Here is a 90,799-nt window from a genome sequence, read left to right on the forward strand (position 1 = left end):
ATAAATTAACCTACTGTTTAATTTTCAAAGTTCTTTTGTCGTATTTTTGTGCTCCTTTTGGGCACTCATATATAATACCATCTATATGATTTCAAGTCAACGCTTTTTTAACTTTTATTTTAAATATTTTTTTGTCAAAACAAAAATAGCCTATATTAATGCATTTTAACTGCTTTAATACAAGCTATTTACATATTCAGACTTATTTATATAGTAACTTTAACTTAGATATTTTTGTATTCCTATGTATATCGCCCATGCTATCTTCTCTTGATATGTTTCATCAGTCAAAAGTTTACATTCTTTTTCATTCGATAAAAAACCACACTCTATTAGTACTGATGGAATATTGTTCTCTTTTAAAAGATATATATCATCTCTAGGCTTGACTTCTCTATTATTGGTTTTATCTACTACTCTTTTAAGTTCTTCTTGAATACACTTTGATAGCTCTTTACTATCTTGTTTGTCTTTAGGATAAAAAGTTTGAGCTCCATAGTATTTTGATTGTTCAAATGCATTGAGATGTATGGAGACGAACATGTTAGCATTAGAATTTGATATCATTTCTTTCCTATTTTTCAAATTTTCATTATACTTTTGTCTTGTTGTTTTATTATTTCCCTCTTTGTAAAGACTACTATCATCTTCTCTAGTCAATATTACAAGACCTCCGCTTGATTCTATAAGCTCTCTAAGCTTAAGTGTTATAGCTAAGTTAATATCCTTTTCAGATGTGCTCTTATCCTTATTTAACGCACCTGGGTCAATACCCCCATGACCAGCATCTAAAATTATTGTTTTATTTGTTACTGGCATATACTTAATAACATCTTCAGATATATTTTTCACTTCAAATATTGACACTATTACTAGGCACACCATAACAAAACTAAAAATTATATGTTTTATGTACTTTCTCACAACATCACCCTGTATATGTATACTTATAAAAACACTATAATATTCCAAATATTAGTACAAACATTTAAATTCTCCTTTTCTAATTATCAATTTCCATTTATTATATTGATTTATCAATATCGATATATGTGCTTTACAATATTATATATTATTAACCTCTTTAATTTAATACTCTTATCTACTATTGAATAACTATTATTTTGACAACAAATCATATAATTTATAATAACATAGTCTACGAATTATACTAATGTATATTCATAGACTATGTTATTATAGTATATAAAATTTTTAATTATTAATATATACACTACTTTTGTTAATAATGCTATTGCATTAAATAAATCTAATGCATAGTCTTTCCATTATATAAATAAAAAAGGATGCTTTCCCTACAGAAAAACATCCTAATAAAATATCTTATTATTTTATTGTATATCACTCTTAATTCAAACCCAACATTTTTAACATACAAATACTTTTTAAATAAAAATATATAAAGTATTTTGTTTTTCCAAAAAAATAAGTAATTATCTTTTTGAGAATTGTGGAGCTCTTCTTGCTGCTTTTAATCCGTATTTCTTTCTTTCCTTCATTCTTGCATCTCTAGTTAAGAAACCTTCTTTCTTTAAAGCAGGTCTTAAATCTAAATCAGCTTTTAATAAAGCTCTAGATATACCATGTCTTATAGCTCCAGCTTGTCCAGTGAATCCTCCACCTTCAACCTTTACTATAACATCATATTTATTTTCATTTCCAGTTAAAACTAATGGTTGTTTAACATCTCTTATTAGTGTTTCATAGTTAAAATAATTTTCTAATGCTCTTCCATTTACTAATATATTTCCTTCACCTGCAACTAGTCTTACTCTAGCAACAGAACTTTTTCTTCTTCCAGTTCCATAATATTGAACGTTAGCCATTATAAACTCCTCCTTTCACCTATTAATCTTACTTAAAGTTTAAAACTTCTGGATTTTGAGCTGCATGAGTGTGTTCAGCACCTGCGAATACTCTTAATCTAGTCATCATTCTGCTTCTTAATTTGTTCTTAGGTAACATACCACTTACAGCATGTGCTATAACTTCTTCTGGTTTCTTATCCATCATATCTCTGTAAGATATTTCTTTTAATCCACCTACATAACCAGTATGGTATCTGTAATATTTTTGATCTAATTTTTTACCACTTAAAACTATCTTTCCTGCATTTACTACAACAACAAAATCTCCACCATCAACGTGAGGAGTAAATGTTGGTTTATGTTTACCTCTCAATACTGTCGCTATTTCTGTTGCTAAACGACCTAGTGTTTTACCTTCAGCGTCAACTAAGTACCATTTTCTTTGTACATCAGCTGGCTTAGCTATATAACTTTTCATAAATGTCCCTCCTTAACTATTTCTCATAAAATTTTTTTACCGTTTATGTCAAGTCCGGGGCAAGTGGACTTATTAACACATTCTCATATATTTTAATACATGTAGCCTGGTGTGTCAAGTTAATAATGAACTTTTTTAAGAAATAATCCTTGTGCTGGAGCTGTATGTCCACATTTTGACCTAGTTTTAGATTCTATTATATCTAAAAATGACTCATTAATCCTACCACGACCTATATCAATAAGTGTTCCAACAATAATTCTTACCATATTATATAAAAATCCATTTCCACTAATTTCTATGACAATTAAGTCATCATTTTTATTGATATCAATATCATATATAGTTCTAATTGTATCTTTTACAGATGAACCAGTACTCATAAAACCTTTAAAGTCATGTGTTCCTAAAATACTCTTTGACTCTAAACACATTTTATCAAAATCAAGTTCATATTTTACTTGATACGATATATCACTAAGTATCGGATTTCTAAACTTGCTATTATATATTAAATATTTATATGTTTTACCTTTTGCACTATACCTTGAATGGAAATCTTCCTTAACTTCACATGCTTTTATAATTGATATATCCTTTGGTAGTTTAGCATTTAAAGCCATTGGTATACTTTCTACATTTATGTCTGAATTAATTTTAAAATTTGCAATTTGACCAATAGCATGAACTCCTGAATCAGTTCTACCTGACCCTATGAGTTTAACTTCTTCCCTTGTTATATCATATATAGCCTTTTCTATTGTACCCTGTATTCCTAAAGAATCAGGTTGTTTTTGCCATCCACAATAATTACTGCCATTATATTGGATTGTAATTTTTATATTTCTCATACTTTACCTCGTTTATATCTATGTTTCTATTAAATTACTATAAATCTAGTAGCTATAATCACGCCTAAATAAACAACTTGGAATACACATGCTATATAGTCTCCCTTTGCTATGACAGACTCTCTCATTTTAGTTCTATTGTGTCCACCTCTATAACATCTAGCTTCCATGGCCATAGCTAATTCATCAGCTCTTCTAAACGCACTCACAAATAATGGCACCAAAAGAGGCACTAAGTTCTTAGCTCTATTTATAAGGTTTTTACTTTCAAAATCTGCTCCTCTAGACATTTGAGCTTTCATTATTTTATCTGTTTCATCCAATAATGTAGGAATAAAACGTAAAGCAATTGTCATCATCATTGCAAGCTCATGTACTGGTAAACCAATTTTTTTAAATGGGTTAAGCAATCTTTCTATACCATCTGTTAATTCTATTGGAGAAGTAGTTAGAGTAAGTAAAGATGTCCCAACCACTAAAAATATAAGTCTTATTGCCATAAAAATTGCTTGTCTTAGACCTTGTTTTGTTATTGCTAAAAATCCAAATGACCATATTTCATCACCTGGCAAGAAAAAAATATTTATAAGAAATGTAAATAAAATAATCCATTTAAGAGGCTTTACACCTTTAATAATATACTTAACTGGTATATTAGCTAACTTTATCATACCTAATAAACATAATAAAACTACTATATAAGGCCAAAATTTATTTACTACAAATATAGACACCATAAATACAATTGTTGCTACAAGTTTTATCCTTGGATCTAATTTATGAATAGCAGAACTTGTTGGGTAGTATTGCCCTATAGTTATATCTTTTAACATAATCCTCGTCCTCTCACAACTTTTAATATTTCTTGTTTTGCTTCCTCTAAAGTCAATATATCTTCTCTGATGTTAAATCCTTTTTGTCTCAATTTCAATGCAAGCTCTAAAACTTGTGGAATATCTAATCCTATCTCTTTCAATTTACTAGCATTTGATTTAAATACTTCTCTAGGAGTTCCCATAAATTCTATTCTACCATGATTCATAACAATTAAAGTCTTTGCTAGTTTTGCCATATCATCCATACTATGAGATGACAGTATTATAGTCATATTGTTTTTTTCATGTAAGTCCTTTATTAAATTAAAAATTTCATCTCTTCCTCCAGGATCAAGACCAGCAGTAGGTTCATCCAGTATAAGAACTTCTGGGTTCATAGCTATAACTCCAGCAATTGCTACCCTACGCTTTTGACCACCAGATAATTCAAAAGGAGATTTATCCTTAAATTCCTCATAATCAAGTCCTACAGCTTCCATTGATGCTTTTACCCTATTATGTATCTCAGACTCCTCTAAGCCTAAATTAGCAGGTCCAAAGGCTATGTCTTTATCAATCGTTTCTTCAAACAATTGGTATTCTGGATATTGAAATACAACACCTACCCTTTTTCTAATCTCAGTTAAATTCAAGTTTTTATCTGTTATATTAAAATCATTTATAAATATTTCTCCTGAGGAAGGCTTTAATAATCCATTTAAATGTTGTATTAATGTAGATTTTCCTGAACCTGTATGACCTATGAGACCAACAAAATCTCTATCTTTAATCTCAAAAGAAACATCATCAAGTGCCTTACTTGCAAAAGGCATCCCTTCATTATATATGTGTGTTAAATTCTTTACTATAATTGACATAATTCCATCACCATCTCATCCACAGTTAATATATCACTACTAATATTCATTCCTTCTTCTATTAATAAACTAGATAATTCTGTCATACAAGGTACATCTAAACCGATTTCCTTTAGCATCTTTATTTCACTGAATACTTCTCTAGGAGTTCCCTCTAAGATTTTTTTCCCTTTTTCCATAACCACAACTCTATCTGCCTCTACTGCTTCTTCCATAAAGTGTGTTATATGTATAACAGTTATATTTTCTTCTTTATTAAGTCTTTTTATTGTTTTCATAACTTCTTTTCTTCCAGATGGGTCTAACATTGCTGTTGCTTCATCAAATATTATACATTTAGGCCTCATAGCAATAATTCCTGCTATTGCAACTCTTTGTTTTTGACCACCTGATAACAAGTGTGGTTGTCTACCTCTTAAATCATACATACCTACACTCTTTAAAGATTCCTCTACAATACGCCTTATTTCTTTAGGCTCTACACCTAAGTTTTCAGGTCCAAACGCAACATCTTCTTCTACTATTGTAGCAACTATTTGATTATCTGGGTTTTGAAATACCATGCCTGCAGTTTGTCTTATATCCCATAATCGTTCTTCCTCCTTAGTATCCATTCCATCAATAAGAATGTTTCCCTCAGTAGGCATAAGAATTGCATTTAAGTTTTTAGATAAAGTAGACTTACCAGAACCATTATGTCCTATTATCGCAACAAATTCTCCTTTTTTAACATCTAGGCTTAAATTATCTATTGCTTTAAGTTTTGCTTCATCTGTAATATACTCAAACGAAATATTATTTACCTTTACTATATTATCCATTAATTCATACTCCTTTTAGTAAGCAATAACTTATAAAAATCATTTTACACATTATTATATCACACCTGAGTCAAAAAAATAAAAAAAAGATTAAGCCATCAAGCCTAATCCTTTCCTTACTATACTAATTCTATAAAAGCCATTTCAGCAGCATCGCCTTTTCTTGGCCCTATTTTTATTATTCTAGTGTATCCACCATTTCTCTCAGCATATTTTGGAGCTAAATCTGTGAATAAGTTATTAACTACTGTTTCATCCATAACATAAGCTAAAACTTGTCTTCTAGCATGAAGATCCCCTCTTTTAGCAAGAGTTATCATCTTTTCAGCCATTCTACGAGTTTCTTTCGCTCTAGTCACTGTAGTTTCTATTCTTCCACTTCTTAGTAAGCAAGTTACTAAGTTTCTTAACATAAGGTTTCTGTGAGCTGTTTCACGTCCTAATTTACGGTACTTAGCCATTCTTATCCCTCCTTTGCTCGCTATTCTTCACTTGGTTTTAATCCTAGTCCAAGTTCCTCTAGTTTTTGTATTACCTCTTCTAATGACTTCTTACCTAGGTTTCTAACCTTCATCATATCATCCTCAGATTTATTAGCTAATTCTTCAACTGTATTAATTCCCGCTCTCTTTAAACAGTTATATGATCTAACTGATAAATCTAATTCTTCTATAGTCATTTCAAGAACTTTTTCTTTTTGATCTTCTTCTTTTTCTACCATGATTTCAACACTACTTACATGTTCAGTTAAGTCTATAAATAGATTTAAATGCTCAACTAATACTTTCGCAGCTAATGATATACCCTCTTGAGGATTTATACTACCATTAGTCCATACTTCTAGCACTAATTTATCATAATCTGTTTTTTGACCAACTCTTGTGTTTTCCACATGATAACTAACTTTCTCAACAGGAGTATATATTGAATCCACAGGTAAAACACCTATTGGAACATTCTCTGTTTTATTTTCTTCAGCAGAAACATATCCTCTACCTTTATCTACAAATATCTCCATATTAAGTTTAGCATTATCATCTAATGTAGCTATTGCTAAATCTTTACTTAATATTTCAACATCTGGAGGACAGATTATATCTGCACCTGTGATAGAGCATGGTCCTTGAGCCTCTATTTTAAGTGTTCTACTTCCTTCACCATCTATAGTTGCTGAAAGCTCTTTTAAAGTTAATATTATCTCAGTAACATCTTCTTTAACACCAGGTATTGTAGAGAATTCATGAAGAACTCCATCTATTTTTATAGCATTTACTGCTACACCTGGTAATGATGATAATAATATTCTTCTTAATGCGTTACCTATAGTTATTCCATATCCTCTTTCTAGAGGTTCTATAACAAACTTACCATATCTATAGTCTTCGCTAAGCTCAACTATATCTACTTTTGGCTTTTCTATTTCTATCATGGACAAAACCCTCCTTAAAATTCAGTAATCCACTGAGGGTAAACAAAATTTTAAAATAATTTTTAAAAGTGTGCTTATTATTTAGAGTAAAGTTCTATGATTAAGTGTTCAGCTATCTCAAGGTCTATATCTTCTCTTGTTGGAACACCAACTACTTTTGCTGTCATTCCTTCTACATTAGCTTCTAACCATTTAGGAGCTATTCTTGAGTTAACTTCTACTAAATTTTTGAATTTTGCAGAAGATCTTGATTTCTCTTTAACTTCTATAACATCCCCAACTTTAACTACTAATGAAGGTATGTCTACTTTATTTCCATTTAAAGTGAAATGACCATGAGCTACTAATTGTCTAGCTTCTTTTCTAGAAGATGCTAGTCCCATTCTGTAAACTACATTATCTAATCTTCTCTCTAATAAACTTAATAAGTTTTCACCTGCTTTACCAGGCATATTTTCAGCACGTTCATATAAGTTTCTAAATTGAGTTTCTAAAACTCCATATATTCTTTTAACTTTTTGTTTTTCTCTTAATTGTAATCCATAGTTAGAAACTTTCTTTCTCCCTTGGCCATGTTGACCTGGAGCATAGTTTCTTTTTACTATAGCACATTTATCTGTATAACATCTATCACCTTTAAGGAATAATTTCATTCCCTCTCTACGGCATTGTCTACATGATGCACCTGTATATCTTGCCATTTATCTACACCTCCTATTTGTACTCTTCTTAATTACACTCTTCTTCTCTTTGGTGGTCTGCATCCGTTATGTGGGATTGGAGTAACGTCTTTTATCATAGTTACTTCTAGTCCAGTTGCTTGTAAAGCTCTTATTGCAGCTTCTCTTCCTGAACCTGGCCCCTTTACGAATACCTCAACACTTTTTAGTCCGTGTTCCATCGCAGCTTTTGCAGCTGTTTCAGCAGCCATTTGAGATGCAAATGGAGTTGATTTTCTTGATCCTTTGAATCCTAATTGTCCAGAACTTGCCCAAGATATAGCATTTCCATGAACGTCAGTTAAAGTTATTATTGTATTATTGAAAGTTGATTGTATATGAGCATGACCACGTTCTATATTTTTACGTTCTCTTCTTCTAATACGTGTAACTTTCTTTTTTGGTTTAGCCATTTTCCTTTTCCCTCCTTCATCTAATTATTATTTATTTATTTTTTCTTTTTACGAGATACTGTTTTTCTAGGACCTTTTCTAGTTCTAGCATTAGTCTTAGTTCTTTGTCCTCTTAATGGAAGACCTTTAGCGTGTCTTATTCCTCTATAACATTTTATATCTCTTAATCTCTTTATGTTTAAAGCAATTTCTCTTCTTAAGTCACCTTCAACTAAGAAATCGTCATCTATAACTTTTCTTAAATCATTAACTTGATCTTCTGATAAATCTTTTATTCTAGTATCTGGATTTATCTCAGCCTTAGCTAATATTTCGTTAGCAGTTGCTTTACCTATACCATATATATAAGTTAAGCCTATCTCCGCTCTTTTTTCTCTAGGTAAATCTACCCCAGCTATTCTTGCCATGATCGCACCTCCTACACATAGTTTTTAGTGTTTAAAACTTCGTATCATATACCAATCCTACGCCAGATTGTTCAACGATTTTAACGTTCTTTTGTTAACATCACAATATAGTATTATACTATAAATTTTAACAAAATACTAGTAATAATTTCTTATCCTTGCTTTTGCTTATGCTTTGGATTTTCACAGATAACCATTACTTTTCCTTTTCTTTTTATTACTTTACATTTTTCACATATTGGTTTTACTGATGGTCTAACCTTCATTATTAATCCCTCCTTAGACTAAATATTAATATAGTCTACTTCTTACGCCAAGTAATTCTTCCTCTTGTAAGGTCATATGGAGAAAGTTCAACATTCACCTTATCACCTTCAAGAATTCTTATGAAGTTCATTCTTAGCTTTCCAGAAATGTGGCATAATATCTCATGTCCATTTTCTAGTTTAACTTTGAACATAGCATTAGGTAAAGCTTCTGAAACTGTACCTTCTAATTCTATAACATCTTTTTTGGCCATTAACTAACCAGCCCTCCATTTCAATAAGTTAAATTATCTAATTTAACTTAGTAAGTTCAGCTCTTAAAAAAGAATCTGTAATTTCTTGTCCAGATACTACTCTTTTTCTAACTTCATCATTAATAAAATTATATTTTTTTAAGTGCTTCACTTTCTTTAACTTAGGTTTGTCAAGTTTTCTTTTCTTTCCATCAGCTATTAATACATATTCATTATTAACTATTTTGACTACGAAAAATAAATTTCCTTTGTCTCGTCCTAATGAAACTTTAACAACTTGACCTATACTTAAATTATCTGATAGCACTTTTTTCACCTACTTTTTAAATTACAACTTTGTCAATATCAAAGGTTCATGTTCAGTAATTGCTATCGTATGCTCATAATGAGCTGATTTTTTTCCATCTATTGTAACAGTCGTCCACCCATCTGATAGAGTCTTTACATGATAACGACCTGCATTAACCATTGGCTCTATAGCAATAACCATTCCTTCTCTAAGTCTTGGTCCTTTTCCTGGGAGTCCATAATTAGGTACTTGTGGATCTTCATGAAGATTTGCTCCAACTCCATGACCCACTAAATCTCTAACTACTGAGAAACCATGTTTCTCAACGTGTGTTTGTACTGCGTGTGAGATATCTGAAAGTCTATATCCTAATTTAGCAAATTTTATTCCTTCATAGAAGCTTTCTCTAGTTACTTCTATCAATTTCCTATCTTCTTCAGATATCATGCCTACTCCGTGAGTTTTCGCAGAATCACCATGATATCCTTTATAATAGGCTCCTATATCTAAGCTTATAATGTCTCCTTCTTTTAATATGGTTTCTCCTGGAATCCCATGTACTACTTCTCTATTGATAGAAGCACATATACTTCCTGGAAAACCTCCATATCCTTTAAAAGAAGGTTCTGCATTATATTTTCTTATATTCTCTTCAGCTATTTTATCTAATTCTAAAGTAGATATTCCCGGAGAAATAGCTTTTCTTAAAACTTCATGAGTATCAGCAACAATTTTTCCAGCTTCTCTTAGAAGTTCTATTTCTTTTTTTGATTTCAAGATAATCATTTATTTTCCACTTCCTAAAGCTGAGACAATATCTTCAAATACTTTATCTATTGCTTGGTCACCTTTTATATCTGCTATTATACCTTGCTTGCCATAATAGTCTACTAAAGGTTTTGTTTCATCTAGATAAACTTGTATTCTCTTAGATACAGTTTCTTCATTATCATCAGCTCTTTGATATAATTCTCCTTGGCATACATCACATACACCTTCTACTTTAGGAGGATTAAACTCAACATGGTAAGTAGCTCCACAAGACTTACATATTCTTCTACCAACTGCTCTAGATACTAGTATGCTCTTGTCAACTTCAATATTAACAACTTTATCTAGTTCTATACCAGTATTTTTTAAGAATACATCTAAGTGTTCTCCTTGTGCTACATTTCTTGGAAATCCATCTAACATAAATCCATTTTTACAGTCTTCTTGAGATATTCTATCAGTAACTAAACCTACAGTTAACTCATCTGGTACTAATAAACCTTGGTCCATGTATTCTTTAGCTTTTTTTCCAAGTTCTGTTCCCTCTTTTATATTCTTTCTGAATATATCTCCTGTTGATATATGAGGTATATTGTATTTTTCTACTATTCCTGCCGCCTGAGTACCTTTACCAGCACCTGGAGGTCCAAGTAATATTATTCTCATATTATCCATCTCCATTTTATTTTAAGAAACCTTGATAGCTTCTCATAACTAAGTTTGACTCTAACTGTCTCTTAAGTTCCAAAGCAACCCCAACAACGATTAGCAATGAAGTCCCAGCTAGACTCATATTTACTTTCATATAATGTGTTGTAAGAGCTGGTACCATAGCAATTATTGCTAAGAAAGTTGCTCCAGCTAAAGTTAATCTAGTTAAAATTCTATTTAAATAATCCATAGTAGGTTCACCTGGTCTTATACCTGGTATAAATCCACCATTGTTTTTCATATTTTTAGATATATCTTCTGTATTGAATGATACAGTTGTATAAAAATATGAGAAGAAAATTATAAGTAGAATCTCAATTGATCTATATGTCCAAAATCCTTGTTCTGTTGCCATACTTAAGTATTTTTGAACAAAAGCTTGAGCATTTGGTCCCATAAACATAGCTATTGTTTGAGGAAAAGCTAAAAGTGAACTAGCAAAAATTATAGGCATAACTCCTGATTGGTTAACTTTCATTGGTATATGAGAACTTTGTCCTCCATACATCTTTCTTCCAACAACTCTTTTAGCATATTGTACAGGTATCTTTCTAGTTGCTTCTTGTATGAATGTAACTCCTGTAACTGTAAGTAATATAACTACAATTAGAAGTATTATAACCCAAGGTGCAACTTGACCAGATTTAACTTGTTGCGCGATTTTAATAACATCTGTTGGTATTCTTGATATTATACCTGCAAATATTATCACTGAACTACCATTACCGATTCCTTTTTCAGTAATTTTGTCCCCAATCCACATTACTAACATACTTGCTGAAACTAATGTTATTACAACAGTTGATATAAAAAACACACTATTTGATATTAAAGCACTTCTTACAATTCCTAATGTAATTCCCAAAGCTTGTACAACTGCTAGAGCTAGTGCTGTATATTTAGTGTACTTATTAATTTTTTTCTTTCCTTCTTCACCAGATTTTTGAAGTTCTGCTAGACTCTCAAAACCTACTGTTAGAAGTTGTATTATGATTGATGCAGTAATATATGGACTTATACCTAAAGCAAATAGTGAAAAGTTACTAAATGCTCCACCAGTAAACATATTATACAGAGAAAGTAGACTATTGCCGCCTACCATCTTTTGTATAATACTAGTGTCTATGCCTGGAACTGGTATAGTAGTACCTATTCTGAATATCACGATCATCATAAGTGTATACATTACTTTTTTTCTTACTGCTTTAATCTTCCAAGCTTGTTTTAATTTTGACAGCACGCTAATTCACCCCGCCTGTACTGGCTAGGAGATTAGCAGGTTATTATACTAACTCTGCTTTTCCACCAGCTTTTTCTATTTTTTCTTGAGCTGAAGCTGTAAATTTAGCAGCTTTAACAGTTAAAGCTTTCTCTAAATTACCTTCACCTAAGATTTTGATTCCATCTTTACCTATCTTGCTTATAGTTTTAGTAGATTTTAATAATTCTGCAGTTATTTCTGTTCCATTTTCAAATCTATTTAAAACTTCCACATTAACTTCTGTGTAAACTTTCTTAAATATGTTATTGAAACCTCTCTTAGGAAGTCTTCTAGCTAGTGGCATTTGTCCACCTTCAAATCCTACTCTTACTCCACCACCAGAACGAGACCATTGACCTTTTTGTCCACGTCCTGCAGTTTTACCTTGTCCAGTTGCAGTACCTCTACCTAATCTTCTTTTAGCTCTTACTGCACCTTCAGCAGGTTTTAACTCATGTAACTTCATGGATTGCACCTCCTTGCACTACTTTATAAAAATTATTCAGCTATTTCAGTTACTTCTAATAAGTGACTCACTTTATTTATCATACCTCTTGTTTGAGCATTGTCTTCTTTTACAACAACTTGTTCTCTTTTTCTTAATCCTAACGCTTCAACATTCTTTTTTTGGTTAGGAGTAGTTCCTATAACACTTCTAACTAACTTTATTTGTAATTTAGCCATTTTACACTACCTCCTTACCCTAGAAGTTCTTCAACTTTTTTACCTCTAAGTTTAGCTATATCTTCAACTGTTTTTAGAGAATTAAGTCCTTCTATTGTAGCATTTACCATATTTCTTGGATTGTTAGATCCTAAAGACTTAGCTCTAACGTCTTTTAGTCCAGCTAGCTCAAGTACGGCTCTAGCAGGTCCCCCAGCTATTACTCCTGTACCTTCTACAGCAGGCATTATTAATATATTTCCAGCACCAAAGTGTCCGCGTACTTCGTGAGGAATTGTAGTCCCAACTATTGGCACTACTATTAGATTTTTCTTAGCATCTTCAACTGCTTTTTTTATAGCATCTGGTACTTCCATTGCCTTCCCAGCACCTATACCAACGTGTCCGTTTTCATCTCCAACAACTACTAACGCTGCAAATCTGAAGTTTCTACCACCTTTTACAACCTTAGTAACACGTCTTACTTCAACAACTTTTTCTTGTAAGTCAAGTTGTCCTGCATCTATCGGCTTACGACGTAGCATGTATTTTTCCCTCCTTCGTATTAGAACTTAAGACCAGCTTCTCTAGCACCTTCAGCTAATTCTTGAATTCTTCCATGATATAAGTATCCACCTCTGTCAAATACAACTTCAGTGATTCCTTTTTCAACAGCTTTTTTAGCAACTAATTCTCCAACTTTCTTAGCTGCTTCCTTGTTTCCTGTATGATTGACAGCACTCTTAACTTCTGCTTCTAAAGAAGATGCAGCAACTAGAGTTACTCTGTTTGTGTCATCTATTATTTGAGCATATATATTATTAGCACTTCTAAATACACATAATCTTGGTCTTTGAGAAGTACCGCTTATTTTTCTACGAACTCTCTTATGTCTTTGAAGTCTATTAGCATTTTTATCAGCTTTTTTTAACACCTAGCTCACTCCTTTCTAGCGTTTAAGTTTTGGTATTATTTTTTACCAGTTTTTCCTTCTTTACGTCTGATTACTTCATCAACGTATTTTATACCTTTACCTTTGTATGGCTCTGGTTTTCTCCAAGCTCTTATCTTAGCAGCATAATTTCCTACTAATTGCTTGTCTATACCTTTTACTATTAACTCTGTTTGGTTTGGAGCTTCAACAGTTATTCCTTCTGGATCTTCCATTTCAACTGGATGAGAGAAACCTAAGTTCATAACTAATTTACTTCCTTGTTTTTGAGCTCTATATCCAACACCTTTTAGTTCTAATTTCTTTTCGAAACCAGTATTTACACCTACAACCATATTATCTAATAAAGTTCTAGTTAATCCGTGTAAAGATCTATGTTTTTTATTATCAGTTGGTCTTTCAACCATTATTGTATTTTCTTCTTTTTTTATGTTTAACTCAGCACTTAATTGTTTAGTTAAAGTTCCTTTTGGACCTTTTACTGTAACTAAATTTCCTTCAGCTATAGTAACTTCAACACCTGCTGGTATTATTATTGGCTTAACACCTATTCTTGACATGGTCGCACCTCCTTACATTGTTCATATTAATTACCAAACGTAGCAGATTACTTCTCCACCAACATTTTCTTTTCTAGCTTGCTTGTCAGTTAATATTCCTTTTGAAGTAGATATAACTGATATTCCTAATCCGTTTAATACTTTTGGTATCTCGTGATTAGCAGCGTAAACTCTCATACCAGGCTTAGATATTTTCTTAAGACCTGTTATAACTCTTTCGCCTTCTTGTCCGTACTTTAATTGTATTCTTATGATACCTTGTTTTCCGTCTTCTATAACATCATAACCTCTTATGAAACCTTCTTCTAATAAGATTCTAGCTAACTCTTTCTTAATATTAGAAGCTGGAACATCTACAGTTTCATGCTTAACAACATTAGCATTTCTTATACGAGTAAGCATATCTGCAATTGGATCTGTCATTGTCATTTTGTTGCCCTCCTTCCATTCTAATCAAGCTTCTACCAGCTTGCTTTTCTAACACCAGGTATTTGACCTTTATAAGCTAATTCTCTAAAGCATATACGGCATATACCAAATTTTTTCAAAACTGAATGCGGTCTTCCGCATATAGTACATCTAGTGTATTCTCTAGTAGCGTACTTTTGCTTTCTTTGTTGTTTAACAACCATCGCTTTTCTAGCCACGGGAATCCCTCCTTTGCTTACTTAGAAAATGGCATTCCTAATAATTTTAATAATTCACGAGCTTCTTCGTCAGTTTTCGCTGTAGTAACAAATATTATATCCATTCCTCTTACTTTATCTATTTTATCATATTCTATTTCAGGGAATATTAATTGTTCTTTAACTCCTAAAGCATAGTTTCCTCTACCATCAAAAGCGTTAGGGTTAACTCCTCTAAAGTCTCTAACTCTTGGTAAAGAAACAGAAACTAGTTTGTCCATAAAGTAGAACATTTTGTCAGCTCTTAATGTAACTTTTGTTCCTATTGGCATTCCTTCTCTTAATTTGAAGTTAGCAACAGATTTTCTAGCTTTAGTTATAACAGGCTTTTGTCCTGATATTATTTCTAATTCTTCAACGCCTTTTTCTAATCCTTTTGGATTTTCTCTAGCGTCACCTATACCCATGTTAATAACTATTTTATCTAACTTAGGTATCTCCATTACGTTTTTGTATCCAAATTTCTCCATTAAAGCAGGAGCAACTTCTTTCATGTATTTTTCTTGTAATCTAGAAGCCATTTAAGGTCCCTCCTTTCAAGCAATATTTATTATAATTCTTTTCCGCTCTTTGCTGATACTCTTACTTTGTTCCCATCTTTTACTTCATATCTTACTCTAACGCCTTTTCCTGTTTCAGGATCAAATGGCATTACATTAGATATGTGTATTGGGGCTTCTTTATTTATTATTCCACCTTGTTGGTTCATAGCACTTGGTTTTTGATGTTTAGTTATTACATTTACACCTTCAACTAACACTTTGCTAGCTTTAGGATATACCTTTAAAACTGAACCTTTTTTACCTTTATCTTTACCTGCTATAACTACAACAGTGTCACCTTTTTTAACACGCATCATGTCCTATTGCACCTCCTTAATTATAGTACTTCTGGAGCAAGAGAAACTATTTTCATGAATTCATTGTCTCTTAACTCTCTAGCAACAGGCCCGAATATACGAGTCCCTACTGGAGTTTTATCGTCTTTTATTATAACAGCTGCATTCTCATCAAAAGAAATATAACTTCCATCATTACGTCTCATGCCTTGTTTAGTTCTCACTATAACAGCTTTAACAACTTTACCTTTTTTTACAACTCCACCAGGTGTTGCACTTTTAACAGTAGCAACTATAACGTCACCTATGTTACCATATCTTCTTTTACTTCCGCCTAGAACACGTATACATAAAATTTCTTTAGCTCCTGAGTTATCAGCAACTCTTAGACGTGATTCTTGTTGTATCATATCGTAATCCCTCCTTCTTCAAAAACTATTTCACTTTCTCAACAACTTCAACTAGTCTAAATCTCTTGTCTTTTGATAAAGGTCTAGTTTCCATTATTTTAACTCTATCTCCGATGTTACATATATTCTTTTCATCATGAGCCTTGAATTTTTTAGTTCTCTTAACACGTTTATTATATAGTGGATGACGTACAAACTCTTCAACAGCTACTACTATTGTTTTATCCATCTTGTCACTAACAACACGGCCTATTCTAACTTTTCTTCTTCCTCTTTCCATGTTTAAAAAGCCTCCTTTCCAAATTAAGCTCTAGTTTCGTATAACTTTCTTTCAGCAAGAACAGTTTTAACTTTTGCTATATCCTTCTTAACAAACTTTATTCTAGCTGTATTTTCTAATTGACCAGTAGCTAATTGGAATCTTAAGCTAAATAATTCACTTTTGAAGTCGTTTAATTTGTTCATTAGCTCTTCGCTTGTTAAATCTCTTAATTCTTTAGCTTTCATCCTATTCACCACCCTTTACTTCTAAATCTTCTTTTTTCACAAATTTACATTTGATTGGTAATTTATGTGCAGCAAGTCTCATAGCTTCTCTTGCCTTATCTTCAGAAACACCCGCTAATTCAAACATAACTCTTCCTGGCTTAACTACAGCTACCCAATATTCTGGAGAACCTTTCCCTGCACCCATACGAGTTTCTGCTGGTTTTCTTGTTACTGGTTTATGAGGGAATATTTTTATCCAAACCTTTCCCCCTCTTTTTATATATCTAGTCATCGCGATTCTGGCAGCTTCTATTTGATTAGAAGTTATCCAAGAAGCTTCTAAGGCTACTAATCCAAACTCACCATAAGTAACTTTGTTACCTTTATGAGCTTGCCCAGCCATACTTCCTCTATGAACTCTACGACGCTTTACTCTTTTTGGCATTAACATGAGTATTTTTCCTCCTTCCTTGAACCTAACTATTATTAATTTCCTTTGTTTTCAGTTCTTTGAGGTCTTGATCCACCTTGAGGTCTTTGTCCTCTGTAGTTTCCTCTGTTATCATTTCCTCTATTATCATTTCCTCTATAGTTTCTATTGTCATTTCCTCTTCTATCGTTTCTTCTGTTATCTCTCTTATTGTCTCTTCTATCGCTCTTTCTGCTTTCTTCTCTTGGATTTACACCGTCTCTAGTTGGTAAAACTTCACCATTACATATCCAAACTTTTATACCGATTTTTCCATAAGTAGTATCAGCTTCAGCGAAACCATAATCTATATCTGCTCTTAAAGTTTGTAGTGGCACATTTCCTTCACTATAACCTTCAGTTCTAGCCATCTCAGCTCCACCTAATCTTCCAGAAGCAGAAACTTTTATTCCTTTAGCACCAGATTTCATTGCTCTTTGTATAGCTTGTTTCATTGCTCTTCTGAAAGCAACTCTTCTCTCTATAGCTAAAGCTATATTTTCAGCTACTAATTGAGCATTTTTATCTGTACTTCTTACTTCTACTATATTAACTATTATAGTTTTCTTTGTCATTTTTTCTAATTCAACTTTTAATGCTTCGATTCCTGCACCAGCTCTTCCTATAACTACTCCTGGCTTAGCAACGTGTAAGTCCATTTTTATTTTATTAGCTGATCTTTCTATTTCTATCTTAGCAACTCCAGCTGAGTATAATCTTTTCTTTAAGAATTTACGTATATTATGGTCTTCTAATAATAAGTTTCCGAACTCTTTTTTATCAGTAGCGAACCATCTTGAGTCCCAATCTTTTATAACACCGACTCTTAAGCCGTGTGGATTAACCTTTTGACCCATTACTTTCCCTCCTATCTATTAATTATTTTTTCTCTTTAACAACAACCTCTATATGAGAAGTTCTTTTTCTTATTGTAGTTGCACGACCCATAGCTCTAGGCATGAATCTCTTCATTGTTGGCCCTTGATTAGCAACTATTGATGCTATATATAATTTTTCAGTATCCATTTCGTGATTGTTTTCTGCGTTAGCTTTAGCTGATTTTACAACCTTAGCTATTATTGAAGCTGCTCCTCTTGGAGTAAACTTTAATATTGCTAATGCTTCATCAACATTCTTTCCTCTAACAAGGTCACATATTTGGCCTGCTTTTCTTGGTGATACACGTACATATTTAGCAGTAGCTTTTGCTTCCATTGTTATTCCTCCTTTCTTAGTCATAATTTAATTATTTTCTCTTATTAGATTTTTCGTCATCCTTATGTCCTTTGAAAGTTCTAGTAGGAACGAACTCACCTAATTTATGTCCAACCATATCTTCTGTTATATATACTGGAACATGTTTTCTTCCATCATGAACAGCTATAGTGTTTTCTACCATTTGTGGAAATACAGTTGAAGATCTTGACCAAGTTTTTATAACTTCTTTACTTCCACTAGCATTCATAGCTTCTATCTTCTTTAAAAGTCTTGCATGGACAAAAGGCCCTTTTTTAGTTGATCTTGACATTTATATTCCTCCTTTCCGAGCAAAAATAAATTTACTACTTAGTTCTTCTTGATACTATTAATTTATTTGAAGCTTTATTTTTCTTTCTAGTTTTATATCCAAGAGCTGGTTTACCCCATGGAGTAACAGGAGATGGTCTACCTATTGGAGATCTACCTTCCCCTCCACCGTGTGGATGGTCATTAGGGTTCATTACAGAACCTCTTACAGTAGGTCTTATTCCCATATGTCTTTTTCTTCCTGCTTTACCGATAACTACGTTACCGTGCTCTATATTCCCAACTTGTCCTATAGTAGCTTTACAGTTTATACTTACTAATCTCATCTCACCTGATGGTAATCTTAATAAAGCATTTTTTCCTTCTTTAGCCATTAATTGTGCAGAAACTCCAGCAGATCTAACTAATTGAGCTCCTTTTCCTGGCTTTAATTCTATATTATGAATGATAGTACCAACTGGCATATCTTTTAATGCTAAACAGTTCCCTGGCTTTATATCAGCACCTAATCCTGATAATATAGTATCTCCAACATTAATTCCAACTGGAGCTAATATATATCTTTTTTCACCATCAGCATAGTTTAATAATGCGATATTTGCAGTTCTGTTTGGATCATATTCTATAGTAGCAACCTTAGCAGGTATACCATCTTTATCTCTTTTAAAATCTATTATTCTATATTTTCTTTTTTGTCCTCCACCTCTATGACGAACAGTTATTCTACCATGTACGTTTCTACCAGCATTTTTCTTTAAGTTAACTAAAAGAGATTTCTCTGGTTGATTACATGTTATTTCATCAGAAACTAAAACTGTCATTTGTCTTAAGGCAGGAGAAGTTGGTCTAAACTTTTTTATAGCCATCTGTTTTCCCTCCTTCGTTTGTTATAATACTACATTCCTTGGAAGAATTCTATTTCTTTACTATCAGCAGTTAATTTAACTACTGCTTTCTTAAAGCTTGATGTTCTTCCTTGAGTTCTACCCATTCTTTTAACTTTTCCATCGTAGTTTAAAGTATTTACTTTATCAACACTAACTCCGAATACTTTTTCTACTGCTTTTTTTATTTCAGTTTTGTTCGCATCTTTAGCCACAACAAAAGTGTATTTTTTTTCACCCATTTCAGCCATACTGTGCTCAGTTACAACTGGTCTTATTATTACATCATGTGGATTAGTCATTATGCGTACACCTCCTCCACTTTTTTAACAGCATCTGTAGTTATTATAAATGAATCATATTTTAATATATCATATACGTTCATAGTATTAACTAATGCAGTTTGAACACCTTCTATATTTCTAGCTGATTTTATTACGTTATCGTTTTTGTCAGCTATAACTACTAAAGCTTTTTTAGAAGCATTTATATTATTTAATATTTGAGCGAATTCTTTAGTTTTAGGAGCATCCATGTTTAATGCATCTAATACTATAACTTCACTATTTTGTACTTTTGAAGATAAAGCACTCTTCATAGCTAATCTTCTTACCTTCTTAGGTAATGTATATCTGTAGCTTCTTGGCTTAGGTGCAAAAGCAACTCCTCCACCTACCCATTGTACAGATCTTGTAGAACCTTGTCTTGCTCTACCTGTTCCTTTTTGTTTCCAAGGTTTTCTTCCGCCACCTCTAACTTCTGCTCTAGTTTTAGCAGATTGAGTTCCTTGTCTCTTATTTGCTAATTGATTTTTTACAACTTCGTATAAAACATGTCCATTAACTTCTACGCCAAATATAGAATCTGATAATTCTATTTCTCCAACGTTTTGTCCACTAACATTTAGTACATTTAATTTTGGCATTGTTATTCCTCCTTTCTCTAGGTTAGTCATTATTTAGAAACCTTTACAGCTTCTTTTATAGTTACTACTGAACCTTTAGCTCCTGGTATAGCTCCCTTAACTAATATAAGGTTCTTATCAGCATCTACTTTAACAACCTCTAAGTTTTGAACTGTTACCTTTACGCTTCCCATGTGTCCAGCTAATTTTTTGTTTTTAAATACTCTACCAGGGTAAGAACAAGCTCCCATTGAACCTGGTCTTCTGTGGTATCTAGAACCGTGAGTTTCAGGACCTCTACTTTGTCCATGTCTTTTTATCGGACCTTGGAATCCCTTACCTTTACTTATTCCAGTAACATCTATTTTTGCACCTGCTTCAAATACATCAGCTTTTATTTCTTGTCCTACTGTGTATCCTTCTACAGAATCTACTCTAAATTCTTTTAAATGTTTCTTTAAAACATTAGCAGCAGCTAAATGTCCTTTTTTAGGTTTGTTTAAAGCTTTTTCTTTAGCATCTTCAAAACCTATTTGTATAGCATTGTATCCATCTTTATCAACTGTTTTTATTTGAGTAACGACCATAGGTCCTGCTTCAACAGCTGTTACAGGTATAACTACACCTTTATCAGTGAATATTTGAGTCATACCAACTTTTTTGCCTAATATTCCTTTCATATTAGCACCTCCTATAATTCTTACAGCGGATTACATCTTTTAGAGTAATCATTCTAAGATAATCATCTATAGGATAATATCTTAGGGGTTCTTATAATTTTATTTCTATATCTACACCTGCTGGTAAGTCTAATCTCATTAATGAGTCAACTGTTTTAGGTGTTGGATTAGCTATGTCGATTAGTCTTTTATGAGTTCTTATTTCAAATTGTTCTCTAGAGTCTTTGTACTTATGTACAGCTCTTAATATAGTTACAATTTGTTTTTCTGTTGGTAGAGGCACAGGTCCTGAAACTTGTGATCCAGCCTTTTTAGCAGTTTCAACTATTTTCCCTGCTGAAAAATCTAATAATTTGTGATCATATGATTTTAATCTTATTCTTATTTTTTCATTCTTAGCCATTTTGTTTTCCCTCCTTTATCACGTGTTTAATTTTCAAGTTGCGTACAACCAATACCGATACACTGCTCCGGGTGTGTTGTAACTTTCAAATCGATATTAGTTCGTATTTCACTAGGATTTAATTCTTATTTTCTTAATCTCTCAAGCACACTATTATATTTTATATCATCTGTTACATTTTTTCAAGTTTTTTTTATATTTTTTTCAATTTTATTTTCTATTACAACAGCATAACCTCAAACTTGATTGTTAATCTATCTCAAGGCACTAGTTCAGTATATATGCTTTAGTGCTACTTGTCAACAAAAAACAAAAAAGAGAGGTGTTATCCCCTCTTTTTCTATATTAAATCCATTAGTTTAGTAAAAGATTACTCTATTATAGTAGCAACAACTCCTGAAGCTACTGTTCTTCCACCTTCTCTTATTGAGAATCTTAATCCCTCTTCTACAACTATTGAGTTTATTAAGTCTACTTCCATTGTTACGTTATCTCCAGGCATTACCATTTCTATTCCATCTGGTAACTTACAAGCTCCTGTTACGTCTGTTGTTCTGAAATAGAATTGTGGTCTATATCCATCAAAGAATGGTGTATGTCTTCCACCCTCTTCTTTTTTAAGTACATATACTTCTGCTGTAAACTTTGTGTGTGCCTTTACTGATCCAGTTTTTGCTAGTACTTGTCCTCTTTCTATCTCACTTCTTTGTACTCCTCTTAATAATGCTCCTATATTATCCCCTGCTTGTGCTTGGTCTAATAATTTTCTGAACATCTCTACTCCTGTTACTACTACTTTTCTTGGTGCTTCTGTTAATCCTACTAATTCTACTTCGTCTTGTACTTTTAGTACTCCTCTTTCTACTCTTCCTGTTGCAACTGTTCCTCTTCCTGTGATTGAGAATACGTCCTCTACTGGCATTAAGAATGGTTTATCTGTATCTCTCTCTGGAGCTGGTATATACTCATCTATTTGCTCGAATAATTCTACTATCTTATTTCCCCACTCGCTCTTTGGATCTTCTAATGCCATTAATGCTGACCCTCTTATTATTGGAGTATCATCTCCTGGGAAATCATATTCTGTTAATAAATCTCTTACTTCCATTTCTACTAGTTCTAATAACTCTTCGTCATCTACCATGTCACATTTGTTTAAGAATACTACTATATATGGTACACCAACTTGTCTTGATAATAGTATATGCTCTCTTGTTTGTGGCATTGGTCCATCTGTTGCTGAACAAACTAATATTGCTCCGTCCATTTGTGCTGCTCCTGTTATCATGTTCTTAACGTAGTCAGCATGTCCTGGGCAGTCAACGTGTGCGTAGTGTCTGTTTGGAGTTTCATACTCAACGTGTGCTGTTGATATTGTGATTCCTCTTTCTCTTTCTTCTGGAGCTTTATCTATGTTTGCGAAATCTACTGCTTCTCCTAATTGATATCTGTCATATAATGTTTTTGTTATTGCTGCTGTTAATGTAGTTTTACCGTGGTCAACGTGTCCTATTGTACCTATATTAACATGAGGTTTTGTTCTTTCGTATTTAGCTTTAGCCATTTTGAATTTCCTCCCTTTATCTTGTGCGATATGAGATATATCTCATATCGCTGATTATTTTTTATATTTATATTATTAATTATTTTTAAATTATTTTCCTTCAGCTATTTTCTTAGCAACTGAAGCTGGAACTTGCTCATAGTGATCGAATATCATTGTATAAGTTGCACGACCTTGAGTTGAAGATCTTAGGTCTGTTGAGTATCCAAACATTTCTGAAAGTGGAACGAATGCATTTATAACTTGTGCACCACTTCTAGCTTCCATACCTTGGATTAATCCTCTTCTTGAGTTTAAGTCACCCATAACATCTCCCATGTAATCTTCTGGAGTAACAACTTCTACTTTGAAGTAAGGCTCTAAAAGAACTGCATTACCTTTCTTCATAGCATCTTTGAATGCCATTGAACCAGCCATTTTAAACGCCATCTCAGAAGAGTCAACCTCATGGTAAGAACCATCATATAACTCAACAGCAACGTCTACAACTGGATAACCAGCAACTATACCAGATTGCATAGCTCCTTGTATACCCATGTCAACTGGACCAACATATTCTTTTGGTACAGATCCACCAACAGTTTTGTTTGTGAACTTGTATCCTTCACCTGGCTCTTGAGGAGCAACTCTAATCTTAACGTGACCGTATTGTCCTCTACCACCTGATTGCTTAGAGTACTTGTATTCAACATCAACTGGTTGAGTTATAGTTTCTCTATATGCAACTTGTGGTGCACCAACTTTAGCTTCTACTTTAAATTCTCTTAATAATCTATCTACTATTATCTCTAAGTGTAACTCACCCATACCAGATATTATAGTTTGTCCTGTTTCTTGGTCAGTCTTAACTGTGAAAGTTGGGTCTTCTTCAGCTAATTTTTGAAGAGCTATACCCATTTTTTCTTGAGCTGCTTTAGAGCTTGGCTCTATAGCAACAGATATAACTGGCTCAGGGAACTCCATAGATTCAAGTATTATTGGATTAGCAGGGTCACATAATGTGTCTCCAGTAGTAGTATCTTTTAATCCTACTGCTGCTGCTATATCTCCAGCATAAACTTTAGTTATTTCTTCTCTTGTATTGGCATGCATTTGTAATATACGACCAATTCTTTCTCTCTTATTCTTAGTTGCATTTAAAACATAAGAACCAGATTCTAATGTTCCAGAGTAAACTCTGAAGAACGCTAGTTTTCCAACGAATGGGTCAGTCATTATTTTGAATGCTAGTGCAGAAAATGGCTCTTCATCAGAAGAATGTCTTTCAGCTTCTTCTCCATCTTCTAATATACCTTTTATAGCTGCTATATCTGTTGGTGCTGGTAAGTAATCTAAAACTGCATCTATTACTAACTGAACACCTTTATTTCTATAAGCTGTACCACAGAAAACTGGGTTCATTTCACAAGCTATAGTAGCTTTTCTTATAGCAACTTTTAATTCTTCTATAGTAGGCTCTTCACCTTCAAGATATTTCATCATTAGTTCTTCATCAGTTTCAGCTACTGATTCAACTAATTTTTCTCTCCACTCAGTGGCTAATTCTTTCATGTCTTCTGGTATATCTGTTTCTTCCATTTCAACCCCTAGGTCGTCTTTGTATATAACAGCATCCATTTTTAATAAGTCTATTATACCTATGAATGAATCTTCTTTACCTATTGGTAATTGCATAGGAACTGCATTAGAATTTAATCTAGATTTCATCATGCTTACAACATTGTAGAAATCTGCACCTAATATATCCATTTTATTTACAAAAGCTATTCTAGGTACTCCATAAGTTTCAGCTTGTCTCCATACATTTTCTGATTGAGGCTCAACTCCACCTTTTGCACAGAATACAGCAACTGAACCGTCAAGAACTCTTAGAGATCTTTCAACTTCAACTGTGAAGTCCACGTGTCCAGGAGTATCTATTATATTTATTCTATGGTCTTTCCATGAAGCAGTAGTAGCGGCAGAAGTTATTGTTATACCTCTTTCCTTTTCTTGCTCCATCCAGTCCATTTGAGAAGCTCCTTCATGAGTTTCTCCTATTTTATGAGTTTGCCCAGTATAAAACAGAATTCTTTCTGTAGTAGTAGTTTTTCCTGCATCTATATGAGCCATGATTCCTATATTCCTAGTTCTTTCCAAAGGAAACTTTCTAGCCATGGTTATCCTCCTTATGATATCCTCAATTTTATAAGATATCTATATATCCTACCATCTGTAATGAGCAAATGCTTTATTAGCCTCTGCCATTTTATGAGTATCTTCTTTTTTCTTAACTGAAGCTCCAGTGTTGTTAGCTGCATCCATTATTTCTTTAGCAAGCTTATCAACCATTCCTTTTTCTCCACGAGCTCTAGTGTATTTTACTAGCCATCTTAAACCTAATGTTTGTCTTCTTTCAGGTCTAACTTCGATTGGTACTTGGTAGTTTGCTCCACCAACTCTTCTTGCTTTTACTTCTAAAACAGGCATTATATTGTCCATTGCTTTATTAAATACTTCTAAAGCTTCTTCTCCTGTCTTTTCAGCAATAACTGCGAAAGCATCATAAACTATACTTTGAGACTTTCCTTTTTTTCCGTCTACCATTAGATTATTTATTAATTTAGTAACTACCTTACTCCCATACATAGGATCTGGTAAAACTTCTCTTTTTGGAACATTACCTTTTCTTGGCATTTCGCTTCCCTCCTTAATTATTTAACTTAAATCATAGGTACTCGACATAATTCACTTAATGCCGTGATGCCATAAATATATATATTTAAAGCACCGAACTATAATCAATCATTAATTGTTTTTACTTTTTAGCTTCTTTAGGTCTCTTCGCACCGTACTTAGATCTTGATTGTCTTCTCTTATCAACACCTGCTGTATCTAAAGTACCTCTTAGTATATGGTATCTAACCCCTGGAAGGTCTTTTACTCTTCCTCCTCTTATAAGAACAACACTATGCTCTTGTAAGTTGTGTCCTTCTCCTGGTATATAAGCAGAAACTTCTATACCATTAGTTAATCTAACTCTGGCAACTTTTCTTAAAGCTGAGTTAGGTTTCTTAGGAGTAACTGTTTTTACTGAAGTACAAACCCCTCTTTTTTGTGGGGCACTAGCGTCAGTTACTTTCTTGTTTAAAGAGTTGTAACCTTTTTGTAATGCTGGAGCAGTAGATTTCTTCTCTACCGCTTTTCTACTTTTACGAACTAATTGGTTAATTGTTGGCATCATCTGCACCTCCTTCCAAATTTTCGATCTTATCAGTGACCGCCAACTACATCAATATGAATATTCATACTGACTGATTGTAACATATGTTACTTACAATTTAATGTCTATAACACATAAATATGTGATATTAGCATTTTTCTAGCTTGATGCTTTTTAGTTTTTATTTATTGCCATCTAAAAGTCACTAAGAGCTTATTCAAGCCCTTAGTGCACTTTTAAACAACACACTTTACTATTTTAACACCACAAATAATGGTTGTCAAGATTTCTTTACTCTATCTGCCATTAATCTTCAATTTTTTCAACAGCTATATTTCTATATTTCTTCATTCCTGTTCCAGCTGGTATTAATTTACCTAATATAACATTTTCTTTAAGTCCTATTAAGTGGTCTTCTTTACCTTTTATTGCTGCCTCTGTTAATACTCTTGTTGTCTCCTGGAATGAAGCTGCTGATAAGAATGAATCAGTTGCAAGAGACGCTTTAGTTATACCAAGTAAAACTCTTTTAGCAACTGCTGGTCTTAGACCTTTAGCTACAGCATCTTTATTACATTCATTGAATGTTAATACATCTTCATATCCACCTGGTAATAAATCTGTATCTCCTGGGTCTTCAACTTTAACTTTAGATAGCATTTGTCTTACTATAACTTCTATATGCTTATCGTTAACGTCAACCCCTTGAAGTCTATACACTCTTTGAACTTCTTTAACTATATATTCTTGAACTCCCTTAACACCATTTACTCTTACTATATCATGAGGATTTATAAACCCTTGTGTTAATGGGTCTCCAGCTTCTAACATTTGACCTTGTTTAACCTTTAATCTAGAACCATATGGTATCACATATGTTTGAGTTTCGCCTTCTGCTGGTATTACATTTACTTCTTTTCTCTTTCCAGTTTCGTCTATTTCAACTCTACCAGATACTTCAGTTATTACGGCTAATCCTTTTGGTTTTCTAGCCTCAAATAATTCTTCAACCCTTGGAAGACCTTGAGTTATATCAGCTCCTGCAACTCCTCCAGTATGGAATGTACGCATTGTAAGCTGAGTACCCGGCTCACCGATAGATTGAGCTGCTATTATACCAACTGCTTCACCTATATTAACTTCTTTTCCTGTAGCTAAGTTTCTACCATAGCACTTAGAACAAACTCCATGATTAGTTTTACAGTTAAGAACTGTTCTTATCCTAATTTTTTCAATTCCTAAATCTACTATAGTTTCTGCTTCATCTTCTTGTATCATAGCATCAGCTTCAACTATAACTTCGCCAGTTTCAGGATTTAATATAGGGTCTATAGTATATCTTCCTACAATTCTATCGTATATCTCTTCTATAACTTCATTTCCTTCTTTTATAGCATAAATTTCTGTAGTATCCTCTGTTCCACAATCTATTTCTCTTACGATAACATCTTGACTTACATCAACAAGTCTTCTTGTTAAGTATCCAGATTCAGCTGTACGTATAGCGGTATCAGCAAGACCTTTTCTGGCACCATGTGAAGATGTAAAGTATTCTAGTACTGATAGACCTTCACGGAAATTAGATTTAACTGGTATCTCAACTGTTTTACCAGACGCATTGGCCATAAGACCACGCATTCCTGCCAGCTGTCTAATTTGGTTTTTAGAACCTCTGGCTCCTGAATGTGCCATTATATATATATTATTTAATCTGTCTAGTCCACCCATAAGAGCATCAGTAACTTTATCAGTTGTTTCTGTCCATGTCTCTATGACTTTCTCATATCTCTCTTCATCAGATATTAGACCTCTTCTGTACGCTTTTTCATATTTATCAACTTTTGCTTCTGCTTCAGATATAAATACTTTCTTTTCTTCTGGTACACTCATATCATCAACAGCAACTGTTATTCCACCTAGTGTAGAATATTTAAACCCTAGAGCTTTTATATAATCTAGTAATTCAGCTGTTTCTGTATTTCCATGTTTTCTAAAGCATTTATCTATTATTTTACCAAGAGATTTTTTATCTGCTAAGAAATCAACTTCAAGTGCAAATGGGTTTTCTTTTCTATCTACAAAACCTAAATCTTGAGGTATATTTTCATTAAATATAAATCTACCAACAGTACTTTCAACTAATGAGCTGCTTCCATCTTCAAGTGTTACCTTTAATTTTACTAAAGCATGTAGATGAACTGATTTATTATAATAAGCAAGTAATAGCTCATTAAAGTCTTTAAATACCATTCCTGTTCCTTTAGCTCCATCTTGTGCTTCTATTGTTAGATAATAGCAACCTAAAACCATATCCTGAGATGGAGTAGTTATAGGTGAACCATCTTTAGGAGCAAGGATATTATTTACAGAAAGCATTAAGAATCTTGCTTCTGCTTGTGCTTCTACTGATAAAGGTACATGGACTGCCATTTGGTCACCATCGAAGTCTGCATTATAAGCTGTACATACAAGAGGATGTAGTTTTATAGCCTTACCTTCAACTAAGATTGGTTCAAATGCTTGTATACCTAATCTATGTAGAGTCGGTGCACGGTTAAGAAGAACTGGATGACTTTTTATAACATCTTCTAAAACATCCCAAACTTCTGGCTTAACTTTTTCTACTATAGATTTCGCACTCTTTATATTATGTGCATAACCTTCTTTAACTAATTTATCCATAACAAACGGCTTGAATAATTCCAACGCCATTTTCTTTGGAAGTCCACATTGATAGAATTTAAGTTCTGGTCCAACAACTATAACAGAACGTCCTGAGTAGTCAACACGCTTACCAAGTAAGTTTTGACGGAAACGACCTTGCTTACCTTTTAGCATATCTGATAAAGATTTAAGTGGTCTATTTCCAGGACCTGTTACAGGTCTACCTCTTCTACCATTATCTATTAATGCATCAACTGCTTCTTGAAGCATTCTTTTTTCATTTCTTACAATTATATCTGGAGCTCCAAGCTCTAATAGTCTTTTAAGTCTATTATTTCTATTTATAACTCTTCTATATAAATCATTTAGGTCTGAAGTCGCAAATCTTCCACCATCAAGTTGTACCATTGGTCTTAAATCTGGTGGGATTACTGGTATTGCATCTAAAATCATCCATTCTGGTTTATTTCCAGACTTTTTAAATGCCTCTACAACTTCTAATCTTCTGATTGTTCTAACTTTCTTTTGTCCTGTACTATCTTTTAATTCCGCTCTTAAGTCTTTACTTTGTTGCTCCAAATTTATATTTTGTAGTAATATCTTTACAGCTTCAGCACCCATTCCTACAGTAAAAGTATATCCATACTTTTCAAGAGCAGTTCTGTACTCTTTTTCTGTAAGTAACTGTTTTTCATTCAATCCAGTTTCTCCAGGGTCAACTACTACATATGAAGCAAAGTATAATATTTTTTCTAATGATCTTGGTGACATATCAAGTAAAAGTCCCATTCTACTTGGTATACCTTTGAAGTACCAGATGTGAGACATAGGAGCTGCTAGCTCTATATGTCCCATTCTCTCTCTTCTTACCTTTGATTTAGTTACTTCTACTCCACATCTATCACAAACTACACCTTTATATCTAACTCTTCTATATTTACCACAATGGCACTCCCAGTCTTTTTGTGGTCCAAATATTCTTTCACAGAAAAGACCATCTTTCTCTGGCTTTAAAGTACGGTAATTTATAGTTTCTGGCTTTTTAACTTCTCCTCTAGACCATTGTCTTATTTTTTCTGGAGAAGCCAATGCTATTTTTATCGACTCGAAATTGTTTAATTCAAACAAGGAGTTCTCTCCCTTCTATTTGAGATTTACATTAATTAAATTTACATATCAAAGTCATCACTTTCAAAATCTATTTCTTCTTCAAATAAATCATCTTCAGTGAATTCTTCTAAATTCTCTATATCCTCATCTTCTGCGTTTTCAGCAAAATCATCTTCAATTTCTTCTATTATGTTACTTTCTTCAACTTCTCCCATATGATTTACAACGTCTAGTTCAAATTCACCTATTGTATCATCTTCATCTACAGATTCTCTCACTTCTATTTCTTGGTCTTCATCTGTCAACACTTTTACATCTAAGCATAAACTTTGAAGTTCCTTTATAAGAACCTTAAATGATTCTGGGATTCCTGGTTCAGGTATGTTTTCACCTTTAACTATAGCTTCATAAGTTCTAACACGTCCTACAACATCATCAGACTTAACAGTAAGTATTTCTTGAAGTATGTGAGCAGCTCCATATGCTTCTAGAGCCCAAACCTCCATCTCTCCAAATCTTTGTCCACCAAATTGTGCTTTACCACCTAGTGGCTGTTGAGTAACTAATGAGTATGGTCCAGTACTTCTTGCATGTAGCTTTTCATCTACTAAGTGATGTAGTTTTAAGTAATACATATATCCAACAGTTATTCTGTTGTCAAAAGTCTCACCTGTTCTACCATCGTATAAAGTTAATTTACCATCTCTAGGATAACCAGCATCTTCAAGTGCATCCATTATATCGTACTCATTAGCACCATCGAATACTGATGTTGCTACATACCATCCTAATGTCTTAGCAGCTAGTCCTAAATGTACTTCTAGAACCTGACCGATGTTCATACGTGATGGTATACCTTGTGGGTTAAGTATTATATCTAGAGGAGTTCCATTTTCCATAAATGGCATATCTTCTTCTGGTAATATTCTTGAGATAACCCCCTTATTACCATGACGACCAGCCATTTTATCTCCAACTTTTATCTTTCTCTTTTTAGCTATATAACATCTTACTAATTCATTTACTCCTGGAGATAAATCATCTCCATTTTCTCTAGTAAATACTTTTACATCAACTATTATACCAGATTCACCATGAGGTACTTTAAGTGAAGTATCTCTAACTTCTCTAGCTTTTTCTCCAAATATTGCACGAAGTAATCTTTCCTCAGCAGTAAGTTCAGTTTCTCCTTTTGGAGTTACCTTACCAACTAGTATATCACCTGAATCTACCTCTGCACCTATTCTTATTATACCTCTATCATCTAAGTTTTTGATTGCACTATCTCCAACATTAGGTATATCTCTAGTTATTTCCTCTGGTCCTAGTTTTGTATCTCTAGCTTCACATTCATATTCTTCTATATGAATTGTTGATAATCTATCTTCTTTAACTAATCTTTCATTTATTAATATGGCATCCTCGTAGTTATAACCTTCCCAAGTCATGAATGCTATAAGACAGTTTCTTCCAAGTGCAACTTCACCTAAATCAGTTGCTGGACCATCTGCTATAACATCGCCTCTCTCTATCTTTTCACCTTTACTTATTATAGGTGTTTGATTTATACAAGTACCTGAGTTTGAACGTTTAAACTTAAGTAGATTATATCTATCTCTGTTTCCATCTTCTCTTTTTATAATTATTTCATCTGCTGTTACTCTTTCTGCTATACCAGAATTTCTAGCAACAACAACTGCTCCAGAGTCTTTTGCAGCTCTATATTCTATACCAGTTCCTATAATTGGCGCTTCTCTTCTAACTAGAGGCACTGCCTGACGCTGCATGTTCGCTCCCATAAGGGCACGGTTGGCATCATCATTTTCTAGGAAAGGTATCATAGCAGTTGCAACAGATACAACTTGCTTAGGAGATATATCCATGTAATCTACTCTGCTTTCAGGAACCATTTCAACAGCACCATTTACAGTTCTACAAACAACTCTATGGTTTACGAACTTTCCATCATCTGTTAATGGCTCATTTGCCTGAGCTCTTACAAATAAGTCTTCCTCATCAGCAGTTAAATAATGTATTTCATCAGTAACTGTTGCTGTTTCTTTGTCAAATTTTCTATATGGTGATTCTATAAATCCAAATTCATTTATCTTTGCATAAGTTCCTAGAGAGTTTATAAGACCGATATTTGGTCCCTCTGGAGTCTCTATTGGACACATTCTACCATAGTGCGAATGGTGAACGTCACGCACTTCGAATCCAGCTCTTTCTCTTGAAAGACCTCCAGGTCCAAGAGCTGATAATCTTCTCTTATGTGTTAACTCAGATAGTGGATTTGTTTGGTCCATGAACTGAGATAACTGAGAACTACCAAAGAATTCTTTTATTGCAGCAGAAACTGGTCTTATGTTAACTAACGCTTGAGGCGTTATAGCTTCCATATCTTGAACTGTCATTCTTTCTTTTATAACTCTTTCCATTCTTGAAAGACCAATTCTAACTTGATTTTGTAATAATTCACCTACAGATCTTATTCTTCTGTTTCCTAGGTGGTCTATATCATCAATATTTCCTATATTATAGAATATATTGAACTCATAACTTATTGAAGCTATTATGTCATCTAATAATATATGTTTTGGTATAAGTTCTTTAATTCTTGATTTTATAGCTTCTTTTATTTCTTCTTCATCGCTATATCCATCTAAAATTTCTTTTAAAGTCGGATAATGTACTTTTTCTTTTATGTTTAAATCATCTATGTCAAAATTAATGTGAGACTTAATATCTACGAAATTATTTCCTATAACTCTAACTTTCTTATCATCATCCATTAGTAGATTTACTACATTTATACCTGCATTTTGTATATCTTTAGCTAACTCATAACTTATTTTTTCTCCAGCTTTTACAAATACTTCCCCAGTTTCTGGATTTATTATGTCTTGTGCTGAAATTTTATTCATTATTCTATAACATAAAGCAAGTTTCTTATTAAATTTATATCTACCAACTTTTGCTAAGTCATATCTTTTTGGATCAAAGAATAAAGCATTTAATAAAGATGATGCACTTTCTACAGTAGGAGGTTCACCTGGTCTTAATTTTTTGTATATCTCTACAAGACCTTCCTCTACTGATTTAGTATTATCCTTTTCTAATGTAGCAGATAATCTTTCGTCTTCTCCTAAAAGGTCAATTATCTCTGCATCTGTTCCTATCCCTAAAGCTCTAAGTAAAACTGTAACTGGTTGTTTTCTTGTTCTATCAACTCTTACAGAAATTACATCATTAGAATCTGTCTCATATTCTAACCATGCTCCTCTATTAGGAATTACAGTAGATGAAATCAATCTCTTACCTGTTTTATCTCTTTCTTCCGCATAGTAAACACCAGGAGATCTAACTAATTGACTTACTATAACTCTTTCTGCTCCATTTATAACGAAAGTTCCTCTTTCTGTCATTAAAGGGAAGTCACCCATAAATACTTCTTGTTCTTTTATCTCGCCTGTTTCTTTATTTATAAGTCTTACCTTAACTTTTAGAGGTGCACAATATGTAGCATCTCTCTCTTTACACTCTTCTATATCGTACTTTGGTTTATCGTCTAAAGAATAGTCAACAAATTCCAATATAAGATTACCAGTATAATCTTCTATTGGTGAAATATCATCAAACACTTCTTTTAAACCTTCTTTTAAAAACCACTCATAGGAATCTACTTGAATTTCTATAAGATTTGGCACATCAGCTATTTCCTTAATTTTAGAAAAGCTCATTCTAGTTCTTTTACCTATCGTGACAGGATGTGGCATTCACTTTTCACCTCTCAATAATTAAAAATAAAACAATAGTTCATTCTAACGCATCTAATAATTTTAGCATATTGTCAAGTATTTTTCAATATATTTTTTATCTTATATGTAAACTATGCATTATTTTTGATTTTTTATAAATTATTTTTAGCATATATTATGTATTATGTACAATTTCTTAATATAAAATCCATATTTTTCATTTATAGGTCTAATTTTCTATATAAACTTATATACAAATACCCTTCCCCTATTTAATTATAATTCCATAATGAAATAGTTGTAAATAATTAGATTTATACAAATATATACAATTTATTAAATATACAAAATAAAGACCATAGATAAATTTAACTTGGAATTTTTAGTCTTAAACTTTTTCCAATGTAAATTATATCTATGGTCTTTATAAAAATAGAATTTCTAACATAACTAATATATAAATTTTCTTTATATATTAGTGTATTGATTATCCTAATATGTTATCTGCAAATTGTGGAGTAGGTAAACCAAATCCTCCTGCAACTTCAAGTAAATCCCCTGTTATGAATGATGAGTCATCACTAGCATAGAATAGAACGGCTTTTGCTATATCATCTGGTTCCCCTATACGATTTAAAGGAACATGCTTTAAAAACTCTTTTATGAACTCTGGAGACATATTATCTAATGCTGCCTTAGTTGCAATAAGTCCTGGAAGTACGGCATTACATCTAACATGATTTTTTGCATATTGTGTTGCTATGTTTTGAGTTAATGAATTGATTGCTGCTTTTGATACACAGTAAGCTATTCTAGATAAATCAGGTAATACTGAACCTATACTTGATATATTTACTATACTGCCTTTTCCATTCTTTATCATATGAGGAATTGCTGCTTTACATGGTAAATACACACTTTTTAAATTAGTATTTACTGTGTCAAAGAAATTATCTGTATCCCCAGTTACAAGGTCTTTGTCAAGAGAAGGGTTTGTTGAACCAAAATTGTTTACAAGTATATCTATCTTACCTTCTTTTTTAACTACGTCTTCTATCATTGAAGTAAAAGTTTCTTCTTCACGAGCATTAAAGTAAACAAACTTAGCACAACCACCTTCTGCACTTATTTTATTTATAACTTCATTAGCTAATTCTTCTGAACGAGCTGCTAAATATACAATTGCTCCATTCTTTGCTAATATCTCTGCTGAAGCTAATCCAATACCTTTTGTTGCAGCAGTAACTACTGCAATTTTTCCTTGTAATTTTTCCATTATTAATTCCTCCTTAAATACATCCTTCAAAGTCTACAAATTTCGATTTTTTTAATACTTAGTTCATTTTAAAATTTATATTTGTTAATTAATTATTTATTACATTTTATTTCCAAATTATTCATGTATTTTTTTAAAATAATATGTAATTTTTTACAGTTCCATTTAATTATATACCCTATATATATACATTACAATAATTGTTTATATATTAATTTAATAATAGTATTAAATTAATATATCATTACATACTATATGATACCCTTAATTTAATACTATTATATATATTTTTTGCATTTTATAAAAATATTTTCTTTATAATTCTAGATAAATTCTATGATTTTTTGCAAATAAAAAAGATACCCATAGGGTATCTTTTTAAAGAAACTACTTAACTTCTACTTTAGCTCCAGCAGCTTCTAATTTTTCTTTTATTTGGTCAGCTTCTTCTTTAGAAGCTCCTTCTTTAACTGTCTTAGGAGCGTTATCAACTACTTCTTTAGCTTCTTTTAATCCTAATCCTGTTATTTCTCTAACTGCTTTTATAACTCCAACTTTTGAAGAACCAACTTCAGCTAATACTACATCAAATTCAGTTTTTTCTTCAGCAGCTGGTCCACCAGCAGCTGCACCAGCTACCATTACTGGAGCTGAAGCTGATACACCGAATTTTTCTTCAGCAGCTTTAACTAATTCATTTAATTCTAAAACTTTCATATTTTCTATAGCTTCTAATATTTGTTCTATTGTCATTTTTAGCACCTCCGAATTTTATTTCAAATTAATATTTATAATTTTTTAATTAAGCTATTAAGCTTCTTCTTGACCTTCTGCCTTTTTCGCTATTGCATCTATTAAATATGCAAAGTTTGATACTGGAGCTTTTAAGCTACCAAGTAATTTAGCGATAAGAACTTCTCTTGATGGTATGTTAGCCATTTCAACAATTTTAGACTCATCGTAGAATGCACCTTCCACAATACCCATCTTTAATTTCATCTTTGGATGAGAATCCATGAATCCTTTTAATATTCTTGCTGGAGCAACTGGATCATCATATCCAAATGCTATAGCATTAGTTCCAACTAATAATTCATCATTGAATTGCTCTATACCAACTTCTTTAGCTGCTCTTCTAACTAAAGTATTTTTATATACTTTGTAATCTACACCAGCTTCTCTCATTTGTTTTCTTAACTCAGTTACCTCTTCAACTGTTAATCCTTTGTAATCTACAACAACAGCAGCAGAAGATTTTTGTAACTTTTCAACTATCTCAGAAACAACTTCTGATTTAATTTCTATAGCTTTTCTCATATAGATGTGCACCTCCTTCACCAAATAGGCTTAGTATTTACCGCAACATTATAAAAAGCTTTTGTTGCCAAAAGTAGACATCAAAAGCTTTAGTAATCTCAATTTATCTAAAACCTCGGCGGGATATTAAGCTCTCGCACCCACTATCTACGGCAAATCTATTCTTTTTTACATTGACAAGTGATATAATAACATTTTTGTCAACCTGTGTCAACAGTTTTATTATTCAGCTGTTCTTGCTGGGTTTATTTTAACTCCAGGTCCCATTGAAGAAGCTACTGTTACACTTCTTAAATATTGTCCTTTAGCAGCAGCTGGTTTAGCTTTTATTATAGCATCCATTAATGCAGCAAAGTTTTCAGCTAATTTTTCTCCACCAAATGATACTTTTCCTACTGGAACGTGTATTATGTTAGTTTTGTCTAATCTGTATTCAACTTTACCAGCTTTTATTTCATCTATAGCTTTAGCTACATCAAATGTAACTGTTCCTGATTTAGGGTTTGGCATTAAACCTTTAGGTCCTAATACTCTACCTAATCTACCTACTACACCCATCATATCTGGAGTAGCAACTACTATATCAAATTCAAACCAGTTTTCACCTTGTATTTTTTGAACTAATTCTTCAGCTCCTACAAAGTCAGCACCAGCTTGTTCAGCTTCTTTAGCTTTCTCACCTTTAGCAAAAACTAAAACTCTTTTAGTTTTACCAGTTCCGTGAGGTAATACAACTGCACCTCTTACTTGTTGGTCAGCATGTCTTGAGTCAACACCTAATTTAATGTGTGCTTCTACTGTCTCATCAAATTTAGCTCCAGCTATATCTGAAACTAATGTTAATGCTTCTGATGCATCATAAAATTTAGTTCTATCTACTTTTTCTAATGCACCTGCATATCTTTTACCTTTTTTAGCCATTTTATTTTCCTCCTCGTGGTTAATTTCGGCTTTTCGCCTCCCACTTTATAAAAAAAGTGTATCTTTTAATTAGTCTTCTACTACAACACCCATGCTTCTAGCAGTACCCGCTATCATACTCATAGCCGCTTCTACTGATGCAGCATTTAAGTCAGGCATTTTTAACTCAGCTATTTCTCTTACTTGAGCTGAAGTTATTTTAGCAACTTTCTTTTTGTTTGGTTCTCCAGAACCTGATTTTAAGTTTAATGCTTTTTTAATTAAAACTGCAGCTGGTGGAGTTTTTGTTATAAAACTGAATGATCTATCTTGATATACAGTTATAACAACTGGTATTATCATTCCAGCTTGATCTGCAGTTTTAGCATTAAATTCTTTTGTGAATCCCATTATATTAACACCATGTTGTCCTAATGCTGGTCCAACTGGTGGCGCTGGAGTAGCCTTTCCTGCAGGTATTTGTAATTTTATTTGACCTATAACTTTTTTAGCCATTTTGAGCGCACCTCCTCAGATTTTTCTATAATAATAGTATTAGATTTTTTCTATACCTTCAAGCTCTATTACAAATAGAGTCCTTTTACCAAATGCATTTATGCATACTTTGACTTCTCTATTTTCTAAGTCAATTTCTTCTATGTTACCTATTTGTCCACTAAATGGTCCTTGAGATACTTTTACTGTGTCTCCTATTTCAAAATCAATATCACTACTTACTACTTTAGGGTCTGTTGTATCTATCCCCATAGCTTTGACTTCATCTTCACTTAATGGCACTGGTTTTGAACCAGGTCCAACGAAACCTGTAACTCCCTTAGTATTTCTTACTACATACCAAGATTCATCAGTTATTATCATTTTAACCAAGACATAACTTGGATAAACTTTACGTTGTCTAGTTTTTTCTTTTCCAGTTTTAGTAGTTTCCACTACCTCTTCTGTTGGAACAACTACTTGTCTTATGCAGTCTTCCATACCTCTTGTTTTAACTGCTTTCTCAATTGTAGCTTTAACTTTATTTTCATGTCCCGAATAGGTATGAACTACATACCAACTTGCTTCTTGTAATTCTGACATTTAACTTACCTCTTTTCGTCTATTTTAGTAATAACGCTAGTGCACCAGATAATATAGTGTCTATACCCCATACTAATATAGTGCATGAAATAACTACAGTTAAAACTATACTTGTGTTTTTAAACAGTTCCTTTTTTGTCGGCCATGTAACTCTTTTTAATTCTTGCTTAGTTTCTTTTAGATATCCAAATAAACTAAACCTTTTTTTAGTTTTTGCACCGTCATTTTTTTGGGCAGCCATTCCATACTCACATCCTTATAAAAAACTATTTTGTTTCTTTATGAGTTGTATGCTTTTTACAGAATCTACAATATTTTTGTAATTCTATTCTGTCTGGATTATTTTTCTTATTCTTAGTAGTGTTGTAGTTTCTTTGCTTACACTCTGTACATGCTAAAGTTACTTTAACTCTCATCTGATACACCTCCAACTTTGTAATACAATAATATATATTGTTAATATATGTGAATATAATACCTTTAAAATATGTATTTATTAAAAATCTACAGTATTCAAGATATTATTAACTTCCTATAATCATTACCTTGTATAAGTTATCACAAAATCCTATGCTGTGTCAATGTTTTTGTATTTCTATGTTAAAAAAAGAGGAGCATAACCCCTCTTTTTATTATTCTTTTTAATCCATCAGTTTAATAAAAGATTACTCTACTATAGTAGCAACAACTCCTGAAGCTACTGTTCTTCCACCTTCTCTTATTGAGAATCTTAATCCCTCTTCTACAACTATTGAGTTTATTAAGTCTACTTCCATTGTTACGTTATCTCCAGGCATTACCATTTCTATTCCATCTGGTAACTTACAAGCTCCTGTTACGTCTGTTGTTCTGAAATAGAATTGTGGTCTATATCCATCAAAGAATGGTGTATGTCTTCCACCCTCTTCTTTTTTAAGTACATATACTTCTGCTGTAAACTTTGTGTGTGCCTTTACTGATCCAGTTTTTGCTAGTACTTGTCCTCTTTCTATCTCACTTCTTTGTACTCCTCTTAATAATGCTCCTATATTATCCCCTGCTTGTGCTTGGTCTAATAATTTTCTGAACATCTCTACTCCTGTTACTACTACTTTTCTTGGTGCTTCTGTTAATCCTACTAATTCTACTTCGTCTTGTACTTTTAGTACTCCTCTTTCTACTCTTCCTGTTGCAACTGTTCCTCTTCCTGTGATTGAGAATACGTCCTCTACTGGCATTAAGAATGGTTTATCTGTATCTCTCTCTGGAGCTGGTATATACTCATCTATTTGCTCGAATAATTCTACTATCTTATTTCCCCACTCGCTCTTTGGATCTTCTAATGCCATTAATGCTGACCCTCTTATTATTGGAGTATCATCTCCTGGGAAATCATATTCTGTTAATAAATCTCTTACTTCCATTTCTACTAGTTCTAATAACTCTTCGTCATCTACCATGTCACATTTGTTTAAGAATACTACTATATATGGTACACCAACTTGTCTTGATAATAGTATATGCTCTCTTGTTTGTGGCATTGGTCCATCTGTTGCTGAACAAACTAATATTGCTCCGTCCATTTGTGCTGCTCCTGTTATCATGTTCTTAACGTAGTCAGCATGTCCTGGGCAGTCAACGTGTGCGTAGTGTCTGTTTGGAGTTTCATACTCAACGTGTGCTGTTGATATTGTGATTCCTCTTTCTCTTTCTTCTGGAGCTTTATCTATGTTTGCGAAATCTACTGCTTCTCCTAATTGATATCTGTCATATAATGTTTTTGTTATTGCTGCTGTTAATGTAGTTTTACCGTGGTCAACGTGTCCTATTGTACCTATATTAACATGAGGTTTTGTTCTTTCGTATTTAGCTTTAGCCATTTTGAATTTCCTCCCTTATCTTTCGATATAAATTAATTTTGCTCACAATAAGCTTATGGTAAGTATTTTACTATTAATCATTTCTGTTTTCAAGATGTTTTTCTAATTTTCTCTTAACCCTTTGTAAAGCGTTATCTATTGACTTTACATCTCTTTTAAGCTTGTCCGCTATAAACTGGTATGACTTCCCATTTAAATATAATTCTAGGACTTCTAATTCCAAGTCACTTAATAATTCGTTCATCTTTGATTCTATATTTTTTAACTCTTCTTTACTAATTATAAGTTCTTCTGGATCTGTTACTATACTTGTAGCTATAATATCTAAAAGTGTTCTGTCTGACTCTTCATCATATATTGGTTTGTTCAAAGAAACATATGAATTTAAAGGTATATGTTTTTGTCTTGTTGCAGTTTTTATAGCAGTTATTATTTGTCTTGTTATACATATCTCTGCAAAACATTTAAACGAATTTGTCTTACTTCCATCAAAATCTCTAACTGCCTTATAAAGGCCTATCATTCCTTCTTGTATTATGTCTTCTTTATCTGCTCCAATTAAAAAATAGGATTTTGCCTTTGCCTTTACAAAATTTCTGTATTTGGTAATAATGTACTCTAGTGCTATTTTATCCCCTTCACTTGCTCTTAATACAATGTTATACTCATCCTGCTGACAATTGTCTATTAACTCATAACTTTTTTCTTTTGCTACCAACATGTAAATCTCCCCCATATATAAAACAAATTTATAGGTATATTATAGTCTAAAGAAGCTAGTAATTTCAACGCTTTCTACGAATGTTCTCAAGTTTCGACAATGTTTCTTTATCTAACCTTTCCTCCAACCAATTTCGCTGAATTTTTTTCCTCAAACCGATATTTTTTTCCTTCATTTTATTCTTGGAACGATCTAACTCTAACTTTAATTCTCTTGCAGACATTCTTGTAGCACCTTTTCCTAAAATCATTTGTTGCTCTGCATAGTCATTAGTAGCTACTTTTACATCATCATACTTTGATAAAGAAGTTATAAATTTCTCTATATAACTATCTGCTGTTTGGTGCTCTCTCGTATAAACTATCGTTATGTGTTTTCTTTTCTCAACTTTTTCTCGTGAATTCTTAACATTATAAGCATCAAAAACTATTATAGTCTTATAACCCATAAACTCAGAAAATTCTATAATATCATCAATAAGCTTTTCTCTAGAATCTTCTAAATCATCTTTAGCCAGTTCTTTCAAATTATCCCACGCATTTATAATATTGTAGCCATCTATTATTAAGTAATGATTTATATTTTTTTTCATGGTTATTTACTTTTATCCAGTCTTTGTCTGAATATCTCATATAAAAGTATTCCACCCGCCACGGATGCATTTAAAGATGTAACATTACCTATCATTGGCATTTTTACTATAAAGTCACAGTTTTGTTTAACCAATCTAGATATCCCAAAACCTTCGCTTCCAATTACCACACCAAGAGGACCTGTAAGATTTTGTTTATAAAAAGTTTCTCCATCCATATCAGCAGCTGCAATCCACAGCCCTTCATCTTTTAATCTTTTTATTGTATTAACTATATTGGTTACCTTACAAACTGGCATATACTCTACTGCTCCTGCAGACGCTTTAGCAACTACAGGTGTTATGTGTACAGACCTTCTTTTAGGAATAATAACTCCATGTGCTCCTACTGCATCTGCTGTCCTTATTATTGAACCTAGATTATGTGGATCTGTTATCTCATCTAATATAATGAAAAATGGGTCTTCATCTTTGTTTTTTGTTAAATCTATTAGCTCATCCAATTCGTAATACTTATATTCACTTGCATAAGCTATTACGCCTTGATGTGAATGGCTTGTACTTACCTCATCTAATTTATGTTTATCAACATATTGTATAATTATGTTCTTCTCTTTAGCCATTCCTATTATTTTTTTAATTGAACCTTCTTTAGCTGAATTTGAAATTAATATTTTATCTATTTCTCTATCACTTTTTATAGCTTCTATTACTGGATTTCTTCCTTCTATACTTGCCAAATGATTCACCTCCTACAAGGCCTTAAATTTTTCTCTAACTTGAACTATATCTCCACAAGTCATAGTTCCTTCTGGACAACTACCATTTACACAACTTGGTCCAGTCTTTTTAAATAGTATTGGAGCAACCTTTTTAACTTCTCTTAACATTTCTACAGCTAGATTTCTTATTTCCCACTGTGCTCTTTCACAACATCTATGTTCAAAGAAATTAAATAAACTTCTAGCATTTATAGTAAATACCATTTTTGTTTCGCATGCATTTGGAAATACATATCTAGCATCTTCTATTGCTTTCTTTTCAGCTTGTCTTTTTGCTGTTTTCTCATTTTTACCATCTTTTATTAATTCATTATAATGATTTTCAAATAATATCTCTACTAAGTTATCATAAGCCTCTTGGTCTTTTTTCATTGACTTTATAAATAACTCTTTTGCTTTTTCTATTTTTTCTATTTCTGGAGGAATTATGTACTCAAATTGCTCTAATTTAACATATCTTTGACTCTGTTGTGAAAAACTAGCTATACGATGTCTAACAATTTGATGTGAGCAAGCTCTTGATATCCCTTCTATTGAAAATGTAAATGAAGCATGTTCTAATATTGACCCATGACCTATACTTAATAACATATTTAAAAACTTCTCTATACTTTCATCTGTTAAGTCTTTTTCTATTTCGTCTGTCCCAACTGGTGAATAACATAGCTTAGCTGCCATAGCTATTACTTTTTCTGGTTCAGGTGTATGTGATATTAATTTTACTTTCATAAATTTTTATCCTTTCTCATGACTAATTTCTATATATTTATTATACATTAGTTATAAAAAAAGTGTTGCCTTATTGATTATTATTAAGACAACACTCTTTAATATTTACATATCTCTTTCAATAATTTTGATTCCTTTATTGATAATATATTGAAGTCTCTCTATTTCATTATTTAAATACAAATATCCAACCAAGGCCTCAAATCCAGTTGCATGTTTATAGTCTATAATATCTGCATTTTTAGGAGAAGTATTTGATTTTTGATTTCTTCCCCTCTTGTATATTTTGCTCTCTTCCTCAGTTAATTCAGTTTCAATTTCATGAATTATAGTTGCCTGAGCTTTAGCTTTTACATACTTTATAGCTAATTTATGCAAATCATTAACTTTTCTTTGTGTATTCTGTCTAATTAAATGTTCTCTTATATATGTCTCATACACTGTATCACCTAAGTATGCTAAAACTAGTGGTGACATAGTAACTAATTCAGTTTTTTCCATTTTTTATACCCTTTTCCACTTAACACCTTGTCTTGTGTCTTCTAATACAATTCCCATATCTAATAATTGTTGTCTTATATCATCTGCTAATTGGAACTCTTTATTTTTCTTTGCATCCGTTCTTTTTTGTATTAGTTCTTCAATGTCTTTATCTAGTACAGTATCTTTCTTCTTATTTACAATATTTAATACCTTTGTAAGCTCATTAAATTCATCTAAGCACTTTTTAGCAAATTCTAGAGAAGAGTTTTCATCTACATTAGAATTTATTAACTTAGCTAACTCAAATATTACACTCACTGCATCTGCTGTATTGACATCATCGTCCATAGCATCGATAAATTTTTGTCTGAAGTTATCTAATTCTTTAACAAGTTCTACTTCTTTTTCTGTTAAAGTAGACTCTTTTAGATTACTTAATGTAAATTCTAATTTCTCTTTAGTATTATATAGTCTTTCAAGACCAGCTTTAGCTTGATTTAACATCTCATCACTAAAGTTCACTGGATTTCTGTAATGTGCTGATAACATGAAAAATCTTACTATCTCTAAATCATATAATTTTGATATATCTCTTACTGTAAAGAAATTACCTTTAGATTTACTCATTTTTTCATCATTTATATTTATATATCCATTATGCATCCAATATTTTGAGAATGTTTTTCCACTTCTAGCTTCACTTTGAGCTATCTCGTTTTCATGGTGTGGGAATGTTAAATCTTGACCACCTGCATGTATATCAATTGTCTCACCCAAGTATCTCTTAGACATAACAGAACATTCTATATGCCATCCAGGTCTACCTTCTCCCCAAGGACTATCCCATCCTGGTTCACCTTCTTTTTTAGCTTTCCAAAGAACAAAGTCCATAGGATGTCTTTTTTGGTCATTAACTTCAATTCTAGCTCCAGCTTCTAAGTCTTCTTGCTTTTGACCTGAAAGTTTCCCATATCCTTCAAACTTGTTTGTATCAAAATACACATCACCATTTACTGCATAAGCATATCCCTTATCTTCTAATTCTTTTATAAAATCTATAATTTGTTGTATATTATCTGTAACTTGAGGATGAACAGTAGCTCTTTTAATTCCTAGTCCATCACAATCTACAAAATATTCTTTTATATACTTAGTAGCAACTTCTTCTGGAGATATTCCTTCTTCATGGCTTCTATTTATAATTTTGTCATCAACATCTGTAAAGTTTTGTACATAAGTTACATCATATCCTCTATACTCTAGATACCTTCTTAGAGTATCAAATATTATAAATGGTCTTGCATTACCTATATGTATATAGTTATAGACTGTTGGACCACACACATACATTTTTACCTTTCCTTCTTCTAATGGAACAAATTCTTCTTTTGTTCTAGTCAATGTATTATAAACTTTCACACTCATCACCTCACCATATTTTTATAAATTATTTTCTTAACATTATATATTATATTATAGTTGAAAATTGCAATAAATAATAGTACTACTATCATTTTTAGTACTATCCTTATAAACTACATAATAACAATACCCCTGTTATTATCTATTGCTCTTCTAAAAATATCTTTTTTTGAGAAGAACATTTTTCAAAAGTTTCTTCTGTAATCATTTTTTCATCTTTTAATTTTTCTAAAATTGTAACATATTCTAAGCATAGCTCCTTTAATTCCTTTTTAACATCATCCATATTACTATACATAGTAATTACCCCCTTAATAATTAAATCAAACTAAAATAATAGATTTCCTTCTTCTATGCTTAATATTTTTATTAGTTTATTATTAATATTTTATTTATATTTTTGCTTTGCTTTTTATATATTAAATTTATTGCCCTAAATACCTTCATTTTCTTAACTAGATATTTTCACCAAATACTAACACAAAAAAAGTCCGCTTCTAAATTAGCGGACTTTTATGACTATAATATATTATTTTTTACATAAGCTATTCTATTTAAGCAAGTTTCTTTTCCTAAAACCTCCATTACTTTTGGTAAATCTGGTCCATGCATTTGCCCTGTCAAAATTATTCTTGAGCCCATAAATAAATTTTTTCCTTTTATTTTATACTCTTTTTGAATTTCTTTAAGCATCGCTTGAACAAATTCATCATTTAATAAGTCTGCTTTTTCTATTTTTTCTTGTAGAGCATCTATTAAAGTAGGTATGTGTTCTAGCTTTAAGAATTCACTTCCTTCTTCAGTCTCTACTTCTATTTTATCTCCAAAGAATATACTTGCATGATCAGTAACTTCTTTTACATATTGTAATTTCTCTTTAAGTACTGATATCATACTCTTTAAAAACTCATACTTACTAGTAGCTTCTTCTTCTGTTATAAATCCATCTTCTATCAAGAATGGTATTGCTAAATCTGTTAAGTAAGTATCATCACCATCTTTTATATAGTGTTGATTAACCCAATTTAGCTTTTCAGTATCAAATACTCCACCACTTTTAGATACTCTTTCTACAGAAAATGCTTTTTCCAATTCTTCCATTGTAAACAATTCTTGATTATCTTCTGGAGACCATCCAACTAATGCTACATAGTTTACTAAACCTTCTGGTAAATATCCTTTTTTCTTAAAGTCTTCAACTGCCACATCACCTTGTCTCTTACTTAATTTTTTCTTTTCTTTATTAAGTATATTTGGTAAATGTACAAATACAGGTGCTTCCCATCCAAAAGCTTCATATAAATAGACATGTTTTGGAGTAGATGATACCCACTCTTCACCTCTTATTACATGTGTGATTTTCATTAAATAATCATCTACAACTACAGCAAAGTGATAAGTTGGGAATCCATCTGTTTTCATTAGTACCTGGTCATCTAAATCATTGGTATTAAATTCCATATCTCCTCTAACTAAATCTGTAAACTTAATTGTATGATTCTCTGGTAATCTTAATCTTATAACGTATGGTATTCCTGCTTTTATATTTGCTTCTACTTCTTCTTTAGAAAGATTCTTACAATGACCATCATATTTAGCTGTTTCTCCTGCTGCCCTTTGAGCATCTCTTACTTCATCTAGTCTTTCCTTTGTACAGAAACAATAATAAGCCTTTCCACTATCTAAAAGTTGTTTTATATATTCTTGGTATATATCTAATCTCTGAGATTGAATATATGGACCATATTCTCCTTTTTGTACTACTTTTCCAGTATCATCTAATATAACACCTTCATCATGATTGACACCAGCCCATTTCATAGCATTAAGCATATTCTCTATAGCACCTTCTACTAATCTACTTTGGTCCGTGTCCTCTACTCTTAATATATATTCTCCGCCCATTTTTTTTGCAAATAAATAGTTATATAAAGCAGTTCTTAAACTACCTATATGTACAAATCCTGTTGGACTTGGTGCAAATCTTACTCTTACATTCATTTTTACTTCCTCCTGATATTTTATTCAATATAACTATAATATTAAACTAGTACATTGTTTTGCAAGTTTATTTTTACTGAACCTCTCATGACTAAAGTCACAGGGTTCCTGTTTCATAGAATTTTGCATACTAAAATATGTCTTATAAACTCTCCACAGGCTATCCCTGTAGTTCCTACGGTTCTTACATAAGTTATTTATTTTAAACTCTTATTAGTCTTAATCCTTCTTATAGTATATTTATACTCGCATTTATATCTCTATCGTGAGTTACATTACAACAAGGACAAATCCATTCTCTTATATTTAAATTCTTAACTTCCTCGTTTTTGTACCCACATTTATTGCATATTTGTGAACTTGCAAAGAATTTACCTACCTTTACAATTTGTCTACCATACCAATTAGCCTTGTATTCTAATTGATTTATTATATACAAATCTACAACATCCAAAAGTTTTGTTAATTAGCTCTTGCTGTTTTTTATTTGGATATATTCTAAACTTATATGCTTTTTCCTCTACTATCACCTCACTTTACTTGGTTTTCTAATTTTTCCACCCATCCTAATATTAACAAGGTAAATTTTTTTAAACAAGTATTTTAAAGGTTTTTATATCTATTTTTAAATAACATATGTAAGAACCGTAAGTCCTAACTTTTATCAAATCTAATAATAATATCCTTATTTATTTAAAAATACACATGTTTATTATAGCAGAAAATCCTAGTTTTAATTTCATAAATCTTTCTTTTAATCCATTTATTTGGTGAAAATTAAAAGCATTCCCTATTGCTATATTTGTATTTATTAGTTACTTTATGGAATATTTATATAGTAATTGTTCTACAAAGTAAGTATGTACACTAATAATAAATATATATAAGGAAATAAAACTTAAAATAAAATTGGGATGAAAAGTATAAAATACTCATCACCCCAGTTTTTATTTAAACATCTTATTTTAGTAAGCTTTTGCCATTACTACCATATTATCTGCTTCTTTTCCACAATATACACACTTGTGACCTAAGTTTTCTTGTTCAAAAGGTAAGCATCTTATAGTTGCTCCTGTTTCTTCCTTAATCTTAGCTTCACATTCTGCATCTCCACACCACATAGTTTTTATGAATCCTGGCTTTTCTTCTAAAGCCTTTTTAAACTCATCCATATTTTCAACTATAGATGTATTGTCTTCTCTATGTTTTTTTGCTTTTTCAAACATATCATTGTGTATAACATCAAATAAATCACATATAGCATCAGCTAATCCTTCTAAAGGCATAGAACTCTTTTCTAAAGTATCTCTTCTAAATATCATAGCTTGATTATTTTCTATATCTTTTGGTCCAATCTCAATTCTTACTGGAACACCTTTCATTTCCCACTCATTAAACTTCCATCCAGTTGTATAGTTATCTCTATCATCAACTTCAACAGTTACTCCTTTAGCTTTTAAATCAGCATATATTTTATCAACTGTTTCCATTACATTTCCTTTTTTAGCAGCTATAGGAACTATAACAGCTTGTATTGGAGCTACTCTTGGTGGTAATACTAGACCTCTGTTATCACTATGAGTCATTATAAGTCCACCTATAAGTCTTGTAGATGCTCCCCAAGATGTATGGTATGGATTAGCTAAATTCCCTTCTCTATCTGCAAAAGTAATATCAAAAGCTTTTGTAAAGTGTTGACCTAAGAAGTGACTTGTACCTGATTGTAATGCTTTACCATCATGCATCATAGCCTCTATAGTATATGTTCTTTCACCACCTGCAAACTTCTCACTTTCACTTTTTTGACCAGATACAACTGGCATTGCAAGTAATTCTTCACATAAAGCTTTATATATTTCTAATTGTTGTATTGTTTCTTCTTGGGCTTCTTCTGCTGTCTCATGTAATGTATGACCTTCTTGCCATAAAAACTCAGATGTTCTTAAGAAAGGTCTAGTTGATTTTTCCCATCTAACAACTGAGCACCATTGATTATAAAGATATGGTAATTCTCTATATGATTTTAACCACTTAGCATACATTGTACATATTATAGTCTCAGAAGTAGGTCTTACACATAATCTCTCTTCTAATTTTTTATTTCCACCATGTGTTACCCATGCAACTTCTGGAGCAAAACCTTCTACATGTTCTGCTTCTTTATTTAATAAACTTTCTGGTATCAATAATGGGAAATAGCAGTTTTTATGTCCAGTTTCTTTAAATCTTTTATCCATAAATTCTTGCATCTTTTCCCATAATGCATATCCATATGGCTTTACAACCATAAAACCTTTGACTGGTGCATAATCAACTAAGTCAGTCTTAGTTATTACATCTGTATACCATTGTGGGAAATCATCTTCCATCTTTGTTATTTCTTCAACAAATTGTTTTTCATTTTTTGCCATTTCAACTACCTCCTCAATTTATTATGTTTTTATAAAAAAACACCACTTTATCTCCTTATATATAGATAAAATGGTGTTTATAAAGTACAACTCTGATTATCTATACAATAGTTTTTTAAGTTACTATCCTAATCTAACATTATTTTTGATAAACTCTGCCTTTACTTTTTCATTTATTTCTTCTATGTCAATTATTTCTTTATCTTCTTTATGTCTAAATTTAAACTCTACTTTACCTTCACTAATATTTTTACCTACTGTAATTCTCATAGGTATTCCTATTAATTCTGAATCATTGAATTTAACACCTATTCTTTCATCTCTATCATCTAATAAAACTTCTACACCCATAGCTTGTAAATCATTATATATCTTTTCAGCTATTGATACTTGTTCCTCATTTTTCATGTTTGCAGGAACTATCACAACATGATATGGAGCTACTGATAAAGGCCATATTATGCCTTTTTCATCATTATGCTGTTCAATTATAGCTGCTGCTGTTCTTTCAACACCTATTCCATAACATCCCATTACTATAGGTTTTGATTTCCCATCTTTATCTATAAAATTCGCATTCATAGATTCTGAATACTTAGTTCCTAGTTTGAATATGTGACCTACTTCAACACCTCTAGCTATTTCAAGTGGTTTTCCACATACTATACACTTGTCGCCTTCTTGAACATTTCTAAAATCTCCAACTATTCCTTCAAAATCTCTTCCATAGTTAGCATTTTTTATATGATATTCAGTTTTATTAGCCCCTACAACTATGTTTCTTTGTTCAACAATTTCTTTATCTATAAATACATAGTCAGCATTTATACCTATTGGTCCAGCAAATCCTACTTCTGCATTAGTTACTTTTCTAACTATATCATCTGTAGCAAGTGCAAATTCTATAACAGAGCCTATAGCATTAGATACTTTAACTTCATTAACTTCTCTATCTCCCCTTACAACAACTACAACTGTTTTCCCATCTGCCTCATATACTAAAGTTTTAGCAAATTTATCTGGAGAAATCTTTAAAAATTCCTCTAGTTCTTTTATTGTAGCTGCTCCTGGTGTGTGAACCTCTTCCAGGTCTTTCATATCTTCTTTTTCTGATGCTACATTACAAGATTCTGCTCTTTCTACATTGGCTGCATAATCACATCCACTACAGAATACAACTTCATCTTCACCAACTTCTGACTTAACCATAAACTCAGCTGATGTAGAGCCTCCTATAGCTCCTGAATCTGCTTGCACTGGACTATTCTCTAGTCCACATCTGTCAAATATACTTACATATGCATCAAACATATCTTGATATGATTTATCCAGACCTTCATTATCTACATCAAAACTGTATGCATCCTTCATTGTAAAAGTCTTAGTTCTCATAACACCAAATCTTGGTCTTCTTTCATCTCTATATTTTACTTGTATCTGATATAAGTTTAATGGCAATTGTTTGTATGAAGTAATTTCTTGTCTTATTATATCAGTGAATGCTTCTTCATGTGTTGGTCCAAGACAGTATTCTCTTTCTGTTCTGTCTTTAAGCCTAAACATTTCTTCACCCATAGCAGTCCATCTTCCAGACTCTTTCCATAATTCAGAAGGAAGTAAAGCCGCACAAAGTATTTCTTGACAATCTTTTTTATTTAGTTCTTCTCTAATTATTTGTTCAATCTTTTTGAACACTCTTAATCCCATCGGTAATTGATTATAAACCCCTGAAGTCATTTTTTTTATCATTCCTGACCTAACCATTAATTGATGGCTTGTAATCTCAGCATCTGCTGGGATTTCTTTTAATGTCGGCATAAACATTTTAGACATTTTCATTAATAAATTCCTCCTGAATATTAATTTCTTGAAAATATAAAAAACCTCTCATCTCTATACAAGTATAGAGACGAAAGGTTTAATTTCCGCGGTACCACTCTAGTTAGCTATGTAAATAGCTCTCTTTTGGGAATGTAACGGTTCCTACCGTAAAGATTTTTATACCTTTAAGCTAAAAGACAGGTTCAAACATTTCCTCTTGAAAACTCTCACCAACGTTTTCTCTCTGTAAAGATTTCATAGTTTTACTATTTCTTTATCATAGCTAGTTTTATATTTATATTAATTTCACTTAAATTCACATATTATAGATATTCTATTTAGGCCTATTCTTTGATATCCAATAAACTTATTACTAATAATATATTAATTATTCTGACTTGTCAACAATAATAAACAAATACTTTGTGATGCTATACCCTGTTTTGCTCCTGTAAAGCCAAGACCTTCTTCAGTAGTTGCCTTTATGTTTATATTATCAATATCTGTATTTAAGACTTTTGATATATTTTTTCTCATGCTTTCAATATGTGGAGCCATCTTAGGGCTTTGAGCAATTATAGTACTATCTATGTTCCCAATCTTATACCCTTTGCTTGTTATTAGATTATGTACATATTCTAATAATTTCATACTATTTGCTCCCTTATATTTTTCATCTGTATCTGGGAAATGCTTACCTATATCACCTAGAGCTAAGGCTCCTAAAATGGAGTCCATTATTGCATGTATTAATACATCAGCATCTGAATGACCTAATAAACCTTTATCATGTGGTATCTCTACCCCACCGATTATGAGTTTTCTATCCTCTGTTAATTTGTGTACATCATATCCTAATCCTATTCTCATATAATTCTCCTTCTGCTATTAACTTCATCTCTTTTTTCCATATTTAATATCTGTTCTGCTATATTTAAATCTTCTGGACTAGTTATCTTTATATTTTCATAAGAGCCCATCACCATAGTAACGCTTTGCCCTATATTTTCAACCAACATTGAATCATCAGTACCATAATAATTATTCTTATAAGCTTGTTCATAAGCATTTATTATGAGATTATACTCAAAAGTTTGAGGAGTTTGAGCTGCCCACAATAGACTTCTCTCTGGAGTTTCTTGTACTGTTCCATCCGACACTATCTTTATAGTATCACTTACTGGCACACCTACAACTACAGCTTTTTTTTCTTTAGCCACCTTTATGGATTCATTAATTATTCTATGGTCTACAAATGGTCTTGCCCCATCATGAATGAGTACTATATCACAATTTTCATCTAATTTTTTTAAGCCATTATATATTGAATCCTGTCTTTCTTTTCCGCCATATGCTATTTTTATATTTTTAAAATTATACTTATTTATTATGTTTTCCTTAAAAAAATCTTCTTCCTCTTTTTTTATACATACCACAATTTCATCTATATTTATATTTTCATAAAAAACTTGAATTGTATGAGCAATAATTTCTTTTTCTCTTAATTTTATGAACTGTTTATTTATGTCTAGGTTCATTCTCCTTCCGCTTCCTGCAGCAACAATTATAACACTATACATGGTATCACCTCGTATTTTATTTTTAACCATAATTTATTAAAACTCTTAATATTCTTTTATTTTAACCATCTGATTAATTATATATTAAATTTTCAGTTGTATAAACAGTTAATATCTATTTTTCAGTTAAAAACATGTATATTTAATTCTATATATATTGATTTTTTAATAGCGATGTTTTTAATTTTACAACTTTGTAACAGTTTCTAAACTTGCAAAAAATATTCAAGGCCTCTAATTTGATATAATAAGATTTTATCAAACAAGAGGCCTTATATTAAAATATTAAATTAATTAAATCTATGTAATGTGGGTAATTTTCTAAAATACTATCTCTTATTTCTTGTTTAAAAAAGTCCACATTTAATAACTTATCCATATTAATTACATCATCTTTATAAGATATAAAAAACTTTGATACCTTCCACTTACTTACATGTATATTGACTTCACTTTCATCATTAAATGGAAGTACTATTTGAAATTTAGGTGTTTTACTATATGTCCACTCCATCTTTTTATATTTATCTTCTACTAGATTGTATACATTTTTGATATCATCACTGTCTAATTTAAGTTCTTTTATACCCTTTATCTTGGATTCTAAATACTTAACACAATAGTCCAAAAAGTAATCTATATCTTTTTCAAATAAGAATTTAATATTGGTTACTTTACTTGAGACAGACTTTGTAGCCTTTGACTCAGTTGACTTATTTGAATTTAGATATTTAGTTAATTTATTTAAATCCGAATCATAAAGAAGAGTTCCATGATAAAGAGAATTTTTTCTTTTTATAGACTGGGCAGAGCCTGAAATTTTTTTCCCTTTCAAAAATAAATCTTTTCTTTCAGTTATAGATATATCTAGACCTAAGCTTAATAGCATATCTTGCATAAACTTAGTATGTTCCAAAAAATCTATTTCATGAAGTTGTCTATCTTTTTGTATGAATGACATATTGATATTTCCTAAATCATGATAAACAGTACCTCCTCCAGATATTCTTCTTAAAATAGGAATTTCTCCCTTTTCAATAACATCATGATGTATTTCCTGATATGGGTTTTGATTTTTACCTATAAAAATAGATTCCTCATTCCTCCATATGATTATAATATCATCATTATATTTCTCATTTAAAAACAGATATTCTTCTAATGCTAAATTAAAGTAAGGATTTGTGCTTTTGTTTAATAAGTAATACATAGAAATACAGACTCCTTTTTTATTTTATCTTATTGCTTATTTTAGACTCAGATAATTTTATATACTATTAGATTTTCTATTTTCATTTCTTAACTATTAAACTTATTATATCACTATAAAACGCCCTAATATTATAGAATATCTATATTTCTACATTAATTTAAAAGTTTTGTTTAGTTTATTTATCCTGACCATATACATTAAAAAATACATCTCTAGCTCTTTTAATTTCTTCGTTTGGTAATAATACTGGTGTGCCAATTGATTTTGCTAAGTAATATACTTTTGCTGAATCCTCTAACATTACAGCAGCTGTAAGAGCATGCCCTACAGAAGGACCAACTGCTATTACACCATGGTTTGCTAAAAGACATGCTCTTTTATCTCCAATTGCTTCAATAACACATTTACCCATTTTGTTAGATGTTGGTGGTGAAAACTTTGCAACAGGTACTTCACCTCCTACTTCATTTGCAAGAGTTGTACTTGCACATGCTATAGGTTCATTCAAAATAGCAAAACAGCTTGAGTATGTAGAATGTGTATGTATTATGCTATTTATATCTTCTCTATGTTTATATATATATAAATGGTCTGGTAAATCCACAGATGCTTTCCATTTGCCATCTATAACATTTCCATCTATATCTACTATAACAATATCACTTGGTATAAGGTCTCTATAGTCCATTCCACTTGGGGTAATTGCTATATATCCTGTTTCTTCATCTCTCCCACTCACATTCCCACCTGTTAATGTCACCAAGTTATAATTTAAAAGGTTTAGAGATGCTTGTAATACTTCTTTTCTCAATTTTTCCAATAACATTAGTTAAATCCTCCTATCTATTATAGATATAATCTTATATATATTAGCAGTACCATATCTTCTAAACACTATCTTTAATCTTAATTTGAAAATTCAAAAAATTTAGTGTAAAGCGTATATCTCCATTCTATCAATAGAAATTATTCTACTTCTATTTTAAATTTTTTATCTTTATATGCCTTTATTTTCTAATCTTTTATTTCTAAATTTTAATGATTCTGGATATAAAGATTCCTCTAACTCAATAAGATAATCATATAATTCTAAATCATTATTAAACATATTTGTTCTTATCCAATATCTACCTTTAAGAAGGCTTCCGTCATTAATTTTTAGATAAAGATTTTTATTATAAAACTCTCGTATTCTTACTTTTTCGATATCTTTAATTTCATAATTATGTGTAGTAATAAATGAGATAAAATGTATACATTTGTTATCAATAATAATTTCTTTAGGATTACTTGATGATATAAAAGTATTGAATATCCCATATATACAGATGATTATCAACAAACTATATATGTTTACACTAAAATTTTCATAGTTATTAAACAGAGCATAAAGCAATATTAAAATCATAAAAAATCCTGGTATTATCACGTTAATTGAGTATCTTATAGAATCGTATTTATATTTTTTCATAATTCATATACTCCTCAATAAAATCATTTTTAGATTTCTTCTTCAAGAGATAATTTTTTATTTTCCTTTATTATTCTATTTCTATTGTAAATAGCCATTCCTAAAGCTATAACTCCAAAAAACACTCCTCCAATAACTTTATAATTCATAATCTTTACAAATATCCAACTTAATGGATTTGCACCATCACAAATACTTGAAATCATAGTTGCTCCCTCTGGCATTTTGAAGCTAGCATTTAAAGCCATTTGAGTAAATAGAGGAGCTAAATTAGTTGCAATTAATAATCCAGAAGTAATTATGAATATTCCTATTATTAATGTCCTAAACACATTCCCTTTTGTAATTGGTACAATTAAAACAAGTGCAAATGGAATTACTGCTAAATCTGCAAATGGCAGAACTTTATTTCCTGGCAATATAGCTGCTATAACTATAGTTAAAGGTACCAATACTAATGCAACTGATAATGTGACAGGATGACCTATCCCTACTGCTGAGTCTAAACCTATATAAATCTTTCCTCTATTTTTAAATCTCTTCTCAATAAATTCCTGCGCTGCTTCTGATACTGGTAATAAGCCTTCCATCAATAATGCTGCCATCTTTGGAATTAATATCAATACAGCTCCCATAGTTACACCTAACTGTAATATACCTTTTATATCATATTTCGCTGCAATACCAATTATTATACCTATTATAGACCCCATTATTAAAGGTTCTCCAAATAATCCAAATTTTTTCTGTAATGTGTCAGCATTTATCTCAATCTTATTTATACCTGGTATTAAATCTAATAGTTTATTTACAACTATAGCAATTGGAACAAATGCCTGTGTAAACCCATGAGGAAGAGATATTCCTGGCATACCCAAATATTTCTCTATACCTGGAGCAGTTAAATCTGCCATTACCAATACAATTACCATATTTGCTACTGCCGCAAACACTCCCCATACCACACTTTGTGTAGCTCCTGCTACTAAAGCACCTGTAAAAGCGAAATGCCAGTAATCCCATATGTCTACATCAACAGTTTGGGTAGTATTAGTAATTAGCATAACTATATTTACTACAAGACCTATTGGAATAATTAAAGCTCCTACTGTTGATGCAAAGGCTATAGCTGATGCTGCTGGCCACCCTACATCTATTATAGATAAGTTTAATCCTAAATTCTTAACCATTTGTTGCGTTGCTGGTCCTAAGTTATCTGTCAGTAAAGCTATAATAGTATTAAGACCTATAAATCCAACTCCCACTGTTAAACCAGCTCTTAATGATTTTCCAAGTTTTGTACCTAATATCAAGCCAAAAATACATATTATTATTGGCATCATTACTTGTGCACCTAAACTAACAATGAAATTTAATATCTCCATTTAAAGACCCTCCATTATTTAATTTTCAGTCTCTAAAACTTATAATTTTAGAGACTATATTTTTTAAAAGTTCAAATTATAATTCTAATTTTTCCAATACATCTTCAATTAATTTGCCCATTCCCACACCAGTTAAAAAAGGTAATCCATTTATTACAGGTGTTTTTATGCTACTAGACACTTGTGTAGTACAAATTATCAAATCATAATCAGGTGCTTTTGATGCAACTTCCACTACTTTACATTGTGTAATGTTGACCATATCCAATTTACCAAGGTCTTGAAGTGCTTTCTTTAATTTGTTTATAGCAATTGTTGAAGTACATACTCCTGTTCCACATGCAACTAATATTTTTTTAGCCACATTATTCACCCCCGTTAAAATTATTTTATTTTAAAGATATCTATAGTTAGAAATCTTCAATGGCATTTTTATATTTTTAATTCCTTTCACAACTTTAATTTTTCAGTTTAGAGTTTAATAAGTCACTCATGCTTTCTTCATTTAAGTTGACAATATTATTTAACATACTCTTATCTTGAAATACAGTCATAAGCTTTTCTAATAATTGTAATTGCTCCTTTGGCTCTTTTACTGCTAACATAAATACAACTTTTACATCAATTTCAGTATCTTCTGTACCCATCATTATAAATTTTACAGGTTTATTCAGTATACCAATCGCTATACCTGGCTCATTTACATGTACTATGTCTGTATGTGGTATAGCCACTCCATAGATTTCTGTTGGTAATCCTGTAGCATACTTTTTTTCTCTTGCTATAACAGCTTCTATGTAACTTTCTTTTACATACTGTTTATCAAATAAACGTTGTCCTAAAAATTTTAATGCATCTTCATTGTTTGATACCTCAATATCTTTAAAAATCAAATTGCTACTAATTATTTGCATTGACTCCATCTAATATCATCTCCCTAATAAAATCTCTATCTTTAATGTTTTTTATCTCTTTAAATTCATCTGTTTCTATAAATGTAAGTAGAGTATTTAATGGATTAAAACATTTTTGGTCTACAGCTAATAAAAGTATTATTTTTACTCTATTTTTACTCCATATAATAGGATTTTTTAAAATAGCTATACTTATAACTGGTCTAATCACATCAATTCCATCTGTATGAGGTATTGCTATTCCATCTGACAATTCAGTTGGAAACAGGTTATCTCTTTCCACTACTTTTTTATAGAAATTTTTCGTCACATAACCTTTCTCTCTAAGTTTTTTACTCATGTACTTTAAAGCTTCTTCTTTTGATTTAACTTGTAAATCTATAAATATATCTTCTTTATGTATTAAATCTGATAACTCATATTTTTTATTTGTTTCAATAATTTGGCTAGTATCAATTAAATTATTTACTTGATTTAATTTCGTTTTATCATTTATGTCTACTAGGCTAAAAAAAGGGATATTTGCTATCTGTGGGTCAATTGTTCCAACTATAGCAATTACATTCTTATCATTACTTATTTGCTTTATCTCCAAATCAAGACTTGGATATTCAATCATACCTATAGGTCTTATATCAATCTTTTCGTCTATGCCTTTAATATTTTCTTCTAAGATTTCTTTTATCTTACAAGCTCCCCCTAATCCAGTGATACATAATGTTAAAATAATAGGTTTTCTAGAATCCAATTTCGTGTTGTTATAATTATTAGCTCTTTCCTTTACTTGTGTTTCTATACTTTTAACTTCATCTACTATTTCATCTATTGTTAAATCTGGCAAAACTGCTCTTCGTATAACTTCTATTGATAGTAAAGTATCAAATCTACATATTGTCCTTATATTAATCCCTGTATTCCCAGAGATGATATCCCCAAAGTATGAAAGCGAACCCATATCAACTAATATAATCACTCCTCTACCTTCATCGATATCTTTTACTATTGTAGTAGCTTCTTCAATCATTTCTTCTGGTTTCTTTTCAAATGGCATATCTAAATATCTTGCATGGTTAATTCCTAATAATTTATTTGTAACTTCACATATAGATGAGGCCACTCTTCCATGAGCCATAAGAAGTACACCTATCTTTTTTTGTTCAGATATATCTCTTCTACTACTCATTTTAAAATATATTGCTATTATACCTATTTCTTCTTTTGGCAAATTTATATTATATCTTTCCTTTAGATATTGAGCTACCTTTTCTGCTACAGAATACTCTAATGGATAATTTCCTATTATTTCTTTTAAATGAGCATTTGATATTACTTTACCTTCTTTTAATCTCTCAAAAGCTGCCTTTAAGTGAACCGCTAAGCATAAATGTAGATTTGGTTCTAATGAAGTAAGATATTGTGATGCTATTTTAATTACTTCATAAGTAAGTTCTACAATATATTTTCCAACAATTGGACTTATATCTGGAATATTATCATTAATAGAAACTTTTTTAACTTGCTTTATATATTTTTGAATACAACTTTCTAACTCTCCTCCAACAATTCTATTTATAACATCGAAGTCTAAACCTTGCTCCAACAAATCAATATGTCTTCTTTCTGTAAGCTTATATATTTCATCAGGAAAAGTATATATATCTTCATTTTTCTTTTCTATCTCTCCCTGAAAATTTGAGTCTATAATTAAGTCTCCATCTACATAATTTTCTATTTTATCTCTACAATTTCTGATTTTCATAAGACCTTGTTTAACATATCCAGGTACATCTGATATATTTATATTTACTTCTTTCTGTTTGCTAGTAAGTTGATTTAATAATCCCCTAGCACAAGCTACTTGAATATCACTTCTAAGCTGACCAACATTTCCTATGCAATCATAAAGCATAAGAGCTTTTAATACGTCAGATTTTATATGTATGCTTGTTCCCATTCTTTGAGCTTCTATCAAGAAGAAGTTATTTATAATATCAAACCTTTCATTTAATGGTCTTGCAACTAATTCTGGTATTTCAATTGTTACAGGTATACGCCTTTTAAATGTATTAAGTAGATGAGAATCTATTGGTTCAGAAGTTGCTGAAATAATCATTACATCTATTTTATTTGTTAATCTAGTCTCTCCTAATTTTCTTACCATACCTTTATCAATCAGTTGGAATAGTATCTCTTGACCTTCATGAGGTAATCTATGTATTTCATCTATAAACAATATTCCTCCATCTGCTTTTGATACTAATCCTTCTTTAGTCTCATCAGCTCCTGTAAAAGCACCTTTGACATGACCAAATAATTGAGATAATAAAAGCTGTGGATTTTCTGAATAGTCTGCTGCATTAAAAATTATAAATGGTGCATTCTTAGGGAATCTAGATGATTCTACTGCAAATTTATACATACATTCTGCCAGCTCACTTTTTCCAACACCGGTTGGGCCCATAATAATAGTATGAAGACCATGAGGTGGATAGAGTATTGCTGCTTTAGATAGTTTTATAATTGTACTTAAGCTACCACTACTACCTATTAATTTATCAAATGCTATATCTGTATTTTCCCCATTATTGTTTATCTCTTCTTTTTTATCATCACCTTCTTTATCATCCTTTAACTCATCAGAATCTTGAATCTCTTTTAAATATTGTATAACTGTAAATCTTGATACTGTAAATCCAATGCTATTTAATCTTCTTGTTATATCATTTTTATTTATGCTTTTTTCTTCTTTTAAAATATCTTTTATAGCTTTAATCAAAACAATTTTTCTTCTTTGCCTTGAATCCTCTATTTTTAACTCATTTCTTAAAAAGGTAACATCTTCTCTTCGAACATTTAACATGTTTGAAATAGCTTCATCTGTTAAAGGATTTTTCTTATCCTCATTTTCAATTAATGTTTTTATTCTTTGCCTCATTTATAGTTGTTCCCTCCTTATTATTTATATAGCAACTTATATGCCATATATTGTTTTTTTTGTGTTTATTATTAGTGCATAAAACCACAACATTTAAATTAAGCTATTCTTTTATTAAAATATTAAGAAAATTTTTTTAGGTATTTTACAAATAATACTTTAAAAAAAACAAAAAAGTCTTTTTTTCTAATTTCAAGTAAAATCAATCTAAAATGGCATTGTTATTTTATATTACTATCTTTTTTGTACAACAAAAACTACAAGTACTCCGATTCTGTATTTTTCCATAAAAAATACTCCTTCTTGTACAAATACATACATTTATACAAGAAAGAGTATGGCTAAATAAGCATTTTAATATTTTATAAAATAAATTTATATTAATAATAGACTTACTTTAATATTTTATTCTTCTAATTTATTTTTTAGGTAAATGTAAACATTCTCCACTTACATCTGCCAAAGCTTCCATCAAAGCTTCTGAAGTACATGGATGACCAAATATCAACTCACTAGCTTCATCAGCAGGTATTTCTAATGCCTTAAATGATGCTGCATGATTTATAAGTTCTGCTACACCACAACCAAACATATGCACACCTAAAATTTCTCCATATTTAGCATCTGCTATCACTTTTACATATCCTTGCTCTTGTCCAGAAGCTAAAGCTCTTCCATTCCCAGCAAAGTTAAATTTACCCACATTTACATTGTGTTTCTTTCTAGCATCTTCCTCTGTAAGCCCAACTGATGCTACTTCTGGAATTGTATAAACACAACTAGGTAATGCACTTAAATCAGCTTCTTCATTCATACCTAAAGCATTTGAAGCTGCTACTTCTCCCATTTTAAATGCTGCATGAGCTAACATTACACCTCCAGTAACATCACCTACTGCATATATACTTGGTATACTTGTTTCCATTTTGCTATTTACAGATATAGAACCTTTATCTATTTTAATGTCTAAATCTTCTATACCAGAAAGATTAGCTTGTCTTCCTATAGCATATAGACATAAATCTGCTTTTATTGTCTCCTCACCTTCAATACAAACTAATATTTTATTGCCTTCTTCTTTAAACTCAGAAACTTTCTTTTTAGTTAATACATTTATGCCTTTTTTATTAAGAGAATAATTCAAAGATTCACTTAATTCCTTGTCCATTCTTGGGATTATTCTATCTTCCATTTCTACAATAGTTACCTTAGAGCCTCTTGAATTGAATATCTCTGCAAATTCGCAACCTATCACTCCACCACCGATTATTACTAATTCTTCTGGTACTGTCTCTAAGTCTAAAGCCTCTGTACTAGTTATTATCAAATTCGATTCTATTCCTTTTATAGGCAATACCCTTACTTTAGAGCCTGTTGCAATTATTATATTTTCTGTATCTAGAACTTTTCCATCAGATAATATTACTTTATGCTCTTCTTTAACACTAGCTTTAAGATTAAATACTTCTACATTTCTGCTTTTTAATAGACCACCAACACCAGCAGTAAGTTTTTTAACTACTCTATTTTTATATTTTATTGCCTTCTTGATGTCTTGCTCTTTATCTACAGTTACTTTTACACCTCTTTTTGATAACTGGTCAATCTCCTCTAATATTTCTGCTGTTTTTATATAAGTTTTTGTAGGAATGCAACCTCTGTTTAAACAAGTTCCTCCTAATACATTTTCTTCAACTAATGCAACTTTTCCTCCTAACAGGGCTGCTTTTAATGCTGCTAAGTACCCCCCAGGTCCTCCACCTATTACCACTACATCATAGTCATGATTACACTCTTTTTTATTTACTTTTTCTTCTTTATCCTCCACGCTTTGCTTTTCTTCAATAGCATCTTCTTTTGGCACATCTCCAGATAAATATTTAGCTTTTATTTCTTCTTGATTTTCACCTTTTTCTGCTATTGCACCTATTACTGTAAATACTGGTAATACTTCACCTTCTTCTTTATGTATGATTACAGCCAGTGTACCTTCTCCCTCTGATTCTATTTCCATATTTACTTTATCTGTTGTTATTTCTAATATAGGTTCTCCAATTTTTACTTCTTCGCCTTCTTGTTTTAGCCAAGATACTATGGTACCTTCTTCCATAGCTACTCCTGCTTTTGGCATTATAACTTCTACTGACATAGGCTCTCCTCCTATTTATTTTCATATATTTTCATTAATCAATTTATATTCATATAGTTCACTTTAAAAATAATGCTAAATATATAAAGGTTTTAAATTCACCTAAATAATTATAACTATGTAACCTATTCAAACTATTATATCAATAAAGAAACATCAAAACCTATACAAGCATTGATAAAGGATTTTCTAACAATTCTTTTAACTCTTTTAAGAATTTTGCTGCTACTGTTCCATCTATCACTCTATGGTCTGATGTCAATGATAAGTTCATTATAGGTTTTATTTTAGCCTCTCCATTTACTGGAACAAACTTATCTTGTGTAGCACCTACCCCTAATATTGCACTTGAAGGCATATTTATTATAGGTGTAAATGTAGTTATACCATACATTCCGACATTACTTATAGTAAATGTATTCCCTTCTTGGTCTGCTGGTAGAAGTTTCCCTGTTTTTACTTTTTCAGCAAACTCTTTACTTTCTTTTGCTATTTCTTTTAAAGATTTTTTATTTACGTTCTTTACTACTGGGACATATAGACCTTCATCTAGGCCAACTGCAATAGCTATATTTATATCTTTGTATCTAAATATTCCCTCATCTGTCCATGCAGAATTTAATGCTTGATGCTTTGGAAGTATTCTAGACACTGCCATTACTATTAAATCTGTCATAGTCAATTTTACTCCAACTGATTCTTTTACTGTATCTATTAATTTTGCTCTGAGTGACTTCAATTCTGTAGCATCTACCTCTATGTTGAATGTAAATACAGGAGCACTAAAGTAACTTTCTGACATTCGTTTTGCTACAGTAGCTCTCATTGGATTTGGTTTTTCAAACTCTCCTTCTACTGTATTAAACACACTTGAATTTTCACTTTTCGTATTTATCTCCTCTGTATCATTAGTTTTAGATATGTTAGTTGACACAACAGCCTCTTGTGTATTTACTCTTTCCACATCATACTTTCTTATTTTTCCATTATATCCAGTACCTACAATAGTTTCTAAATCTATATTTAAATCTTCTGCTATTCTTTTAGCTAAAGGTGTAGCATTTACCTTACTATCTTTTAAGTAATTTAACACATCAACTAAATGAATTCTTCCATTTTCTCCACTTCCAATCAGCTTATCTAGTTTTATGTTGTCTTTTCTAGCTTGGTTTCTAGCTGCTGGTGTGGCCTTTACTTTATTTGCCACCATATCTATCCCTCCTTATCTAACAATCAAAGATTTTATTGCTTCTTCTATTTCATCAACTCTTGGGACAACTGCTTTTTCTAACTCGGGATTATATGGTATTGGCACATCTTTTCCGCATATTCTTTTTACTGGTGCATCTAAATAATCGAATGATTCACTTTCTGTTATTAAGGCTGATATTTCTCCACCTAGTCCACCAGTCTTAGCTGCTTCATGACAAATTAGAACTCTTCCAGTTTTACATACACTTTTAACTATAGTCTCCTTATCCAATGGATATAAGGTTCTTAAATCTATAATTTCTACATTTATATTTTCTTTTGATAATGTCTCTGCTGCTTCCTCAACACTTTGTAACATCCTTCCATAAGTGATTACTGTAACATCTGTTCCTTCTCTTTTTATGTCTGCCTTTCCAATTTCAATTACATAATCACCTTCTGGTACAATACCTTTTTTTCTATATAACAATTTATTTTCAACAAATATAACTGGATTATTATCTCTTATAGCTGCTTTTAATAAACCTTTAGCATCTGCTGGTGTAGAAGGTGCAACTACTTTTACTCCTGGAACATGGCAAAACCAAGCTTCTAAACTCTGTGAATGTTGTTCTGCTGAACCAGTCCCAGAGCCACCAGGACATCTAACAACCATTGGAACTTGTGCTTTTCCACCAAACATATATCTCATTTTTGCTGCTTGATTTACAATTGCATCCATAGAGATTGTCACAAAGTCCATAAACATTACTTCCATAATAGGTCTTAGACCAGTTGCTGCTGCTCCTGCTGCTGCTCCTGCTATAGCTGCTTCTGATATAGGAGTATCCTTTACTCTTTCTGGTCCAAATTCATCTATCATTCCAACTGATACACCAAATGCTCCTCCATATATTCCTATATCTTCTCCCATAAATATTACATTTTCATCTCTTCTCATTTCTTCTGACATTGCTTCCTTTATCGCTTGTGCATATGTTAATTCTCTTGTACTCATTTTTTTCTTCCTCCTTTACCATTTTTAGTCTGCATATACATCCTCTAATAAAGATTCTATCTTTGGATTTGGACTATTTTGAGCAAATTCCACTGCCTCTTCTATTGATTGTTTGGCAAACTCTTGAATTTTATCTAATTCATTTTCATTAGAGATATTCTTTTCGATAAGATAATTTCTTAAAAATTCAATAGGGTCCTTTGCTTTCCATGATTCTATTTCTTCTTTTGTTCTATATACATTTGCATCTGACTTTGAGTGACCTAACCATCTATAAGTTCTACTTTCAATCAATACAGGACCTTCTCCTCTTCTACATTTTTCAGCAGCTTTTTGTACTGTCTCATATACTTCTATTGGATTATACCCATCTATTGATATTCCCTCTATTCCATAAGAAGCTGCTCTAGTAGCAATACTTTCTATATTCATATGGCGTTTTATGCTTGTTGACATTCCATATAAGTTATTCTCACAGTAGAATATTATTGGCAACTTCCATATTGAGGATAAATTTATACCTTCATGAAAAGTACCTTCATTTGATGCTCCATCACCAAAACTACATAAAACTATTTTGCCTGTTTTTTTATATTGTTGTGTAAGTGCAGCTCCTGGAGCTATTGTAAGACCTCCACCTACAACTCCATTTGCTCCTAAATTACCTGACTCAATATCTGCTATATGCATTGAGCCTCCTTTTCCTTTACAAAATCCAGTTTCTTTGCCCATAAGTTCAGCCATCATTTTGTTTAGGTCTATCCCCATTCCTATAAATTGACTATGTCCTCTATGAGTCAATGATACCAAGTCTCCCTTTTCTAAAGCCATTACAGCTGCTACACTTGATGCCTCTTGACCTACAGATAAATGAGTTGTTCCGTGAACCATACCTCTTGCAAAAAACCAACTAACTTTCTCTTCAAATTTTCTAGCCTGATTCATTCTCTTATACATTTCAAGTAATGTTTCTTTTGATATTGACATATACATTCCCTCCTGTTAACTTTTATCTATCTTTCTATTAGTCACAATCTTCTAATAATTCAATTGCTAAACTGTGATTAATTGCTAAACTATTTATAAACTTTGCCTTTAATGATGCCTTTATTGCTTCTATTTTTTCATCTCCTGAAGCTACACCTATAGTCCTTTTTATCTTTTTTAAATCTTCTAGCTTTACTCCTAGTACTCTTTGATTAAATTCAAGTATAGAAGTTTTTCCTTCTTTATCAAAGGCTTGCAAACAAATCGCACCTATTGAATTATATTTTTTCAAATCTTCTATATCTGCCTCATTCATATACCCAGAAGCCATTATTGTTGAGTTTAAGCTCATTGGATTTCCTATACCTACGATTGCTATAGTCGTTTTATCTATTAAATCTAGCACTTCTTTAATTTTTTCGTCTTTGCAAAGTTTTTCTTTTGTAGATAAATCAGACATAACAGCTGGAGCATGTAATAGTTTAAAATCTCCTCCAAAAGCCCTTGCTAAACTTACTGCTATTTGATTTGCGTGAATATCTATTTCATTGTCTCCAATCCCACCTAATAGAGGTATAAATGTAACATTCTTACAGTTATTTTTTTCCACATATCTAGGTATTTCTTTTAGTGTAGTTCCTATTGAAACTCCTATTATATCATTTTCCTTTACTACTCTGGTTAAATATTCAGATACAGCTCTTGCTAATTCTTGTTTTTGTGTTAGTGAATCCTGTTTATCATCTACTACTATTACTTCTTTTAATTTATATTTTCTTTCTAAACTTCTCTCTATTTTTTGGTAGTCATTTTTCAAAACATCAACTATTTGTATTTTTACTATGCCTTGCTCAAAAGCTTCTTTTAATATTCTTGATATTGTTGGTCTTGATATTCCCAATTGATTTGCTATTTCTTGCTGATTTAAATTATCTTCATAATAAAGTGAACAACACTTCATCATTAACCTTAGGTCTCCAATTTTTTTCATTTGCTTTCCTCCAAAATCAAGCTTTTTTAATTATCTTTACATTTGTTCAATCATTTTACTTAATTTCAGTAACATTATAGAAGGGGTTCATATAAAAAGTCAACTGTTTTTTTGTATAATGAGAAAACTTTTACAATAAACACTCGTAAAAATATAGTTTTAGCTTTTACTACTGTATCTAATTCTGTTATAACTCAGCTAGAAACTTGAACAACTAATAGTATCTCTGTAATTAGATGAACTATAATACTATTACTCTTAACATATTTATAAACAAGTTATCTATTACATTTTACTTATAAAATATTTTTGGATATAAAAAACACAGAGATACTTTCCTTGTACCTCTGTGTCTTTAAAGAAGTGAAACTTAATCATGCAATTTGTGTTATATGCTATTTTTATTTGCTAAATGTCATCTTCCTAGAATCGAAATCAATTGACCATTTATACTTATTAAAATAATGATGACTTATCAATCCATCACTAACAAATCCAACTTCCTCATCATAATCCAAAACTCCACCTGTAAAATAATATCCTATACCATTTTTCAATTGTAAATTACCCAGTCCATATGATGAAATGTCAAAATGGCCTTCCTTATAATCACTTCCTCCCATTCCACCTTGTCCTTCAGGAGCTTTATTTAGCTCTGGCATAGGAATCTTCAAAGAGTCTATTGTTTCTTTAGGTAATATAATTCCAGCACCTTTTTCGTCACCAAGTCCTGAATCAATGAAGTAGTTAAGTCCACTTTTCTGATTGGCTGATCCTTTTCCATACATAAAATGAATGGCTGCAAGCGTAAATGGCATTTCTTCCAATATTTTATCATCTGCAAGCATTTTATTAAGATTCTCTCTACCTACTTCATTTCGAGGTCTTAATATTAATTGGCCACTAAGGTAATCCATCGTAGGTACAAATTCCTTCAATACACCTGTACCAATAATACCATGAACATCATAATCCTTAAGCCCCTCTTCAAACCCATCAAATGGTCCCAACATTACAGGTACATTTTTAATATTTACATCTCCTATAGTAAGTGAATCAGCTTGACCAAAACCAGTTTCAACAGTATTACCTCCAGCAAATTCATTTTCGTTTTTTGAAGTTGTTTTTATACCAAGTTCTTTTGCAAGTTTCTGATCAATAGTAAACATTGGGCCACCAGTATCAATAACAGCATTTATCCTTTTTCCATTTATCTCTACTGGCACAACTGGCAGAGGTTCAGTTGTGATAAAAGGAATCACTGTTTCGCTTTTTCCATTCCAGTCAATTTGATTTGGTTGTTTATCCTTAAAAGCTTTCATCATTTCCAATACACTATTTATACTATTGTTTTTATCTTCTGATGCTTCGGATAATTTTTCAGCTTTTTGATATTGATTTGTTTGATAATATGTTAGTGTCAATCCTTTTTCAGCTTTTGCTTTGAATTTATCAGGATATTGCTCTATAAGAGTATTATATAGTTTTTCAGCCTGCTCATAATTACCATTCAGATATTCTATTCGTGCAGAAAGATAAATCACATCTGGGGAAGGCTTCTTCGAATTCATCAAGGGACTCAGCATCTCTTGTGCTTTTGTAATGTCACCTAATTTAAATAGTATTTGAGCATATTCTAATCTTAGAACTTCGTCATTTGGATTTTTCTCATACTTTCCTTTTATTTCTGTTAGTTGTTTTTCGCAACTTGCACGAGTAACTTTTTTTGTTGTTTTAGTTATTGACTTAGGCGTTGAGCTTTTCGATGATGTAGCCTGAGATGTACATCCTGTCATTACACCAACAATTAAAGCCCCACATAATATAATACTTATTCCTCTTGATTTCAGTGATTTTATCATTTTTTACCTCCTATTTTTGTTCTTATCTATAAGATACAATATGAAAGTAAAATAAAAGTAAAGCAAAAGTAAAATTAAAAAGATATCTCTTGTTCACAATTTAGATTATATATTCTTCTTCTCATTAAATGTCATCGTCATTGAATCAAAATTAATTGTCCATTTGTAATTCTTCAGATAATTATGGCTTATTAAAGCATCTTGGAAAAATCCATGTACTTGATACATTCTTTCTTGTCCTGTCACAAAATACCCAATACCTTTTCTCTGTTGTACATTACCTAATCCATATGACGAAATATCAAATTGTGCCACTTCAAAATCATTTCCTGTCATTCCGCCTTCATCTTTAGTAGCTGGTCTTAGATTTGGCATAGTAATACCTAATAAATCTATTGTTTGTTTAGGCAACATAACTCCAGCACCCTTTCCACCATTAAATCCTGAATCAATAGAGAAATTAAGATTATTTTTATTATTAATTGAACCTTTACCAAACATATAATGAGTAGAAGAAAGTGTGAATGGAATTTGTTGTATTATTTCACCTTTACCTTCTTTGATATCTTCATCCGTTATAACTATTTCATTCCTTACTACTTCACTTCGTGGTCTTAATACCAACTCACCATTTGGATAATCCATTGTTGGTACAAATTGTTTTAATACATTTGTACCAAGAACAGCACGAACATCTAATCCAGTATTCTTAAATAGTTCTGCAAGTCCACCAAGCTCTCCTATCATTACAGGGATATTTTTCATATTTATGTCTCCTACCTTAAATGAATCAGCTCTACTAAATCCAATCTCAGAGGTACCACCTCTAGCAAAATTCCCATCTGCATTTGAAACTGGTTTGATTCCAAATTCTTTTGCAAATTTTTTGTCAAGAATAAATGTAGGAGCACCAGTATCAATAAAAGCGTTCATTCTTTTTCCATTTATCTCTACTGGCACAACAGGCAGAGGGTCAGTTGTAAGAAATGGAATAACACTTTCATTTTTTCCATTCCATTCAATTTGATTAGGTTGCCTATCACCAAAATCTTTCATCATGTTATTTAATAAACTACTTGTATTTTCTTGACCAATAGATAACTGTTTTGCTTTCTGATATTGATTTGTTTGATAATAGGTCATTGATAGACCAGCTTCTGCCTTTTCTTTAAATTTATCTGGATATTTCTCCACAAGAGTATTGTATAGCTTTTCTGCTTGTGTATAATTACCATTCATATATTTTATTTGTGCTGAAAGGTAAATAGCATCTGGTAGAGGTTTATCTCCATTTAACAATAGCTTCAATGCTTCTTGTAATTCTGTAAAATCTCCCAATTCAAATAAGTTTTGAGCATATTTTAATGCTAATGCTTTATCATTTGGATTTTTATCATATTTTTCTTTTAATTTCTTTAACTGATTTTCAGAACTTACACGAGTAACTTTTTCCGTTGTTTTAGGATTTGACTTAGATGTTGAGTTTTTTGTTGATGTAGCCTGAGATGTACATCCTGTCATTACACCAACAATCAAAGCTCCACATAGAAGAATACTTGTTCCTCTTGATTTTAGCGATTTTGTCATTTTTTACCTCCTGTTTTATTTTTATATCTCTTTTTATCTATAGAATATAGTATGAAAATAAAATAAAAGTAAAGTGAGGGTAAAACAAAAGAACAATTTATTGCTTACACTTTGCATGTATGGTATTATAATGATACTATTTTTGTATACTGGGAGATGAAATATTATGGATGACAAATTGGAAAACCCTGAAAGGATACTTATTGTTGATGATGAAGAAGGGCTGTTAGCCCTAGTGAAAATAACCTTAAATAAAGAACATTATAATAATGTTACCTGTGTATCAACAGGAACCAAAGCCCTTGAGTGTATTGAAAACAGGCAATATGACCTTATCATTCTTGATGTAATGCTACCAGATTATTGCGGATTTGAACTATGTGCAAAAATACGCAGGAAAACTATAGCCCCTATCGTATTTCTGACTGCCAAAACTGGTGATTACGATAAATTATCAGGATTTGCTATTGGTGGTGATGATTATATAACAAAACCTTTTAATACAATGGAGCTTGTCGCCAGAATTAAAGCTATTTTTAGGCGTCAACAACTTGAACATTCAGTATTACATACTCATTCAGAAAATTCCTTAATTTATCATTATGGCTATATTATTCTTGATATGACTTGTGCAATACTTACTGTAAATGGTCAAGACGTAGAATGTACAGCCAAAGAACTCGAGCTAATGGAATTTTTTTGCCAAAACCCTAACAAAGTCTTTACTACATCACATCTGTACGATACAATTTGGGGATTAGCAGAATATGGAGATGAAAAGACTGTTACAATACATATATCCAAGCTTAGAAAAAAGATACTGGATGATAATAAACCATACAAAGTTATTACAAACCTTCGTGGAGTTGGGTATAAGTTCATACCACCAGAGGGGAGCTGATATATTGAAAAAATTATACTTTCGTTTTATTGCTTACTTTACAACAGGTCTCTTTATATTTCTAGTATACTTCGTTACATTATTCATATTACTTAATCAATTAATATATCCTGAAAGATCACATGAATTTTTATATGTGGCTGATTCATCTATTGGATATTTCCCAAGCATACTTATAATTTCTTTCTGCTTTATTACAGGAGGGATACTTTTTTGCTTATTTCTTGTTCGACCACTTTACTTGATAATTTGTTCAATAAGTAATTTATCTAAAGGAGATTATGCAATAGTCAAAAAAGCCTTTACCAATAATGGGAAATTAAAATGGTACTATTTTATGTATAAAGAAGTCATTGTAAATATAAAATCTTTAGGCAATAAGCTTCAAGAAACTGAAATTGAACGAGAAAAACTTGAAGTTGCAAAAACTGATTGGCTTGCTGGTGTATCACATGATTTGAAAACGCCATTATCATACATCACAGGATATTCATCTCTAATGCTTAACAAAAACCACAGTTTTAGTGAAGAAGAGAGAACGATATTTTTAGATAACATATATAAAAAAGGAGTATATATTGAAAAATTAATAGACAATTTAAGTCTGACATTTTTTATAGATTCGTCTGGAAAAATACTGCTTAAACACACACAGGTTGAAATGGTTGCATTTCTTCAAAACCTTATTGCTGATGTAGCTAATAATCCAAAATCTAAAAAACAGATATTTGGATTTTATACAGATTTAGAATGTTTGTATTTAGCCATAGATGAGACATTAATGTATAGAGCTCTTTATAACCTTTTAATGAATTGTGTTGAACATAATCCTGATGGTACAGAAATAGAAATTTGCTTAAAACAGAGTTCTGAACAAATTTACATTAATACTACTGACAATGGGGTTGGGATAAATGCGAAAAAAGCAGATGATATTTTTGACAAATATTATAGTAGCAAAAATCATAATACACAAAACAAAGGATTAGGATTGTTTATTGTTAAACAGATTATTGATGCACATGGAGGGAATATTTCGGTTTCAAGCATTTTAGGGAAAAGTACATCCTTTCAAATTATATTGAAACAAGATAAAAATTAGTTATTATATAAAAATCCCAAGTTAAAATAAACTTGGGATTTTTATATAATAACTAATTTTTATAAAATTTCTTCTTTAAATTTATTTTGACAAAATAAATTTAAATTAACATATCAATATTTATACATAGCATATATGCAACTTATTCTTTTAATGCTACCAGGTTTATACTTAATATAATCATAGGTACAATTACATAAATAAAAGCTGTAGCTGATGACACAATTCCAGAGTCATTTACTAAAAGAGTTACAAAGCATCCTGCTATTGACGCTATAAAGCCTTTAAATACAATTGGGTATTCATCAATTAATTGTTTAAAATATCTAATCTGATTAATCATAAGAACTAAAATCACTCCGATTCCAGTTAGTAGTATATTTACCCATGCACTGGTTTGAGCTAGCTTCAAGTTCATCTCTATCTTTCTACTAAATGTTTGTATTATTTCTCCTGGTCCATTAGTATAAATTTCTTTTACAAACATACCTAAATGTGAGTTACTTCCTGAAATCATATCTATAGCTACAAAAATTCCTAAAACAATCAATACAGCTATACCTAATAGTACAACTTTTTTAAAGTCTATTTTTACATTGTATATCAATAGTATAAATAGTAAAAATGCAACACATTCAGAAATAGCACTTCCAACATTTGCTCCCATAATTGGAGATGCACTTGTAATTAATATAACTAAAGAAAAAACTATCACAGACCATTTTGGTATCTTTTTATATGTAAGTAAAACTGCAAACGTAAGTATCGCACTACCTATTGCTACTCCTTGATATTCATTACCTACTCCATAGTATCTAGCTCCAATTATACAATCATAACTCATCACATTACTTTTCATTAAATATGAACCAAATGCAGAATCAATAACCACAATCAATATGGTTAAACCTGTAAAGAATAACATGTTTTTTAAATCATTCTTTATTAAAACTTTGCTTATTAAGTATATAGTAAGCGTTATTATAATTATTCCTAAAGATATTGCTACTGGTGTTTTAAAATTCATTATTGGAGTTATCATAAATGATAATGGCATTACTATTCCTATTTTTAGAAATTCTTTTAATATAAAAAATATTGTTTCTTTGTGATTTTTTGATATATGCTTTCTAAATAAAATTAGAATCATAACAACTATCCATGACAAGAAAACTATACTTACAAATCCATTAAGTATTATAGACCTTATACTTGAAACAGATACTATCTTTTGGTACTCATCCATCAGATATTCTTTATTATCATCTCTGTTAATAAGTTCATACTTCTTTCCAACCATATTTTGATTTTTTATATCAAAGTTATTTAATATTTCAGCTCCAACATCTAGATTAGTCACAATACCTTCTCTTCTCGTAGTTGAAGATGATAACATCCCTTTTCCATTACCATTTAATTTTATTATTGGAGAAAGCCTTCTTTTATTTTTGTAATCTAAGTCACTTGGAAATGCACTTGATATATAAACAGTGTCATTCTCTCCAACCATAGAAAATACATTTTTTAAGTATACATCTATATTTTTTTCTATGTTATTTTTTATGCTCGCATATGTTTCTTCAGTTAGATTTGGTTTATATAAATCTAATCTATATGTATCTCCAAGCTCTACAAAAACTACATCATTGTTTTTGTAAGCTTCTCTAGTCTCTGTAATCAATTTATTATAATCAGTTGATATTCCATAAGGCATAGATAAATCTTTCTTATTTATATTATCTACATTTCCATTAGGAATTCTCCCATACTCATCCATTGCAACTAGGCATAAGTTTCTATTTTTTATGAGTTGACCATTTTCAATTATATCTGCATTTCCCAACACAGATGTTTTTAGCCCATTATCAGATAAACTTTGACCTAATGACCCTAGTACAGAACCATACTCCCCAAAGTTTAAATTTTCATTTATAGACTTATTTATGGTTAAGTCATTTATACCTTTTGCATTTTTTCCTGTAGCTGCTTTAAAAACTATGTCCCTATCTTTACTTGAGCTCTCAAAATTAATATCTTCTTCATTAGCTACATTAGCTCTTCCACCAGCACCCATGCTAGCATATGACCGTCTGTCATCACTACCCTTATCGCCTCTTATGTTCATTAGACCGATATATCCTCTATTATCTAGTTCTTCTCTCAATGATTTTATTCTCAACATATTGCTCATACTAGTTCTATTCATATCTATAAATACTACTTTTCCATATGTTGGCATATCATCTGCAAAACTATATTGACTCATCGATGTTAATATTATGATAAATGTTGCTAAGAAAGATATAATTTTTTTTCTCATAAATTCTCCCTGCTTTCTGATTTAAATCCTCACCTTTAAGAATACATTAAACATTGTCGTTATAAATAAATAAATTTGGACCATCTATTTAAAATAAACAGCCCAAACTATTGGTTTATTTGAATATATTAATTTTTAGGTTTTGCAAATATCATTCTACCTGCAGGAGTTTGAAGAACAGATGTCACAAGCACCTTTATAGTCTCATTCATATGCTTTCTTCCTCCATCAACAACTATCATAGTTCCATCATCTAGATATGCAACACCTTGTTGAGCCTCTTTTCCTTCTTTAACCACTTGAACAACCATATCTTCACCTGGTATCGCAACTGGTTTTATGGCATTAGCTAACTCATTTATATTTAATACTTCAACACCTTGGAATTGAGCAACTTTATTTAAGTTATAATCGTTGGTAACAACTTTTCCATTTAAAACTTGAGCAAGCTTTAGTAATTTGCTATCAACTTCAGCTATTTCGTCAAAGTCTCTCTCACTTATTTCAACTTCTATATTTAATTCTTTCTGAATTATATTTAATATATCCAGACCTCTTCTACCTCTTACTCTTTTTAAATCATCTGAAGAATCTGCAATGTGTCTTAGTTCCTCCAAAACAAAAGCAGGAATAATAAGTTTTCCCTCTATAAATCCTGTTTTACAAATATCTGCTATCCTTCCATCAATTATTACACTTGTGTCTAATACTTTTGGAGGAATTGCTTTTATATCTTTTTTATTTTCTTTGTCCTTATCTTTATCTTTAATAGGATTTGCTAATCTTCCTAATTTTCCAATATTAAATAAATCATTTTTACTTTTAAGCGCAACTTTCATTCCAAGATATCCTAGGAATAAATATAATAGTAAAGATAGTATCCCACCTACTATTGGTATTCTATTTACTAATCCACTTAATAAATATGCAATCACAAATCCTACTATAAGCCCCATAGACCCTAACAATATATCAGTTTGAGGATATTTTGATAATTCTTTATCCACTATTTTAGCAATTTCTTTTACTCTATTTACAACCCATGGTTCTATAAGATATCCTAAAATGGCTATTATTATACCTGCTACTACAGCTGCGATATAACCATATGTTTCTTTCCCAAATGTTAATATTTCAAAATCTTTCATTAATGTTAAATAGGTCGTTATACCTATCGTAAATCCAAGTAAAATAAACAATATCCTTGTTACTTTCCTTATCAATGCTTCACCCCCTAGTTATACTTATCTATTATAGACCAAAGTGTATATTATATTCAAGAAAAAAGTAGTAAAATTCATTTAAAATTCATCATATGTGTCTATCTAATAATACTAATTGTTTCATTTTTATGAGTCCATTTTTTATATATGTTGCTCTTATTTCACCTATTCCTTCAACTTCATCTAATTCTTCAATAGACGCATCTAATATTTGCTGGAAGTTTTCAAAATAATTTACTAAGTTTTCTATTATTGCTGTTGGTAGTCTATGTATTTTACTAAGAATTCGATAGCCTCTTGTTTTTATAGGCATATCCATACTTTCTGAAAAACCACTATACCCTAATAGTTTTGCCATATTAACCAATTCTATTAGTTCTTCTGAATTTAAATTTTTAACTTTTTTCATAAGTTCCTTTATTTCTGTATTTTCTTTATTATAATCTTTGAATATTAATTTCTGATCTATTCTAGTTGTACCCATTAATTCTTCTAATTGCATACTTACTAAAGTTCCCTCATCACCCAATTCTATCACATATTTTTCAATTATACTTGTAACTCTCATTACCATTTCCATTTTTTGCATGACTAATGCAACATCATAAATAGTTACCAAATCATTAAACTCTAAAGCGTTTAAATTTGTTATAGCTTGATCTAATACGGTCTTATATTTTTCTAGAGTTTGTATAGCCTGATTTGCCTTAGTAAATATCTTAGATATATCTTCGACCACATACTTCTCATTTCCTCTATAAACTGTTATAACATTTCTTCTTTGTGATATTCCTATGACTATAGCACCAGTCTGTTTTGCTACTCTTTCAGCTGTTCTATGTCTTGTTCCAGTTTCTGATGTTTCTATAAAATAATCTGGTATAAGTTGTGCATTAGCAAATAGTATTTTCTTTATATCACCACTTAAAACTATTGCTCCATCCATTTTAGCTAATTCATATAAATATGATGGCGAATATTCTGCATTTATAGCAAATCCACCATCTACTATTTTCATTACATCTTCGTTAGTTGCAATTACAATTAAGCCACCTGTCTTAGCTCTTAGTACATTGTTTAGACCTAATCTAAGTGGAGTTCCAGGAGATATCATTTTTAATGCATATAACATATTTTTATTATCTAGAAAGTTCTCCATATTTATTGATTCCTCCCAAGCACTATATTTATGGCTTGTCTTAAGTTATCTACTGGCCATATTTCTATACCTTTGGTGTCTTTTACAACCTCATAATTACTTCTAGGAACTACTATCTTTTTAAATCCAAGTTTTTTACATTCAGCTATTCTCTTTTCTATAAAACTTACTGCTCTAACTTCTCCTGTAAGACCCACTTCTCCTGTAACAGCTATATCTTCATCTATAGGTATATTTCTAAAACTAGATGCTACAGAAATAGCTATTCCTAAATCAATTGAAGGTTCATTTATTTTTATCCCTCCAACTATGTTTATATAGACATCTTGATTTTGTATTTGCAATCCTACACGTTTTTCTAATACTGCTAATAACATACCTACTCTATTATAATCTACACCTGTAGATGTTCTCTTTGGTATACCAAAACTTGTAGGTGAAACTAATGCCTGTAATTCAAGTAACATCGGTCTTGTACCTTCTACAGTAGATATTATTACTGACCCTGCCACATCTTTAGGTTTCTCAGATATTAAAATTTTAGATGGATTATCAAGTTCTACTAATCCTAAATCTCTCATTTCAAATACTCCAAGTTCGTTCGTTGAGCCAAATCTATTTTTGACAGCTCTCACTAATCTATAAGTATTATATCTTTCACCTTCAAAATATAGAACAGTATCAACCATATGCTCTAATAATTTTGGCCCTGCTAGTGAGCCTTCTTTTGTCACATGACCAACTATAAATGTTGAAATACCCATTTTTTTAGAAATTTTCATAAATTTTGAAGTACCTTCTTTAATTTGGCTGACAGTTCCTGGTGCCGAGGATATTTCTGGACTAAAGACAGTTTGAATTGAGTCTAGAATTATTAATTCTGGATTTACACTTTCTAAATAAGATTCAATTATGCTTAAATTATTTTCAGCAAATATATACAGATTTTCTGAGTTAATTCCTAATCTTTTAGCTCTCATTTTTATTTGAGATTCTGATTCTTCTCCAGTTATATATAAAACAGTTTTTCCCAAATTAGCAACGTTACTAGAAACTTGAATTAAGAGTGTCGACTTACCTATACCAGGGTCTCCACCAACAAGTACTAAGGAACCTTTAACTATACCTCCTCCAAGTACTCTATCCAGTTCATTTATATCGGTTGTAAATCTTTCTTCTTCTTTGCTTTCTATTGAATTTATACTAACTGGTTTAGATGAAGATTTATCTATTATAAAGACCTCTTTTTTTGTGCTTTTTTGGTCTACTTCTTCTACAAATGTATTCCACTTTGTACATTCAGGACATTTTCCAAGCCATTTAGCTGTTTCATATCCACAAGATTGACATACATATTTTGTTTTTATTTTTGCCATACTTTTATCATCCTTAATTTATTATTATATACTATAATTTTAGCATATGTGAAAGACAATATGTAAAGATTAAATAAAATAATTAAGGGCAATGAATTATTATAGATTCATTGCCCTTAAAATTTTGTTTAAGTTATAAAACTTGTATCTACAAGATTTTAAAATGCAACTCTATTAAATTATTTAGTTTCAAAAACTATTTTTTCATCTTTTACTTTTGCTACTACATTACTTCCCTTTTTCACATCACCTTTTAATATTGCTTCAGATAATTCATCTTCTAACTCTTTTTGTAAAGCTCTTTTAAGAGGTCTTGCTCCATATTCTAAATCAAATCCAGATTTAGAAATTAATTTAACGGCTTCGTCACTCATTTCTAATTTTATATCCATTTCTTTTAGTCTTTCTTGTAACTTAGCCACCATTAAAAGTATTATTTTTGATATGTGGTTTTCATTTAATGAATGGAAAACAATTATATCATCTATTCTGTTCAAAAACTCAGGTCTGAATCTCTGTTTTAATTCACCCATTATATTTTCTTTCATTTTTTCATATTGAGACTTTTCTTCTTCATCTCCTTTAGCTATACTAAAACCTAAAGTTTTTTGTCTTCCAATCGTAGACGCCCCAACATTTGATGTCATTATTATGATAGTATTTTTGAAATCTACAGTTCTTCCTTTTGAATCAGTCAATCTACCATCATCTAAGATTTGTAATAGAATATTAAATACATCTGGATGAGCTTTTTCTATCTCATCAAATAAAATAACTGAATATGGATTTCTTCTTACCTTTTCAGTTAATTGGCCACCTTCATCATGACCAACATAACCTGGAGGTGAACCTATCATTCTTGATACAGCATGTTTTTCCATATATTCAGACATATCTATTCTTATTGTTTGATTTTCATCTCCAAACTGTACCTCTGCTAATGCCTTAGATAACTCCGTTTTACCTACTCCTGTAGGACCTAAAAATAAAAACGAACCAATTGGCCTATTAGGGTCTTTAAGACCTGCTCTTGACCTTCTAATTGCCTTTGAGATAGCTTTTACTGCTTGCTCTTGACCTATGACTCTATTGTGTAAGATTTCTTCAAGTCTTAGAAGTCTATCAGCTTCTTCTTCAAGAATTTTATTGACAGGTATTCCTGTCCATAAGCCAACTACTTCAGCAATAACTTCTCCATCAACTAAATCAGAATGTTTAGATGATTTATTCCATCTTTCTCTTACATCTTCTAATTGTTTTTTAAGTAGACCTTGTTCATCTCTTATTTTTGCTGCTTTTTCAAAATCTTGGCATCTTACAGCTTCTTCTTTTTCTTTATCTATATTTTCTATTTCTAGTTCTAATTTTTTTATTTCTGAAGGAGGTGTATTTTCCTTTAATCTTACTTTTGATGCGGCTTCATCAATCAAGTCTATAGCTTTATCTGGTAGATATCTATCTGATATATATCTAGTTGATAATTCTACAGCTGACTTTATAGCATCGTCAGTTATCTTAACTTTATGATGAGCTTCATATTTATCCCTTAATCCTTCTAATATTTTTATTGAATCTTCTTTACTTGGTTCATCTACCATAACTGGTTGGAATCTTCTTTCTAGTGCAGAATCTTTTTCAACATGCTTTCTATATTCATCAATTGTAGTTGCACCTATAACTTGTATTTCCCCTCTTGCTAAAGCTGGCTTTAATATATTCGATGCATCTATAGAGCCTTCTCCTGTAGACCCAGCTCCTATTATAGTATGCATTTCATCTATAAATAAAATTATATTTCCATTTTTAACAACTTCATCTACAACTTCTTTGATTCTCTCTTCAAATTCTCCTCTATATTTAGCACCTGCTAATAAAGAACCCATTTCTAAAGAGTATAATGTTTTATTTTTTAATGTTTCTGGTACATTTCCTAGAGCTATATTTGTTGCTAAACCTTCCGCTATAGCTGTTTTACCCACTCCTGGGTCTCCTATTAACACTGGATTATTTTTTGTTCTTCTACTTAATATTTGTATTACTCTTTGTATTTCTTTTTCTCTACCTATTACTGGGTCTATTTTATTCTGTTTTGCATATAGAGTAAGGTTTCTTCCATACTTATCAAGTACCTTAGACTCCACTTGATTTTGGTTGCTCGTGTAACTATTTTCTGCTTTATATTGATTTTTATCACTAATTCCCATCATATCAATTGTTAATTGGGCAAGAGTTCTATCATTTACTCCTGCATAATTTAAAATCTTATTAGCTATTCCTTCACCTTCTTGAATGATAGATAATAGTATATGTTCAGTTCCAATATAATTTGTTTTTAATTTATTTGCAAACATTCCTGATAGTTCTAGTATTTGTTTACTTCTTGGACTTAATACTATATCCTCTGGAATCCCGTCTCCTTTGCCTTCCATATCAATTATTTTACCCTCTAAATAAGCCTCTGTAAATCCAACTTTACTTAGAACCTTAGCAGCTATACCTTCTTCTTCTCTTAAAAGACCTAGAAGTATATGTTCACTTCCAACAATATTATGTCCTAAGGTTTTAGCTGATTCAAATGCTAAATCTATTGCCTTCTTAGCTCTTTGTGTAAATCTATTGAAGTTCATAATTTATCCCTCCTCTTAATTTTTCCAAAGTCTCTCTAATGTATGTTGCTCTATTTATATCTCTATTCTCAACATCATCACTCTTATACATTATTGACTGATGTGCAGGTTGTATACCTATCATAAGTTGTTCTATAGCTTTTAAATCTAATTTATCTATATAATTCATTTCTATGCCCATTTTTATATTTGATAGATGACTCATAGCCTCTGAGCTACTCATTACTCTTGAATTTTCAAGAATACCTATTGACCTAAATATTTTATCTTCTAATTTTATACCTAATTTTTTTTGCAATATTTCTCTTGATTTTATTTCTTTTGAAATTGCATCTTTTGTAAGACCACTTACATTCTCTATGATGTTAGATTCTGTTCTTCCAAGTGTAAGTTGATTGGATATTTGATATATGTTTCCTAATGCTTCTGTTCGTTCTCCATATATACCTCTTATAGCTATCCCTATTTGTGAGGATATTTTATAAAGTTCATCCATATAACCTAGTTGACTTAATGCTGGTAAATGCATCATTACAGAAGCTCTCATTCCTGTACCTGTATTAGTTGGGCAAGATGTAAGATAACCTAACTTTGTACTAAATGCGTATTCTAAACTTGATTCTAACAAATCATCTATCTCATTTGCTATGTTATATGCATATTCTAAATTTAAATCATCACACATAGTTTGTATTCTTATGTGGTCCTCTTCATTTATCATTATACTTACAGTTTTATCTTTCTTTACTATAACTGCACTTTTATCATTTTCCGCTAAATCAGGGCTTATTATATGTTCTTCAACCATAAGCATTTTTTTAGATTCATCTAAATCTTCAATTTTATAGAAATCAAACTCTTCTTTTTGTTCTAAACTAGAATTCATAAATACATTTTTTACTTTTTCTATTATTTCCATAGCACTTTCTTTATCTAATCTATTTGGAAAAGGATAATTATTTAAGTTTCTAGCTAGCCTAACTCTTGATTTCATGACTATGTTTTCTCTCATAATATCACTCCAATCTTAGTCAATAGAACCTTTTAAATATTTAATTTTATCTCTAAACTGAGCAGCCAATTCATACTCCTCATTTTTTATAGCTCTATCTAAGTCTTCTTTTAATTCCTTAATCTCATTTTCTACACTTATCTTATAAAAAGATTTTTTAGGTGCCTTACCTGTATGTTCTATATGTCCATGTATATTTTGAAGCATAGGATTTACTTGACTACTAAATGCATTATAGCATTCACTGCATCCAAACCTTCCATTATTCTTAAATTCACTGTATGTCATATTACAGTTTGGGCAAACTAACTTTTCTTCAAGTTCTTTTTTTGGTTGAAATCCTAAGTTAGAAAATATATCCATCATTGAAAAAGGCATATCTAAATTAAAATTCATTTCTGTATTCTCTTTTGCACATTCACTGCATAGGTACATTTCTGTCTTTTCTCCATTGACTATTTTATTATAATATACGGATGCTTTATTCTTATTACATTTTTGACATAGCATAAACTATCACTCCTCTATACTAAATAACCCTATTATTATATTCTTTAGAATGTTAGACCTTACCTTCTCTTTTAATTCATATATTGGCATACATAATGATTTATCATCTATTGCATATAATATTAATTTTAATTCTCTTTCACTAATTAGACCTGACTCTTTTAAACTTTCCAATAATTCTTTTGCTTTTTTATATGATATTTGATTTCCTATCTTTTCATTTAAAAGTTCTCTAATATGCCCATCTTTACTTTTTCGTATTTTTTCTATCTGAACATATCCTCCGCCACCTTTTTTGCTTTCAATATAATATCCTTTATCTATTGTAAATCTTGTTGTTAACACATAATTTATTTGTGATGGTGCACAACTAAACAAGTTTGCTAGTTCATTTCTTTGAATTTGTATGCTATTATCTTCTTCCATCAAATCTTTAATAAATTTTTCAATTATATCTGTCATAGTTGCCATTAATATCACCACACACCTTTTTAATTTTGACTTTCTTTGACTATTATTTTACACCTATTATTTAAATTTTTAAAGCCCTAAATTATATATTTTTATATTTTTTATAACAATATAGATATGAGTTTATGACTTCACTGATTGTAAGGTTTTATTTATTATACTTATAACAAATAAATTTAAAACTTTTGCTTTATTAGGTCTCAATACTTTTATATATCTTCTATATTTTAAATATACCTTCTCACTTTTATTATTAAACATTTCTAAAAAATAATAATAAAAAAATACTTTCTTTTTATTAAACCTTTCAAGAAAGTACTTTTTATTTTTTATCCATTAAAAATACATAAAAAACTAGGTATATGTTTGTCTAAAAAACCTATACCTAGTTTAAATGCAAAAAATATTTTTAATAGTATCCTATTAATTATTTACTATTATATTTTGCTTATTATTTTGCAGTAGCTAATCCAATTATTTTTTCTGCAAATTGTGATGGTACCTCTCCATATTTTGCTAATTCCATTTCAAAGTATCCTCTACCTTGTGTCATTGCTCTTAAATCTATTGCATATTTAAATGTTTCTGCCTGTGGTGCTTCTGCAAATATTATTTGTTTACCTTTATTATCTGGCTCCATTCCAAATATTTTTCCTCTTCTTTTATTTATATCACCCATAACATCTCCCATATATTCTTCTGGCACAGTTATCTTTAATTTCATTATAGGTTCTAGTAGTATTGGATGAGCCTCTTCCATACCCTTTTTAAAAGCTGCACTTGCTGCCATTTTAAAGGCCATTTCAGAAGAGTCTACATCATGATATGAACCATCATAAAGTGTAGCTTTTATATTTGTAACAGGATAACCAGCTAATACACCTTTTTGCATAGAGTCTTTTAAACCTTTTTCAACTGCAGGTATATATTGTTTTGGTACAGAACCTCCAAATATCTCTTCTGTAAATTCAAAATCAGATTCACATCTTTCAAATCTTATTTTTACATCTCCATATTGACCATGACCACCTGATTGTTTTTTATGTTTTCCTTGTACATCTGCTGTCCCTTTTATAGTTTCTCTATAAGGTACTTTAAGGTCATTTAGTTCAACATCAACACCAAATTTATCTTTCATTTTATTTTTAATTGTTTTTATATGAAGTTCTCCTTGTCCTCCTAAAAGGGCTTGTTTTGTCTCTGTATTTCTATAAGAATGTAATGTAGGGTCTTCTTCTACTAGTTTATTTAATACAGATGCTACTTTTTCCTCATCACCTTTATTCTTAGGAGTTACTGCATAGTATATTTGTGGCTTAGGGAAATCTATATTCTCCAAAGCTTCTGCATCTTTATCTATAGATATAGTATCTCCTGTTTTTAGAGAGTTAATTTTAGTTACGACTACTACATCTCCAGCTTTAGCTTTTTCTACTTCCACTAATTCACTATTTTTCAATGTATATATATTAGCTATCTTTTCCTTTACATTTTTATTTATATTAAAGATATCTTTATCTTTAGAAAGTACACCTTCAGTAATTTTTATATATGACATTTTACCAACAAATGGGTCAACCATAGTCTTAAATACCAATCCTCTAAATGGTTTACTTTCTTCTGTAAAAATAGGTTCTAGGTAATTTGATATAGTATCTAATATTTCTTTTGTTCCTATATTATTTATAGTTGAACCACATATTACAGGTATAATATCACCTCTTTGTATCCCTATAACAATACCTTTTTGTATTTCTTCTGTAGTTAATTCTTCTCCATTAAAATATTTATCTAATATTTGGTCATCTGTCTCTGCTATAAGCTCCATTAATGCTTCTTTAACACTCATAGCTTGTTCCTTGAATTCACCTTCTAAATCATCTATGTTTTCAAATACATTATGTAACTTTACAAAGTTTTTATCTTTATATATAGGACTTATCATAGGAACTATCTTATTGTTGTATTTTTCTCTTAACATTGCTATTGCGTCTTTATATCTTGCTTTTTCATTATCTATTTTATTTATAAACATTATCTTAGGAATACTCTCAGTTAGTTCCAATGATTTCTCTGTACCAACTTGAATAGGTGCTGTTGCATCTATTACTATTATTGCTGCATCACTTGCTCTAAGAGATGATACAACGTCTCCGCTAAAGTCAAAATATCCTGGGGTATCCAATAAGTTAAACTTATAATCATTATACTCTATAGGTATTAATCCCATACTATAAGTCATATTTACCTTGTCTGTTAATTTAGGTATCTTATTAGTGTTTGCTGTGTAAGCTATAGTTTCGATTAGATTTGTTTTTCCACATCCGCTATGTCCTAATACCGCTACATTTCTCAACATTTTACTATCATAAACCTTCATATAAGCACCCACCTTTTAAATTTATGTATTTTCTCTTAGCTGTTATTTCCTAAGAAATAGTCCAGAAAATGTTTATTATTTTTAGAATTTTTAGATAACATTTTCCTTACTAGCTTTATTTCTACATATGGATGTAATTTTCCTCTTTTTTTTAACAAAAATTTAATTTAAATAAATAAAAACACTCTAAAACATTTTTTATTAAATGTTCTAGAGTGTTTTTTTAATTATCTTAATTCAATTATTTCATTATCATTAATAATTGTTTATCTTCAACCATATCATCTTCTTTTACTTTGATTGACTTAATTACTCCATCAGTCTTAGCAACTATTATAGTCTCCATTTTCATAGCTTCTATAACTATTAGTGGTTGATTAGCTTTTACTTCATCTTCTTCTTTAACCATTATTTTTATAACTTTTCCTGGTATACTTGCTCCAATTTGAAGAGGGTCATTCATATCCGCTTTCTCAACATTATGAATTTTACCAGAGAAGTTTCTATCTTTTATTTCTACTTCTCTAACCATTCCATTCAATTCAAATCCTATAGTTCTAAATCCATTTTCCTTAACTTCACCGATTTCAACTAATCTTATTGTTAATACTTTACCTTCTTCTATCTCTACTTCACATTCTTCATTTTTATTTAAACCATAGAAGAATACATCACTTTCAAGTTTAGATATATCATTATAGTGTTGTAAGTGCTTGATATAATCCTCATAAACTTTTGGATATAAAGCGTAACTTATAACATTTCTTATATTAGCATTTATATCATATTTCTCATCCAGATATTTAGCTATTTCATCAAAATCTTCTGCTGGTAATAATGAACCAGGTCTTACTGTAATAGCTTCTTCGCCTTTTAAAACTACTTCTTGTAAATCTTTTGGTATTCCACCTTCTGGTTGACCAATCATACCTTTACAGTAGTCCACAACAGAATCTGGGAATGATAAGTTTTTACCTTCTTCAATTATATTGTCTTTATCTAATTTATTTTTAGTCATAAAGATAGCTAAGTCTCCTACAACCTTTGAAGATGGAGTAACTTTTATTATATCTCCTACTACTTCATTAGCTTCTTTATATTTTTCTTTAACTTCATCAAATCTATTAACTAATCCTAAACTATCAGCTTGAGGTTTTAAGTTTGTATATTGACCACCTGGTATTTCAAAATTATATATTTCTGCGCAAGAGTTAGTTAAATCACTTTCAAATTTGCTATAGACTTTTCTTAAATCCTTATAATATTTACCTAACTCATCATATCCAAATAAATCTATACCTGTATCTCTTTCTGTATTTTTAAGAGCTTCTACTATCGCATTAAGTGACGGTTGACTTGTAAGCCCTGCCATAGATTCTAATGCAGCATCAATTATATCTACACCAGCTTCTGATGCCATCAAACAAGTTGCTACACCATTTCCACTTGTATCATGAGTGTGTAAATGTATTGGTGCTTTTATATTTTTCTTTAGCTCTTTAACTAGAGTGTAAGCTGAATATGGTTTAAGAAGTCCTGACATATCTTTTATTGCTATTATATCTGCTCCTAAACTTTCTAATTCTTGTGCCATCTTAATATAATATTCTAGATTATACTTAGTTTTAGTCTTATCTAGTATATCACCTGTATAACACATAGTTGCTTCAACAATTTTTCCAGTTTCTAAAGCTGTATTTATAGATGGTTTCATATTTTCAACCCAGTTTAATGAGTCAAATATTCTAAATACATCTATACCTTGTCTAGCAGATTCTTTTGTAAATTCTTCTATTACATTATCTGGGTAGTTTTTATATCCAACTCCATTTGATGCTCTAAGCAACATTTGGAACATTATACTTGGTATTTCCTCTCTTAGCTTTTGTAATCTACGCCAAGGTGATTCTTTTAAAAATCTATATGCAACATCATAAGTAGCTCCACCCCACATTTCAAGTGAGAATAAATCTTTTTGATATTTTTCTGTTGGCTGAGCAGCTTTTAATAAATCATATGTTCTTATTCTTGTTGCTAATAATGATTGATGTGCATCTCTCATTGTTGTATCTGTTAGCAACAATTTCTTATCATTTTTTATCTTTTCTATATATGCAGATTTACCTAACTTATCAAAAAGTATTTTGCTTCCTTCTGCCTTTGAACCATCTTTATCCATTCTTGGGTCATGTAACGCATCAAATAATGGTTTTTCTTTACAAGCATTATCATTTACAATTACATCCCCTATAAATTGAAGTAATTTTGTACCTCTATCTTTACTTTCTGTTATTTCAAATAAATCTGGATTTTCATCTATAAACTTAGTACTACATTTACCATTTGAGAATATAGGATTATTTAAAACATTAACTAAGAATCCTACATTAGTTTTAACTCCTCTAACTCTAAGCTCTTTTACTGATCTTATAGTTTTATTTATAGCTCCTTGGAATGTTCTATCCCAAGAAATTGTTTTAACTAACAAACTATCATAGTGAGGACTTATATTTGCACCTGTAAATCCATTTCCACCATCTAGTCTTATACCAAATCCTGAACCAGTTCTATAAACTTGAATTTTTCCTGTATCAGGCATAAATTTATTCTTAGGGTCTTCTGTAGTTATTCTACATTGGATAGAATACCCTCTTATTTCTACATCATCTTGTGATTTTATATTTATTTCTTCACTATCTAAACTATAACCTTGAGCTATTAGTATTTGACTTTGAACTATATCTATTCCTGTAACCATCTCTGTTACAGTATGTTCAACTTGTACTCTTGTGTTCATTTCTATAAAATAATGTCCACCATTAGCATCTACTAAGAACTCTAATGTACCAGCATTAGAATAGCCAACATGTTTTGATAATTTAACTGCATCTTCACATATTTCTTGTCTTACTTTATCATCTAGTGAAAAAGCTGGGGCATATTCTATTATTTTTTGGTGTCTTCTTTGAACAGAACAGTCTCTTTCGTATAAATGAACTATATTTCCATAGTTATCTCCTAATATTTGAACTTCTATATGTTTTGGATCAGCTATATATTTTTCTATAAATATGATATCTTCTCCAAAAGCTTTTCTTGATTCACTACAAGCAGTCTCATATTCAATCTCTAAGTCTTCTTCGCGGTGTACAATTCTCATACCTCTACCGCCACCACCGTTAGATGCTTTTATCATAACAGGATAACCTATTTTATTTGCAACTTCTTTTGCTTCTTCAGTACTTTTTATTGCTTTTTCTACACCTGGTATAGTTTGAACATTAACTTCTTTTGCGATTTTCTTAGAATTTATCTTATCTCCCATCATATTCATTACTTTAGATGATGGTCCTATAAAAGTAATTCCATTCTCTTCACATTTACGAGCAAACTCTGCATTCTCTGCTAGAAAACCATATCCTGGATGTATCGCATCAACTTTTTTTCTCTTCGCCAAGTCAATTATTCCATCCATGTCTAGATATGCATCTATTGGACCTTTGCCTTCCCCTATCAGATATGATTCATCTGCTTTTGTTCTAAATAATCCATATTTATCTTCTTTACTATATATACCAACACTTTTTATCCCCAATTCTGAACAGGCTCTAAATATTCTTATAGCTATTTCGCCTCTATTAGCTACTAGTATTTTATTAAACTTTTTAAGCATACTCTATTCTTCTCCTTTATTGTTTGTGTAATATTAAAGATTATAGACTAAAATACTTTATTTTTGAAGATGTTTAAGCAAGTTCCTTAATTAATAAGATAAATTTATAAATATAAGTAATTTTTAGACTGTGTAAACTCAATTTACCTCACTAAAATTAAGGCATTTTTTATGGAATTTCAGGCAAATTTATGTGAAAATTTCTACAATTGACTTGATTTTATACTGTTTTTTCTTACGTTTACATAATTATTTTCATCTTTACGTAAGATTTTATATATTTTTTTAATATCGTTCATACCCTAATCTATTTGTCTAGATACCCTCTTCACTACATCTGAAAGTTTTAAATGACCTAAATCTGCATAAGCTATAGCCAATATTATTTTTACGACTCCATCTACCTCATCTAATTTATATGCTCTAGCATTTATTATTGTGTATTTTGGCATAAATTCTTCTAAATCTAGTGCAAGTTCATCAGATAAAGTCATATATTCATCAAATTTTTCTTCATCAGATAAGTTAACAGAATCATATTGTTCACTTATTATAGTATCTAAGTAACTCAAATCTATACTTAACTGATACGCAATTACATCTTCTCTCTTTGTACTTTTACTTAAATCTTTTTCAACTTTAAATTTGCTATTTTTATCTATAGTTACTTTTAGTTCTTCGCTATCAACTATTTCATTTCCTATTATTATATACAAGTTCCTTACCTCCAAAATATAAAAACTTTTTTAATCAAAAATAAAACCTCTAGTAAAATTACTAGAGGTTTGCACTGGTGGGATTAACAGGGCTCGAACCTGTGACCCCCTGCTTGTAAGGCAGGTGCTCTCCCAGCTGAGCTATAATCCCTCGATGTTTATATGGTGCGCCCAAAGGGACTCGAACCCCTAACCTTCTGATTCGTAGTCAGACACTCTATCCAGTTGAGCTATGAGCGCATTTTTATTGGAGGCGACACCCAGATTCGAACTGGGGATCAAGGAGTTGCAGTCCACTGCCTTACCACTTGGCTATGTCGCCGCCTTTTTGGTGATCTATCCGCGACTCGAACGCGGGACACCCTGATTAAAAGTCAGGTGCTCTACCGACTGAGCTAATAGACCGTATTAGTTGGGGTGGATAATGAGAGTCGAACTCACGACCTCCAGAGCCACAATCTGGCGCTCTAACCAACTGAGCTATACCCACCATGTATTCATAATTTAATGTGGTGGGCCATCAGGGACTCGAACCCCAGACCTACCGGTTATGAGCCGGGCGCTCTAACCAACTGAGCTAATGGCCCACATTAAATTTTGGTAGCGGTAATAGGAGTCGAACCTATGACCTTTCGGGTATGAACCGAACGCTCTAGCCAACTAAGCTATACCGCCATAT

At 31.0% G+C, this 90,799-nt stretch carries 93 protein-coding genes, 7 tRNA genes, 2 pseudogenes and 2 other annotated features; of the genes and pseudogenes, 2 read left to right on the plus strand and 100 right to left on the minus strand.

All coding sequences use genetic code 11. The annotated features are described in order from the left end of the window. Window positions 1-219: 219 nt before the first annotated feature. The 82 genes and pseudogenes from cwlD to Q3223_RS17895 form a co-directional block, all read right to left on the minus strand. Window positions 220-924 (minus strand): N-acetylmuramoyl-L-alanine amidase CwlD, encoded by a 705-nt coding sequence (gene cwlD, locus Q3223_RS17490; RefSeq protein ID WP_074179374.1) that lies wholly within the window; start codon window positions 922-924, stop codon window positions 220-222. Window positions 925-1,454: 530 nt separating this feature from the next. Next, complete coding sequence (gene rpsI / locus Q3223_RS17495; protein ID WP_003421105.1) at window positions 1,455-1,847, minus strand: 30S ribosomal protein S9; 393 nt, start codon at window positions 1,845-1,847, stop codon at window positions 1,455-1,457. A 28-nt stretch (window positions 1,848-1,875) separates the two neighbouring features. Further along, entirely contained in the window at window positions 1,876-2,307 is a 432-nt protein-coding gene (rplM, locus tag Q3223_RS17500) for a 50S ribosomal protein L13 (RefSeq protein ID WP_021382526.1), read from the minus strand. 119 nt (window positions 2,308-2,426) lie between these two features. After that, window positions 2,427-3,158: a tRNA pseudouridine(38-40) synthase TruA gene (gene truA, locus Q3223_RS17505; protein WP_074179356.1), complete on the minus strand. Its 732-nt coding sequence runs from the start codon at window positions 3,156-3,158 to the stop codon at window positions 2,427-2,429. A gap of 29 nt (window positions 3,159-3,187) precedes the next feature. Further along, the gene (locus Q3223_RS17510; RefSeq protein WP_054275571.1) at window positions 3,188-3,991 is read right to left on the minus strand and encodes an energy-coupling factor transporter transmembrane protein EcfT; all 804 of its coding nucleotides are present in this window, start codon (window positions 3,989-3,991) and stop codon (window positions 3,188-3,190) included. Further along, entirely contained in the window at window positions 3,985-4,851 is an 867-nt protein-coding gene (locus Q3223_RS17515; RefSeq protein WP_054275570.1) for an energy-coupling factor transporter ATPase, read from the minus strand. Before Q3223_RS17515 ends, Q3223_RS17510 begins: the two co-directional genes overlap by 7 nt. Then, window positions 4,839-5,672 carry an energy-coupling factor transporter ATPase gene (locus Q3223_RS17520; protein WP_054268686.1) on the minus strand — a complete coding sequence of 278 codons (834 nt, stop codon included), beginning with the start codon at window positions 5,670-5,672 and terminating at the stop codon, window positions 4,839-4,841. Before Q3223_RS17520 ends, Q3223_RS17515 begins: the two co-directional genes overlap by 13 nt. 119 nt (window positions 5,673-5,791) lie before the next feature. Further along, window positions 5,792-6,133 carry a 50S ribosomal protein L17 gene (gene rplQ / locus Q3223_RS17525; protein WP_003421117.1) on the minus strand — a complete coding sequence of 114 codons (342 nt, stop codon included), beginning with the start codon at window positions 6,131-6,133 and terminating at the stop codon, window positions 5,792-5,794. Between the two features lie 20 nt (window positions 6,134-6,153). Further along, entirely contained in the window at window positions 6,154-7,101 is a 948-nt protein-coding gene (locus Q3223_RS17530) for a DNA-directed RNA polymerase subunit alpha (protein ID WP_003427733.1), read from the minus strand. A gap of 77 nt (window positions 7,102-7,178) precedes the next feature. Next, window positions 7,179-7,802: a 30S ribosomal protein S4 gene (gene rpsD / locus Q3223_RS17535; protein WP_021382518.1), complete on the minus strand. Its 624-nt coding sequence runs from the start codon at window positions 7,800-7,802 to the stop codon at window positions 7,179-7,181. Between the two features lie 32 nt (window positions 7,803-7,834). Further along, window positions 7,835-8,233: a 30S ribosomal protein S11 gene (gene rpsK / locus Q3223_RS17540; protein ID WP_003421122.1), complete on the minus strand. Its 399-nt coding sequence runs from the start codon at window positions 8,231-8,233 to the stop codon at window positions 7,835-7,837. A gap of 35 nt (window positions 8,234-8,268) precedes the next feature. Continuing rightward, entirely contained in the window at window positions 8,269-8,640 is a 372-nt protein-coding gene (gene rpsM / locus Q3223_RS17545) for a 30S ribosomal protein S13 (protein WP_021382517.1), read from the minus strand. Window positions 8,641-8,792: 152 nt separating this feature from the next. Continuing rightward, window positions 8,793-8,906, minus strand: a complete 114-nt coding sequence (gene rpmJ, locus Q3223_RS17550; RefSeq protein WP_002509257.1) for a 50S ribosomal protein L36 — start codon at window positions 8,904-8,906, stop codon at window positions 8,793-8,795. 35 nt (window positions 8,907-8,941) lie between these two features. After that, complete coding sequence (gene infA, locus Q3223_RS17555; RefSeq protein ID WP_003421127.1) at window positions 8,942-9,160, minus strand: translation initiation factor IF-1; 219 nt, start codon at window positions 9,158-9,160, stop codon at window positions 8,942-8,944. Window positions 9,161-9,197: 37 nt separating this feature from the next. Continuing rightward, on the minus strand, window positions 9,198-9,467 hold the full coding sequence (locus Q3223_RS17560; protein ID WP_021382520.1) for an RNA-binding protein: 270 nt from the start codon (window positions 9,465-9,467) through the stop codon (window positions 9,198-9,200). 21 nt (window positions 9,468-9,488) lie between these two features. After that, window positions 9,489-10,235 carry a type I methionyl aminopeptidase gene (gene map, locus Q3223_RS17565; protein ID WP_021382516.1) on the minus strand — a complete coding sequence of 249 codons (747 nt, stop codon included), beginning with the start codon at window positions 10,233-10,235 and terminating at the stop codon, window positions 9,489-9,491. Beyond that, window positions 10,236-10,886, minus strand: a complete 651-nt coding sequence (locus tag Q3223_RS17570; protein ID WP_054268685.1) for an adenylate kinase — start codon at window positions 10,884-10,886, stop codon at window positions 10,236-10,238. A gap of 16 nt (window positions 10,887-10,902) precedes the next feature. Then, window positions 10,903-12,171 (minus strand): preprotein translocase subunit SecY, encoded by a 1,269-nt coding sequence (gene secY / locus Q3223_RS17575; RefSeq protein WP_054268684.1) that lies wholly within the window; start codon window positions 12,169-12,171, stop codon window positions 10,903-10,905. A gap of 43 nt (window positions 12,172-12,214) precedes the next feature. After that, a complete protein-coding gene (gene rplO / locus Q3223_RS17580) occupies window positions 12,215-12,658 on the minus strand; it encodes a 50S ribosomal protein L15 (RefSeq protein ID WP_003421135.1) in 444 nt (147 codons plus the stop codon). A 32-nt stretch (window positions 12,659-12,690) separates the two neighbouring features. Then, a complete protein-coding gene (gene rpmD / locus Q3223_RS17585; protein WP_003421137.1) occupies window positions 12,691-12,876 on the minus strand; it encodes a 50S ribosomal protein L30 in 186 nt (61 codons plus the stop codon). Between the two features lie 14 nt (window positions 12,877-12,890). After that, window positions 12,891-13,400, minus strand: a complete 510-nt coding sequence (rpsE, locus tag Q3223_RS17590) for a 30S ribosomal protein S5 (RefSeq protein WP_003421138.1) — start codon at window positions 13,398-13,400, stop codon at window positions 12,891-12,893. A 20-nt stretch (window positions 13,401-13,420) separates the two neighbouring features. Further along, on the minus strand, window positions 13,421-13,789 hold the full coding sequence (gene rplR / locus Q3223_RS17595) for a 50S ribosomal protein L18 (RefSeq protein ID WP_054268683.1): 369 nt from the start codon (window positions 13,787-13,789) through the stop codon (window positions 13,421-13,423). A gap of 35 nt (window positions 13,790-13,824) precedes the next feature. Then, window positions 13,825-14,367, minus strand: coding sequence for a 50S ribosomal protein L6 (rplF, locus tag Q3223_RS17600; RefSeq protein ID WP_054268682.1), 543 nt, complete (start codon window positions 14,365-14,367; stop codon window positions 13,825-13,827). A 30-nt stretch (window positions 14,368-14,397) separates the two neighbouring features. Further along, the gene (gene rpsH, locus Q3223_RS17605) at window positions 14,398-14,796 is read right to left on the minus strand and encodes a 30S ribosomal protein S8 (protein ID WP_021382525.1); all 399 of its coding nucleotides are present in this window, start codon (window positions 14,794-14,796) and stop codon (window positions 14,398-14,400) included. Between the two features lie 32 nt (window positions 14,797-14,828). Continuing rightward, window positions 14,829-15,014, minus strand: coding sequence for a type Z 30S ribosomal protein S14 (locus Q3223_RS17610; RefSeq protein WP_003421149.1), 186 nt, complete (start codon window positions 15,012-15,014; stop codon window positions 14,829-14,831). Window positions 15,015-15,031: 17 nt separating this feature from the next. Further along, window positions 15,032-15,574, minus strand: a complete 543-nt coding sequence (gene rplE, locus Q3223_RS17615; protein WP_021382514.1) for a 50S ribosomal protein L5 — start codon at window positions 15,572-15,574, stop codon at window positions 15,032-15,034. A gap of 29 nt (window positions 15,575-15,603) precedes the next feature. Then, entirely contained in the window at window positions 15,604-15,909 is a 306-nt protein-coding gene (gene rplX / locus Q3223_RS17620; protein ID WP_021382513.1) for a 50S ribosomal protein L24, read from the minus strand. 23 nt (window positions 15,910-15,932) lie between these two features. Next, entirely contained in the window at window positions 15,933-16,301 is a 369-nt protein-coding gene (rplN, locus tag Q3223_RS17625; protein ID WP_021382511.1) for a 50S ribosomal protein L14, read from the minus strand. 25 nt (window positions 16,302-16,326) lie between these two features. After that, window positions 16,327-16,581 (minus strand): 30S ribosomal protein S17, encoded by a 255-nt coding sequence (gene rpsQ / locus Q3223_RS17630; RefSeq protein WP_003421156.1) that lies wholly within the window; start codon window positions 16,579-16,581, stop codon window positions 16,327-16,329. A gap of 23 nt (window positions 16,582-16,604) precedes the next feature. After that, window positions 16,605-16,808 (minus strand): 50S ribosomal protein L29, encoded by a 204-nt coding sequence (rpmC, locus tag Q3223_RS17635; RefSeq protein WP_003421158.1) that lies wholly within the window; start codon window positions 16,806-16,808, stop codon window positions 16,605-16,607. 1 nt (window position 16,809) lies between these two features. Continuing rightward, a complete protein-coding gene (gene rplP, locus Q3223_RS17640; protein WP_003421160.1) occupies window positions 16,810-17,241 on the minus strand; it encodes a 50S ribosomal protein L16 in 432 nt (143 codons plus the stop codon). A 35-nt stretch (window positions 17,242-17,276) separates the two neighbouring features. After that, window positions 17,277-18,116, minus strand: coding sequence for a 30S ribosomal protein S3 (gene rpsC / locus Q3223_RS17645; protein ID WP_054268681.1), 840 nt, complete (start codon window positions 18,114-18,116; stop codon window positions 17,277-17,279). Window positions 18,117-18,138: 22 nt separating this feature from the next. Beyond that, window positions 18,139-18,474, minus strand: coding sequence for a 50S ribosomal protein L22 (gene rplV / locus Q3223_RS17650; protein ID WP_009887891.1), 336 nt, complete (start codon window positions 18,472-18,474; stop codon window positions 18,139-18,141). Between the two features lie 31 nt (window positions 18,475-18,505). Beyond that, window positions 18,506-18,787, minus strand: a complete 282-nt coding sequence (rpsS, locus tag Q3223_RS17655; protein WP_021386634.1) for a 30S ribosomal protein S19 — start codon at window positions 18,785-18,787, stop codon at window positions 18,506-18,508. Between the two features lie 34 nt (window positions 18,788-18,821). Then, window positions 18,822-19,652 (minus strand): 50S ribosomal protein L2, encoded by an 831-nt coding sequence (rplB, locus tag Q3223_RS17660; RefSeq protein WP_003421168.1) that lies wholly within the window; start codon window positions 19,650-19,652, stop codon window positions 18,822-18,824. 29 nt (window positions 19,653-19,681) lie between these two features. Further along, a complete protein-coding gene (rplW, locus tag Q3223_RS17665) occupies window positions 19,682-19,972 on the minus strand; it encodes a 50S ribosomal protein L23 (protein WP_003435681.1) in 291 nt (96 codons plus the stop codon). Further along, window positions 19,972-20,595 (minus strand): 50S ribosomal protein L4, encoded by a 624-nt coding sequence (rplD, locus tag Q3223_RS17670; RefSeq protein ID WP_407812302.1) that lies wholly within the window; start codon window positions 20,593-20,595, stop codon window positions 19,972-19,974. The genes rplW and rplD overlap by 1 nt, the downstream gene beginning before the upstream one ends. Before the next feature lie 29 nt (window positions 20,596-20,624). Beyond that, window positions 20,625-21,254 carry a 50S ribosomal protein L3 gene (gene rplC, locus Q3223_RS17675; RefSeq protein WP_021386632.1) on the minus strand — a complete coding sequence of 210 codons (630 nt, stop codon included), beginning with the start codon at window positions 21,252-21,254 and terminating at the stop codon, window positions 20,625-20,627. Window positions 21,255-21,345: 91 nt separating this feature from the next. Then, window positions 21,346-21,657: a 30S ribosomal protein S10 gene (gene rpsJ, locus Q3223_RS17680; protein WP_054268679.1), complete on the minus strand. Its 312-nt coding sequence runs from the start codon at window positions 21,655-21,657 to the stop codon at window positions 21,346-21,348. A gap of 370 nt (window positions 21,658-22,027) precedes the next feature. Next, complete coding sequence (tuf, locus tag Q3223_RS17685) at window positions 22,028-23,221, minus strand: elongation factor Tu (RefSeq protein WP_054268673.1); 1,194 nt, start codon at window positions 23,219-23,221, stop codon at window positions 22,028-22,030. A 90-nt stretch (window positions 23,222-23,311) separates the two neighbouring features. Further along, window positions 23,312-25,378: an elongation factor G gene (gene fusA, locus Q3223_RS17690; RefSeq protein ID WP_021382502.1), complete on the minus strand. Its 2,067-nt coding sequence runs from the start codon at window positions 25,376-25,378 to the stop codon at window positions 23,312-23,314. 48 nt (window positions 25,379-25,426) lie between these two features. After that, a complete protein-coding gene (gene rpsG / locus Q3223_RS17695; RefSeq protein ID WP_021382504.1) occupies window positions 25,427-25,897 on the minus strand; it encodes a 30S ribosomal protein S7 in 471 nt (156 codons plus the stop codon). A 121-nt stretch (window positions 25,898-26,018) separates the two neighbouring features. Further along, entirely contained in the window at window positions 26,019-26,441 is a 423-nt protein-coding gene (gene rpsL / locus Q3223_RS17700; RefSeq protein WP_021382501.1) for a 30S ribosomal protein S12, read from the minus strand. Window positions 26,442-26,729: 288 nt separating this feature from the next. Further along, window positions 26,730-30,215: a DNA-directed RNA polymerase subunit beta' gene (gene rpoC, locus Q3223_RS17705; RefSeq protein WP_054268678.1), complete on the minus strand. Its 3,486-nt coding sequence runs from the start codon at window positions 30,213-30,215 to the stop codon at window positions 26,730-26,732. Between the two features lie 41 nt (window positions 30,216-30,256). Next, window positions 30,257-33,973 carry a DNA-directed RNA polymerase subunit beta gene (gene rpoB, locus Q3223_RS17710; RefSeq protein WP_054268677.1) on the minus strand — a complete coding sequence of 1,239 codons (3,717 nt, stop codon included), beginning with the start codon at window positions 33,971-33,973 and terminating at the stop codon, window positions 30,257-30,259. A gap of 469 nt (window positions 33,974-34,442) precedes the next feature. Continuing rightward, window positions 34,443-35,231 carry an SDR family NAD(P)-dependent oxidoreductase gene (locus Q3223_RS17715; protein WP_054268676.1) on the minus strand — a complete coding sequence of 263 codons (789 nt, stop codon included), beginning with the start codon at window positions 35,229-35,231 and terminating at the stop codon, window positions 34,443-34,445. 387 nt (window positions 35,232-35,618) lie between these two features. Next, complete coding sequence (rplL, locus tag Q3223_RS17720) at window positions 35,619-35,984, minus strand: 50S ribosomal protein L7/L12 (protein WP_021382505.1); 366 nt, start codon at window positions 35,982-35,984, stop codon at window positions 35,619-35,621. Window positions 35,985-36,041: 57 nt separating this feature from the next. Further along, window positions 36,042-36,548 (minus strand): 50S ribosomal protein L10, encoded by a 507-nt coding sequence (rplJ, locus tag Q3223_RS17725; protein ID WP_003421187.1) that lies wholly within the window; start codon window positions 36,546-36,548, stop codon window positions 36,042-36,044. A gap of 42 nt (window positions 36,549-36,590) precedes the next feature. After that, window positions 36,591-36,719: a sequence feature (ribosomal protein L10 leader region), on the minus strand. A 51-nt stretch (window positions 36,720-36,770) separates the two neighbouring features. Continuing rightward, window positions 36,771-37,469, minus strand: coding sequence for a 50S ribosomal protein L1 (gene rplA / locus Q3223_RS17730; RefSeq protein WP_054268675.1), 699 nt, complete (start codon window positions 37,467-37,469; stop codon window positions 36,771-36,773). A gap of 69 nt (window positions 37,470-37,538) precedes the next feature. Continuing rightward, a complete protein-coding gene (gene rplK, locus Q3223_RS17735; protein ID WP_054268674.1) occupies window positions 37,539-37,964 on the minus strand; it encodes a 50S ribosomal protein L11 in 426 nt (141 codons plus the stop codon). A gap of 39 nt (window positions 37,965-38,003) precedes the next feature. After that, on the minus strand, window positions 38,004-38,546 hold the full coding sequence (gene nusG / locus Q3223_RS17740; RefSeq protein ID WP_407812311.1) for a transcription termination/antitermination protein NusG: 543 nt from the start codon (window positions 38,544-38,546) through the stop codon (window positions 38,004-38,006). Window positions 38,547-38,565: 19 nt separating this feature from the next. Beyond that, window positions 38,566-38,787, minus strand: coding sequence for a preprotein translocase subunit SecE (secE, locus tag Q3223_RS17745; protein WP_003429494.1), 222 nt, complete (start codon window positions 38,785-38,787; stop codon window positions 38,566-38,568). Window positions 38,788-38,812: 25 nt separating this feature from the next. Continuing rightward, entirely contained in the window at window positions 38,813-38,962 is a 150-nt protein-coding gene (rpmG, locus tag Q3223_RS17750; protein ID WP_003421192.1) for a 50S ribosomal protein L33, read from the minus strand. Window positions 38,963-39,211: 249 nt separating this feature from the next. Then, entirely contained in the window at window positions 39,212-40,405 is a 1,194-nt protein-coding gene (gene tuf / locus Q3223_RS17755; protein WP_074179359.1) for an elongation factor Tu, read from the minus strand. Between the two features lie 73 nt (window positions 40,406-40,478). Then, window positions 40,479-41,126: an RNA polymerase sporulation sigma factor SigH gene (gene sigH, locus Q3223_RS17760; protein WP_021382468.1), complete on the minus strand. Its 648-nt coding sequence runs from the start codon at window positions 41,124-41,126 to the stop codon at window positions 40,479-40,481. A gap of 64 nt (window positions 41,127-41,190) precedes the next feature. Continuing rightward, on the minus strand, window positions 41,191-41,718 hold the full coding sequence (locus tag Q3223_RS17765) for an NYN domain-containing protein (RefSeq protein ID WP_054268672.1): 528 nt from the start codon (window positions 41,716-41,718) through the stop codon (window positions 41,191-41,193). Window positions 41,719-41,720: 2 nt separating this feature from the next. Beyond that, window positions 41,721-42,458 (minus strand): 23S rRNA (guanosine(2251)-2'-O)-methyltransferase RlmB, encoded by a 738-nt coding sequence (gene rlmB / locus Q3223_RS17770; RefSeq protein WP_054268671.1) that lies wholly within the window; start codon window positions 42,456-42,458, stop codon window positions 41,721-41,723. A 12-nt stretch (window positions 42,459-42,470) separates the two neighbouring features. Continuing rightward, entirely contained in the window at window positions 42,471-43,229 is a 759-nt protein-coding gene (gene thyX, locus Q3223_RS17775) for an FAD-dependent thymidylate synthase (protein WP_074179362.1), read from the minus strand. A gap of 105 nt (window positions 43,230-43,334) precedes the next feature. Beyond that, complete coding sequence (locus Q3223_RS17780) at window positions 43,335-43,730, minus strand: Mini-ribonuclease 3 (protein ID WP_054268669.1); 396 nt, start codon at window positions 43,728-43,730, stop codon at window positions 43,335-43,337. Window positions 43,731-43,733: 3 nt separating this feature from the next. Continuing rightward, complete coding sequence (gene cysS, locus Q3223_RS17785; RefSeq protein WP_021382482.1) at window positions 43,734-45,131, minus strand: cysteine--tRNA ligase; 1,398 nt, start codon at window positions 45,129-45,131, stop codon at window positions 43,734-43,736. A 145-nt stretch (window positions 45,132-45,276) separates the two neighbouring features. Beyond that, window positions 45,277-45,432 (minus strand): hypothetical protein, encoded by a 156-nt coding sequence (locus tag Q3223_RS17790; RefSeq protein WP_021382499.1) that lies wholly within the window; start codon window positions 45,430-45,432, stop codon window positions 45,277-45,279. 221 nt (window positions 45,433-45,653) lie between these two features. Then, window positions 45,654-47,135 carry a glutamate--tRNA ligase gene (gene gltX, locus Q3223_RS17795; protein ID WP_407812319.1) on the minus strand — a complete coding sequence of 494 codons (1,482 nt, stop codon included), beginning with the start codon at window positions 47,133-47,135 and terminating at the stop codon, window positions 45,654-45,656. Window positions 47,136-47,364: 229 nt separating this feature from the next. Then, window positions 47,365-47,601: pseudogene (locus tag Q3223_RS17800) on the minus strand (zinc ribbon domain-containing protein); the annotation flags it as partial. Next, window positions 47,594-47,665 (minus strand): annotated as a pseudogene (locus Q3223_RS17805) (helix-turn-helix domain-containing protein); the annotation flags it as partial. The pseudogenes Q3223_RS17805 and Q3223_RS17800, both read right to left, overlap by 8 nt. A 435-nt stretch (window positions 47,666-48,100) precedes the next feature. Then, a complete protein-coding gene (gene proS, locus Q3223_RS17810) occupies window positions 48,101-49,546 on the minus strand; it encodes a proline--tRNA ligase (protein ID WP_054268667.1) in 1,446 nt (481 codons plus the stop codon). A 123-nt stretch (window positions 49,547-49,669) separates the two neighbouring features. Then, window positions 49,670-51,385, minus strand: a complete 1,716-nt coding sequence (locus tag Q3223_RS17815; protein WP_054268666.1) for a proline--tRNA ligase — start codon at window positions 51,383-51,385, stop codon at window positions 49,670-49,672. 63 nt (window positions 51,386-51,448) lie between these two features. Further along, window positions 51,449-51,657 (minus strand) — a binding site (T-box leader). Between the two features lie 94 nt (window positions 51,658-51,751). Next, window positions 51,752-52,237 carry a 2-C-methyl-D-erythritol 2,4-cyclodiphosphate synthase gene (gene ispF / locus Q3223_RS17820; RefSeq protein ID WP_054268665.1) on the minus strand — a complete coding sequence of 162 codons (486 nt, stop codon included), beginning with the start codon at window positions 52,235-52,237 and terminating at the stop codon, window positions 51,752-51,754. Next, window positions 52,234-52,947: a 2-C-methyl-D-erythritol 4-phosphate cytidylyltransferase gene (gene ispD, locus Q3223_RS17825; RefSeq protein WP_054268664.1), complete on the minus strand. Its 714-nt coding sequence runs from the start codon at window positions 52,945-52,947 to the stop codon at window positions 52,234-52,236. Before ispD ends, ispF begins: the two co-directional genes overlap by 4 nt. A 277-nt stretch (window positions 52,948-53,224) precedes the next feature. Next, window positions 53,225-54,157, minus strand: coding sequence for a biotin/lipoate A/B protein ligase family protein (locus Q3223_RS17830; protein WP_407812323.1), 933 nt, complete (start codon window positions 54,155-54,157; stop codon window positions 53,225-53,227). 178 nt (window positions 54,158-54,335) lie between these two features. Further along, entirely contained in the window at window positions 54,336-54,986 is a 651-nt protein-coding gene (locus Q3223_RS17835; protein WP_054268662.1) for a class II aldolase/adducin family protein, read from the minus strand. A 171-nt stretch (window positions 54,987-55,157) separates the two neighbouring features. Beyond that, on the minus strand, window positions 55,158-55,631 hold the full coding sequence (locus Q3223_RS17840) for a hypothetical protein (RefSeq protein ID WP_054268661.1): 474 nt from the start codon (window positions 55,629-55,631) through the stop codon (window positions 55,158-55,160). A gap of 29 nt (window positions 55,632-55,660) precedes the next feature. Continuing rightward, window positions 55,661-57,016 carry a PTS galactitol transporter subunit IIC gene (locus Q3223_RS17845; protein ID WP_074179365.1) on the minus strand — a complete coding sequence of 452 codons (1,356 nt, stop codon included), beginning with the start codon at window positions 57,014-57,016 and terminating at the stop codon, window positions 55,661-55,663. A 76-nt stretch (window positions 57,017-57,092) separates the two neighbouring features. Further along, complete coding sequence (locus Q3223_RS17850) at window positions 57,093-57,380, minus strand: PTS sugar transporter subunit IIB (protein ID WP_176702504.1); 288 nt, start codon at window positions 57,378-57,380, stop codon at window positions 57,093-57,095. Window positions 57,381-57,474: 94 nt separating this feature from the next. Further along, window positions 57,475-57,939, minus strand: a complete 465-nt coding sequence (locus Q3223_RS17855; RefSeq protein WP_054268658.1) for a PTS sugar transporter subunit IIA — start codon at window positions 57,937-57,939, stop codon at window positions 57,475-57,477. Next, complete coding sequence (locus Q3223_RS17860; protein WP_284181500.1) at window positions 57,917-60,865, minus strand: sigma 54-interacting transcriptional regulator; 2,949 nt, start codon at window positions 60,863-60,865, stop codon at window positions 57,917-57,919. Before Q3223_RS17860 ends, Q3223_RS17855 begins: the two co-directional genes overlap by 23 nt. Before the next feature lie 418 nt (window positions 60,866-61,283). Further along, window positions 61,284-63,014 (minus strand): dihydrolipoyl dehydrogenase, encoded by a 1,731-nt coding sequence (gene lpdA, locus Q3223_RS17865; RefSeq protein WP_407812327.1) that lies wholly within the window; start codon window positions 63,012-63,014, stop codon window positions 61,284-61,286. A 163-nt stretch (window positions 63,015-63,177) separates the two neighbouring features. Continuing rightward, the gene (locus Q3223_RS17870; RefSeq protein WP_407812329.1) at window positions 63,178-64,224 is read right to left on the minus strand and encodes a 2-oxo acid dehydrogenase subunit E2; all 1,047 of its coding nucleotides are present in this window, start codon (window positions 64,222-64,224) and stop codon (window positions 63,178-63,180) included. Between the two features lie 12 nt (window positions 64,225-64,236). After that, a complete protein-coding gene (locus Q3223_RS17875; protein WP_407812331.1) occupies window positions 64,237-65,223 on the minus strand; it encodes an alpha-ketoacid dehydrogenase subunit beta in 987 nt (328 codons plus the stop codon). Between the two features lie 24 nt (window positions 65,224-65,247). After that, a complete protein-coding gene (locus Q3223_RS17880) occupies window positions 65,248-66,210 on the minus strand; it encodes a thiamine pyrophosphate-dependent dehydrogenase E1 component subunit alpha (protein WP_054268653.1) in 963 nt (320 codons plus the stop codon). A gap of 37 nt (window positions 66,211-66,247) precedes the next feature. After that, window positions 66,248-67,201, minus strand: coding sequence for a sugar-binding transcriptional regulator (locus Q3223_RS17885; protein WP_054268652.1), 954 nt, complete (start codon window positions 67,199-67,201; stop codon window positions 66,248-66,250). Window positions 67,202-67,602: 401 nt separating this feature from the next. Beyond that, window positions 67,603-69,063, minus strand: a complete 1,461-nt coding sequence (locus tag Q3223_RS17890) for an aspartyl protease family protein (RefSeq protein WP_407812333.1) — start codon at window positions 69,061-69,063, stop codon at window positions 67,603-67,605. A 105-nt stretch (window positions 69,064-69,168) separates the two neighbouring features. After that, window positions 69,169-70,650, minus strand: coding sequence for an aspartyl protease family protein (locus tag Q3223_RS17895; protein ID WP_407812334.1), 1,482 nt, complete (start codon window positions 70,648-70,650; stop codon window positions 69,169-69,171). 166 nt (window positions 70,651-70,816) lie between these two features. Between Q3223_RS17895 and Q3223_RS17900 the strand changes: the two genes are divergently transcribed. Together Q3223_RS17900 and Q3223_RS17905 are read left to right on the plus strand one after the other, a co-directional pair. Next, a complete protein-coding gene (locus Q3223_RS17900) occupies window positions 70,817-71,551 on the plus strand; it encodes a response regulator transcription factor (RefSeq protein WP_407812335.1) in 735 nt (244 codons plus the stop codon). A 4-nt stretch (window positions 71,552-71,555) separates the two neighbouring features. After that, on the plus strand, window positions 71,556-72,653 hold the full coding sequence (locus Q3223_RS17905) for a sensor histidine kinase KdpD (protein ID WP_223195512.1): 1,098 nt from the start codon (window positions 71,556-71,558) through the stop codon (window positions 72,651-72,653). Window positions 72,654-72,795: 142 nt separating this feature from the next. On the opposite strand, the gene Q3223_RS17910 is transcribed toward Q3223_RS17905, so the two are convergent. The 18 genes from Q3223_RS17910 to Q3223_RS17995 form a co-directional block, all read right to left on the minus strand. Beyond that, window positions 72,796-74,973, minus strand: coding sequence for a hypothetical protein (locus tag Q3223_RS17910; RefSeq protein WP_407812336.1), 2,178 nt, complete (start codon window positions 74,971-74,973; stop codon window positions 72,796-72,798). A 128-nt stretch (window positions 74,974-75,101) separates the two neighbouring features. Beyond that, entirely contained in the window at window positions 75,102-76,196 is a 1,095-nt protein-coding gene (locus tag Q3223_RS17915; RefSeq protein ID WP_021382466.1) for a PIN/TRAM domain-containing protein, read from the minus strand. Between the two features lie 88 nt (window positions 76,197-76,284). Next, the gene (gene disA / locus Q3223_RS17920) at window positions 76,285-77,355 is read right to left on the minus strand and encodes a DNA integrity scanning diadenylate cyclase DisA (protein ID WP_054268646.1); all 1,071 of its coding nucleotides are present in this window, start codon (window positions 77,353-77,355) and stop codon (window positions 76,285-76,287) included. 2 nt (window positions 77,356-77,357) lie between these two features. After that, entirely contained in the window at window positions 77,358-78,731 is a 1,374-nt protein-coding gene (gene radA / locus Q3223_RS17925; protein ID WP_054268645.1) for a DNA repair protein RadA, read from the minus strand. Between the two features lie 179 nt (window positions 78,732-78,910). Next, window positions 78,911-81,358, minus strand: coding sequence for an ATP-dependent Clp protease ATP-binding subunit (locus Q3223_RS17930; RefSeq protein ID WP_054275550.1), 2,448 nt, complete (start codon window positions 81,356-81,358; stop codon window positions 78,911-78,913). Beyond that, window positions 81,345-82,370 carry a protein arginine kinase gene (locus Q3223_RS17935; RefSeq protein ID WP_054268643.1) on the minus strand — a complete coding sequence of 342 codons (1,026 nt, stop codon included), beginning with the start codon at window positions 82,368-82,370 and terminating at the stop codon, window positions 81,345-81,347. The genes Q3223_RS17930 and Q3223_RS17935 overlap by 14 nt, the downstream gene beginning before the upstream one ends. A gap of 15 nt (window positions 82,371-82,385) precedes the next feature. Continuing rightward, window positions 82,386-82,880 (minus strand): UvrB/UvrC motif-containing protein, encoded by a 495-nt coding sequence (locus tag Q3223_RS17940; RefSeq protein ID WP_044211945.1) that lies wholly within the window; start codon window positions 82,878-82,880, stop codon window positions 82,386-82,388. 6 nt (window positions 82,881-82,886) lie between these two features. Next, window positions 82,887-83,351: a CtsR family transcriptional regulator gene (locus Q3223_RS17945; RefSeq protein WP_054268642.1), complete on the minus strand. Its 465-nt coding sequence runs from the start codon at window positions 83,349-83,351 to the stop codon at window positions 82,887-82,889. A 451-nt stretch (window positions 83,352-83,802) separates the two neighbouring features. Further along, entirely contained in the window at window positions 83,803-85,731 is a 1,929-nt protein-coding gene (locus Q3223_RS17950) for a translation factor GTPase family protein (protein ID WP_054268641.1), read from the minus strand. A gap of 241 nt (window positions 85,732-85,972) precedes the next feature. Beyond that, on the minus strand, window positions 85,973-89,404 hold the full coding sequence (locus Q3223_RS17955) for a pyruvate carboxylase (RefSeq protein WP_054268640.1): 3,432 nt from the start codon (window positions 89,402-89,404) through the stop codon (window positions 85,973-85,975). Window positions 89,405-89,706: 302 nt separating this feature from the next. Continuing rightward, window positions 89,707-90,120 (minus strand): hypothetical protein, encoded by a 414-nt coding sequence (locus tag Q3223_RS17960; protein ID WP_054275548.1) that lies wholly within the window; start codon window positions 90,118-90,120, stop codon window positions 89,707-89,709. Window positions 90,121-90,195: 75 nt separating this feature from the next. Beyond that, window positions 90,196-90,271: transfer RNA gene (locus Q3223_RS17965), tRNA-Val, on the minus strand. Between the two features lie 12 nt (window positions 90,272-90,283). Continuing rightward, window positions 90,284-90,360 (minus strand) — tRNA-Arg (locus Q3223_RS17970). 8 nt (window positions 90,361-90,368) lie between these two features. Next, window positions 90,369-90,442 (minus strand) — tRNA-Cys (locus tag Q3223_RS17975). A gap of 7 nt (window positions 90,443-90,449) precedes the next feature. Next, window positions 90,450-90,525: transfer RNA gene (locus tag Q3223_RS17980), tRNA-Lys, on the minus strand. A gap of 8 nt (window positions 90,526-90,533) precedes the next feature. After that, window positions 90,534-90,610, minus strand: a tRNA-His gene (locus tag Q3223_RS17985). A gap of 20 nt (window positions 90,611-90,630) precedes the next feature. Continuing rightward, a tRNA-Ile gene (locus Q3223_RS17990) sits at window positions 90,631-90,707 on the minus strand. Between the two features lie 11 nt (window positions 90,708-90,718). Next, window positions 90,719-90,795: transfer RNA gene (locus tag Q3223_RS17995), tRNA-Met, on the minus strand. Between the last annotated feature and the right edge of the window lie 4 nt (window positions 90,796-90,799).

The sequence above is a fragment of the Clostridioides sp. GD02367 genome (assembly GCF_045900275.1).
Lineage (GTDB): Bacteria > Bacillota > Clostridia > Peptostreptococcales > Peptostreptococcaceae > Clostridioides > Clostridioides difficile_A.

Excerpts from the sequence above, each read along its gene's own strand:
- rpsI (WP_003421105.1), bottom strand. The coding sequence starts at position 1,847 with ATGGCTAACGTTCAATATTATGGAACTGGAAGAAGAAAAAGTTCTGTT.
- rplM (WP_021382526.1), bottom strand. The coding sequence starts at position 2,307 with ATGAAAAGTTATATAGCTAAGCCAGCTGATGTACAAAGAAAATGGTAC.
- truA (WP_074179356.1), bottom strand. The coding sequence starts at position 3,158 with ATGAGAAATATAAAAATTACAATCCAATATAATGGCAGTAATTATTGT.
- Q3223_RS17510 (WP_054275571.1), bottom strand. The coding sequence starts at position 3,991 with ATGTTAAAAGATATAACTATAGGGCAATACTACCCAACAAGTTCTGCT.
- Q3223_RS17515 (WP_054275570.1), bottom strand. The coding sequence starts at position 4,851 with ATGTCAATTATAGTAAAGAATTTAACACACATATATAATGAAGGGATG.
- Q3223_RS17520 (WP_054268686.1), bottom strand. The coding sequence starts at position 5,672 with ATGGATAATATAGTAAAGGTAAATAATATTTCGTTTGAGTATATTACA.
- rplQ (WP_003421117.1), bottom strand. The coding sequence starts at position 6,133 with ATGGCTAAGTACCGTAAATTAGGACGTGAAACAGCTCACAGAAACCTT.
- Q3223_RS17530 (WP_003427733.1), bottom strand. The coding sequence starts at position 7,101 with ATGATAGAAATAGAAAAGCCAAAAGTAGATATAGTTGAGCTTAGCGAA.
- rpsD (WP_021382518.1), bottom strand. The coding sequence starts at position 7,802 with ATGGCAAGATATACAGGTGCATCATGTAGACAATGCCGTAGAGAGGGA.
- rpsK (WP_003421122.1), bottom strand. The coding sequence starts at position 8,233 with ATGGCTAAACCAAAAAAGAAAGTTACACGTATTAGAAGAAGAGAACGT.
- rpsM (WP_021382517.1), bottom strand. The coding sequence starts at position 8,640 with ATGGCAAGAATAGCTGGGGTAGATTTACCTAGAGAAAAAAGAGCGGAG.
- rpmJ (WP_002509257.1), bottom strand. The coding sequence starts at position 8,906 with ATGAAGGTTAGACCATCAGTAAAACCAATATGTGAAAAATGTAAAGTA.
- infA (WP_003421127.1), bottom strand. The coding sequence starts at position 9,160 with ATGGCCAAAAAAGATGTTATAGAATTAGAAGGTACAGTTTCAGAAGCT.
- map (WP_021382516.1), bottom strand. The coding sequence starts at position 10,235 with ATGATTATCTTGAAATCAAAAAAAGAAATAGAACTTCTAAGAGAAGCT.
- Q3223_RS17570 (WP_054268685.1), bottom strand. The coding sequence starts at position 10,886 with ATGAGAATAATATTACTTGGACCTCCAGGTGCTGGTAAAGGTACTCAG.
- rplO (WP_003421135.1), bottom strand. The coding sequence starts at position 12,658 with ATGAAGTTACATGAGTTAAAACCTGCTGAAGGTGCAGTAAGAGCTAAA.
- rpmD (WP_003421137.1), bottom strand. The coding sequence starts at position 12,876 with ATGGCTAAATTACAAATAAAGTTAGTTAGAAGTGTTATAGGAACTACT.
- rpsE (WP_003421138.1), bottom strand. The coding sequence starts at position 13,400 with ATGCTACGTCGTAAGCCGATAGATGCAGGACAACTTGACTTACAAGAA.
- rplF (WP_054268682.1), bottom strand. The coding sequence starts at position 14,367 with ATGTCAAGAATAGGTGTTAAGCCAATAATAATACCAGCAGGTGTTGAA.
- rpsH (WP_021382525.1), bottom strand. The coding sequence starts at position 14,796 with ATGACAATGACAGATCCAATTGCAGATATGCTTACTCGTATAAGAAAT.
- rplE (WP_021382514.1), bottom strand. The coding sequence starts at position 15,574 with ATGGCTTCTAGATTACAAGAAAAATACATGAAAGAAGTTGCTCCTGCT.
- rplX (WP_021382513.1), bottom strand. The coding sequence starts at position 15,909 with ATGCGTGTTAAAAAAGGTGACACTGTTGTAGTTATAGCAGGTAAAGAT.
- rplN (WP_021382511.1), bottom strand. The coding sequence starts at position 16,301 with ATGATACAACAAGAATCACGTCTAAGAGTTGCTGATAACTCAGGAGCT.
- rpsQ (WP_003421156.1), bottom strand. The coding sequence starts at position 16,581 with ATGGAAAGAGGAAGAAGAAAAGTTAGAATAGGCCGTGTTGTTAGTGAC.
- rpmC (WP_003421158.1), bottom strand. The coding sequence starts at position 16,808 with ATGAAAGCTAAAGAATTAAGAGATTTAACAAGCGAAGAGCTAATGAAC.
- rplP (WP_003421160.1), bottom strand. The coding sequence starts at position 17,241 with ATGTTAATGCCAAAAAGAGTAAAGCGTCGTAGAGTTCATAGAGGAAGT.
- rpsC (WP_054268681.1), bottom strand. The coding sequence starts at position 18,116 with ATGGGTCAAAAGGTTAATCCACACGGCTTAAGAGTCGGTGTTATAAAA.
- rplV (WP_009887891.1), bottom strand. The coding sequence starts at position 18,474 with ATGGAAGCAAAAGCTACTGCTAAATATGTACGTGTATCACCAAGAAAA.
- rpsS (WP_021386634.1), bottom strand. The coding sequence starts at position 18,787 with ATGTCAAGATCAACTAAAAAAGGGCCTTTTGTCCATGCAAGACTTTTA.
- rplB (WP_003421168.1), bottom strand. The coding sequence starts at position 19,652 with ATGGCTATAAAAAAGTTTAGACCAACTTCTCCTGCCTTAAGACAAATG.
- rplW (WP_003435681.1), bottom strand. The coding sequence starts at position 19,972 with ATGACTAATCCACATGATGTAATAATAAGACCAGTTGTAACTGAGCAC.
- rplD (WP_407812302.1), bottom strand. The coding sequence starts at position 20,595 with ATGCCAAAATTAAATGTACTAAATGTTAGTGGACAAAACGTTGGAGAA.
- rplC (WP_021386632.1), bottom strand. The coding sequence starts at position 21,254 with ATGAAAGGAATATTAGGCAAAAAAGTTGGTATGACTCAAATATTCACT.
- rpsJ (WP_054268679.1), bottom strand. The coding sequence starts at position 21,657 with ATGGCTAAGAATGAAAAAATAAGAATAAGATTAAAATCATATGATCAC.
- tuf (WP_054268673.1), bottom strand. The coding sequence starts at position 23,221 with ATGGCTAAAGCTAAATACGAAAGAACAAAACCTCATGTTAATATAGGT.
- fusA (WP_021382502.1), bottom strand. The coding sequence starts at position 25,378 with ATGGCTAGAAAGTTTCCTTTGGAAAGAACTAGGAATATAGGAATCATG.
- rpsG (WP_021382504.1), bottom strand. The coding sequence starts at position 25,897 with ATGCCAAGAAAAGGTAATGTTCCAAAAAGAGAAGTTTTACCAGATCCT.
- rpsL (WP_021382501.1), bottom strand. The coding sequence starts at position 26,441 with ATGCCAACAATTAACCAATTAGTTCGTAAAAGTAGAAAAGCGGTAGAG.
- rpoB (WP_054268677.1), bottom strand. The coding sequence starts at position 33,973 with ATGCCACATCCTGTCACGATAGGTAAAAGAACTAGAATGAGCTTTTCT.
- Q3223_RS17715 (WP_054268676.1), bottom strand. The coding sequence starts at position 35,231 with ATGGAAAAATTACAAGGAAAAATTGCAGTAGTTACTGCTGCAACAAAA.
- rplL (WP_021382505.1), bottom strand. The coding sequence starts at position 35,984 with ATGACAATAGAACAAATATTAGAAGCTATAGAAAATATGAAAGTTTTA.
- rplJ (WP_003421187.1), bottom strand. The coding sequence starts at position 36,548 with ATGAGAAAAGCTATAGAAATTAAATCAGAAGTTGTTTCTGAGATAGTT.
- rplA (WP_054268675.1), bottom strand. The coding sequence starts at position 37,469 with ATGGCTAAAAAAGGTAAAAGATATGCAGGTGCATTAGAAAAAGTAGAT.
- rplK (WP_054268674.1), bottom strand. The coding sequence starts at position 37,964 with ATGGCTAAAAAAGTTATAGGTCAAATAAAATTACAAATACCTGCAGGA.
- nusG (WP_407812311.1), bottom strand. The coding sequence starts at position 38,546 with ATGTCAGAATTACAAGAAGCAAGTTGGTATGTAGTTCATACCTATTCG.
- secE (WP_003429494.1), bottom strand. The coding sequence starts at position 38,787 with ATGGCTGCCCAAAAAAATGACGGTGCAAAAACTAAAAAAAGGTTTAGT.
- rpmG (WP_003421192.1), bottom strand. The coding sequence starts at position 38,962 with ATGAGAGTTAAAGTAACTTTAGCATGTACAGAGTGTAAGCAAAGAAAC.
- tuf (WP_074179359.1), bottom strand. The coding sequence starts at position 40,405 with ATGGCTAAAGCTAAATACGAAAGAACAAAACCTCATGTTAATATAGGT.
- sigH (WP_021382468.1), bottom strand. The coding sequence starts at position 41,126 with ATGTTGGTAGCAAAAGAAAAAAGTTATGAGTTAATAGACAATTGTCAG.
- Q3223_RS17765 (WP_054268672.1), bottom strand. The coding sequence starts at position 41,718 with ATGAAAAAAAATATAAATCATTACTTAATAATAGATGGCTACAATATT.
- thyX (WP_074179362.1), bottom strand. The coding sequence starts at position 43,229 with ATGAAAGTAAAATTAATATCACATACACCTGAACCAGAAAAAGTAATA.
- Q3223_RS17780 (WP_054268669.1), bottom strand. The coding sequence starts at position 43,730 with ATGGAAAAAACTGAATTAGTTACTATGTCACCACTAGTTTTAGCATAC.
- Q3223_RS17790 (WP_021382499.1), bottom strand. The coding sequence starts at position 45,432 with ATGTATAGTAATATGGATGATGTTAAAAAGGAATTAAAGGAGCTATGC.
- gltX (WP_407812319.1), bottom strand. The coding sequence starts at position 47,135 with ATGAATGTAAGAGTAAGATTTGCACCAAGTCCAACAGGATTTGTACAT.
- proS (WP_054268667.1), bottom strand. The coding sequence starts at position 49,546 with ATGGCAAAAAATGAAAAACAATTTGTTGAAGAAATAACAAAGATGGAA.
- Q3223_RS17815 (WP_054268666.1), bottom strand. The coding sequence starts at position 51,385 with ATGAAAATGTCTAAAATGTTTATGCCGACATTAAAAGAAATCCCAGCA.
- ispF (WP_054268665.1), bottom strand. The coding sequence starts at position 52,237 with ATGAGAATAGGATTAGGATATGATGTACACAAATTAACAGAGGATAGA.
- ispD (WP_054268664.1), bottom strand. The coding sequence starts at position 52,947 with ATGTATAGTGTTATAATTGTTGCTGCAGGAAGCGGAAGGAGAATGAAC.
- Q3223_RS17830 (WP_407812323.1), bottom strand. The coding sequence starts at position 54,157 with ATGTATTACTTATTAAACAAAAGCACAAATCCTTACTTTAATTTAGCA.
- Q3223_RS17835 (WP_054268662.1), bottom strand. The coding sequence starts at position 54,986 with ATGTTATTGGAAAAATTGAGAAAAGAAGTATTACAAGCATCTCTAAAC.
- Q3223_RS17840 (WP_054268661.1), bottom strand. The coding sequence starts at position 55,631 with ATGAAAAAATATAAATACGATTCTATAAGATACTCAATTAACGTGATA.
- Q3223_RS17845 (WP_074179365.1), bottom strand. The coding sequence starts at position 57,016 with ATGGAGATATTAAATTTCATTGTTAGTTTAGGTGCACAAGTAATGATG.
- Q3223_RS17855 (WP_054268658.1), bottom strand. The coding sequence starts at position 57,939 with ATGGAGTCAATGCAAATAATTAGTAGCAATTTGATTTTTAAAGATATT.
- Q3223_RS17860 (WP_284181500.1), bottom strand. The coding sequence starts at position 60,865 with ATGAGGCAAAGAATAAAAACATTAATTGAAAATGAGGATAAGAAAAAT.
- lpdA (WP_407812327.1), bottom strand. The coding sequence starts at position 63,014 with ATGTCAGTAGAAGTTATAATGCCAAAAGCAGGAGTAGCTATGGAAGAA.
- Q3223_RS17870 (WP_407812329.1), bottom strand. The coding sequence starts at position 64,224 with ATGGTGGCAAATAAAGTAAAGGCCACACCAGCAGCTAGAAACCAAGCT.
- Q3223_RS17875 (WP_407812331.1), bottom strand. The coding sequence starts at position 65,223 with ATGAGTACAAGAGAATTAACATATGCACAAGCGATAAAGGAAGCAATG.
- Q3223_RS17880 (WP_054268653.1), bottom strand. The coding sequence starts at position 66,210 with ATGTCAATATCAAAAGAAACATTACTTGAAATGTATAAGAGAATGAAT.
- Q3223_RS17885 (WP_054268652.1), bottom strand. The coding sequence starts at position 67,201 with ATGAAAAAAATTGGAGACCTAAGGTTAATGATGAAGTGTTGTTCACTT.
- Q3223_RS17890 (WP_407812333.1), bottom strand. The coding sequence starts at position 69,063 with ATGATAAAATCACTGAAATCAAGAGGAATAAGTATTATATTATGTGGG.
- Q3223_RS17895 (WP_407812334.1), bottom strand. The coding sequence starts at position 70,650 with ATGACAAAATCGCTAAAATCAAGAGGAACAAGTATTCTTCTATGTGGA.
- Q3223_RS17900 (WP_407812335.1), top strand. The coding sequence starts at position 70,817 with ATGGATGACAAATTGGAAAACCCTGAAAGGATACTTATTGTTGATGAT.
- Q3223_RS17910 (WP_407812336.1), bottom strand. The coding sequence starts at position 74,973 with ATGAGAAAAAAAATTATATCTTTCTTAGCAACATTTATCATAATATTA.
- disA (WP_054268646.1), bottom strand. The coding sequence starts at position 77,355 with ATGGAGAACTTTCTAGATAATAAAAATATGTTATATGCATTAAAAATG.
- radA (WP_054268645.1), bottom strand. The coding sequence starts at position 78,731 with ATGGCAAAAATAAAAACAAAATATGTATGTCAATCTTGTGGATATGAA.
- Q3223_RS17930 (WP_054275550.1), bottom strand. The coding sequence starts at position 81,358 with ATGAACTTCAATAGATTTACACAAAGAGCTAAGAAGGCAATAGATTTA.
- Q3223_RS17935 (WP_054268643.1), bottom strand. The coding sequence starts at position 82,370 with ATGAGAGAAAACATAGTCATGAAATCAAGAGTTAGGCTAGCTAGAAAC.
- Q3223_RS17940 (WP_044211945.1), bottom strand. The coding sequence starts at position 82,880 with ATGCTATGTCAAAAATGTAATAAGAATAAAGCATCCGTATATTATAAT.
- Q3223_RS17945 (WP_054268642.1), bottom strand. The coding sequence starts at position 83,351 with ATGGCAACTATGACAGATATAATTGAAAAATTTATTAAAGATTTGATG.
- Q3223_RS17950 (WP_054268641.1), bottom strand. The coding sequence starts at position 85,731 with ATGAAGGTTTATGATAGTAAAATGTTGAGAAATGTAGCGGTATTAGGA.
- Q3223_RS17955 (WP_054268640.1), bottom strand. The coding sequence starts at position 89,404 with ATGCTTAAAAAGTTTAATAAAATACTAGTAGCTAATAGAGGCGAAATA.